This window comes from Sphingobium sp. ZW T5_29 (assembly GCF_044987515.1).
Taxonomy (GTDB): Bacteria; Pseudomonadota; Alphaproteobacteria; order Sphingomonadales; family Sphingomonadaceae; genus Sphingobium.
Genome location: NZ_JBJDRM010000004.1, coordinates 107935 through 219534, shown reverse-complemented (window position 1 = coordinate 219534; position 111600 = coordinate 107935). Strand labels below are relative to the sequence as shown.

Genomic DNA, 111600 nt, shown 5'->3' with positions numbered 1-111600 from the left:
ATGCCGCCTTTCATGAAGATTGCACGGTCGGCATTGGCGAGCGGCTGTTCGACGAAATGCAGCCGATCTGGCTGCGCATCGGAGGATATTGGTATCCGCGCGGCGGCATTCCCATCGATGTATTCTGGCAATCGGGCGAGCCGCCCGCCGGGCTGTGGCTGCCTCCGCAGGATGTGCCGGGCTATCGCGGGCGCGGCTGACGCCTTCCTCCGCACTGTTTGACAAATGAATAATTGCGTTCGACCAATGACATCGCGGGCGAACGGCGGCGCTTGACCAGCGCGGTAAAAGGTTCGATCCCGCAACTATCATGGCGTGGCGCCGTATGGCTGCGCCGTTCCAACGTGTCGGAGTTGCGAACCAGATGTCCTTTGCCAAAATGCTTCCATTGATGCTGGCGGCTGCGCCAGTGGCTTTTGTCCAGCCTGTCCTTGCGCAGGCGCCCGTTGGCCCCGCGGCCAATATCACGACCCAGCTGCCGCGCGGCGCCGCGCCCAGCCATTATGCGATCACCGTCACCCCCGATGCCCCCAACCTGAAGTTCAGCGGCAAGGTGACGATTGACATCGTCCTGTCCCAGCCATTGCCCGCGCTGGTTCTGAATGCGGCAGACCTGACCATCAGCGACGTCCGGCTGACCCCGGCAAAGGGCAAGGCGGTGAAGGGCAGCGCCCGGATCGACGCAGCCGCGCAAACCGCGACCCTGGATTTCGGCAAGCCGCTCCAGCCGGGCAATTACAAGGTCGATATCGTTTATGCGGGCGTGATCAACACGCAGGCGAACGGGCTATTCGCGCTCGATTATACGGACAATGCGGGCAAGGCGAAGCGCGCGCTGTTCACCCAGTTCGAAGCGCCGGACGCTCGCCGTTTCGTCCCCAGCTTTGATGAACCGAGCTACAAGGCGACATTCGACCTGACGGCAATCGTGCCCACCGGGGAACTGGCGGTCAGCAACATGCCGGTCCGGGCGTCGAAGGATATGGGCGGCGGCAAGACGCAGGTGACATTCGGCACCAGCCCAAAAATGTCGTCCTACCTGTTGTTCTTTGGCCTGGGCGAGCTGGAACGCGCGACCAAGATGGCCGGGGCGACCGAAGTCGGCGTGATCACCGGCAAGGGCAATACGGGCAAGGCGCAACTGGCGCTCGACGCGTCGGCGGCGATCCTGCCCTGGTTCAACGACTATTTCGGCGTGCCTTTCCCGCTGCCCAAGCTGGACAATGTCGCAGGGCCGGGACAGAGCCAGTTTTTTTCCGCGATGGAAAATTGGGGCGCGATCTTTACCTTCGAACGGGCCTTGCTGGTGGACCCGCGTTTCACGTCCGAAGAAACGAAGCGGACCATCTATGAAATCGTTGCTCATGAGATGGCCCATCAATGGTTCGGCGATCTGGTCACTATGGCCTGGTGGGACGACCTTTGGCTGAATGAAGGGTTCGCCAGCTGGATGGCGACCAAGGTGACGGACAAGCTGAACCCCGACTGGGAAATGCTGTTGACCAGGGTTGAGGGGCGTGAGCGGGCGATGGGGCTGGATGCCTTGGCGACGACCCACCCCGTCGTGCAGAAAATCAATACGGTCGAAGAAGTGAACCAGGCTTTCGACGCCATCACCTACCAAAAGGGTGAGGCGGTGATCACCATGCTGGAAGGCTATGCGGGCGAAGATGTGTGGCGCAGTGGCATTCGCAGCTACATGAAGGCGCATGCCTATGGGAACACGGTGACCGATGACCTGTGGAAAGCGGTCGAGGGCGCCGGCGCGACCGGTCTGGTTGCCATCGCCCATGACTTTACGTCCAAGCCGGGCATCCCGCTGGTGAAGGTGGACAGCGCCCGGTGCAGCGGTGGCAACATGATGCTGCGGCTGAGCCAGGGCGAATTTAGCCGCGATCGCAAGGACAAGGCCCCGCTCAGCTGGAACGTGCCGGTCAAGGCGCAGGTGCTGGGCGGGCAGGCACAGCGGCTGATCCTGAACGGACAGGGGCAGATGACGCTGCCGGGATGCGGGGCTTATGTGATCAATGCCGGGCAGACGGGCTATTATCGCTCGCTCTACCCGCAGGCGAATGTGAAGGCGCTGGCAAAGGATTTCACGCGGCTTTCCAGCATCGACCAGACCGGGCTGCTTGCCGACAATTTCCAGCTGGGGCTGGGCGGCTATCAGCCCATCGGCCTGGCGCTTGACCTGATCGATGCCGTGCCCGCGGCGGCAAGTCCTGCTGTGCTGGCGGAAGTGCCGGGCTACCTTTCCAGCGCCTACACGATGCTGGAAGGCGACAAGGCGGCGCAGGCAAAGGTCGCGGCCTATGCCTCAAGGAAGCTGACGCCGATGATCGCCAACATCGGCTATGACGCCAAAGCTGGTGAAGGGCCGCAGGTGCCGGTGCTTCGGTCCGCGCTGGTGGCGGCGTTGGGCAGCATGGGTGATAATGCGGTAGTGGGCGAGGCGAACCGGCGCTTTGCCGCATTGGCCAGCGATCCCGCCGCTTTGGACGGGCCGCTGCGCAACAGCTGGCTGCGGATCATCGCGCAAAATGCCGATGCGGCGACATGGGACCGGCTGCGCGCCATGGCGAACGGCGCGAAAACGGATCTGGAGAAGAGCGCGACCTTCGCATTGCTGGGCGCTGCCAAGGACGAAGCGCTGGCGCGCAAGGCGCTCGACCTGGCGCTGACCGATGAACCGGGCAAGACGACCAGTGCGGCGATCATTTCCCAGGTGGGTGGCGAGCATCCGATGCTGGCGGTCGACTATGTGCTGGCGCATCGGCAGCAATATGAAGCGTTGATCGACGTGTCTGCCCGGTCGCAGGCGATTGCGCGGCTGGGTGGCGGATCGGCCGACCCGGCGATGGCGACGAAGCTGGACAGCTATGCCAGCCAGCACCTGACCCCGGAATCGCGCAAGGTGGTGGATCGCTCCATCTCTGCGATCAAGACCCGGATCGAAACGCGCGCGCGGTTGAAGCCTGCGCTGATCAGCTGGTTCGCCCGTAAATGAGCGTTCGCTGTCAGAAGGGCAGCGATGCCTGACGCCGGAGGCGCGTGTAGAGCGCGCCGACGGTGGTGGCAAAGATCAGCAGGGCGAGAGGGACTGCCCAGCGGTGCTCCGCGACCAGCGCCAGCGGCGCGTCGCTGTCGGTCGCGGCGACCATGCCCGCAAAGGCGATCCCGAACAGGCTTTCGCCGACGATGAAGCCGGTTGCCATCAGCACCCCCATCCGTTCGGCAAAGTCGGGGTCGGACTGACGCCGGGCCCATCGATTGTAGAGGTGGCCGATGGCCGCGCCGATCGGGATCAGCAGGGTCAGCGCCATCGGCAGATAGATGCCCATGCCCACGGCGAGCGGTGGAAGGCGCAGCTTGCCCGCGCGGCCCAACAGTTCATCGACTATGACCACGACGACGCCGATCAATGCGCCCGCGCCGATCAGATACCAGTCCAGATCGCCGCCCAGCACGCCCTTGGCCAGCGCGGAGATCAGCGCCGCCTGGGGTGCGGGCAGGGCGGTGGCCTTTGCGCCCGGAGCACCGGCAAAGCCAAAGGCGCTGTTGAGCAGGTCGAGGATAGGCGGGATCACCAGCGCCCCGAATATCACGCCCAGCACCAGCGCCACCTGCTGCTTCCACGGGGTCGCGCCCACCAACTGCCCGGTCTTCAGATCCTGCAGATTGTCGTTGGAAATCGTGGCGATGCCAAAAATGATGGCAGTGACGAACAGCGCATAGGCGATCAGCGCCTGCGTTTCAGCAGGGTCTCCGCCTGACCCGTAAATGGCGGCAAGGATCAGCGACGCGCCCAGCACCGCGAGGATGCCGACACCGGAAATCGGGCTGTTCGACGCCCCGATCAGGCCCGCCATATAGCCGCACACCGCCGCAATGACGATGCCAGCGACCATGATATAGGCGAGCGTCAGGATGATGATCGGCACGGGGTTGAGCGCGATCGGCCCCCCTTGCGCGAAATACCAGAGCAGCACCGCGATCGGTGCGAGCGATGCGATGATCGTGCCGCCGACGATGCCGATCGGCAGGTCCCGCTCCGTCAGGTCGAGCAGGCCGTTGCCGCCAGCCTTGCGCGCCTTTGCGGCGGCCATGGCGGACCGGATGCCGGTGATGATCGGCCCCAGAATCTTGAGCAAGGTCCAGATTGCCGCCACGCCGATCGTCCCCGCGCCGATGAACCGCGCCTTCGTGCGAAAGGTGGTGCCGACCACCTCGGCAAGGTCCACCCCAGCCGGCAGGGGCGCCGTCAACCAGGGCACCAGTCCCAGCCAGCTGATCAACAGGCCCACGAACATCGCAATCCCGACCGACAGGCCGACAAGATGACCGACGCCGATCAAGGCCATGGAAAAACTGGTGGAAACCGATGTCGCTCCGGCGCCCAGCTTGAAAAAGGTGGCGGCTTCCTCCGCGATCAATCGGGTTTTCGCAGCAATCGAAAAGGCCGCAGCAGCGAGCGCGCTCATGACAATGGCGGCAAGGCCGCGCCGGTTTTCCTCCAGCCCCTCACGCGACCCCGCACCGACCTTTAGCACTTCGGCGGCGGCGACGCCTTCGGGATAGGGTAGATCCGACCCGGTGACCAGCGCGCGGCGCAGCGGTACGGAATACATGACGCCCAATATACCGCCCAGCGCGATGGTGAAGGCGGACAGCCAATAGGGGAAGCCCTGCCACCAGCCGATGATGACCAGGCCCGGCAGCACGAAGATGATCGCGGACAATGTGCCTGCGGCCGACGCGATCGTTTGGACGATGTTGTTTTCCAGGATATTGCCGGTCGCGAACAGGCGCAGCACCGCCATGGATATGACGGCGGCCGGGATCGACGTGGCGAAGGTCAGGCCGATCTTGAGGCCGAGATAGACGTTCGCTGCGGTGAAGAGGACAGTGATGACAGCGCCCAGCACGACGCCGCGCAGCGTCAGTTCCGCCATCGGCGTGGTTTTGATCGGATCGGTCGTCACGGCTTTTCCCCTAATCCACGCCTGTTCTGGGGCATGGTAATAATGTTGCTTGGCCGTGGATCAATCGGAGAGTGAAGAAATCCGGTCCACCCGTTCGCGAAGGGGCCGGTTCTGGGCAGGTGGTGGGGACGAAGATGATTGCAGCCAGTCTTGCACCAGCTTGGTCCAGCGTTGATAGCCGCGCGCATTCATGTGCAGCCCGTCGCGCGTGAACAGCGACGCGTCCGGCAGGCCGTCGTTGGCCAGCAGGCTGGCGGCGACATCCAGATAGTCGAAACCGGCGGCCCGGCTGCGCGCGGCGACGGTCATGTTGACCGCGGCCATTTTGGGCCAGAGCGTCCATCTTATGGGGCTGGGTTTGAGCGAGAGAAAGGCGATCCGCGCTGCCGGGTAGCTGGCCCGCAGCCGCCTGATCAGGCTGAGGACGTCGCGTGAGACCGTGTCCGTGTTTGCGCCCCCGGCCAGGTCATTTTCACCGACATAGACCAGCACTGAACTGGGCTTCGCGCGGGGCAGGAGGCGAGGATAATGTCGCAGCACATCGTTAGTCGTGGCCCCGCCAAAGCCGCGATTGATGACGTTCCGGGCTGGAAAGCTGGCGCCCGTGTTCCACAGGCGAATGCTGGAACTGCCAAGGAACAACACGGCGTTGGAAAGAGCCGGTCCCGCCGCGTCGGCTTTGGCGAAAGCGGCGATTTCGTTGGAGAAAGGGAAAGTCGGGTCGGCGTTGACGTGGGCAGGACCGGCCGTGTCAGGCGCCTTGCCCTCCACGCCGACCGGGCAGGCCAGCGCCAGCAGCGCTGCCAGGTCGAATCTCAACTTCGGATGGGCTTTATTGGCGATGCAGTGGTCGCAGTTGATATTTGCCATTCGCGTAGGTGCCGAACATGCCGCCTATCGCCGGGTGATCGACCGGTTCGTCACTGTCATCGACCACCAGATTCTGCTGGCTGACATAGGCGACATAGCTGGCTTCACCATTTTCAGCGAGCAGGTGATAAAATGGCTGATGCTTGTCGGGCCGCGATTCTTCCGGGATCGCCTGATACCATTCCTCGCTGTTGGCGAAGACGGGGTCGATGTCGAATATGACGCCGCGAAAGCCAAAAAGCCGGTGTTTCACGATGTCGCCAATGCTGAAACGCGCATGGACCACGGGCGGCGCGGTAATGTGGGCTCCGATAATGGGGGTCAGGTCGGTCATGCCCTGCAATTTAAGACGCTCCCGCTGCGTTACAAGAAAAATACGGTCCGGGCCGCTTGGCAAGTCGGTATTCATTCGCTAATGGCCGCCGCTCGACCGGGATGGCATTCGCCAGACCTTCTGCGGAGAGGTGGCAGAGTGGTCGAATGCACCGCACTCGAAATGCGGCGTGCCGGCAACGGTACCGAGGGTTCGAATCCCTCCCTCTCCGCCACTTGATCATCCAGCCCGATCCAAGATTATCCAGACAATCCCGGTTTAACGCGGTCTAGATGATCCGCGTTTCCAATCGCATCCAGGGATATGCAGCTCAAGCCCACGGCGCATGCTGGAAAGTATTTTCAGAAGTCCAGCCGTCGGCCCGGGCTCAGACAGATTTCACGGGCGGCACATTTGCTCGGCGGTGAGGTCGCGATCGCGTGGGATGATGCCGAATGTTGAACGACGTGCGTTTCGCATAAGTGAAGCGGCGAATTCGACCGAGAATTTGGGCATGTCGGGTCAGGGAACCGGCAGCGGAAAGTGTCGTTGGCTTCACAAGCTGGAATAGCGCCTCCAACGGTCGCAAAATGCGGTTTTCCCCGCCAAGGGGAATATAACATTATTCCAGACATTTAACACTGATTGGTGCGGTCGAGAAGACTCGAACTTCCACGGCCTTTCGGCCACAACGACCTCAACGTTGCGCGTCTACCAGTTCCGCCACGACCGCACATCTAAAGGGAAACCGGCGAGGCCGGCACCTGGTAGGAGGCGGCCCTTAGCAAAGGCTCTCATGGCATGCAACAACCTATCTTCCTGTGCGTTTTCTTTTCCACATCAGCAATCACCGGGGCGGAGCAGCGATGGAGGATGTCGGCATGTCGGCCCGATTTTGGTTATTCAGCATGGCAAGCGTCGGCGCGGCGCTGGTCGGCGGTTTGAGCCTTGGGCTTTACGCCACGACATCGCCGCGGGCCGTGGTCGCGGAATATGACGCTGGCAGCTTCGTTGTTGAAGAACCGCATGTGGCTATGCCGGACATGATGGTGCTGAATGGGCCGGAGGAAGTCAAATGCACGGGGTGCGGACCGACGTTGGCGGAAAGGCAGTTCCATGCCGCGTCAGCCTCCTGGGACGGCTATGACGATGCGACCGTGCGGGATTATGACGGGCAGGAACCAGGCCAGCCAGAGGACTTGCTGGCCGATTTAGACCGCCCCATGCATTCTTCGGCACATCAACTGCCTGAGGAAATAGAGCGATTTGCAAATGGCGATGGCTTTGCGCCGTACCCTGTGCGGGTCGCCCAAGGCGTTGCCACCGCGCACGGGCAGTTACAGCCGTCGATCGCGGTTCCCTGAGCGAATTCGGCCTTGTCCATGCACCCCGCGAAAGTAAGGGAGCGATCAACAAGGCCGAATGTGACGTCCCTTACTCGGCGGCAACGACCACTGGTGTGTCGCTCAACGGGTGAGTCAGGCGGTTTATCATTTCCTTCGGGCAGACCTGCCAGAAATAACGCCGCCAGCGATCCCAATCATCGAGGATCGTGTTTGACCATTTGCTGTCGGTGGTCACCGCATGTTCGGCGATCAGAGCCTTGAGCTGTGCTTCCCAATGGGCGCTGTCAAGCCGCTGCCAGACAATGCTTTCCGGGTTGGCCCGCGTGCCAAAACTGCCATCCTCGTCCAGGATGAAGGCCATGCCGCCGGTCATGCCTGCGCCGAAGTTCGCGCCAGTGCGCCCCAGGATCACCGCCGTGCCGCCGGTCATATATTCGCAGCCATTGGCGCCGCAGCCTTCGACCACCACCTGCGCGCCCGAATTGCGGACGGCGAAGCGTTCGCCCGCCTGGCCCGCCGCGAACAGCTTGCCCGCTGTCGCACCATATAGGACGGTGTTGCCGATGATGGTGTTGTCCTTGCTGGTCAGCGGCGAGGAAACGGTCGTGCGCACGACAATGGTGCCGCCCGACAGGCCCTTGCCAACATAGTCGTTGGCGTCGCCAAAGACTTCCAGCGTAATGCCCTTGCACAGGAACGCGCCCAGCGACTGACCCGCTGAGCCGCGCAGCCGCACGGTCAGGTGCCCGTCTGCCAGTGTCGACATGCCGAAACGTTCCGTGACGGCGGCGGACAGGCGGGTGCCCACGGCACGATGCGTGTTGCGGACCGTATAGGTCAGCTGCATCTTCTCGCCCCGTTCGAAGACGGCCTTGGCATCGCGCATCATCTGCGCGTCCAGGCTGTCGGGCACTTCGTTGCGCCATTCGGTCAGGCTGAAGCGCCGCTGGTCATCGGGCGCATCCACCTTGGCCAAAATCGGGTTGAGATCGAGGTCGTCCAGATGCTCGGCGCCACGGTTGATCTGCTTGAGCAGTTCGGTGCGACCGATCACCTCGTCGAGGCTGCGATAGCCCAGGCGCGCCAGGATTTCGCGTACTTCCTCGGCGATGAAGGTCATGAGGTTGATGACCTTTTCCGGCGTGCCGGTGAACTTCTCGCGCAGCTTTTCATCCTGCACGCAGACGCCTACGGGGCAGGTGTTGCTGTGGCACTGACGCACCATGATGCAGCCCATTGCTACCAGCGACAGCGTGCCGATGCCGAACTCTTCGGCACCCAGGATCGCGGCGATGACGATGTCGCGCCCGGTCTTGAGACCGCCGTCCGTGCGCAGCTTCACCCGATGGCGCAGACCGTTCAGCGTCAGCACCTGATTGGCTTCCGACAGGCCCATTTCCCATGGTGTGCCCGCATATTTGATCGACGTCTGGGGCGATGCGCCGGTGCCGCCGACATGGCCCGCGATCAGGATGACGTCGGCATGGGCCTTCGCCACGCCCGCCGCGACCGTGCCGATGCCCGCCTGGCTGACCAGCTTCACGCAGACCCGCGCGCGCGGGTTGATCATCTTGCAGTCGTAGATGAGCTGCGCCAGGTCCTCGATCGAATAGATGTCATGATGCGGCGGCGGTGAAATCAGCATTACGCCGGGCGTCGAATGGCGCAGTCGCGCGATGAACTCGGTGACCTTGAAGCCGGGGAGCTGGCCGCCCTCACCGGGCTTCGCGCCCTGTGCGACCTTGATCTCGATTTCCTCGGCGCTGCCCAGATATTCGGCATGAACGCCAAAGCGGCCGGACGCTATCTGCTTGATCACCGAATTGGCGTTATCGCCATTTTCATAGGGCTTGAAGCGGGTCGCGTCCTCGCCGCCTTCGCCTGAAACCGCCTTCGCGCCGATGCGGTTCATTGCGATCGCCAGCGTTTCGTGCGCTTCGGGGCTGAGCGCGCCTAGCGACATGCCCGGCGTGACGAAGCGCTTGCGGATTTCGGTGGTTGCCTCGACCTCGTCGATCGGCACGGCTTCGCGGGCGAAGTTGAACTCCAGTAGATCGCGCAGATAGACCGGCGGCAGGTCGCGCACGCCGCGCGCAAATTGCAGATAGGTCGAATAGCTGTCGGTCCCGACCGCCGTCTGCAACAGGTGCATCAGCTGCGCGGAATAGGCGTGGCTCTCCCCCCCATTGCGTTGACGATAGAAGCCGCCGACCGGCAGGCGCACGACCGCGCTGTCATAGGCCGTCTCGTGCCGCAGCACGGCATTATGATGCAGCGACGCATAGCCTTCGCCCGAAATCTTCGCGGGCATGCCGGGGAACAGGTCGTTGACGAGCGCGCGGGACAGGCCCACCGCCTCGAAATTATAGCCGCCGCGATAGCTGCTGATGACGGCAATGCCCATCTTGGACATGATCTTCAGCAGGCCTTCGTTGATCGCCGTGCGGAACCGTTCGAAGCAGGTTTCCAGCGTCAGATCGCCGAACAGGCCCCGTGCATGGCGATCTGCAATGCTTGCTTCGGCAAGATAGGCGTTCACCGTGGTTGCGCCGACGCCGATCAGCACCGCGAAATAATGCGTGTCCAGCGCTTCGGCGCAACGCACGTTGATTGATGCATAGCTGCGCAAGCCCTTGCGGACGAGATGGGTGTGCACCGCCGCTGCGGCCAGAACGCCTGCGATGGCGACCTTGCCCGAATTGACATGCTCGTCGGTCAGGAAGATTTCGGTCCGCCCTTCGCGCACGGCCTGCTCCGCTTCCTCGCGAATACGGGCGATGGCGGCGCGCAGTTGTTCCTGGCCGCCTTCCGCCGAAAAAGTGCAGTCGATTTCCGCTACAGCCGGGCCGAAATGCGCCTTCAGCCTGGCCCATTCGGACGAGGTCAGGACAGGCGAATCCAACACCAGCACATGGCTGTTCTGCGCTTCCTGTTCCAATATGTTGTGCAGGTTGGAAAAGCGCGTGCGCAGGCTCATCACATGGCGTTCGCGCAGGGAATCGATCGGCGGATTGGTGACCTGGCTGAAATTCTGCCGGAAGAAATGGCTGACGGTGCGCGGCTTGTCGGAAATGACGGCCAGCGGCGTGTCGTCGCCCATGGAGCCGATGGCTTCCTTCGCATCCTCGACCATGGGGGCGAGGATCAACTCCATATCTTCCAGCGTCAGGTTGGCGGCAACCTGGCGGCGCGTCAGTTCCGCCTTGTCCCACTGCGGCAGGCCACCTTGCGCCTGCGGCAGGTGGTCCATGCGCATGAAGTCCTTGATCAGCTCAGCATAAGGGCGTTCGCCTGCGATCTGGTCCTTGATCTCCCGGTCGTCGTAGAGCACGCCCTCGGCGAGATCGACTGCGATCATCTGCCCAGGACCCATGCGTCCCTTGCGGACGATGGTGGCTTCGGGGACGACGACCATGCCGGTTTCGGAACCCACGATCAGCAGATTGTCGCCCGTCAGCGTATAGCGCAGTGGACGCAGCGCGTTGCGATCGACACCCGCCACGACCCATCGGCCATCGGTCATCGCCAACGCGGCGGGGCCGTCCCACGGTTCCATTACCGAGGCGAGATATTCATACATGTCCATGTGCGACTGCGGCGTTTCGTTTGACGCAGCCTGCCATGCTTCGGGCACCAACATCAGCTTGGCCGTGGGCGCGTCGCGGCCGGAACGGCAGATCGCTTCGAACACGGCGTCCAACGCGGCGGTGTCGGATGCGCCAGCCGGGATCACGGGCTTTATGTCTTCGGAATGGTCCCCGAAGGCCAGCGAAGCCATCTTGATCTCGTGGCTCTTCATCCAGTTCTTGTTGCCACGGATCGTGTTGATCTCACCATTATGCGCCAGCGTGCGGAAAGGCTGGGCCAGCCACCATTGCGGGAAGGTGTTGGTCGAATAGCGTTGGTGGAAGATCGCGACCCGGCTTTCGAAGCGATCGTCCTGCAGGTCGGGGTAAAATACCGACAGCGATTCCGCGAGGAACAGCCCCTTGTAGATGATCGACCGGCATGACAGGCTACAGACGTAGAAATCCTGGATTTGCGCGGCGATGACCTTCTTCTCGATCCGGCGACGGATGAGGTAAAGGTCCTTTTCAAACTCCGCCTGATCGCGTTCTTCGGGCATTGGCCCGGCGATCATGATCTGCTCGATTTCCGGTCGCGTGCGCTGCGCCTTCTCGCCGATGACCGAAACATCGACCGGCACCTGGCGCCAGCCATAGATGGTGTAGCCTGCGTCGATGATCTCGCTTTCGACGATGGTGCGGCAGGTTTCCTGCGCGCTCAAATCGGTGCGCGGCAGGAAGATCATGCCGACGGCGAGGCGATTGGGCAGCGGCTTGTGACCCGAATCGGCAATGGCATCGTCAAAGAAGCGTACGGGCAGGTCGACATGGATGCCCGCGCCGTCGCCGGTTTTGCCATCCGCATCGACTGCGCCGCGGTGCCATACGGCCTTCAGCGCGTCGATCGCCGAAGCGACGACGCGGCGGCTCGGACGGCCATCCGTCGCGGCGACAAGGCCGACGCCGCAGGCATCGCCTTCCATCTCAGGATGATACATGCCCTCGGCGGCCAGGCGCGCGCGCTCTTCGGGGCTCGCCATGAAAGGGGTCAGGTCGGTCATCATTCGGTTCCTTCGTCACTTGCGACGGGCGCGTCATGCAGAACGCTCGCCTCGACACCCAACAGCTTTGCCAATTTGCCGCGTTCCTGCCGCGACAGGTCGGCGACCTTGCGGGGCGGCGGCAGGTCTTTCGTCGCTGCCTCGGCCTTCGCAGTCATTTCAGGCATCTTCTTCATCATCTCAGGCATCAAGGCCTGCATTTCGCTCATGATCTCCGGGTCCATGAACATCATCATGGATTCGCGCGCATAGAGGTCGCCAGTGGGCGTGCCGAAAAATGTTGCCAGTTCGCCAAGCTGCTTGCCGTCGAACTTGCGTGCATAGGCGCGTGTCAGTGCGTTGCGGACCTTGGGTTCGAACCCGTCCATCATGTCGACCATCGATCCCATCATCGCATCCATGCCCAGCTTCATGCGCTGGCGGAAATGGGGATCGATGATGGCGCTGATCTGTTCCATCGAGGATTCCTCAAGCGCCGCCAGCTTCTCTTCCGGCACACCGCCAATGTGGGCGAACTGAGCGATCGGCATCTTCATCATGCCGTCCATCATGCTGTCCATCATCTTGGACATGGTGCCATCCATCATCCGGCGATAGGTGCCGACCGGGAAGATTTTGTCCACGACCGGACGCGCAGCCGCCACCCGCGCGGCGTCAGGCGCGCCCTGCGCAAGGGCGGTCGGCGCGGCCAGCAGCGCCAACCCGATCAGAGAAAGGCGGAAAGCCAGCCTCACGCCGCTTGCCTTTCTCCGGCCGCCGCCTTCGCCTTGGCACGCAGATAGCGGTGCATATGCTCGGTCACGTCGCGGCCATCGCGGATCGCCCATACGACCAGCGAAGCGCCACGCACGATGTCGCCAGCGGCGAAAACGCCATCCATGCTGGTCATCATCGTCTTGTGATCGACGCGCAGCGTGCCCCAGCGCGTGACCGACAGGTCTTCCGCGCCGAACATCTTGGGCAGTTCTTCCGGGTCATAACCCAGGGCTTTGATCACAAGGTCGGCGTCCAGCGAATATTCGGTGCCCGGATCGGCCTCAGGCGCACGGCGACCTGATGCGTCGGGCTGGCCCAGACGCATCTTCGTCACTTTGACGCCTGTCACATGTTCCGTGCCTTCAAAGGCGATCGGAGCGGACAGCCAGACAAACTCGACGCCTTCTTCCTCGGCATTCTGCACTTCGCGTTGCGATCCCGGCATATTTTCCCGGTCGCGGCGATAGAGGCACTTCACCGAAGTCGCGCCCTGACGGATGGCGGTGCGGACGCAGTCCATCGCTGTGTCGCCGCCGCCGATGACGACGACCTTCTTGCCATTGGCATGCAGCGTGCCGTCCTCATGTTCGGGCACGAGGTCGCCGAACCCGGCCTTGTTGGAGGCGGTGAGGAAGTCGAGCGCCTTGACGATGCCCGGCGCGCCGACACCCGGCGCCTTTATGTCGCGCGGCTTGTAGACGCCGGTGGCGATCAGGATGGCGTCATGGCGTTCGCGCAATTCTTCCATCGTTGCGTCGCGGCCGACCTCAAACCCTTCATGGAAGATGATGCCGCCGTCCTTCAACCGCTGGACGCGGCGCATGACGACATCCTTTTCCAGCTTGAAGCCGGGAATGCCGTAGGTCAGCAGTCCACCCGCCCGGTCGTGCCGGTCGTAAACATGCACTTCATAGCCCGCGACGCGGAGATATTCGGCGGTCGTCAGGCCCGCTGGCCCAGCGCCGATGACGCCGACCGACTGGCCTAGCGACTTGCCGGGCGCCAGCGGTTCAACCCAGCCTTCTTTCCAGGCTGTGTCGGTGATGAATTTTTCCACGCTGCCGATGGTCACCGCACCGTGGCCCGAAAATTCGATCACGCAATTGCCTTCGCACAGACGATCCTGCGGGCAGATGCGGCCGCAGATTTCCGGCATGGTGCTGGTCAAATTGCTGAGTTCATAAGCCTCTCGCAGCCGTCCTTCCGCCGTCAGGCGCAGCCAGTCGGGAATATGGTTGTGCAGCGGGCAATGGGTCGAACAATAGGGCACGCCGCATTGCGAACAGCGCGCCGCCTGTTCTTCGGCCCTTTCGAGCAGGAAGCTGCGGCTGATTTCGAGAAAATCATCGGCGCGATCATCGGCCGAACGCTTCTCGGGATAGGCTTGGCCCGTTCCCACGAATTTCAGCATCGGAGTGTCAGCCATGATGAGTCCTACGAAAATGAAGTCAGTGGCGCACATAGCAGAAAAACCCGCAGAGTCACGGGGATTCTGCAGATTAGGTCATAATCAGTGACCTAATTTTACCGCTGATCCATGATAGTGGGATAATCCGGGTCGTTATCAAGGTTGGATAAGGTCCGTTTCGGCCCTATCTCCATGTGAGCCACAACAGGGCGCAGACACCGGCAATGATTCGATACCATGCAAACGGGGCGAATCCATGTCGGGAAACCAGGCCCACAAACCAGCGGATTACCAGCAGCGCCACGATGAAGGATACTATGAAGCCCAAGGCGATGCTGCCCCAGCCGACGGTAGCAGATGTGACCTGATCGCCCTTCTTGAGGAGCTCCAGCGTACTCGCTCCCACCATCGTTGGGACCGCGAGGAAGAAGCTGAATTCAGCGGCGGTCCGCCGTTCAACGCCGAGCGCCAATGCGCCCATGATGGTGGCGCCCGACCGGCTGACCCCCGGGATCATCGATATGCACTGGATGAAGCCGATGCCGATGACCTGCACCAACGGAATGTCCGCGATGCCATGAAAGCGCTCCGTCTTGACCATCCGTTCTATCAGCAGGATGGCCACGCCCCCGACGATCAGCGCCCAGGCGACCACCATGGGCGCGCCCAAAAGCATTTCGATATAGTCATGCACTGCCAGTCCGATCACCGCCGACGGGATGAAGGCGATCAGCAGGTTGCGCACGAAGCGCCAGCTGGCTGGTTCCTTGCCCAGCAGTCCCAGTGCTACGGCCCAGAATGTGCGCCAATATAGCACGACCACTGCCAGGATCGCGCCCAACTGGATGATGATGTTGAACATCGCCCAGGTCGATGCGTCATAGCCCAGCAGCTCGCTGGCCAGAATAAGATGGCCGGTCGATGAAACCGGCAGGAATTCCGTCAGCCCTTCGACAATGCCCAGCAGGATTACCGTCAGATAATGCAGGTCCATGGGCGTGTCTGATCCTTGGTGCTGGAAAGGAGGGTTGCCCCGGAGGCGGGGTAGCTCGAATAGCTGCCCTATTGTGCAGAAGCGAAGGCCGGGCGCAATGTGGTTGCGCGCACGGTCGGTCGCGTACGCCTGTCGCCCCGCCGAAGAAAGGCGGGGCCAGGGCGGACGCCATCGCTCAGGCTTTTACGCGCCCGGCAAAACGCCCGTGACGCCGATAGCGTATCAGCCAGTTTTCGGCGACCGCCTCCATGGGCGTGGCCGCAACGCCCAGTTCGGCGAGGCCCGGCGCGCTGGTGGACATAATATTGTCCTTTTGGAGCATCGCATATTGGTCGCGGGTGATGGGCGCGCCGGGCAGAAAGCCCAGCCCGGCAATAAATGAGGCGATCGATGATGGCACCGCGATCAGTGGGCGCTGGCGTCCGATGGTCTTGGCGATCCAGCGGTTCAGTTCCATCATGCTGAGCTGCTCTGGCCCGCCCAGTTCATAGGTCTTGCGGCCATGAAGGGCGGGATTATCAATTGCCTGGATAATCGCCTGCGCGACGTCTCCGACAAAGACCGGTTGGAACTTAGTTTCAGCCCCGATCACCGGCACGACCGGAAAGCTGCTGATCAACTGGGCAAAGCGATTGAGAAACTGATCTTCGGGGCCGAACAGGATGGACGGGCGGATGATCGTCGCCTGCGGGAAAGCAGCCATGACCGCTGCTTCGCCCGCCGCCTTTGACCGGCCATAGGCCGACGGGCTTTGCGGGTCGGCTCCGATTGCGGAGACATGGACCAGCGCCCGGACGTCGGCGTCAGCCGCCGCCTTGGCGACATTGGCCGCGCCGTCATGATGCGATCCTTCGAAATCGCCGTTCAGCACGCCGACCAGGTTGATCACCATATCGCTGCCAGCAATGGCGTGCGCGACGCTCTGCGGCTTGCGGATATCGGCGGCGACGAACTGCTTCTGGCCAAGGCCGCCCAGAGGTTGCACCCGCATTGCCGACGCCAGATCGCGCTGCGCAATGCGCACGCGAGCGCCGCGCTCCATCAATGCCTGAGCGACATGCCGACCCAGGAAGCCGCCGCCGCCAAAGACTGTAACCAGACTGTCCTTCATCGCGTGTTCCATGCCTGTCCTGATTGGGGAGATGACCTTGATTTCCCCTTGCAACAGCCGCCGCCCGCTGACAACCGCTGCGACAGCGGGCGCGTTCCTTTTTTAGCCCATCCAGCCCTGAAGATCTGCGATCATCCATAGGCCCAGCCCAAGGAACAGCAGCGCCGCAGCGACCTGAAGCGCCCGCATCGGCACTTTTTTCGCTAGCGCCTCGCCAAACAGCACCGCGGGGACGTTGGCGATCATCATGCCCAATGTCGTCCCGGCTGTAACCGCGAACAGATTTTCAAACTGCGCGCCCAGCGCCACAGTGGCGATCTGGGTCTTGTCGCCCATTTCGACCAGAAAAAACGCAACCAGCGTGGTGACGAACACACCTGCCCCGCCGGGAGCCTTGAGCGGTTCATCCGCATCGAAGGTATCGGGGATCAAGGTCCAGCCCGCCATCAGGACGAAACTCGCCGCGACTGCATAGCGAAACCACTGCTGGTCCAGCACATCCGCGACGGAGTGGCCGACGAGGGCGGCGAGGAAATGATTGGCAAGCGTCGCCACCAATATGCCCAGGATGATCGGGAGCGGACGACGAAAGCGGGTGGCGAGCAGCATCGCCAGCAACTGCGTCTTGTCGCCCATTTCAGCGAGCGCGACGAGGGCCGTGGAGGTAGTCAGGGCTTCCATGAGCGAATATCCGGGCCGGGCGATCAGTGAATGACGCAATGCCACCGCCTCTTCCCGCCCGGCCGGACAAGGAAAAGTCGATACCATTGGTCTCGCCCGATGCGGACGCCGGACGATTGCCCGGTGTTTTCCACATCCCGCATGCCACGACCTCTCGGCCGAATATGTTGACATACGGCCCGCCCAATCGGACGGCTGGCTACTCCCCAGATGACGGTTGGCGTCCTATAGACGATTTCGTGCGGGCGCAAGTTGGGTCGGCTTCGTCACGCCTCAAGGCTCGCCATTCGACTCCTGCATCCGTCGTTCGGCGAACCATTGCTCCAGCATTTTGGCGGTGCAGCCGGAAAAGCCGTTGCTGCCGATTGCAGAACAGCTGCCCGGCAAAGTCTGCCGCTGGGCCTGCTCCATCGTCGCCACCTGGCTTCCCCAGCCGGGACCGCCGGAAGGTGCAGGCTTTTCTCTCAATTTCTTTGGAATGCGGTAGCGCTCGGACTCCGGCTTGCGGGCGCAGACGATGATCTCGTCCCCTTCGCCCTGAGGGCAGGGGTCGTCGCCATAGACTATGAGGTTGAAAACCTTGTTGGGCGGCTCCGCATGGGTCGGCGCGGCCAGAGGCAGCAGGAGCGCAGTCAACGCGGGGTAAGCGAGGAAACGCATTGGCAAAAATCCTTCAAATCCCCTGTCGCGCCGAAATGCCCCCTGCCGATCCCCGTGCTTGAAGCGACCCGCCCCTCTGGAAGAGGTCAGGGCGCCGTCGTTTGCGGCGTGGGCTGTTGGCTTGCTGCGGATGCCTTCGCCTTTTCCTCGGCGATGGCGCGTGCCTCAATCTCACGGCTGTCAGCGTCGATGGTGGACAGTCGCCGTCCTCGTTCGGCTTCGACCAAATCCTTCCAGCTCGCATTGTCGGCCTGCTGCCGTTCCGCCTTGGCAAGGCGCGCCAACTGCGAAAAACATCCGGTGAAACCGCCTGGTCCGGTTGCCGAACAGCTTTCCGTGCCGGTCCGCCCGACATATTCCATTGACCTGACCCGTTCGCCCCATGCCTGGTTTGCGGGTGCATTGGGGTCACCGCGCAGCGGTTCGGGGATACGATAGCGTTCTTCCTCTCCCTTGCGTGCGCACACGACAATGTCGCTGCCTGCGCTTTGCGGACAGGCGTCATCACCATAGACGATCACCAGATTGACCCGTTCCGATCCAGTGTTCCCAGCGGGGACGGCGCGCGCGGGTTCCTGCGATGGGCCCGCTTGCTGGGCGGATGCGGGGAGGGCGGCTGTCGCCATCAGCATCGCAGCGAAGATCCGTGTCATGTTCATATCTTATGTCTCCTCAGATCCGCTTCGACAGCGCGATGGCGGCGCGGCAACCCAGCCGAATGGCGCCCGACAACAGGGGGTAAGCAATCGCCTGTTCCGCGCCATGGGCGATGGCGATGTCGCGATGCTCAAGCTCCTCGGCCTGAAAATCCGCGATGGTGGCGGTAAGTTCCGGGTCGTCGGCGCCCAAACTCTCCAGCTGTTCGCCATAATGGCGGTCGATTTCCGTCTCGATGGCCGCAGTGCAGGCCATGGCCGCGCGCGGACCGATCGCGGCGGTCACCGCGCCCAGCGCAAAACCGGCGACGTTCCAGATCGGCCGCAACGCCGTCGGTCGCACGCCCCGATCCACGATCATCGCGTCAAAGATGCGGCGGTGACGTTCCTCCTGGGCCTGCATCCCCGCGATCACGCGGGAGTCGGGATGACGGTCGCCCATCACCGCGAGTTGCCCGGCATAGATGCGCGCCGCGCCGAACTCACCCGCCTGATCCACGCGCAGCATGGAACTGCGCTGCTGCGCGGTGGCCTTGCGGCCGGGGCGTGGGAAATCGCGGGGAGCGCTCATGCCTGTTTCCTTCCCTTGATCAGCAGGATCAAGATGGCGAGCGCCGCCGCCCCGGACAAGAGGCCGTTATAGCCCGCCAGCGATATGCCCAGCAGGGTCCACGGCGCGACGTCGCACCGGGTGATCGGTGCCGCCATGATCTGGCTCAATATGTCGGCAGACCCGCCGCTGGCGGGTGTTGTCGAACAGGCGGTGAGTCCTTCCCACCAGCCATATTCGACGCCCGCATGAAACAGGCCTATGCCGCCGCTGACGCCGATGGCCAGTCCCGCAAGCCCTGCGAACAGGGCGCTGAGGCACGGTCGCCGCTTCAATGCATAGGCGATCAGCGCCAGGGGCACTGCGGCCATATGTGGATAGCGCTGCCACCAGCACATTTCGCATGGATGCAGCCCGCCCAGATATTGGGAAGCGTAAGCGCCCCCCAGCAGCAGCAGGGGAACGACCAGGGCAAGGGCGCGGGCGAGGGGCAGCGTCTTCATACCGCTCGCTTAAACGCCCGCGCGCCTTTCGTCATGCTGAACTTGCCGTCATCCAGAACTGCGCTGCGCTGGATCAGGCTGTCCCGTCTCAAGCGTTCAGCGGGCAGGCTTGCGAACAGGCGCCGCCTGCGCCATCGGGGTGGCCGACCTCGCATCAAGGCGGCCAATAGTCTTGAGCGCATAGTCCAGCTGGAAGTCCTCGATCCCCTTCTTCTTCAGCTCCTCCGCCGTGGCGGTGAAGCGTGGATCGGCCTTCACATCCTCCTCCAGCGCGGAATTGTCGCTCTTGATCTCATTGATCAAATGACGACGCAGGTCGCTTTCGCGGAATTTGGGGCGGTTCTTGTAATCAGGGTCGGACAGTTGCGGCACGCGGACGTCGGGCTCGATCCCGCCTTCCTGAACTGACCGGCCTGCAGGCGTATAATAGCGCGCCGTTGTCAGCTTCAGCGCCGTGGTGTTGGTCAGCGGCAGCATGGTCTGCACGCTGCCCTTGCCAAAGCTGCGTTCGCCCATGACCAGCGCGCGGTGCTGGTCCTGAAGCGCGCCTGCCACGATTTCGGAGGCGGATGCCGACCCCGCATCGACCAGAACGATCACGGGCAGGCCCTTGGCGTCGTCACCGGGCTTTGCATAATAGCGCTCAACATCACCCTTGTTGCGTCCGCGTTGCGACACGATTTCGCCGCGCTCCAGGAAGCTGTCGCTGACCGCTACCGCTTCGTCCAGCAAGCCGCCGGGATTGGATCGCAGATCAAGGATGTAGCCCGTCGGCTTGCCGCCCGCCGCCTTGTCGATGCTGCGGATTGCCTGGCGCAGGTCCGCTCCGGTGTTGGCGGAGAAGCTGACGATCGTTATCACGCCGACATTGTTCTTCACTTCCCACTTCACGGGCTTCAGCTCGATGATCTCACGCGTCAGGGTAAGTTCGATAGGCTTGTCGCGGCCCGGTCGCACGATCGTCAGCTTGATCGATGTACCCGGTGCGCCGCGCATCTTGTCGACGGCCTCGTCCAGAGTGCCGCCATAGATAAGCTGCCCGTCCAGATGCGTGATATAATCGCCCGCCTTGATCCCCGCGCGCCAGGCCGGTGTATCCTGCGTCGGTGCGATCACCTTGACCGCGCCATCCTCCTGCGTGACCGACAGGCCCAGGCCACCATAGCTGCCCTCTGTCTGGGTGCGCAGATTCTGGAAATCGCGCGCGTCAAGGAAGCTGGAATGGGGATCCAGACTGGCCAGCATGCCGTCGATGGCGCCCTTTATCAGCTTTTGGTCGTCCACCTTTTCCACATAGTCGCTGCGGACTTTCTGGAACACATCCATGAACTCGTCGAGCGCCTTATAGCTGCTCGCTTCCCCGTCGGCGAGCGCGGCGGTCGTGGCGGGAATGAGCGCGAGCGCGCCGAGGGCGAGCGCGCCCCGGAAGAAATTGGAAGTCATTGCTGTCCTGAGTCCTGGCATCTGGCGGTCAATATAGGCGCGTTTACGAACGGACGCAAAAAGGCATGGTCGCATTTTTTCTCAGACGCCGTTGCAGCGGTCCATTGGCGGTCGACGCCCTGCCACGGGGAGGGAATGAAGCCATTAGATCGCGCTGCGTTTAGTCGGACGCAGGTCGCGCGCTCTAGTTTTTTGTTATCGCATCCTTTTAAGCGCAAAACCGGTTCCCACTTTTGCGCAGGATGCTCTAGCCGCTCACCAGCGGCACGATATCCACGGGACGGCCATTGCGGCGCAATTCCACCGTGATGCTGGGCCGCCCCGGTCCAGCATTGCCGATAGGGTCGCCCTGCCGCAAGGTGTCGCCGACCGTGACGTTCATCCGCAACAGGCCTGTGATCAGGCTTGTCCATCCATTGCCATGGTCAATGATCGCAATCTGCCCATAGCCGCGATAAGGCCCGGCGAAGGCGACCCGCCCGGCTGTCGGCGCAACAGCCAGCGCGCCTGCCTGGGTGACAATGGTGAGGCCGCGAGAACGCACCCCGCTTTCCGACATTTCCCCCATGCCGGTGACCAGCTGCCCCATGACCGGCATGCGATAGGCTGGCGGGCCGCCTGTGATCCTTTCCCGCGACGGAGCGGTGGCGGGAGCCAGATGGGGCTGGGCGGGTCGCAACGTCGGTCCTGGCAGCTGCGCCAGTTCCTCCCGCAAATCTCCCGCCGCCTCGATCCTGTCCATCAGGTCGACAATGTCGCGCGCACGTTCGCCCAGCGCCAGGGCGCGGTCGCTTTCAAGCCCGGCGCTCGATTGATAGTCCTTCTCAGCCAACCGCTTGCGTGTTTCCAGCGCCCGCAGCGCGGTTTGCCGGTCGCGCAGGTCGGCGCGACTTTGCGCCAGCGCTCCTGCTGCCTGCTCCGCCGTATTGCGCAGGGCGCGACTGCGCTCCAGTTCGGCGCGCAAGCCTGCTGTCCGCGTCTGGATCACTGGCAGGACCTGGCTCAGGACCGCGCGCATATGTACCGCGTCGCTGATCGTTCCAGGCTGCACCAGCGCCAGCGCGAGCGGACGGCGTGCGATCATCTGCAGCGCGGCGGTCAGGCGTATGACGGGTTCTTGCTTGGCCGCCAGCCGCTCCGCCTGGGCGCGTTGCAGCCTGGAGATGATGGCGATGCGCGCCTGCGCCGCCTGGATGTCTGCTTCGGCCTGCTGGATGCGGGCAGCCATCGCGGCGGCGCTGCGACGGGCCTGTTCGGCTTCGTCCCTGGCGGCGCGCGCCTGCTGTTCCAGCCGTTCGGACCGGTCGCGCGCCTGTTCGGATTGCAGGCGCGCCGCCCTCAGCGCGCCTTGCTCCTGTTGCAGGCTGGTCCGCCCGGTGCCCTGAAGGATGATCCCCGGCTTCTGTGCCGCGATCAGGCCTGTCGTGCCCGCGATGCCCGCTGTTGCGGTCATTAACGCCGCGATGATCGCCGACCGTCTCAATCTGTCCCCCGGATGCCGCCCCTGTGCGGAGTGGGGAAGATGTCTAGGCGCAAACCCACCCGCATGTCGAGCGGGGGCGGGGCGCTACAACTCCGGCTCGCTTCATCCTTCCCGGTGATAGGGGTGTCCCGCAAGGATCGAGCAGGCACGCCACAGCTGTTCGGCCAGCATCGCTCGCGCCATCATGTGGGGCCATGTCATTGCGCCGAACGCGATCAGCAGGTCGGCGTTAGCACGTTCAACGTCGCCAAAGCCGTCCGCCGCGCCGATCAGAAACCGGCATTCGCGCGTGCCTGCGTCGCGCCATCCTTCGATCCGGCGGGCGAAATCCAAAGAGCCGAGCTGCCGACCCTTTTCATCGAGCATAATGGTGACCGTGCCAGCGGGTGCGGGCGGCAGCTTTCCGCCGCGGTCGGGCAGTTCGGTGATCTTGTGCGGCATGGTCAGTCGCTTCATATAGCGGTCGACCAATTCTGTTTCGGCTGAACGCCCAATCTTTCCGCGCGCGATAATGTGGAGCAGCATGTCCTGCTCCCTAGGTCCTCACGCGGCGATTGTCGAACCTGGGTTCAGGCGGTGCCTGCCACCGGCGCATCGACAAAGCCCCACATCCGTTCCAGATTGTAGAAGCTGCGCACTTCGGGCCTAAACAGGTGCACGATGACGTCTCCGGCGTCGATCAGCACCCAGTCGGCGACCGGCAACCCTTCCACCCGTGCGGAACGGCCCGTGGACTGCTTGATCCGTTCGGCAAGCTTTTGCGCCATGGAGGCGACCTGTCGCGACGAACGACCGCTAGCGATCACCATGTGATCGGCGATGCTGCTTTTGCCTTCCAAGGGGATAGAGATGGTTTCCTGCGCCTGGTCGTCGTCAAGCGACTGAAGGACTAGGGCGTGCAGGGCGGCAACGCTGTCGGCGTCATGCGCCGTGTCGTTGGCGGGCTGGGTTCTGGTCAAAGAGGCTCCATTCTAGACAATCAGCCGACGCGTGAGCGGGTCGCGCACACGTGCATGTTCATACTCGCGATGCCAGAGAGGGTCGGCCTGCCGTAACAGGGTCGCCGATCTTGGATCAGGGCGAAAGCGCAAAAGCACAAGTGCCGGCGGTCTCCACTCCGTCCAGTCTGCACTCTGGCGCGCGGGCCGGACGAAACGCCGCAGCCAGGCCATGGCCACAGAGCCATGGGCTGCACTATCATAGGATGGACGGGCGATCACCGCAATGGGCATTCGTCGCGCGATACCGCGCCAAGCCTTCCACTGGCCGAATTGTGCTAGATTATCCGCCCCCATCAGCCAGATGAATCGATCACGCGGATAGCGGGCGGACAAGCGGCGCAGCGAATCGACAGTATAACGCGTGCCCAGCGTGCGCTCGACTGCCGTCGGTCGGATGGGGGCCCGACGCGCGATTTTCCTGGCGTGCTGCAATCTCGCGGTCAGCGGCGCCATCCCGGTCGAGCGTTTCAGCGGGTTGCCGGGAGAAACGAGCCACCATATTTCATCAAGACTGAGCGCCTGGGCGGCAAACAGCGAAATTGCCCGATGGCCACCATGCGCTGGATTGAAGGAGCCGCCCAATAGGCCAATGCGTGCCATCCCCAGCCCATGCCACCGTGAGGCTTTTCACGCAATCCGAAGCTTCGTTCCGACTTTAATAGCTGGCTAACTATCAATGTGAACCCAGCTGAAATCTCGCGGATCGCCTATTCCGCGATGCTGGGCAGCGCGTCTAACGGTCGCAGGGCTTCAGGAGAGGCGGGTTCACGCACTAGCGCTTCGACCGGCTCCAACTGTTCCAGTTCCTTGCCACCCGTTTCGATGTTGAGGTCGCGCAACTTGCGCCCGGTGACCAGCACTCGACCTTCGAAACTACCGACAAACGCGTTATAATCACCCACGGCCCCCGTCAGCCGGTTGCCCAGTTTCCGAAGCGAAGTCGCCGCGCCCGCCAGCCTTTCATAAAGCTCCTTGCCCAGTGCGCCGATGCGCTTGGCCTCGTCAGCCATTTTTTCCTGCCGCCATACCGCCGCGACTGTCCGGGCGATTGCGATCAGATTAGTCGGGGTCGCGAGCAATACCCGTTTGGCAAAGGCGTGATCCCATAGTCGAGGATCATGTTCCAGCGCGGCGGACAAGAAATGCTCGCCCGGCACGAACATGATCACATAGTCGGGCGCTTCATCAAACTGGTCAGCATAGCTTTTTCGCCCCAGCGTATCGACATGGGCGCGCATTGCGTTGGCATGGGCCGTCAGCAGCCGGTTACGTTCATCCTCACCTTCGGCTCCATAAGCATCCTGATAGGCGTTGAGTGATACCTTGGCGTCAATGACCAGCGATCGCCCTCCCGGCACGCGGAGGATGGCGTCTGGCCGCAGCCGTCCATCCTCGCCCTCAACGCTCACTTCCGTGTGGAAATCGACATGTTCCGATAGGCCGCAGGTTTCCAGCACGTTGCGTAACTGCTGCTCGCCCCAGCGGCCGCGTGCCTTGGGAGCATGCCGCAGCGAATCGACTAGCCGCTGCGCCTCGGCGCGCACCGCTTCCTGACCGGTGCGCATGGATTCGATCTCGCCGCGCAGGATGCCATAGGCTTCGGTCCGCTGCTGTTCGATCTGCGTGATTTTCAGGTCGTAGCGCTGAATTGTCTCATTGACCGGATGGAGCAGTTGCTTGAGTTGCGCTTCGCTTTTCTCATGCGCCTGCGTCATCCGCTGGTCCGCACGCTCCAGAAAATGGGTCTGCGCCTGTTGCAGCAGCTTGCCGCCAATCTCGCTGAACTGCGCGGAAAGCTGTTCCTTGGCATCCTTCAATGCGACAATCTGCGCCTCGAACGCTTCGGCTCGCGCCTGCGTATCGGACCGTAGGGCAGCCAAGTCGCGGCCCGCCGCCTCGCGCGCCGTCCGTTCCTCTTCCAATCGTCCCGCAAGCTCAGCCGCCTGCGCCGCGCGATCCTGCGCTACCACCAGTTCCTGCAAAGCCGCATTGCGCTGTGCCGTGATACTGTCCAGCTTCGCGGTAAGCTCCGTCTTTTCAGCGCTGGCAGTGGCAAGGGCCTTCCCCCGCAGCAGCCACCCGACCCCAATCCCAGCGAGCGAGGCTGCAATAATCAGCAGGGCGATCAGGCTGTCCATAATGTCACCTTCTTAGAACGAAAGGTGAACCTAGCGGTCAGCCTTGGTCGCTGCAAGGCTTCTGCATTAGTCAGCCCAGAAACATAGGGCCGAGACCGCCAGATGAGCGTCACGATGGACGCTGTCGATATGCATCCACGGCAAATCAGCGTGAGATCACTCCCACTCGATCGTGCCGGGTGGTTTGGACGTATAGTCGTAGACCACGCGATTGATGCCCTTGACCTCGTTTATGATGCGGGTCGCAACGCGGCTCAGGAAGGCGGCGTCGAAGGGATAGATGTCCGCGGTCATGCCGTCGGTAGAGGTGACCGCTCGCAGCGCGCAAACGCAGTCATAGGTGCGATGGTCGCCCATCACCCCGACCGTACGCACCGGCAGCAGCACCGCGAATGCTTGCCAGATTGCGTCGTACAGCCCGGCGTTGCGGATTTCCTCCAGATAGACGGCATCGGCCTTGCGCAGAATGTCGCAACGTTCCTTGTTGACCTCGCCAGGGATGCGAATGGCGAGGCCCGGTCCGGGGAAGGGATGGCGGCCGACGAAGACGTCCGGCAGCCCCAATTCCCGGCCCAGTTCGCGCACTTCATCCTTGAACAGCTCGCGCAACGGCTCGACCAGCTTCATGTTCATCCGTTCGGGCAGGCCCCCGACATTGTGATGGCTCTTGATCGTCACTGACGGCCCGCCCGTGAAGCTGACGCTCTCGATGACGTCGGGATAGAGGGTGCCCTGCGCCAGGAAGGCTGCGCCGCCGATCTTCCTGGCCTCATCCTCGAACACGTCGATGAAGGTTTTGCCGATGAACTTGCGCTTGGCTTCGGGGTCGGTGACGCCCTCCAGCCCCTTCATGAACAGCGTTTCCGCGTTCACATGGACCAGCGGGATATTGTAGCTGCCCCGGAACAGCGATACGACCTGTTCGGCCTCTCCGCTGCGCATCAGGCCGTGATCCACGAAGACGCAGGTCAGTTGGTCGCCGATTGCCTCATGGATCAACACGGCGGCAACCGCGCTGTCGACGCCGCCCGACAGGCCGCAGATCACCTTGCCGTCGCCCACCTGCGCGCGAATTTCCGCAATTTTGGTGGCGCGGAACTCGGCCATGGTCCAGTCGCCTTTCAGGCCACAGACATGGCGAGCGAAATTGGCGATCAGTTTTGCGCCGTCGGGCGTGTGCACGACTTCGGGGTGGAACTGCGTTGCGTAAAAGCGCTTTTCCTCGTTCGCGGTCATGGCGAAGGGCGCGCCCTCACTCACCGCCACTGCTTCAAAGCCGGGGGCGAGGTGGGTCACCTTGTCCCCATGGCTCATCCACACCTGATGCCGGTCACCTACGGCCCACAGACCGTCAAACAGGGCGCAACGCTTCTTCACTTCGATGAAGGCGCGGCCGAACTCCCCGCTTTCGCCGCCTTCGACCTGACCGCCCAGCTGCTGCATCATCGTCTGCTGGCCATAGCAGATGCCCAGGATCGGAACGCCTGCGTCGAAGAAATGGTGCGGCGCGCGCGGGCTGTCGTCCCACATCACTGATGAAGGGCCGCCCGACAGGATGATGCCTTTAGGCTTCATGCGGTCAAAGGCTTCGGCGGCGCTGTTGAAAGGGGCAATTTCGGAATAGACGCCTGCTTCACGCACGCGCCGGGCGATCAGCTGCGTCACCTGGCTGCCGAAATCCACGATGAGGATGGAATCCTGAAGGGGCAGCGTCATCGAATCGCCTTTATGAACCGGAGAGAATGGAATGTGGCGCGGTTAGTGCGTGGCGTCGCCCTTGTCCAGCAAAGGCGCATCCCGACGCCGCCCGGTTGCCCACCCCAGCACCGCCCCGGCAGCCAGCACAGCCGCCGCCATCAGGAAGGCGCTGCCGATGAAAGGCAGCGCCGGATCCTCCCCTACCGATGCCGAATAGACCGCGCCGAAAAACAGCGGCGACATGATGCCTGCGACTGATCCGACGCTATTATTCGCACCCTGCAACTGGCCCTGTTCGGATTCCGACACGCGCCTTGTCATCAAGGACTGGATGGTCGGCATGGCAAGACCCCATAGCGCGCTGGGGAACATGGCGACGACGAACAGCCAGCCCGTAGGCGCAAGCCCCATCGCGGCCAGCCCGATGGCGCCAAAGGTCAGGCCGATGACCATGGTCTGACGGTCGCCCAGCCGCTTCACCACCGGACCCACCAGCAGGCCCTGCACGCACATGTCGATCGCGCCGACCAGTGCCAGCACGGCGCCCACCTGCCACGGTCCCCATCCATAGCGTTCCCCGGCATAGAGTACGAACACGGCGGAAAACAGGTGGTGGCCGAAATGCAGCAGGAAGTTGACGCCTGCCAGACCCGACAAATCGGGGTGGGAGCGTAGCAGCCTGAGCGCGCCGAACGGATTGGCCCGCCGCCAGGAAAACGCCATGCGCTTGGCCGGGTCCAGCGATTCCGGCAATACGAATAGGCCGTAGAGAAATGCCATGCCGGACAGTGCCGCCGCGACCCAGAAGGGCGCGCGCAAAGAGATTTCGCCCAGAACGCCGCCTAGCAGCGGTCCAGCGACGAAGCCGCCGCTGAACGCCGCCCCGATCAACCCATAGCCGCGTGCGCGCTTTTCGGGCGGAGTGACGTCGGCCATATAGGCAAAGGTCGATGTGAAGCTGGATGATGTGATCCCGCCCAGTATGCGCCCGATGGCCAGCCACCAGAGACTGGGAGCGAGCGCCATCAGCAGAAAGTCGAGCGCAAGGCCCGCGACTGAAATCAGGATCACCGGTCGTCGCCCGAAACGGTCGGACAGGGATCCGATTACGGGCGAACACAGAAATTGCATTGACGCCCACATCGCTACGAACAGCCCGTTCCACAAACCGATCGCGCTGGTCGATCCGGCCAGTTCTTCAATCAGTTGGGGCAGGACCGGGATGATGATGCCCATCGACATGACGTCGAGCAGGGCGGTCACCAGGATGAAGACCATCGCGGCTGAACGGTGGGGGGATGACGAAGGGGGCATGCAGCGGAAACTCCTGATCGTTTCGCCGCCTAGAACATTTTAACTGTCGGGGGAAACCGTGGATTGAACCGGCGAGGAGGGAGCCAGCCGATTTTCGTGGCGGTTTCGATTTTTTCGGCGGGAACAGGCGGAGCTTGAAGTGTCAGGCAGGCCAGCCGCCAAAAAAGAAGGGCTGCCGTTCCATAGAACCGCAGCCCGTTCCTGTAGTGTTTCGCCCTTGAGAGAGCGGGCTAGCCGATCAAGCGGCTTCCAACTCGTCCGCTTCGGCGTTCTGGATCGGGCCGGAATCCTTGCCCTTGGCTTCCATGTCGCGGTCGACCAGTTCGATGATCGCGATCGGGGCGGCGTCAGATGCGCGGAAGCCTGCCTTGATCACGCGGGTGTAACCGCCGTTGCGGCCAGCATAGCGTTCGGCCAGCACTTCGAACAGCTTCACCAGCTGGGTATCGTCCTGGAGGCGGGCGTGGGCCAGACGGCGGTTCGACAGGCCACCCTTCTTGGCAAGGGTGATCAGCTTTTCGACGTAGGGACGCAGTTCCTTCGCCTTGGGCGTGGTGGTCAGGATCTGCTCATGCTTGATGAGCGAGGCAGCGAGGTTGCGGAGCAGCGAGTTACGATGCCCGGCGCTGCGCTGCAGCTTACGATGACCAACTTTATGACGCATGTCTTGTTCCTTCGTTCGTTAAGGACCCGTGTGAGGTAGCCCAGACCAGGCGGCAATCCGGGGCGCCGCCATTCCCCTGCCTAAAAAACAGGCAAAGTTCACACCGTTCCTGGAGTGAAATTCCAGAGATCCGGCCCCCCTCTCTCCAGCTTGGCCGGGGAGAGGGGGCGGGGATCAGCCCAGCAGCTCCTGTTCGAGCTTCTTGGCCATTTCCTCGATATTTTCCGGCGGCCAGCCGGGGATGTCCATGCCCAGGCGCAGGCCCATGGACGACAGCACTTCCTTGATTTCGTTCAGCGACTTGCGGCCGAAATTGGGGGTGCGCAGCATCTCGGCTTCGGTCTTCTGGACCAGATCGCCGATATAGATGATGTTGTCGTTCTTGAGGCAGTTCGCCGAACGGACAGACAGTTCCAGCTCGTCCACCTTCTTGAGCAGATAGCGGTTGATCTGGTTGGTGTCGCTTTCGCCCTCGGCAGCGGCCGAAGCAGCGGCGCCAGCAGCCGGAGCGGCGACGGGCAGCGCGTCTTCGAAGTGGACGAACAGCTGGAGCTGGTCCTGCAGGATGCGGGCGGCATAAGCGACCGCGTCTTCCGGCGTGACGGTGCCATCGGTTTCGATGGTCAGCGACAGCTTGTCATAGTCCAATTCCTGGCCGACGCGGGTGTTGTCGACCTTGTAGGCAACCTGGCGGACCGGCGAATAGAGCGCGTCGATCGGGATGAGGCCGATTGGCGCGTCAGCCGGACGGTTGGCAACGGCGGGGACATAGCCCTTGCCGATGTCGGCGGTCAGTTCCATGTTCAGGGTCGCGCCCTGATCAAGGTGGCAGATCACCAGGTCCGGGTTCATCACTTCGATGTCGCCCACGGTGGTGATGTCGCCAGCCTTCACTTCGCCGGGACCGGTAGCGCTCAGCTGCAGCCGCTTGGGACCATCGCCTTCCATCTTCAGCGCGACCTGCTTGATGTTGAGGACGATGTCCGTCACATCTTCACGCACGCCGGCGAGGGATGAGAATTCATGCAGTACGTTCTCGATCTTGATCGAGGTGACCGCCGCGCCCTGGAGCGAGGATAGAAGAACACGGCGCAGCGCGTTGCCGAGCGTCAGGCCAAAGCCGCGCTCCAAAGGTTCGGCGATAAAAGTCGCCTTCCGCCTGCCGTCGCCCGAAACCTTGATCTCAAGGCTGTTGGGCTTCTTCAATTCCTGCCAGTTCTTCATGTTGACAGTCATGTATTTCCCCTGGGGATGAGGCCGAAACGTTTAAATCCTGGACCCAGACAGGACGTTCGGCCGATGCAAATGGGTGAACGGGCGGCGCGTCCGCCGCCCGCCAACAAGCCTCGCGTCGAATTAGACGCGGCGGCGCTTTGAAGGACGGACGCCATTGTGTGGAATGGGCGTCACGTCGCGGATCGAGGTGATGTGGAAACCGACAGCCTGCAACGCGCGAAGAGCCGATTCACGGCCCGAACCGGGGCCCTTCACTTCGACTTCCAGGGTGCGCACGCCATGATCGGCGGCTTTGCGGCCCGCGTCTTCGGCGCAGACCTGCGCGGCATACGGGGTCGACTTGCGGCTGCCCTTGAAGCCCATCATGCCGGCCGAGGACCACGAAATCGCGTTGCCCTGGGCGTCGGTGATGGTCACCATGGTGTTGTTGAAGCTGGCATTGACGTGCGCGACGCCGGCCGAGATGTTCTTGCGTTCGCGGCGCTTAATGCGCTGGGGTTCGCGTGCCATTTTTGCTCTATCCTACTGAAATCGTTGAAAGCAGAAGTCGCCGGAGGGTCAGGCCGAAAGGCGCAACCCTCAACGATTACTTCTTCTTGCCGGCGATCGGCTTCGCCTTGCCCTTGCGGGTGCGCGCATTGGTATGCGTGCGCTGACCGCGAACCGGCAGGCCCTTACGATGACGCAGGCCGCGATAGCAGGCCAGGTCCATAAGGCGCTTGATGTTCATCGCGGTTTCGCGGCGCAGATCGCCTTCAACCGTCAGGTCGGCGTCGATGGCTTCGCGAATCTGCAGGACTTCGGCGTCCGACAGGTCCTGAACGCGACGGCTCTGGTCGATGCCCAGCTTGGTGGCGATATCGACGGCGGTCTTGCGGCCGATGCCGTGAATGTAGGTGAGCGCGATGATCACGCGCTTGTTGGTCGGGATGTTAACACCCGCAATACGTGCCATGGTAATCTGTTCTCCTGCTCCACGGGGCGGTTGGCGCCACCCCATCTCAAAGCGTCCGGGCAGAGACCCCTATAGGGACATCGGCCGATTCGATAGACCCCGTGACGCAAAAAAGACGGCCAGTGCCATGCACTGCCGCTCACCAGCGTGTCCGGGATGGTCGAGGCCCTAGCGATTGGACCCGATGCTGTCAACTTTGCGACTGTGGGTTGAGGCCCGGGATCAACCGATACCATGGGCAGATATACGGCATCCGCGCGAGATTCCTGGTCTAAGATATGGTTCGCCCCTTTTCGGGTTGAAGGTCGGGGGCAGGGTCGGGCATGAAAGGGGCATGCGCTCTTATATGACCACCGCCACCCTTGCGTCGCTGACGCTGTTGCTTGCCGCATGTGTGGGGGCGCCCGATCGGCCACCGTCCCCAGCGCAGCCCCAGCGCCCCACGCCCACGCCCGCACCGCCGCCTGCCGCTGCCCCGGTCGAGTGGCAATATCGCGCGACCACGCCCGGCAACTGGACCTATCGTGCCGAAAGCGCCGGATCGACCGCAACATTTGCCGGGCCAGGTGCTGCTGTGCCAAGTGCCGCTGTGTTGGTGACGATGCGCTGCGATATTGCGGCGCGCCAGATCAGTGTTGCCCGCGCCGGGGGCGGTAAGCCGGTCATGACAGTGCGGACCAGCTATGGCGCGACCAACTGGCCAGCTGCCGCCACCGCAACTGCTGTCGTCGCGACCCGAACTGCGACTGACGCGACCTTGGATCAGATCGCCTATAGCCGCGGTCGTTTCGCGATAGAGGTTCAAGGCGGCGACATGCTGATCCTGCCCGCATGGGCGGAAGTTAGCCGTGTGATCGAGGATTGTCGGCGCTAACGGGGATATCAGACCCTGATGTGGCACATCTTGTGCCTGACAAGTGGTCCCTGCACCAAATCGGCTTGTCCAGCGGACGCGCAAGTATGATTCGAAAAAAGAATATTACAAGTCTTGTTTGTGCGCCCCATCTGATTCACAGTCCAGTTCGTGGCCAGGTCCAAGGTCGAGTGAAAGCCGGGTCGCGCGGGCTTTAACAAGCGAAAGGAGGTGATCCGATGTCTCATGGTTCAGCAGTGAGGTCGGTCAAGTCCCTTCGGGAAACGCGCCGCTGAGCGACGCCAACTGCGTCGATTTTCGATAAGCATGATTTGGGTCGCCCCGCGATGTCCATTAGGATGTCGCCCGCTTGTCGGAAATAGCGCGAACACCGTTTCCCTGGGTGGCGCTTCTGGCCGCTGACCATGTCAATGATGGGCCGTCGGGACTATCTGCCCCGACGGCCCCTCTCATGTCAGGGTTGGTTGGTGCCGCGTAGCCCTGCGCATGTCCTTGCGATATCCTACCGCTCGGCTCCCTTCGCCTTTCCCCATGCGCGGGCCGCGGTATAGCCCAGATAGCCTGTGCCGAACAAAGCGTAGAGTGGTTCGGGCAGTGCGTTGAAATAGGCCTGCATCGCTTCGGTGATTGCCTGCGCCACATCGGGACGCGCGCCGCCGATCAGGCCCAGTGGCACCGACCATAATAGCAGCCCGTACATGACGTAAAGGAAAGCGGGGCGGGCGCGTGCGGTCCATCGGTCGGGCTGCGCGATCCGTCGTTTCGGATTGGTCATCAGTGTGAAATTCCTAACCGATACGGTTTGCAAGCCATCCGTAGAGAAAAGCCTCGTTCGCCGGTCGGCTTTCCGCCAGCGCCAGATATCGTTCGCCTTGCAGTGCCTCCAGGGCTTTTAGCAGCACCACTTCGCCCGGCTTCCCACGAAGCGCCAGGAACGACCTTAATGCTGCGAGTGTTTTGGCGCCTACCACCCGGTCGGCTTTCAGATCGGGATAATCCTTCTGGTTCCGGTTAAGGGCGTTCAATGCGCGTTGAAGAAAGCCCGTCGCAGTAGGAGTGCCCATGTTCACGCCGGTGTCGAACATCTCGGCGGCGACGCTGGGAGCGATCTGGGCGATCATGTCATAGCCTGGCGATTCCCAATATAGCTGCCGATAAATTGTCTCCGCGGCGGCCCGGGGCAGGGCCTTCATATGACCGGCATAGCCATTGGCACGCGCCACCGCCTGGGTAATCCCGAAATGCGTAGCTCCGCCGCGATCCGCCGGGTGGTCACTATAACCACCTTCGCGCGCAATCACCTCGTCGATCAATGTCGAAATGTCCATCGGTCCGCCTCCCAGTCACTGAAGGCGAATCAGTTATCCCATTTGGTTCGTTGTAGGACAGCAAAATCTTCGCGCGCCGCAAATGGCCCTGAAAGATATGAGATATTGGGAAGGGCGGAGCTGCGATCGGCTTTCGCTCGCGGCTTCTGTTTTCCTTGGTCGGGACGAGAGGATTCGAACCTCCGACCCCCACACCCCCAGTGTGATGCGCTACCAGGCTGCGCTACGTCCCGACCGGAGGGGCGGCACATAGAAGCATGTCGAACAACATGCAATAGCTTGAACGAAGCCTTTTTGCCTTGTCGTGCAATCCCTAATCATGTTGCCTCCAAAGCCGCATCTGTGTTAGCCGCCCGCCCTTGATCCGTGGACGCTGCATGCGCATTCACGGCTGGACAAGACAATAAGGCGAAAGTCCCACCCATGTTCATATCCCCAGCCTTTGCCCAGACCGCGGGCGAGCCATCGTCCGGCGCTTCCATGCTGGTGCAGGTCGCCCCGCTGGTTCTTATCTTCGTCGTCTTCTATTTCCTGCTGATCCGTCCGCAGCAGAAGCGGATGAAGGATCACAAGACCAAGATCGACGCGGTGAAGAAGGGAGATCAGGTCGTGACCGGCGGCGGTCTCATTGGCAAGGTGGTCCGCGTGGACGACGTTTATTGCGATGTTGAACTCGCGCCCGGCATGAAAGTGAAGGCGGTAAAGTCGACGCTGACCGACGTGGTCAATCCCGCCACTGCCAAACCAGCGAACGACTGAACCCACGATGCTGAATTTCTCGCGCTGGGCCGTCGCCGGGATCCTGTTGCCATTGCTGATCGGCATCCTGTGCGCCGTGCCGAGCTTCCTGCCCGAAAATGTGGTGGAAAAGCTGCCCCGGTCGCTGCAAACGCGCGTCAACCTGGGTCTTGACTTGTCAGGCGGCAGCCACCTGTTGCTCGAAGCATCGACCCAGGATGTCGCCAGGCAGCGGCTCACCAATATGGAGGAGCAGGTCCGCACCGAATTGCGGCGGGGCGGGGAACGTATCGCAATCGGCGATATTTCCAGCCGCGACGGCAAGCTGAGCTTCATGGTCCGCAATCCGGCGCAGGTCGATGCGGCGGTAGAGCGTATCCGGCCGCTGACACAGGGCGCCGGGCTGACCGGGCAGCGGGATTTCAACGTCGAGGTGGTGAACAGTTCGACCGTCGTCATCACGCCGACCGACGCGGGCATCGACAATGCCGTGAAGAGCGCGATGGAAGTCGCGACCGAAGTCATCCGCAAGCGGATCGACGAAATGGGCACGCGCGAACCCACTATCCAGCAGCAGGGCGGCAACCGGATCGTCGTGCAGGTGCCGGGGCTTCAGGACCCCAAGGCGCTGAAGGACCTTTTGGGCCAGACCGCGAAGCTGGAATTCAAGCTGGTCGATACGACCGCCAATCCGTCCGAAGCCGCCCAAGGCCGCGCGCCGGTCGGTAGCGAAGTGCTGCCTTACCCCGACAATCCGTCGGGCGTGCCTATGATCGCCGTCAAGCGGCAGGTCATGGTATCGGGCGAAGAGCTGACGGACGCGACCCAGGGTTTCGACCAGAATAACCAGGCGATCGTCAACATCCGCTTCAACGGATCGGGTGGCCGGAAATTCGGGCAGGTCACGTCCCAGAACGTCAATCGCCCCTTCGCCATCATCCTGGACGGCAAGGTGCTGTCCGCACCGAATATCAATGAACCGATCCTGGGCGGGTCCGCCCAGATCAGCGGCAATTTCACCGTGGAAAGCGCCAATCAGCTGGCTATCGCGCTGCGTTCGGGCAAGCTGCCTGTCGCGCTTGCGGTGGTGGAGGAACGCACGGTCGGACCGCAGCTGGGCGCTGACTCGATCCGGGCGGGCCTTCTCGCTTCGCTTATAGCGGTCGTCGCGGTCGCTGCCTTCATGTTCGTCAGCTATGGCCGTTTCGGTATATATGCGAACCTCGCGGTCGCCATCAACGTGCTGGTCATATTGGGCGTGATGGGGATGCTGGGCGCGACGCTGACCCTGCCGGGCATCGCTGGCTTCGTGCTGACAATCGGCACGGCGGTCGATGCCAACGTGCTCATCTACGAACGTATCCGCGAAGAGCGCCGACGTGGACGAGGTGTCGTGCAGGCGATCGAGTTCGGCTACAAGGAAGCGAGCCGCACGATTTTCGAAGCGAACGTCACCCATGCCATCGCCGGCGGCATCATGCTTGCGCTGGGTTCCGGCCCGGTCAAGGGCTTTGCCATCGTGCTGCTGATCGGCATCGCCACCAGCGTGTTCACCGCTGTCACCTTCACCCGCCTGCTCGCGGCGCGCTGGCTTCGCGCCAAGCGCCCGACCGAGATCCACATTTAAAGGGGCCGGGAGAAAAGACCCATGAAACTTCTGAAGCTCGTCCCCGACAATACCAATATCGGCTTTGTGAAGCTGCGCCACTGGGCCTTTGCCCTGACCGCGCTGCTGACCGTGCTGGCCGTGGGTGCGACCGCCTATCGCGGGCTCAACATGGGCGTCGATTTTGTCGGCGGCCTGATGATCGAGGCAAAATTTGCCGAGCCGCCGCCGCTGGACAAGGTGCGCAGCACGATCGATCAACTGGGCGTGGGTGATGGATCGCTACAGCAATTTGGCGATCCCCGGACGGTACAGATCCGCCTGCCTCTTCCCGAACAGGGGGGCGCGGGTGCGGCCAACGCGGTGGTCGAAAAGGCACGCAATGCGATGACGGCGCAATTCCCCGGCGTCACATTTTCCCGCTATGACACAGTGTCGGGCAAGGTGTCGGGCGAGTTGATCCGCAATGGCATTCTGGCCGTCATGCTTGCCGTGATCGGCATCGCGGTCTTTTCCTGGTTCCGGTACGAATGGCAATTCGGCGTTTCGACCTTTGTCGCCATCATGCATGACGTGCTGATGGCGCTCGGCTTCTTCGCCGTCACCCAGATGGAGTTCGACCTCAACATCGTCGCTGCCGTGCTGACGATCGTGGGCTATTCGATCAACGACAAGATGGTGATCGACGACCGTATCCGCGAAAATATGCGCAAATATCGCAAGATGGACATGAAGTCGCTGATCGACCTGTCCGTCAACGAAACGCTGCCGCGCACGGTCATGACGTCGGTCACGATCATGCTGGCGCTGGGTGCGCTGCTGCTATTTGGCGGCCATGTGCTGCGCGGCTTCACCGCGGCCATGATGCTGGGCATCATCGTGGGCACCTATTCGTCGGTCTATGTGTCGTCTTCGCTGCTGATCACGCTGGGCCTCGCCCCGCAGGTGGGGGAGCGCAAGGGGGGTAAGTCCGGCCTGGCCGCCCAGGCGGAGCGCGTGGGGCCGCGCGATGACGGGGCAAGGCCCTGAACGGCCAAACCTCAGGAACTGGGCGCAGCGGAATTGAACTGCGCCGGGATGAATCGGGGCAGGGTCCGATCATCACCGGCTTTTCAGGGCGCGGGTTTCGCGTCCGGGATGATGTATTTCCAACGGGCCTGCTGCTGAGCCCAACGGCGGCATGGGCGTGGGACGATGCCCCCGTCGTGGAGGCGTTGACGCGGGCGGCGTTGGGCGACCTGCTGGATGTCCAGCCTCGACCGGAATTTCTGCTGCTGGGAACCGGGGCCCGCCTGGCGCAACCGTCCCGCCAGTTCGTCCGCGACCTTGAGGCGATGGACATCGGCGTCGAGGCGATGGACAGCCGGGCGGCGGCCCGAGCGTGGGGCGTGCTGCGCGCGGAAGAGCGATGGATCGTCGCTGCCCTCCTGCCGCTTTGAAGCGGCCTCCCGCTCTGTCGACGCGCGCGGCGAGTGCGACTACGCGATTGCAATTCCGGCCCCGTCTTGCGCTTTGCCGCGCATCCGCATAGTCTTGATACCAAGTTCCGCACCCTTCGGTGTCGGCGAAGAAGAAAAGAGATACGGCCATGGTGCAGCACAGCCGCCCATTGCCGCAGAGTTCCGGTCCCGCCGGAGGTGTTTCGGGCAAGAGCGCCCGTTCCGGCCCGGCTAATGGGAGCAAGGCTGCGGCCATTACTCCCCCGTTGAAACAGCGGGGCACATTGCCTCATCCGCCACGGGGTCGGCGGGCTTATGCGGCGATCGACCTTGGCACCAACAATTGCCGACTGCTGATCGCCAAGCCATCATCGGACGGGTTCATCGTTGTCGACGCCTTTTCCCGGATTGTGCGGTTGGGCGAAGGGCTTGCCGCGACGGGCCGCATCAGTGACGAAGCTATCGAGCGCGCGATATCGGCCCTGGCCATCTGCGGTGACAAGCTGCGCCGCCGCCATGTCACGCTGGCCCGCTCGGTCGCCACAGAAGCCTGTCGCCGCGCCGCCAATGGCGCGGAGTTCATCCAGCGGGTCTACCGCGAAACAGGCATCGCTCTCGATATCATCAGCGCGCAGGAAGAAGCCCGGCTCGCTGTCATGGGATGCCATGTCCTGCTGGAACCGGGGGACGGCCCGGCGTTGATCTTCGACATAGGCGGCGGTTCGACCGAACTGGTGCTGGTGGATGCCAATTGTTCGGGTGTGCCCCATATCGTTGACTGGGTCAGCGCGCCATGGGGCGTGGTATCCCTGACCGAGAGTGAATTGTTCGACCATGCCGACCCGTCCGAACGGATGGCCGCCTATGCCCGGATGCGCGAGCGGGTGGCCGATGCCTTTGCCCCGCTTGCCCGCCGTCTGCCGCGCCAGCCTTCATCGGTCCGGCTGCTCGGCACGTCCGGGACCGTGACGACACTTGCCAGCCTGCACCTCAACCTTCCTCGCTACGACCGGCAGGCGATTGACGGGCTGATCGTGCCTTCGGCGTCGATGCGGGCCATTTCCAGCCGCCTTGCCACCATGCCGCTGGCGGAACGGCAGAAGCTGCCCTGCATCGGGACCGAACGGGCTGATCTGGTTGTCGCTGGGTGCGCGATCCTGGAATCCATCCTCGACATCTGGCCCGCCGAAAGGCTGGGCGTCGCCGACCGGGGAATCCGGGAAGGCATATTGCGCGGCCTTATGGACCGCGATGGAGTAAGAATGTGAGGGGCGCAGGCGTCGGCAAGGTCCGGGTAAAGACGGCGAAGGGGCGCACGGCGCAATCCACGCGCTGGCTGGAACGGCAACTCAACGATCCTTATGTCCGCCGGGCGAAGGCGGAAGGATGGCGCAGCCGTGCTGCCTTCAAACTGATCGAACTGGATGAGAAGTTTCACTTCGTGAAGGGATCGCGGGCGGTTGTCGACCTGGGCGTTGCGCCCGGCGGCTGGGCGCAGGTGGTGAAGAAATTGTCGCCCAAGGCGAAGGTAGTGGGCATTGACCTGTTGCCGACGGATCCGATCCCCGATGTCACCCTGTTCCAGATGGATTTCATGGATGGCAAGGCCCCGGCTTTGCTGGCCGAAACTTTGGGCGAGGCCCCTGACCTGGTCATTTCCGACATGGCGGCGAACACGGTCGGCCATCCGCAGACGGACCATTTGCGCACCATGGCGCTGGTCGAGGCAGCGGCATGGTTCGCGGTTGAAAATCTGCGCAAGGGCGGGACTTTCGTGGCCAAGGTCTTCGCTGGCGGGACCGATGCCGAGCTGCTGGGCGTGCTGAAAAAACATTTCACGACTATCAAACATGCAAAGCCCCCGGCCAGCCGTAAGGGAAGCGTCGAGTGGTTTGTCGTTGCCCAGGGGTTCAAGGGGCGGCAGGACGAACAGGACTGACCCGCTATTTGGGCGCGGCGATTTTACGGACATTGGGGGCAATTTGGTTTCGACGGTATCGACGGTCGCCTATCTGGGGCTGGACGCGCGCAGCGTGGAGGTTCAGTGCCAGCTTGTCCCCGGCCTGCCCAATTTTATCGTCGTGGGATTGCCTGACAAGGCGGTCGCCGAAAGCCGGGAGCGCGTGCGCAATGCAATTGCGGCAATCGGCCTGTCGCTGCCGCCCAAGCGGATTACCGTTAACCTCTCACCCGCTGACCTGCCCAAGGAAGGGTCGCATTTCGACTTGCCGATAGCCCTGGCGCTGCTGGGCGCAATGGGCGTGATCGACGCGGAAACGCTGTCGGGCTATGTGGTGGTGGGCGAACTGGGACTGGATGGCCGCATCGCGTCGACGCCAGGCGTCCTGCTTGCGGCGCTTCATGCGGGCGAGAAGGAACTGGGCCTGGTTTGCCCTGTATCGCAAGGGTCCGAGGCGGCATGGGCCGGGCAGATAGAGGTGATCGCAGCGCCTGATCTGTTAAGCCTGCTCAATCACTTCAAGGGCACGGCGGCACTGTCCCCGCCGCAGGCCGGGGCGGTCGAACCACCGCCGCGCACTTCAGACCTCAAGCAGGTGAAGGGCCAGGAAAGCGCCAAGCGGGCATTGGAGATTGCTGCGGCGGGTGGCCACAACCTGCTGATGGTGGGGCCGCCGGGCGCGGGGAAGTCGCTGATGGCAAGCTGCCTGTCGGGCATATTGCCAGAATTGACCCCGGCGGAAGCGCTCGAAACATCCATGGTGGCAAGCGTTGCGGGCATGTTGGAAGGGGGACGGATCAGCCGTGCGCGACCGTTCCGCAACCCGCACCATAGCGCGTCCATGGCGGCGCTGGTCGGCGGCGGCATTCGTGCCCGGCCCGGCGAAGTCAGCATGGCGCATCTGGGCGTCCTGTTCCTGGACGAACTGCCCGAGTTCCAGCGTAGCGTGCTCGATTCGTTGCGGCAGCCACTGGAAACGGGGGAGGTGACGGTCGCCCGCGCCAACGCGCATGTGACCTTCCCCGCCCGGGTGCAGTTGATCGCCGCAATGAACCCGTGCCGCTGCGGCCATCTGGGCGATCCGGCACTGGCCTGTTCGCGCGCGCCGCGCTGTGCTGCGGATTATCAGGCGAAGGTTTCGGGGCCGCTGCTGGACCGCATCGACCTGCATGTCGAAGTGCAGGCAGTGACCGCCGCCGACCTTGTCCTGCCGCCGCCAGCCGAAGGATCGGCCCAGGTGGCGGAACGTGTTGCGCAGGCGCGAGGCAGGCAGACGCGCCGCTACGAAGGGACGACGGTTCGAACCAACGCGGAAGTCGATGGCGACCGGCTGGAAGAGGTGGCCGGGCCCGATGAGGCGGGGCGAGAGCTGTTGGCGCAGGCTGCGGTCGCGATGAAATTGTCGGCGCGCGGCTATACCCGCGTGCTGCGGGTGGCGCGGACCATCGCGGACCTTGCGGGGGCCGAGGGGGTAGGGCGGGTGCATGTTGCCGAAGCGCTCAGCTACAGGCGGCGGCCCCCGGTGAACTGACCTGTCGTTGGCTCAGCCACGGCCGCCAATGTCGGCCAGGCGCGCGCGGGCCATCTTTTGCACCTGCAATATATCGTCCCGCGCTTCCAGGAAGCGGCGAGGGTTGATCGCCTCCCCCTTCATCCGCACTTCGAAATGAAGGTGATCGCCCGTGGATCGACCGGTCGATCCCATCAGCGCGATCTTTTGCCCTGGCCGCACCTTCTGCCCGACCCGTGCGACAAAGCCGGACAGATGAGCGTAGCGCGTGGTCAGGCCGTTGCCATGCTCAATCTCCACCACATTGCCATAGCCGCTGCGCTGCCCGGCAAAGCTGACCTTGCCTGCTGCGGCGGCAAGAATCGGCTGGCCGCGGCTGCCGGGAAAATCTATGCCCGCATGAAAGGCGGCCTTGCCGTTGAACGGGTCGCGGCGATAGCCATAGGAACTGGACTGCATCGGTGCGGTCGTCGGCCGCCCCGACGGGATGAACATCAGGCTGCTTTCCAGAAATTCCATCCGCGACAATGCGTCCGCCAGCTTTTCAAATTCACCGGGCAGTTCGTCGCCCTGCCCATGCCAGGGCACGAAGGGGCCGCCCTGCGCCCGCTCAGCAGTGCGGGCCAGCGCATTGGGGTTGAGGCCGTAGCTGCGGATGGCGGCGGCGGTTTTTTCCGTCCGCTGCCGGACGGCCTGGGTCAGCCGAACCGCAAAATGCCGCTGGCGCGCGTCGATCTTCGCCAATGTCGCGGCTTCGGGTGACGCGCCTATGCTAAGATCGGAGGATTGGGTCTGTTTCGCGGCGCCCGTGTCACGCTGAACAGCATCTTCGCCGAAATGCGCGCGATACAAATCGTCGATGAAATCCTGCCGCTGCCGAAGGTCGCGCGCAAGGTCATCCATTGACTGGCGATAGCGATCGACCTTACCCGCCGCGCCCGCGACCGCCTGCTGCTTCGCCTCCAGCATCGCCCGTTCGCGCGACAGGTCGGCCCGGCCCGTCATGACCGACAAGGTGACGGCCAACCAGGTGAGCGTCAGTCCCGCCAGCAGGGAGGCGGTGGTCAGCTGCGCGCGGGTAGAAAGGCGGATAGACTTTAGTTGTCCGGCGGAAAGAAGCGCAATCTCACGCTCCGGGCACCGGGCGATAATCCAGGCCCGAAGGGCGGCGGCCCCCCTCTTGAACTGATGCGACAACTTTTGACCCCATATGCTTTCGAAGACCAGGGGCCGCTAACAAAAGACAGGATCGGGAGCGAATCCGGGAGGGGCGAGTCGTGACGAAGCGAAATTCAAGCAGGCTGAAACGTTCCCGGCGTTGTTTCGTTCCAACAAAAATCAGGCAATTTGCCCGGCGCTCGATTCGTTGTCGCTGCAGCCGAGCAGTGCGGGAATCATCGCTGCGGGCATAGCTGCGCCGAAGTGGAAGCCCTGGCCATAATGGCACCCACCGGCCTTCAGATAGTCGAGCTGATGCTCATTCTCGATCCCTTCGGCCACAGTGTGGATGCCAAGACTATAGGCCAGGTTGAGGACGGTTCGCACGATCGCCGCGTCGTCGGGGTCGGTTTCCAGGTCACGGACAAAGCGCTGGTCGATCTTGATCACATCGATCGGGAACTGCTTGAGGTGCGAAAGCGACGCGAAACCGGTGCCGAAATCGTCGAGAGCGATGGAAATCCCCTCCTGGCTCAACCGATGCAGGCTGCGTTCCACCACTTCGGCGTTGCGACCCAGGAAAACCGATTCCGTCACCTCCAGCTCAATCCGTCCGGTCGGTACGCCTGCGGCCCGAATGTGGTCCAACAGGCGGTCGGGGAAGCTGCTGTCATGCAGTTCCACGCCGGGGACGTTGATCGCGATATGGCCAAAATCGATGCCCTGGTCCTGCCATCTGCGGCAGTCGCGAAGGACCTGCGAAACCATGCGTTCGGTGATGATGCGGCCCAGTTCCCAATGTTCGAACGCGGCGGCGATTTCCCCGGGCATAATGACCGATCCATCGGCGCGAACGCACCGAAGCAGCGCTTCGAAACCGATGATGCGCCCGGTCGTCAGGTCGACCTTGGGCTGATACCAGGGCTGGGGCGGGGCGTGGACCATGGCTTCACGCGCGCATTCCAGCATGCGGGCTTCGCGCAGCCATCTTTCCAGCAGGCCGGGTTCGAACAGGCAGGCCCGGCCGCGCCCGGCATTCTTTGCTTCATAAAGCGCGATGTCAGCGTGCTTCATCAGGTCGGTTATGTGTTCGGCATGGTCGGGGAACAGCGCCGCCCCCATGCTGACGCGGCAATCCAGGTCGCGCGCTCCGTGCGTCAATGGTTGATGCAACGACGACGTCATGCGGTCCAATATGCTGTGCAGGTCGGCTGCTGAATTCAGCCGGGTCAGCAGCACGGCAAATTCGTCGCCACCCATCCGGGCGATCAGGTCCCCTGGGCGGACCACCTGTTGCAGCCGTTGAGCCACCGCGCGCAGCACCGCGTCGCCCGCGTCATGCCCGGCGCTGTCATTGATCCGCTTGAATTCATCAAGGTCGATCAGGACCACGGCGGCCTTGCCCGGGCTCCGGCTCTGGTCCATGGACCCTGCGACTTGAGCCAGCTTGGTCATGAAGTGCGACCGGTTGGCCAGGCCGGTCAGCGCATCCGTCATGGCCAGATGGGCCAGATGGCGTTCGGCTTCCTTGCGATGCGTAATGTCGACGATGCTGGAAAGAATGCAGTCTTCGCCGTCTATGACGATTGGTCGCGACGCCAGCAGAACATCGTGCGCGACCGATCCCCTGCTGAAAATGCGGCATTCATGATTGTCCACATCCTCTCCCGCGGCGATGTAATCGCGCAACGTCGTCAACATGGCCGACTTGTCGTGCAGCACATGCACGTCCGAAATATCGCTTCCCGTCCCGAACATGGCGGCGGCCGCGTCGTTGAAACGAATGACAGTGCCTTCCCGCGTGACCAGCAGGGGGATGGGTACGCTTCTGAACATCCGCTCAAGCGTTTCGCCGTTGGTGACGAGAGCTGCCTGCGCCGATCGGGCGACCCGGCTGGCGGTCCATTCCTGTCGCTGGAGCCGATTGGTGCGGGTGATCGCGATCCACATCGCGCAATGAAGTGTCAGGACCCCGATGATCAGGCCCGGCGCGGTCGCCGAAAGCGGGGCGGGGCTGAGGTAACCGATCAGTAGGGCGATGCCGCAACCAATGCCGCCACCGAAATTCCCCCTGAAGCTGGTGGGCACGACCAGATAGAAAACGACGGGCAGCATCGCCAGGACGAACAGGGCAAGGTCGGTGCGGGACGTGACCAGGAATGCGACCCCCACCGCAACCACCGCTTGCCAGAAGAAGCAATAGCGCTCCACAGCTCTGAAGCTCGCCATCTTGCGGACCAGCATCAGGCAGGCGATCGAGCACAGGACAATGACGGTTCGAGCAGGCACCGCCACCCAGAAATGGGGGGTTCCCGCGAAACGCCAGTCGCTCGCCAGAAACAGCGTATTCATTACAGCAGAGAAAAGGAACAGCATCCGCGCATGGCGTCGCGATTCGGGCAGGCGCTCCTCCTGAAAAGCTCCCTCTCGTTCTGCGTTGATGAATTCGCCCGTAAGGCGGGAAATTTGCGTCACGTCTGTTCCCAGCCAGCGACCATTGGTGAACGCCAGGCAAACCAGTTACTTTATGACTTCTTATCAATCCCCTAATTTCGCGTTCGCGCGCCTGCTTCGATGATCCATCTGCTTTCCTTGACCATGTTGAACGGCCCGGCTATAGGCGCGCCTGCCCGGCGGCCTGCGGTTGCAAAGATTCGTCTTTCCCAGTCGACGTCATGCGGGGTGAATACAGAGCTGAACATTGTCGACTGCTCTTGCGGCTCCAGGGGGCTTATGCCCGCCCGGGGCTTTTGCTGTTTGGGTGCTGGCGCGCTCAGGCGGCAGGGAAAGCGGGAATGCTGGCGATAAAGTAACTGAAAAAGGTGAAGGGCTTCATGCCAACGATCAACCAGCTGGTCCGCAAGGGCCGCGAACTGCAGAAGACCAAGTCCAAGGTCCCTGCAATGGAAGCGAACCCGCAAAAGCGCGGCGTTTGCACCCGTGTTTACACGACGACCCCGAAAAAGCCGAACTCGGCTCTCCGCAAGGTCGCGAAGGTGCGTCTGGTCAACCAGCGCGAAGTCATCACCTATATTCCGGGTGAAGGCCACAACCTTCAGGAGCACAGCGTTGTGCTGATCCGTGGCGGCCGCGTACGCGATCTTCCCGGTGTGCGCTACCACGTGCTGCGCGGCGTTCTGGATACCCAGGGCGTCAAGGACCGTAAGCAGAGCCGTTCGAAGTACGGCGCGAAGCGTCCGAAGTAAGGGAGACTAGAATATGTCACGTCGTCGTCGCCCAGAAAAGCGCGTTATCCTGCCCGATCCCAAGTTCGGTGATATCGTGCTGTCCAAATTCATGAACAGCATCATGCAGGACGGCAAGAAAGCCGTCGCCGAGTCCATCGTGTACGGTGCTCTCGACACTGTCGAAGCGAAGTCCAAGAAGGACCCGATCGGCATGTTCCATGACGCGCTGAACAATGTGAAGCCCGGCATCGAAGTCCGCAGCCGTCGTGTCGGCGGTGCGACCTACCAGGTCCCCGTCGAAGTGCGCCCCGAGCGCGCCCAGGCGCTGGCGATCCGTTGGCTGATCACGGCTTCGCGCAACCGCAGCGAAACCACCATGGCCGCCCGTCTGTCGGGTGAACTGCTGGACGCCGCCAACAACCGCGGCAATGCCGTCAAGAAGCGCGAAGACACGCACCGCATGGCGGAAGCGAACCGCGCCTTCTCGCACTACCGCTGGTAAGCATGAAGCGGGCGCTCGCGTGCCCGCTTCATCATTTCTGGTTTTTGAATATCGGTCCGTTCGCCGTGGGGCTACCCATGGCGGACGGATTGGTTTAGGGGCCAGCCGCAAGACTCTTTCACTCACCGCCGGCGCACCGGCAACGGAGAAGCATCATGGCCCGCAGCCATCCGCTCGAACGCTATCGCAATTTCGGTATCATGGCGCATATCGACGCCGGCAAGACCACGACGACCGAGCGTATCCTTTATTACACCGGCAAGTCCTACAAGATCGGCGAAGTCCATGACGGCGCCGCCACCATGGACTGGATGGAGCAGGAGCAGGAGCGTGGCATCACCATCACGTCGGCTGCGACGACCTGCGTGTGGAAGGCGGAAGAGGGCAAGGGCCCCGAGCATCGCCTGAACATCATCGACACCCCCGGTCACGTCGACTTCACCATTGAGGTCGAACGTTCGCTGCGCGTGCTCGACGGCGCGGTTGCTGCGTTCGACGGCGTTGCGGGCGTTGAGCCGCAGTCGGAAACCGTGTGGCGCCAGGCGGACAAGTACAAGGTTCCGCGGATGTGCTTCATCAACAAGCTCGACCGCACCGGCGCCAATTTCTATTATTGCGTGCAGACGATCATCGACCGTCTGGGCGCCACCCCTGCCGTCCTGTATCTGCCCATCGGTGCGGAAGCGGACTTCAAGGGGTTGGTCGATCTGGTCGAGAACCGCGCCATCATCTGGAAGGATGAAAATCTGGGCGCCGAGTTCACCTATGAAGAAATCCCCGCCGACATGGCCGACAAGGCCGCTGAATATCGCGAAAAGCTGATCGAGCTTGCCGTCGAACAGGACGACGAGGCGATGGAAGCCTATCTGGAAGGCAATGTGCCTGACACGGCTACGCTCAAGAAGCTGATCCGCAAAGGTACGCTGGGCCAGGCTTTCGTGCCGGTGCTGTGCGGTTCAGCGTTCAAGAACAAGGGCGTGCAGCCGCTGCTCGACGCGGTTGTCGATTATCTGCCTTCGCCTCTCGACATTGAGGACGTTCAGGGCATCAACCCCGACAATGACCAGCCCGACAGCCGTGCGACGTCGGACGATGCGCCCTTCTCCGGCCTGGCGTTCAAGATCATGAACGACCCGTTTGTCGGCTCGCTGACCTTCCTGCGCGTATATTCGGGCACCCTGACCAAGGGCACCTATCTGAACTCGGTCAAGGACAAGAAGGAAAAGATCGGCCGTATGCTCCTTATGCATGCGAACTCGCGTGAGGATATCGATGCCGCTTATGCAGGCGACATCGTCGCGCTGGCGGGCATGAAGGAAACCACCACTGGCGATACGCTGTGCGCCGAGCGCCAGCCGATCATCCTGGAGCGGATGGAATTCCCTGAGCCGGTCATCGAACTGTCGGTCGAACCCAAGACAAAGGCTGACCAGGAAAAGATGGGCGTCGCGCTCAACCGCCTGGCTGCCGAGGATCCGTCCTTCCGCGTGTCCACCGATCACGAATCGGGCCAGACCATCATCAAGGGCATGGGTGAACTTCACCTCGAAATCCTTGTCGACCGCATGAAGCGCGAGTTCAAGGTCGAGGCGAATGTTGGCGCGCCGCAGGTGGCCTATCGCGAATATCTCGCCAAGCCCGTGGACGTCGATTACACGCACAAGAAGCAGTCGGGCGGCACCGGCCAGTTCGGCCGCATCAAGGTGAAGATCACGCCCGGCGAGCGTGGCTCCGGCTTCGTCTTCAAGGACGAAATCAAGGGCGGCAATATTCCCAAGGAATATATCCCGGCGATCGAAAAGGGCATGCGCGAAACGGCCGCGACCGGTTCGCTCATCGGCTTCCCGATCATCGACTTCGAGATCCTGCTGTATGACGGCGCGTATCACGATGTCGACTCGTCGGCGCTGGCCTTTGAAATCACGGGCCGCGCTGCGATGCGTGAAGCGGCCCAGAAGGCGGGCATCAAGCTGCTTGAGCCGGTCATGAAGGTGGAAGTCGTTACCCCGGAGGAATATCTGGGTGACGTCATCGGCGACATGAACAGCCGCCGCGGCCAGATCCAGGGCACCGATACGCGCGGCAACGCGCAGGTGGTCGAGGCGATGGTCCCGCTGGCCAACATGTTCGGCTATGTCAATTCGCTGCGGTCCTTCACGCAGGGCCGTGCGAACTACTCGATGACCTTCTCGCACTATGACGAAGTGCCGCAGAATGTTGCGGACGAAGTCAAGGCGAAGATGGCCTGATGATTTTCCTGAACCGGGCCGTGCGAGCGGCTCGGTTTGGGCTGGTATTTAGTGAATTTGCTGCTATGGACGCGCCTTCGCGCGGCGCGGCCGAGCGGTCAGACCCAAGCTGATTTTGATTAGAAGGTAGGATAAAATGGCTAAGGCTAAGTTTGAGCGGAACAAGCCGCACTGCAACATTGGCACCATCGGTCACGTCGACCATGGCAAGACCTCGCTGACCGCAGCGATCACCAAGGTGCTGGCCGAAACCGGCGGCGCAACCTTCGTTGACTATGCCAACATCGACAAGGCTCCCGAAGAGCGCGAGCGCGGCATCACCATTTCGACGGCCCACGTCGAATATGAAACCGAAGCCCGCCACTACGCGCACGTCGACTGCCCGGGTCACGCTGACTACGTCAAGAACATGATCACCGGCGCCGCTCAGATGGACGGCGCGATCCTGGTCGTGTCCGCCACCGACGGCCCGATGCCGCAGACCCGCGAGCACATCCTGCTCGCCAAGCAGGTCGGCGTTCCCCAGCTCGTTGTGTTCATGAACAAGGTCGATCTGGTCGACGATCCAGAAATCTTGGAACTGGTCGAACTGGAAATCCGTGAACTGCTGTCGTCCTACGACTTCGACGGCGACAACATCCCCGTCATTCCGGGTTCGGCCGTGAAGGCTCTGGACGGTTCCAACGACGAAATCGGCCGCGAAGCCGTTCTGAAGCTGATGGCGGCTGTCGACAGCTTCATCCCGCAGCCTGAGCGTCCGATCGACAAGCCCTTCCTGATGCCGATCGAAGACGTGTTCTCGATTTCGGGTCGTGGTACGGTTGTGACCGGTCGCGTCGAAACCGGCATCGTCAAGGTTGGCGAAGAAGTCGAAATCGTCGGCATCAAGGACACCCGCAAGACCACCGTCACGGGCGTGGAAATGTTCCGCAAGCTGCTCGACGAAGGTCGTGCAGGCGACAATATCGGCGCGCTGGTTCGTGGCGTTGGTCGTGAAGACGTGGAGCGTGGCCAGGTTCTGGCAAAGCCCGGTTCGGTTACGCCGCACACCGAGTTCGACGCCGAAGTGTACGTGCTGTCGAAGGAAGAAGGCGGCCGCCACACGCCGTTCTTTGCGAACTATCGTCCCCAGTTCTACTTCCGCACGACCGACGTCACTGGCGAAGTTGTTCTGCCTGAAGGCACCGAGATGGTCATGCCCGGCGACAATGTTAAGCTGAACATCAAGCTCATCGCGCCGATCGCGATGGACTCGGGTCTGCGTTTCGCTATCCGCGAAGGTGGCCGGACCGTCGGCGCAGGGGTTGTCGGTACGATCTCGAAGTAATATAGGACCGCAGCGGCGCGAATCGCCTGATTCGCGCCGCTCGGAATTTCTGCCGCCCCGGATCGCCTTTCTCCGGCTCTTGCTGAGCTAGAAGGGTCAGGACGGGGCGGTATATTTTTGAATTGCGGTATTTTCCGACAAGTCAGCTCGAACTGACGGGAAATGCTCTGGTTTTTGGCTCTTTCGCATCGGTACAGGAACAATGGACAGCAACATCCGCATTCGCCTCAAGGCGTTCGATCATCGCGTGCTTGATCAGGCGACCGGCGACATCGCCGACACCGCCCGCCGCACCGGCGCCCTTATCCGCGGTCCGATTCCCCTTCCGACGCGCATCGAAAAGTTCACGGTCAACCGTGGTCCGCACATCGACAAGAAGTCGCGCGAGCAGTTTGAAGTCCGCACATACAAGCGCATGCTTGACATTGTGCAGCCGACGCCGCAGACGGTCGACGCGCTGATGAAGCTGGACCTGGCTGCCGGCGTGAACGTCGAAATCAAGTTGGCGTAAGCTGACAAGTCCCTGCTTTCCGAAAGGATGGCAGGGTATCGGGCTTTCCGGGCAACCGGCCGCTCAAACGACACAAGGGATACCGCACGGCCTCCGGTGAACCGGAAAGGCTCGTGGTCCTGGTCCCCCGTCGCTGTTCCCGAGTAGGGGGTGGCATCCAACCCGGACGGGGTGATCTTTACATTGGGTTGGGCCGCGACGGAGGAATCCTGAGCGGCTTTTTCGTTGGATACGCCCGCTGCTAAGGCGGGCCTCTATGGGAGTAATCAGTGATGCGCACAGGCGTGATCGCTAAGAAAGTCGGGATGACCCGTCTGTTCCAGGAGGACGGACGGCACGTGCCGGTTACGGTTCTTGCCCTTGAGGGCAATCAGGTCGTGGCCCGCAAAGAAGTTGATCGTGACGGCTATGTCGCGGTTCAGCTCGGCGCGGGTGTTGCGAAGGTCAAGAATGTCGCCAAGCCGCAACGCGGTCACTTCGCCAAGGCGGAAGTGGAGCCCAAGGCGCGTCTGGTTGAATTCCGCGTCGCCGAGGATGCGCTCCTCGACGTCGGCGCTGAAATCGCTGCCGATCATTTCGTCGATGGACAGTTGGTCGACGTATCCGGTCACACGCAGGGTAAGGGCTTTGCCGGTGCGATGAAGCGCTGGGGTTTCGGCGGTATGCGCGCCACCCACGGTGTTTCCATCAGCCACCGTGCCCATGGTTCGACGGGTAACCGCCAGGATCCGGGTCGCGTCTTCAAGAACAAGAAGATGGCAGGCCATATGGGTGACCGCGAGCGGACCCAGCAGAACCTGGAAATCGTGCGCACCGACGTTGAGCGCGGCCTGTTGTTCGTCAAGGGCAGCGTTCCGGGTGCGAAGGGCACCTGGCTCACCGTTTGCGACGCCGTCAAGGTGAAGCGCCCGGCTGACGTTCCGTATCCCGCCAGCCTCAAGGCTGCCGCCAACAGCAACCCTGCTCCGGCCGAGACGTCCGCTGAAGAAGCGGCCGCTCCCGAAGCGACCGAAGGCCAGGAGGGCTAATCATGAAGGTCAAGGTACAGACCCTCGACGCGCAGGCTGCTGGTGATGTGGAGCTCAATGATGCCGTTTTCGGTATCGAGCCCCGCACCGACATCCTGCACCGCGTCGTTACCTGGCAGCTCGAAAAGCGTCGTGGCACCGCTCGCGGCACCCGTGAGCGTAGCGAAGTCGCTCGCACGGGCAAGAAGTTCGGCCGCCAGAAGGGTGGCGGCACCGCCCGTCACGGCGATCGCCGCGCTCCCGTATTCATCGGTGGTGGTAAGGCGCACGGCGCCCGCGTTCGCGACTTCAATCCCTCGCTGAACAAGAAGGTTCGCGCGCTGGGCCTGAAGATGGCGCTTTCGTCCAAGGTGAAGGACGGTTCGCTGTTCGTCATCGACAGCCTCGACGTTGCCGATGGAAAGACCAAGGCGCTGGTCGCCAATCTTGCCAAGCTGAACCTGACCAAGGCGCTGTTTATTGACGGCGACGCGGTCAACATCAGCTTTGCCAAGGCATCGGCCAACATCATCGGCGTAGATTTGCTGCCGGCCGTCGGCGCCAATGTCTACGACATCCTGAAAGCCGACTCGCTGGTGCTGACCCGCGCCGCCGTCGAAAAGCTGGAGGCCCGTTTCAATGGCTAAGAAGCAAGCCGCAACGGTCGACAACCGTCACTATGACGTGGTTGTCGCCCCGCACATCACTGAGAAGGCGACTCTTCTCAGCGAATATAATGCTGTGGTCTTCAAGGTAGCGGGCGATGCCTCCAAGCCTGAGATCAAGGCCGCTGTCGAAGCGATCTGGGGTGTCGACGTCAAGAGCGTGAATACGCTCGTGACCAAAGGCAAGACCAAGAAGTGGAAGGGCAAGCCCTACACTCGCTCCGACGTCAAGAAGGCGATCGTGCGCCTGGCTGAAGGCCAGTCGATCGACATCACCGAAGGAGTGCGCTGACAATGGCGCTAAAGAGCTACAACCCGACGAGCCCGGCCCAGCGTGGCCTGATCCTCGTCGACAAGTCGAGCCTGCACAAGGGCAAGCCCGTCAAGGCGCTGACCGAAGGTAAGCGCAAGACCGGCGGTCGCAACAACAAGGGGCATGTGACCTCGCGCGGTATCGGCGGTGGTCACAAGCAGCGTTACCGCATCATCGACTTCAAGCGTCGCCTGTGGGACGTGGAAGGTACGGTCGAGCGTCTGGAATATGACCCCAACCGCACCGCCTTCATCGCGCTGGTCAACTATCCCGATGGCGCCCAGGCCTATATCCTGGCACCGCAGCGTCTGGCGCCCGGTGACAAGGTCATCGCGGGCAAGAAGACCGACGTGAAGCCGGGCAATGCGATGGAACTGGGCCAGATGCCGGTGGGCACGATCATCCACAATATTGAGATGAAGCCCGGCAAGGGCGGTCAGCTCTGCCGTTCGGCGGGCACTTATGCCCAGCTGGTCGGTCGTGATCGTGGCATGGTGATGGTCCGTCTGTCCTCAGGTGAGCAGCGTTACATCCGTTCGGACTGCATGGGGACCATCGGCGCCGTCAGCAACCCGGACAATGGCAACACCAACCTGGCCAAAGCCGGTCGCAACCGTTGGAAGGGCATCCGCCCGCTGACCCGCGGCGTGGCCAAGAACCCGGTCGATCACCCTCATGGTGGTGGTGAAGGCCGGACTTCGGGCGGTCGCCATCCGGTGACCCCATGGGGCAAGCCGACCAAGGGTGCCCGCACCCGCCACAACAAGGCCACGGACAAGATGATTATCCGTAGCCGCCACGCTAAGAAGAAGAGGTAAGCGAGATGGCTCGTTCCGTCTGGAAAGGTCCGTTCGTGGACCTCAGCCTTCTGAAGAAGGCGGAAGTGGCGCAGGACGCCGGTGGCCGTTCGGGGCCGATCAAGACCTGGTCGCGCCGTTCCACCATCCTGCCGCAGTTCGTCGGCCTGACGTTCAGCGTCTATAACGGTCGCAAGCATGTGCCGGTTTCGGTGAACGAGGATATGGTGGGTCACAAGTTGGGCGAATTCGCCCCGACCCGCTACTTCCCCGGCCACGCAGCCGACAAGAAGGGCAAGCGCTAATGAGCAAGCAGAAAGCTCCCCGTCGCGTTGCCGACAATGAAGCGCTGGCCGTTGGCACGCAGATCCGTGGTTCGGCACAGAAGCTGAACCTGGTCGCCACGCTCATCCGCGGCCGCAAGGTCGAGGACGCGCTCAACATCCTCGCTTTCTCCAAGAAGGCGATGGCGGTCGACGTGCGCAAGGTTCTGGCTTCGGCCATTGCCAATGCGGAAAACAATCACAATCTGGACGTCGACGCGCTGGTCGTCGCGGAAGCATCGGTAGGCAAGGCGTTCACGCTCAAGCGCTTCCATGCCCGCGGTCGCGGCAAGTCGACCCGGATCCTCAAGCCCTTCAGCCGCGTGCGCATTGTCGTGCGTGAAGCTGGCGAAGAAGCGGAGGCGTAAGCACATGGGTCACAAGAGCAATCCGATCGGTCTGCGTCTTCAGATCAACCGCACCTGGGACAGCCGCTGGTATGCGGAAGGTGCCGACTATGGTCGCCTGCTGCTGGAGGATCTGAAGATCCGCCAGTATATCATGAAGAACCTGCCGCAGGCCGCGATCTCCAAGGTCGTGATCGAGCGTCCCGCCAAGCTGTGCCGCGTGTCGGTATATGCTGCCCGTCCCGGTGTCATCATCGGTAAGAAGGGTGCGGACATTGAAAAGCTGCGCAAGAAACTGGGCAGCCTGACATCGTCCGACGTCAGCTTGAACATCGTCGAAATCCGCAAGCCGGAAGTCGATTCCAAGCTGGTTGCACAGGGTATCGCCGATCAGCTGGAACGCCGCGTTGCTTTCCGTCGTGCGATGAAGCGCGCGGTGCAATCGGCGCTGCGTCTGGGCGCCGAAGGCATCAAGATCACCTGCGGCGGCCGTCTGGGCGGCGCGGAGATCGCGCGCGTCGAATGGTATCGCGAAGGCCGCGTTCCGCTGCACACGCTGCGCGCGAACGTCGACTATGCCGAAGCCACGGCGCACACCGCCTATGGCGTGTGCGGTATCAAGGTCTGGATCTTCAAGGGTGAGATCCTGGGCCATGATCCGATGGCCACCGACCGGCTGATGCTGGAGGCTCAGACCTCCGGCGTGCGCCCGGCGCGCTGAAGATAAGAAGGTAATAGCGTCATGCTGCAACCGAAGAAAATGAAGTTCCGCAAGACCTTCAAGGGCCGGATCAAGGGCGACGCCAAGGGCGGTTCTGACCTGAACTTTGGCTCCTATGGTCTGAAGGCCATGGAGCCGGAGCGGATAACCGCGCGTCAGATCGAGGCGGCTCGCCGTGCGATCACGCGCCACATCCGCCGTCAGGGCCGTTTGTGGATCCGCGTGTTCCCCGACGTTCCCGTGTCGAAAAAGCCGGCCGAAGTCCGTCAGGGCAAGGGTAAGGGTTCGGTCGAATATTGGGCAGCTCGCGTCAAGCCGGGCCGCATCCTGTTCGAACTGGACGGCGTTCCCGGTCCGCTCGCAGCAGAGGCATTCTCGCGCGCCGCGATGAAGCTGCCCATCAAGACCAAGGTTGTTGCCCGCCTCGGCGACACCTCGCACCTGGAGGGTTAAGCTGTGGCGAACGTTGCCGACCTCAAGACCAAGACGGACGACGAACTGTCGATCGAACTCAACAACCTGAAGCGCGAGCAGTTCAATCTGCGTTTCCAGGCGGCCACCAACCAGCTGGAAAAGCCCAGCCGGGTCAAGGAAGTTCGCCGGTCGATCGCGCAGATCAAGACCCTGCAGACCGCCCGTGCGCATAGCGCACAAGAAGAAGTAGCTGGGCGTAACAGCTCGGCTGCGAAGTAAAGGAAACACACGATGCCCAAGCGCGTGCTGACGGGAACGGTGGTTTCCGACAAGACCGACAAGACGGTGGTGGTTCGGGTGGAGCGCAAGGTTAAGCATGCGCTCTACGGCAAGATCATTCGCCGTTCGAAGAAGTACCACGCCCATGACGAGGGCAATGTCTACAAGGAAGGCGAAACGGTCCGCATCGAAGAGACCGCTCCGATTTCCAAGCTCAAGACCTGGAAGGTCATTGAGCGCGTGGACACCCACAAGTCGCCTGAAACGGCGGCCTGAGTGAGGCTCGCTGAGCCTTTGGTCTGAAATCGTGACGCGGGGCTGGCCTTTTCCTCAAGGAAGAGGTACAGGCCCGCGCTTCGCGTAGAGTCAAAGGCTCTGGCTAGAAATTCGGAACCGCCGGGACAGTCCCGGTAGGCCAAATAAGAAGGAACCGGATCCATGATCCAGATGCAATCCAATCTTGACGTCGCTGACAACAGCGGCGCCAAGCGCGTCCAGTGCATCAAGGTGCTGGGCGGCTCGAAGCGGCGCTTCGCTGGCGTAGGCGACATCATCGTCGTCTCGATCAAGGAAGCAGCGCCTCGCGGCAAGGTGAAGAAGGGTGACGTGCATCGCGCCGTCATCGTGCGGACCGCCAAGGACGTGCGTCGCGCTGATGGCAGCGTGATTCGCTTCGACGGCAACGCCGCTGTGCTCATCAACAAGAACGAGGAGCCGATCGGCACCCGTATCTTTGGCCCCGTCGTTCGCGAACTGCGCGCCAAGAAGCACATGAAGATCATCTCGCTCGCTCCCGAGGTGCTGTAATGAGCGCTGCTAGAATCAAGAAGGGCGACAAGGTCGTCATCCTGGCCGGCAAGGACAAGGGCCGTACCGGCGCCGTCCTTCAGGTGCTGCCGACGAAGGACAAGGTCCTGGTCGAAGGCGTCAACGTGCATGCGCGTCACCGCAAGCCCGACCAGGCGAACCCGCAGGGTGGCATCGAGCGCAAGCCCGCGCCGCTCCACATTTCGAACGTCGCTGTCGCCGACAAGGATGGCAAGCCGACCCGCGTCCGTTTCGAGGATCGCGACGGCAAGAAGGTCCGCGTCGCCGTCAAGTCCGGTGAGGTGCTGTAATGGCTGACAAGTACATTCCGCGCTCCAAGGCGCAGTATGACGCTGAAATCGTCAAGGCGATGACCGAAAAGTTCGGTTACGCCAACGTGATGCAGGTGCCCCGGATCGAAAAGATCACGCTCAACATGGGCGTGGGCGAAGCGACCCAGGACAAGAAGAAGGTCACTTCGGCGGCCGAGGAAATGGAACTGATTGCAGGCCAGAAGCCGGTGATCACCAAGGCTCGCAAGTCAATCGCGCAGTTCAAGCTGCGTGAAGGCATGCCAATCGGGGCCAAGGTCACGATGCGCCGGGAGCGCATGTATGAGTTCCTGGATCGCCTGATCAACGTCGCGCTGCCTCGCGTGCGCGATTTCCGTGGTCTGAACCCGAAGAGCTTCGATGGCCGTGGCAACTATGCCTTCGGTATCAAGGAGCAGATCATCTTCCCCGAGATCAACTATGACCGCATCGACAAGGTGCGCGGCATGGACATCATCGTGACCACCACGGCGAAGACGGACGAGGAAGCGCGCGAACTGCTGCGTCTCTTCGGCTTCCCCTTCCCGCTTGAAGAGCAGAAGCAGGCGGCCTGAAAAAGGTCCCGCTTCTCTCCCAATGCATAGACAAAGGAAGAGAACTTAAGTCATGGCGAAACTGAGTTCGATCAACAAGAACGAGCGCCGCAAGAAGCTGGTAAAGAAATATGCCGGCCGCTATGCAAAGCTCAAGGCGATCGCGAATGATACCGCGGCCGATGACAGCGATCGTCTGATCGCGCGTCTGAAGATGGCGGAGATCCCCCGCAACGGCAATCCGACCCGTGTTCGGAACCGCTGCGAACTGACGGGGCGTCCCCGCGCTTACTACCGCAAATTCCGCCTCTGCCGCGTGCAGCTGCGTGATCTGGCCAACAAGGGCCTGATCCCCGGCGTCACCAAGTCGAGCTGGTAAGGATCATTTGAGATGGCATTGACCGATCCCCTGGGTGATATGCTCACCCGCATCCGCAACGGGCAGCAGGCGAAGAAGGACAGCGTGATGTCCCCAGCTTCCAAGCTGCGTGCCCGCGTGCTCGACGTGCTGCAGCGCGAAGGTTACATCCGTGGCTATTCCGAGGAAGTCCTGGGCAAGCACCCTGGCCTGCGCATCGAGCTGAAATATTTCGAAGGCCAGCCGGCGATCAAACATGTCGCCCGCGTGTCGAAGCCTGGCCGCCGCGTCTATTCGGGTTCCAAGGAACTGCCGGTAGTCCGTAACGGCCTGGGCATCACCATTGTCTCGACGCCTCGCGGCGTTCTGTCCGACGCCGAAGCGCGCGATCAGAATGTCGGCGGCGAAGTGCTCGCGGAGGTGTTCTGATGAGCCGTACTGGTAAAAAGCCGGTTGCCGTTCCTTCGGGCGTCACCGCTGCTATCGAAGGCGGTCTGCTGTCGGTAAAGGGCCCCAAGGGCACCCTGACGCTGCCGCTGGCCGACGAAGTCACCTACAGCATCGAAGACGGTTCGATCGCCGTGAAGCCTGCCAATGACGGAAAGCGCGCTCGCGCTTTCTGGGGCATGCAGCGCACGCTGATCCAGAACCTGATCACCGGCGTGACCGAGGGCTTCTCGAAGAAGCTGCTCATCACCGGTGTTGGTTACCGCGCCAACTCGCAGGGCAAGACCCTGAAGCTGCAGCTCGGTTACAGCCACGACGTCGATTTCGCGATCCCGGAAGGGATTGAGATCAAGACCCCGGATAACACCACGGTCGAGATCAGCGGTATCGACAAGCAGAAGGTGGGTCAGGTTGCGGCCGAGATCCGACGCTGGCGCAAGCCTGAGCCTTATAAGGGCAAGGGCATTAAGTACGCCGGCGAGTTCATCTTCCGCAAGGAAGGGAAGAAGAAGTAAGATGGCAAAGCTTTCCCTCTTCGCGCGGCGCCGTCGCCGCGTCCGCACCGCGCTCAAGGCAGTTTCGGGTCACAAGCCCCGCCTTAGCGTCCACCGTTCGGGCCGTCACATCTACGCCCAGATCATCGACGATGCACAAGGCAAGACCGTTGCCGCCGCGTCGACCCTGGACAAGGATGTAGGGGCCAAGGCGCTGGGCAAGACTGGCGCCAGTTCCGAAGCCGCCGCCGAAGTCGGCAAGCGTGTTGCCGCTGCGGCGACCGCTGCCGGCGTCACCAAGGTCGTGTTCGACCGTGGTGGCTTCCTGTTCCATGGCCGCGTCAAGGCGCTGGCCGATGCCGCCCGTGAAGGCGGGCTGGAGTTCTGATCATGGCTGATGAAAACGAAATTCAGGCCCAGCCGGGCGCACCCGCTGCTGTCGAGGGCGGTGATACGCCTCAGACCGAAGGTCGTGGTCCCGGCCGTGGCCGTGGCCGTGGCGGCGATCGCAACCGTGGTGAACGTGGTGGCCGTGGCCGTCGCGATGACCGCCGTGGCGGTAACCGCGATGAAGATCAGGGCGAAGAACTGATCGAAAAGCTGGTTCACATCAACCGCGTGTCGAAGACCGTCAAGGGCGGCAAGCGCTTCGGTTTCGCGGCGCTGGTCGTGGTTGGCGATGGCAAGGGCCGTGCAGGTTTTGGCCATGGCAAGGCGCGCGAAGTGCCTGAAGCCATCAGCAAGGCGACGGCTTCAGCCAAGAAGGCGATGGTTCGCGTTCCGCTGAAGGAAGGCCGCACCCTGCATCATGATGGCCTGGGCCATTTCGGTGCTGGCAAGGTGACGGTCCGTTCGGCTCCGGCCGGTACGGGCATCATCGCCGGCGGTCCGATGCGCGCTGTGTTCGAAAGCCTCGGCGTCGCTGACGTCGTGACCAAGTCGAACGGTACGTCCAACCCCTATAACATGATCCGTGCGACCTTCGCGGCGCTGGGCGAACAGACCAGCCCGAAGTCGGTGGCGCAGCGCCGTGGCAAGAAGGTCGCTGATCTTCTCCGTCGCGGTGGCGCCTCCGCCGAACTCGCGCAGGCTGATGCCGAAGCGATTGCGGAGTAACTGATATGGCGAAGATCAAGATCAAGCAGATCGGTTCGCCGATCCGCCGCCCCGCCGACCAGAAGAAGATTCTGATCGGCCTGGGCCTTGGCAAGATGCATCGCGTGGTGGAACTTGAAGACACTGCGGAAGTCCGCGGCGCCATCAAGAAGCTGCCCCACATGGTGCAAGTGGTCGATTAAAAGACCGTCATCCCAGCGCAAGCTGGGATCTCAGCCCGCTGGGTGGAACCTCATAGGTTGCGCCCAGCCTCACGAAGCCCCGGCCGCCGCTGGGGCTCCGGCCCGATCCTGAAGGATCGGGCCTTCGCGCGAACATAGCGAAAGCGAGTGCATTATGACGAAGCTCAACGAACTCAAGGACAATGCCGGCGCCCGCAAGGGCCGGATGCGCGTGGGCCGTGGTATCGGCTCTGGCAAGGGCAAGACCGCTGGCCGCGGCCAGAAGGGTGCGAAGGCGCGTTCGGGCGTCAGCATCAACGGCTTTGAAGGCGGCCAGATGCCGCTGCACATGCGCATCCCGAAGCGCGGCTTCAACAACATCTTCGCCAAGGATTACGCGATCGTGAACCTGGGCGCGGTGCAGAAGGCGATTGATGCGGGCAAGCTCGACGCCAACGCGACCATCGATCATGCAGCGCTTAAGGCTGCTGCTCTTGCTCGTGGCGGCAAGGATGGCGTGCGCCTGCTCGGCAAGGGTGAATTGACCGCCAAGGTCAGCCTGCTGGTTGCCGGTGCGTCGCAGGGCGCGGTGGAAGCGGTCGAAAAGGCCGGTGGCAAGGTCGAAGTGATTGCTGTCGTGCCGGCTGCTGAAAAGGCTGCTGCCAAGAAGGGCACCGCCAAGGCCGCCAAGAAGGCCTAAGGCGCTCTACCAAGCTTGCAAGCAAGGCCCCGCTGCCCAATATGGGTGAGCGGGGCCTTGTGTTTCGGCCCGGTAGAACCTTCACCATCGTCTCTGAGCGGCGGCTTCGACAAGCGCGTTGATTGCTCAGAATGAACGGTGTGAATTTCGGAGTTCGACAGCGCGCGATCACGCCGCTAAGGGGTTAGCGATTCAGGCCGGAGCGTGACTCCGCCAAGATGTTTTGAAGGGCAGCCAAGATGGCATCGAGAGCCGACCAGCTCGCATCCAATCTCAGCCTGGCTAAGTTCAGCCAGGCGACCGATCTCAAGAAGCGCCTGTGGTTCACGCTGGGCGCGTTGATCGTGTTCCGCTTCCTCAGCTTCGTGCCGCTGCCGGGCGTCGATCCGACTGCGCTGTCGCAGCTATATCAACAGACGAGCGGCGGCATTCTCGACATCTTCAACACCTTTTCGGGCGGGTCGCTTTCGCGGATGAGCCTGATCGCGCTGGGCGTAATGCCGTACATCACGGCGTCGATCGTGGTGCAGCTGGCCGCCTCCCTCTCGCCGAAACTCGCGGCGATCAAGAAGGAGGGCGAAAGCGGGCGCAAGAAGCTTAACCAATATACCCGCTACGGCACAGTTGGACTGACCGCCGTGCAAGGCTATTTCATTGCGGTTGGCCTTGAAAGTTTCGGTGCTCAGTCGGGCGTGCAGGCGGTTGTCGATCCGGGCTATCTGTTCCGCGTCGCGGCGGTGATCTCGCTGATCGGCGGGACCATGTTCCTGATGTGGCTGGGCGAGCAGATCACTTCGCGTGGTATCGGCAACGGCGTCAGCCTCATCATCATGGCGGGCATCGTGGCGCAGTTGCCTGTTACGCTGAGCAACCTGTTCAAGTCCGGCAGCGAAGGGTCGATCTCTGGCCTGTTGATCATGTTGATCCTCATCATGGCTGCTGGCCTGATTCTGTTGATCTGCTTCATGGAGCGGGCGCAGCGCCGCGTGCTGATCCAGTATCCCAAGCGTCAGACGCGCCAGGGGATCATGCAGGCCGACCGCAGCCATCTACCGCTCAAGGTGAACACCGCGGGCGTCATTCCGCCGATCTTCGCCAGCTCGCTGCTGCTGATGCCGCTCACCATTTCGCAGTTCGCCGGTAATACGGTCGCGGGTGAGAGCCGGATGGGCGATTTCGTCCTGACTCTGAACCAGTATCTGTCGCACGGCAGTCCGGTCTACATGGCGCTCTATGGCCTGGGCATTGTCTTTTTCTGTTTCTTCTACACGGCAGTCGTGTTCAACCCGGAAGAAACGGCGGACAATCTGAAGCGGAACGGTGGCTTCATTCCTGGCATCCGTCCGGGCAAGAATACTGAAAATTATCTGGACTATGTGCTGACCAGGATCACCGTGATCGGGGCCGCCTATCTGGCCCTGATCTGCCTGGTGCCGGAATTTGCCATCGCCCGCGCAGGCATTCCTTTCTACCTGGGCGGCACCAGCTTGTTGATCGTCGTCAACGTCACGGTAGATACGGTTACGCAAATCCAGAGCCATCTGCTGGCCCATCAATATGGCGACCTGATAAAGAAGGCCAAATTGAAAGGCCGCCTGCGCTAAATTGCGCGGGACAGCGAAGCGCACACATGGGGAGAATGCGCGCATGAATATCATCCTGCTCGGCCCTCCGGGCGCTGGCAAGGGGACCCAGGCCAGCCGCCTGGTCGATAGCCGCGGCATGGTGCAGCTATCGACGGGCGATATGCTGCGCGCTGCGGTAAAGGCGCAAACGCCAATTGGCCTGAAGGCCAAGGCAGTGATGGAGGCCGGTGAATTGGTCTCCGACGAAATCGTGTCGGGCATCATTGGTGAGGCGCTGGATGGTCTGTCGGCTGAGACCGGGGTCATCTTCGATGGTTATCCCCGCACGCAGGCGCAGGCCCATTCGCTTGACGCTATCCTCGCAGATCGCGGTCGCACGCTGGACCATGTGATCGAGCTTGAAGTGGACGAAGACGCGCTGGTCGAGCGCATCACCGGTCGCTTCACCTGCGCCAGCTGCGGCGAGGGCTATCACGACATGTTCAAGACCACCAAGGTTGCGGATATTTGCGACAGATGTGGCGGTCATGAATTCAAGCGGCGACCCGACGATAATGAGGAAACGGTGCGCACCCGGATGGCGGAATATCGCGCCAAGACCGCGCCGATCCTGCCCATCTATGAGGCGCGCAACATTGTCTCACGCGTCGATGGCATGGCCGATATCGACGAAGTGACCGGCGCAGTCTTCGCCATTCTGGACGGCGCTGACGCCTGAGCGAGAGCGAGTTCAAGTCAGATGGCATCATCTGACGACATAAAAAATGCGCGGAACATAAGACAATCAGAGCATGGTCCTGTTCAACCGGAACGGGGGCATTCTCTGATTGCCTCTATGTCTTCAGGGGACGGGTAAAATAGCTCCAAGGATCGCTTGGAGCGATATCGACGGACAAGCCAGGCTGCAAATGAAGGTTAAGGCGGGGCCTTAACCACGATCTTAACAGAAGCGTTGCTATTTCATTGCTACAACGCAACCGTGAGTGAACCAACGCCATCGCGATCCCGCCTGACGGAGCTTGATGCCTTAAGAGGCTTGGGCGCGCTGTGCGTGTTGACGTTCCATTATTCGACACGCTTCCACGAACTCTTCCCGCAAGCCTCGCACGTGCCGTTCAGCTTTCCCGGTGGGAATTACCGCGTGTTGCTGTTCTTCACCATTTCGGGTTTCGCGATTTTCTTCACGCTGGATCGCATTTCAGACGTGCGGGGCTTTGTGATCAACCGCTTCGCCCGGCTTTACCCGGCTTATCTCGCGGCCATGCTGCTGACTTTGTCGATCGAATATCTGGCAAGCGCGACGCAGCTGCTGATTGGGCCGGGAGCGATCCTCGCCAATTTCACCATGTTGCAGGGCTTTGCGTTTATCCCGGAGGTCGATGGGGCCTATTGGACGCTTACCGTCGAAATTGCCTTTTACGCCTGTATGATCGCCCTGTGGGGGTGGGCCGGGCTGCAACGTCTGGAGCCTGTCCTTGCGCTATGGCTGGTCGTCCGCTGGATATTCGCCCTGTGGCCGGACATGCCCGAACGTATCGTGATGCTGCTGGTGTTGCGTTACATACCCTTCTTCATCATCGGCATGCTGTCCTACCGGGTCTGGTCGGGTCAGCGTAGCTGGCGGCAACAGGCCCCCTATGCTGGGTTGGCGCTGTTGTCGGTGGTGACGATGGAAAGTTGGGACGTCGCCCTGATGGCGTGCGTGCTGCTGGCTGCCTTTGCCGCGCTGATCGCCGGGCGGCTCCGCTTCATAGCGATCCGCCCGCTGCTGTGGCTGGGCGGGATCAGCTATTCATTCTACCTGATCCATCAACATGTCGGTTTTGTGGTGATGCTGAAGATGGCCGATGCGGGATGGAGTCCCTGGATCGGCTTTTTCGCCGCGTTCATGGTGGCGTTGACGCTAGGGACGGCCATCAATCGCCTGGTCGAACGCCCAGCGGGGGAAGCGATCCTAGCCTGGTGGAAGAAGCGGCGGGTGGCCCATGCTGCGCGAGTGGAGGCGACCCCCGCAAGTCAGGCATGAAAAGGGGCGCTGCCGCATAAGACGGCAACGCCCCCTTTCATGAAAGCCAGTCGCGTTACTGCGCGCGGGGTGCCGCTGACGCCGCGTTGGCGGGTAGTCCGCCCAACTGCGTCACCAGCTTTGTATAGGCGTCCAGATAGGCGAGGACGATGACCTGGCCGATTTCGGTATTCTGGTAGCCGCCGCCACCGGCCGCGGCAACGCCGCCCCACCAGCCAGCACCGCCACCGCCGCCAAAGCTGAGGTCCGACTTGCGAGAATAACCCTCGGTCAGCGCTTCTTCTTCGGTGGTCCGCGCATTGACGATCGACAGCGTGACGTTCGCCTCGCTTTTCTTGATCGAGATGCCGCCAGCCAGCGCGCCCAGCGTCCGACCGCCCAGCAGGCCGCCGATCATGCCGCCAAATGCATTGCCGCCGCTATTCTTGTTCGACGACACGATGTCGGGCTGCAGGAAATAGTCTGCCGCCTTCACCTGGCCACGGCCAAGGTTCGATCCGGCCTGAAGCTCGCCCGAATCCGCCATTGCGCGTTCCATGTTGCGGTTGGCCATCGCGCGACCGCGATTGACCAGGCCGAAACAGCCCGACTGCTGAATGAAGACCTTCAGGATCGCTTCGGGGCTGCCCAGGTTCAGTTCACGCCACCACTGATTGTCGGGTTCGACGATGGCAACCGTGCCAAGCCGCTTCGTACAGCGCGGAATTTCGGCGGTTTTCTTGGCTTGCTGCTGACGCGCGGAAGAACCCTTTTCGGCAGCGAGCGCCGGAGACGCCGTAGCGGCCAAAGCGGCTGCGGCAGCGATGAACGACGTGAACATGCGCATGGATATGCACCCCCTGGAAAAAATGTTTGAAACAGTTCTGCTTCTTGGCCACCCTATTATCGAGCCAAGCTCTAGCACAACAGCGTTCCGGTTCAAGCGAGCCTTGAAGGGACGTGCGCCGCTATATGCGCGAGTCTGCTGACAGGCCTGCAAATGGCTGCTATCGGCGCGGTCCATGACCGACCTTTCCCATATCCGCAACTTTTCGATCATCGCCCATATCGACCATGGCAAGTCGACATTGGCCGATCGCCTGATCCAGCGCACCGGGGGGCTGACCGATCGGGAAATGTCGGCCCAGGTGCTCGACAATATGGATATCGAAAAGGAGCGGGGGATAACCATCAAGGCGCAGACCGTGCGCCTCGACTATGTCGCGAAAAATGGTGAGACGTACGAGCTCAACCTGATGGACACGCCGGGCCATGTCGACTTCGCCTATGAGGTGAGCCGGAGCCTTGCCGCGTGCGAGGGCGCGCTGTTGGTGGTGGACGCGGCGCAGGGCGTCGAAGCGCAGACGCTGGCCAACGTCTATCAGTCGATCGAGCATGACCATGAAATCGTGCCGGTGCTCAACAAGATCGACTTGCCCGCCGCCGAACCGGAAAAGGTGCGCGCGGAAATCGAGGAAGTGATTGGCCTCGACGCGTCGGAAGCGGTGCTGGCCAGCGCCAAGTCGGGCATCGGCATCGACGATATTCTCGAAGCCATCGTCAAGAAGATCCCGCCGCCCAAGGGGGATCGCGACGCCCCGCTGGAGGCGATGCTGGTCGACAGCTGGTACGACCCCTATCTGGGCGTCGTCATTCTGGTGCGCGTGATGAACGGCGTCATCAAGAAGGGTCAGAACATCAAGTTCATGATCGGCGGCACCGAGCATCTGATCGACCGCGTAGGCTGCATGCGGCCCAAGATCGAGCAGTTGCCTGAACTGGGGCCGGGCGAAATCGGCTTCATCACCGCGCAGATCAAGGACATCAGCCAGACGCGCGTGGGCGACACCATCACCACGGTCAAGAACCCGGCTGCCAAGGCGCTGCCCGGCTTCAAGGAAGTGCAGCCGGTGGTGTTCTGCGGCCTGTTCCCGGTCGACGCTAATGACTTCGACAAGCTGCGCGATTCGATTTCGAAGCTGCGGCTGAACGACGCTTCTTTCAGCTTCGAGATGGAGAGCAGTGCGGCGCTGGGTTTTGGCTTCCGTTGCGGCTTCCTGGGGCTGCTGCATCTGGAGATCATCCAGGAGCGGCTGACCCGCGAATATGATCTGGACCTTATCACAACCGCGCCTTCGGTGGTGTACAAGATCCAGCTGACCTATGGCGCGGGCGAGATCGAACTGCACAATCCGGCGGACATGCCGGATCCGACCAAGATCGACGAGATTGAGGAGCCGTGGATCGAGGCGATCATCTATTGCCCCGACGAATATCTCGGCTCGATCCTGAAACTGTGTCAGGATCGGCGCGGTATCCAGAAGAACCTGACCTATGTCGGTGGGCGCGCGCAGGTGACGTACGAACTGCCGCTCAACGAAGTCGTGTTCGACTTTTACGATCGGTTGAAGAGCATCAGCCGCGGCTATGCCAGCTTCGACTATCACCAGATCGGCTATCGTGAGGGCGACCTCGTCAAGATGAGCATCATGGTGAACAGCGAGCCGGTCGATGCGCTGTCGATGATCGTGCATCGCGGCACCGCCGAATCGCGCGGTCGCGGCATGTGCGAGCGGTTGAAGGATCTGATCCCCCGCCATCTGTTCAAGATTCCGATTCAGGCGGCGATCGGCGGCAAGGTGATCGCGCGTGAAACGATCGCGGCGATGCGCAAGGACGTGACCGCCAAATGCTATGGCGGCGATATCAGCCGCAAGAAGAAGCTGCTCGACAAGCAGAAGGAAGGCAAGAAGCGGATGCGCGAATATGGCAGCGTCCAGATTCCGCAGGAAGCCTTTATCGCCGCGCTGCGGATGGGCGACGAAAGCTAACGCAACATCTTTCCGCCTGCCGGGTTCTTGGACCGTCAGGAGGATTCGGAAATGAAGCAGGAACCCAAGGTCGGCGACCATGTCAGCTGGAAAAGCCATGGTGGGCAAGCCCATGGCAAGGTGGTCACAAAACAGTCCAGCCCCACCCAGATCAAGGGGCACAAGGTCGCCGCTTCAAAGGACGACCCGCAGTTCATCGTCGAAACGGCGGAAGGAAAGCGCGCCGCGCACAAGAAGGAAGCGTTGCGCAAGGATTGACGCAGGCTGGCCTTCCATGATGATGTTCGGCGGCCTCTTTTGACGGGAAGAATGATGAGCGATGCCTGGCTGTATGACGAACATCCCGCAATGTTCCGGGCGCATCCGTTCCTGTTCATCCTGCTGCTGATATCCGTCGTCGGCCTGCTGGCGATCGGCGTCTGGTGGCTGCGGACAAAGGGGGAGCGGTTGGCGCTGTCGGATCGCGAAGTCCTGATGGAGCGGGGCCTGTTGTCGAAGCAGCGGACGGAAATCGCGCTGTCCAGTATTCGCAGCGTGCGCATCACCCAGACTTTTGGTCAGCGTATCTTCGACGTCGGCAATGTGGAGCTGTTCAGCGCGGGTGACGTGGCTGAAATTGCGATCAAATCCATGCCGCGACCCGGCCGCATCCGTAACATCGCGGCGTCGCGCAACCTGGACCTGCTGCCGCAACGCTGACTTTTACCTGCCTCCCCCTTGACCTCGCGCCAATTTATTTGAACGATAGGAAGTGACGGGCCCTTCAGTGAGGCCCAGCTTCCGGGAAAGGACGCCACGGGTCAACGCCGCTTCGCAATGGCGCGAAGGACGGCGCAACGGGGTTGTCTTTCCATGGCGCTGCCAGTGATGCTTTCGCTACCCGACCTGAACGCGCAGGAGCGGGATGAGGTTCGGCAGTCATGCGGCTTTGCCTGCGTCCGGTGCGGCGTAACTATCTACCGCTATCTCCTCCTGCCCGATGCCGCCGATGCGACATTGCTTTGTCCGACCTGCCATGGACTGGTGGAAGACGGTCGACTGACGGCCTCTCAAGTGTACGGGTTTCACACCAACCCGGTCGTCCGTCAGCGCCATTTCGCGCGTGACCGCCTGCCTTTTTCTCCAGGACTGCCGACGTTGATCATCGGCGGCACGCGATTGCTGCGCGACACACCCATTCCGCTGGTGCTGGATGGAGAGCCAATCATGATGTTCGCACCGCCCTGTCGTAGCCAGGGGGCGACGCGCATCAGCCTGCGCATGGGCGACCCCGATGGCAGGCCAGTGCAGGTGATCGACGGCAATGAGTGGTTGGCCCCCAATGGCAGCTGGCATTTCATGCTCCGCGGCGACCGATACAGCATCGCGGCGGCGCGGGGCGATGGGCTGGCGGTGCTGCGCATCGTGGCGCGCGACCGGATCGCGGTCGAACATCTGCGCACGACCATTCGCGGACGTCGGCTGGAGGTCACGCCGGACTGGCTGGAAATCGACGGAAAGCGCCATGTAAACCGGATTGGCGGCGGCGCGCTGGTTGGACTGGAGTGCTGACACCCCGGTTAATGGGATGGGGGAGAGGTTGGCTTGGCACCATGTGCTCCTGCGCAGGCAGGAGCCTAGTTCATACGGCGGGACTGGGCTCCTGCCTGCGCAGGAGCACGTAAATCCTCAATCCAGAGTAGCTTCGAGACGCTGGACGCGCGCGACCAGTTTTAAGCCGTTTAGAACAGATTCGCGCGCTTATGCATGACTCTTGCGCACCAATGCCTGCGATGCCAGCCTTCGCTGGCATGACGTGAGGCGTTGCCATCCTGCCTATCTGTGCCCGCCACGACAGCAGCTGTTAACTACCGATGCCCCGGTCGCAGTCAGCCTATCCGCACCGCGCCGAAATAATCACCATCTTCTCGTCATAGCTGACGGTCAGTCGGTCAGGGCGGTAGTCCATGGTCATCGCCATGCCCGGCGCACCCCAGCGCAAGGTGCGCGCCTTTGATGCCTGCAATAGCTGAGCGCCGGTCGCCTCATTCGCGATCTGGCCGATGAAGCGGTCAAGGCCCTCGTTGCGGCAAGGGCCCTCGGTCGTGGCGGGTATCGTCGCGGGGCCTTCGCCGCCAGCACTGGCGCAGGCGGCCAGCAGGGGGAGGGGGATGAACGCCGCTATCCGCATGATGTCTACTACTCCCGTTCGGTGCGCGTCATCTTCAGTCGACCGCCCGTCACCGCAAAGGCCAGGCGGCCTTCCACCAGGTCAACGGCGTCACGGCCAAATTGTTCATAGCGCCAGCCCTCCAGGATCGACAGGCCTTCGCGCACGCCTGCCGCCAGCGCGTCGATATCGTCCGACCGCGCCAACAGGCGGGCGGCAACGTTGATGTCGCGCGACCGGATCTTGAGCAGCAGCTTGAGCAGATCGGCGACCAGTGCGCCATCCTTGCCCAGGCCCGGTCGCTTTGGATCGCGTTCGGGCAGCTCTTCCTTGTCCAGCGGCTTGTGGCTGCCGAGTGCCGCCATCAGGCGCGCGCCGATGTCATTGGTTTTCCATGTGGCGGACAGGCCGCGCACCTTGCCCAGGTCTTCCTGTGCGCGGGGCGGGTGGCTGGCGATGTCGGCCAGGGTTTCATCCTTGACGATGCGACCGCGCGGCAGGTTCTTGTCCTGCGCCTCAATCTCGCGCCAGGCGGCGAGCGCCTTCAGGCGACCGAGCACATCGGCCTTGCGGCTGGCAATGCGGACGCGTTGCCAGGCTTGCTCAGGTTCGTTCACATAGTTGGACGGGTCGCAAACCCGCTCCATTTCCTGATCCAGCCAGTCGCCCCGTCCCGTCTTGCGCAATTCTTCCAGCATCATCGGGAAAATCTGGATGAGGTAGGTGACGTCGCCGATCGCATAGTCGATCTGCCGCTTGTCCAGCGGGCGGCGGGCCCAATCGGTGAAGCGCGCGCCCTTGTCGAGCTGAACGCCGAGCCATGCATCGACCAGGTTGCCGTAACCGATCTGTTCGCCCAGCCCCAATGCCATGGCGGCGATCTGCGTGTCGAACATCGGATGCGGGGTCCGGCCGGTCAGGTTGTAGATGATCTCAAGATCCTGCCCGCCTGCATGAAATACCTTCAGCACATCCTCATTATCGACCATCAGGTCGAGCAGGGGGCTAAGGTCGAGGCCCGGCGCCTTGGGGTCGATAGCTGCGGCTTCGTTGCTGTCAGCTACCTGGACCAAGCAGAGGTCCGGCCAATAGCTGTTTTCGCGCATGAACTCGGTATCGACCGCTATGTAAGGCGACTTTGCGATACGGGCGCAGAATTGGGCAAGTGTCTTGCTGTCGGTGATCAGCGGATGGATTTGCATATGGTCTTCGATCTTATTATGGGCTGGCCCGTCGCTCACGGGCTCGTCAATGCTTGACAAGACCGCCCATAGCGGGGCCGCGGCACTTTGTCATTTCCGTAAAACGAAGCTGAAAGATACAAACGCCATGCACGTCTATCGCACTCATACTTGCGGCGCCCTGACCTCGACCGAAGTCGGCAATGAGGTGCGCGTGTCGGGCTGGGTGCATCGCAAGCGCGATCATGGCGGCGTATTGTTCGTGGACCTTCGCGATCATTATGGCATCACGCAGATCGTGGCGAAGGCCGATAGTGGCCCGCTCAAGATATTGGAGACGCTTCGCCTCGAATCCGTTGTGACGGTTGAGGGCAAGGTGGTCGCCCGCGCAGCTGAAGCGATCAATCCCAGGATGGCTACTGGCGAAATCGAGATCGTGGCGGATAGCGTCACTGTCTTGTCTGCTGCGGCCGAACTGCCGCTGCCGGTAGCGGGTGAACAGGAATATCCTGAGGACATCCGCCTGCGCTACCGCTTCCTGGACCTGCGGCGCGAGACGCTGCACGCGAATATCGTCAAGCGCACGAAGATCATTTCCGACATGCGTCGGCGCATGGAGGGGATCGGCTTCACAGAATATTCGACGCCTATTCTAACGGCGAGCAGCCCCGAAGGCGCGCGCGACTTTCTGGTGCCCAGCCGTATTCATCCGGGCAAGTTCTACGCCCTGCCGCAGGCGCCGCAGCAATATAAGCAGCTGCTGATGGTCGCGGGCTTCGACCGCTATTTCCAGATTGCCCCCTGCTTCCGCGACGAAGACCCGCGCGCCGACCGCCTGCCGGGCGAGTTCTACCAGCTGGACCTCGAAATGAGCTTCGTCACGCAGGAAGATGTGTGGAACACGATGGAGCCGGTGATCGCCCAGGTGTTCGAACAGTTTGCCGACGGCAAGCCGGTGACGCCGTCGGGCAGCTTCCCGCGCATTCCCCATGCAGAGGCGATGCTGAAATATGGGTCGGACAAGCCGGACCTGCGCAATCCCATCCTGATTCAGGATGTGACCGAGCATTTCGTGGAGTCAGGTTTCGGCATTTTCGCTTCGCTGGTGGACAGCGGCAGCGTCATCCGCGCGATCCCCGCGCCGGGAGCCGGTGCTGGCAGCCGCAAATTCTTTGACGAGATGAACAATTGGGCGCGGGGCGAAGGCTATTCGGGTCTTGGCTATATCAACATCAAGGACGGCGTGCCCGGCGGCCCCATCGCCAAGAATCATGGCGAAGAACGCACGGCCCAGCTGATCGAGGCGCTGGGCCTTGGCCCCAATGACGGCGTTTTCTTCGCGGCGGGCAAGGAAAGCCAGGCGGCGAAGCTGGCGGGCCTGGCGCGCATTCGCGTGGGCGAGCAACTCGACCTGATCGACAAGGACCGGTTCGAACTGTGCTGGATCATCGATTTCCCCTTCTATGAATATGACGAGGAAACAAAGTCGGTCGACTTCGCGCACAATCCCTTCTCCATGCCGCAAGGCGGGATGGACGCGCTGGAGAATCAGGATCCGCTGACGATCAAGGCCTATCAATATGACATGGTCTGCAACGGCTATGAAATCGCGTCCGGTTCCATTCGTAACCAGTCGCCGGAACTGATGGTCAAGGCGTTCGAAAAGGTGGGCCTCAGCCAGCAGGATGTGGAGGATCGTTTCGGCGGCCTCTATCGCGCATTCCAATATGGCGCGCCGCCGCATGGTGGCATGGCCGCTGGCGTGGACCGCGTCGTAATGCTGTTGTGCGGTGCGCAGAACCTGCGCGAAATCACGCTGTTCCCGATGAACCAGCGCGCCGAAGACCTGCTGATGGGCGCGCCAAGCGCGGCCGACTTCAAGCAACTGCGTGAACTGCATGTCCGGGTGATGGAGCCGCAAGCCAAGAGCTGATTGTGATTCGTCATCCCAGCGTTCGCTGGGATGACGATCGTCGTGAGCCGGATTTGACTTTTCGCCGCATGGGGCGTTGCTTTCCTTATCTAGGTAGGAAGGATGACGCGCATGGCGATTGACCTTGCCGATTATGAGAAGGGCAAGCCTCTCAAAGGCGACTATGAAGCTGAACTCGACAAGCTGCAGGAGCGGCTGGCGAAGATTCAGGTTGCGCATGTCATCCATAACCGGCGGTCGGTCATCCTGTTTGAAGGCTGGGACGCGGCGGGCAAGGGCGGCATCATCAAGCGCATGACGGCGCAATGGGACCCGCGCTATTATCGGGTCTGGCCGATCGCTGCTCCCTCTGCGGAAGAATGCGACCATCATTTCCTCTGGCGCTTCTGGACGCGCCTGCCCGCTGGCCGCAACATCGCGGTGTTTGACCGCAGCTGGTATGGCCGGGTGCTGGTGGAGCGGGTGGAAGGCTTTTGCTCCAAGGCGGAATGGAAGCGCGCCTATGATGAAATCAACGCCTTTGAACAGCAGCAGGTCGACGCGGGCACGAACATCGTAAAGCTGTTCGTCCACATCACCCAGGAAACGCAGGATGAGCAACTGGCGCAGCGGCTCGACACGCCCTGGAAACGGTGGAAGACGGGCGTGGATGATTACCGTAACCGCGCGCGACGGGCGGACTATCTCGACGCGTTGGGTGACATGTTTGCCAAAACCGACAGCAAATATGCGCCCTGGCAGATTATCGATAATAATCACCGCAAGGCGGGACGCATCGCAGCGATGAAGCATGTGGCCCAGACTTTGGAAAAGCTGGTGCCGATGGACTTCCCCGATCCCGACCCGGAAGTTGTCAAGCTGGCGCAACAGGCCTTTGGCTATAAATCATCATAAAAGTTATTAAAAACAACGCATTGTCACAGAAGTGTCATAGAAACCTAACCTGGCGTTTACCAGTTTCACGCTAACCGGCGTTCATGCACAAGACTACGGCGCCTGACCACCTGAATGACAATCCGTCCTGTGATGGGGTGACAAGCGGACTGCACCTGATCGCGTCCGCCCCGACCATCCGGCTGGGCCAGCCACTCAGTGAGGCGGTAGACCATTTCCAGCATGACCCGCATCTGCGACTGCTGCCGGTGCTGGACGCGCAGGACCGGCCGGCGGGCGCCATTTACGAATGGGACATGCGGCGCATATTGTTCAATCCCTTTGGCCATGCGTTGCTGCGCAATCCCAGTTTTGGGGGACGACTGGACGATCATGTCCGGCGCTGCCCCGTGGTGGCACGCGACGCCAGCGTCGAGGCACTGATCGATGTCTATGCGGCGCAGGGCGCATCCTGCGAAGGGTTGATCATTGTAGAACGCGGGCGCTACGCCGGGGTCGTGGGTGGACCGCTTTTGCTGGGGCTGACGGCTGAGCGCGACGCCCGGCTGGCGGTTGCACGAGCGTCGCGACTGGAACGGATCACCGGCGAAAGCGCCACCTTCCGCAGCGACATAGAGGCGTTGGCCGCCGAACTGGTGCGGGTGGCGGACATGCTGTCGGGCTTTTCGGTCGAAGCGGCCGAACAGGCCGTGGCCAACAGTCAGGCGGCAGGCGAAATGGCGATCGCGGCTGCCCAGACCGCAGATTCATTGTCTGGAATTGCTGCTTCGGGCAGGGATCTGGGGCCGTTGTTCCTATCGATAGAAGAAGAAGTGCGTGAGGCGGGCAAGGCTCTGCACGCAGCCGTGCAACAGGCGCGGCTGGGGTCGGCGGATAGCCAGGCGTTGATCGTCGAAGCCGACGGTATCGGTGAAATCACGGCAGTGATTGACGGCATCGCCAGGGCGACGACGACATTGGCGCTGAACGCCGGGATCGAGGCGGCGCGCGCGGGCGAGGCTGGCCAGGGCTTTGCAGTCGTCGCGCGCGAGGTAAAGGCGCTGGCCGCGCAAACGCGTGAAGCGGCGGCGCAGATTGCGGGGCGCATTGGCCATATTCGCGAAAGCGTCGGCAATGTTGCGGCGGGGCACGCCCATATGGATGCCGCAATCGCGACGGCGGATCGGCTGGCCGCATCGGTTTTCGATGCTGTGGCGCGGCAGGGTGCCTTTAGCCGGACCATAGCCGCTAGGGTGGCCGAAGCAGGCGCGTCGAGCGACCATATCCGTTCGCGGGCGAGCGAGATCAGCGCCAGCGCAACCGCTGCGGCGGATGGCGCGCGGGCGATGGGCAGCACCGCTTGCCGTCTGGCGGACGAAACGCGTCGACTGGATGCGCGGGCCAGCAGCTTCATTCGCGCGATCAAGGCCGCCTGACGCGCAAATCATGCTGGCGCGCGCCGCAAATGCAGCTAGTCTGGCTTTCCATATATAAGGGAGAGGACCGCATGCTCGTCATGTTCGTAGGCGCCGATCGTACCGAAACCGCTATCAACGCTGCGCAGGTGACTTTCGTATCGTCCGTCAATGAAGGCACGCGCATCCGCTTTGGCGAAGGGCGCAGCGTCACCGTGACAGAGCCGATCGGCGAAGTGTTGAACAGCCTCAACCAGGCGCTACGGCCACATGACTAGGCCGCGGCCTTAAGTCCATACTGCCTCATATTGCGGTTCGCCCTCGGCCCGGACGCGAAGCGGGAACTGATCAGTCCGGGTAGCGGATCGCAATCACTTCATATTCCTTTTCGCCCGCTGGCAGGATGACCCGGCGCAAGTCACCGATTGCCGCCCCGCGCAGTGCGCGGGCGATGGGTGATCCCCACCCGATTCGCCCGGCGCTGGCGTCGGTTTCGTCATTGCCCAGGATCGTGACGGTGCGATGCTGGTCGTCATCGTCCGCGATAGTGACGGTGGCGCCGAAATAGACCTTGTCCTTGTCCGGCTGCTGGCGGGGATCGACGACCTTGGCATCCTTCATTTTCCTGGAAAGGCGACGCAACTGGCCATCGATTTCGCGCATCCTCTTGCGTCCGTAGAGATAGTCGCCATTCTCGCTACGGTCGCCATTGCCCGCCGCCCAGCTGACGATCTCGACCACGCGCGGGCGTTCGACGCCCAACAGCTGGTCATATTCCGCCCGCAGCTTCGCAAAGCCTTCGGGCGTGATGTAGTTGGGATGGGCGGGGTTCATTGCTTCTCTTTACCCGCCAGGACGCGCCGCACGCAATTTGGTTCGTATGGTGGACGCAGAGCGGTGATCCCTGCGTCCGCTGTTCCGGCGTCCGGCGAACCGGTTCAGCCCGGCGTCTGCTTGCCCAGATATTTGGACAGCGGCGTGTTCGATCCCCGGAAACGGGCGCGTTCAGGGTTCATCGCTTCATAGACAACCGCATTTTCCAGCACGCGCTGCACATAGTTGCGCGTTTCGAAAATGGGGATCTGTTCGATCCAGCGCAGCATGTCCGCGCCGGGCAGGCGGGGGTCGCCATTGGCCCGAAGCCACCGGTTCACATTGCCCGGCCCGGCATTATAGGCCGCGACGGCCAGGGGATAGCTGCCACCATAATAGTCCAGCATCCGCTGGAAATAGGATGATCCCAACATGATGTTGTAGCTGGTGTCGGTGGTCAGCGACCCTGCACTATAACCCAGGCCCAATTTGCCCGCCTGTTCACGCGCCGTGCCCGGCATCAACTGCATCAGGCCGCGCGCGCCCGCATGGCTAACGGCGGCGCGGTCGAACTGGCTTTCCTGCCGGGCGATGGCGTGAACCATGGTCCAGTTATATTGCGCCGAAGGAGGGACGGGGACGCGCGGGAAGGCGCTTTCGCCATAGCCGGTAAGGCCGCTCGACACGGCGCGACGTCCGACCATCACGCCCATGTCGGGACGACCGATGCTCTTGGCGAGTTCAGCGGCCAGATAGTGATCGCTGTCGCTGTCGGCGTTGTTCGCGATGGCGCGGGCGAATTTGCTCTGGTCCTCCCAATAGCCCATCTGTCCCAGCGCCTTGACGGCGCGCACCACCGACCGGTTGTTGAACGCCGCGCGGTCCGCCGCGGAAAGCTCTACGCCACGCTCTACCAGCGCGGGCGCGGGCACCGGGCGGCCTAGCCGTTCAAGTGCGAGCTGGCCGTAAAACTGATCGGGAAAGACGGACGCCTGCCCAAAATAGCTGTTGGCGCTGGCCTTGTCGCCCGCCGCCAATGCAGCGCGCCCAGCCCAATAATAGCCCTTTGACTGGGTCTGTGGCGACCGCGCCGCCGTGGCGTAGCGGCGGAACATCGCTGCGGCATCGGCTGGGCGATTGAGATTATAGAAGGCGGTCGAACCCGCCAGCCAGGCGAGGCTGGTATAATCGTCGCGTTCACCGATCGGGCGACCGCTGACATCGGTGCCGGGCGCATAGGCGTCGTCCACCTTGCTCGCGATGCCGTAAGCGAAGCTCCACTGACTGTCATTGGCTGCAGCCCGCGCGTGGGTCAGCAGGACTTCATACCATTTTTCCGCGTTGCCCGGCCGGAAGCTGAGTGCAGGCCGATTGGCGAGATATTGCCGCCCGGCGATCCAATTGCCGGTGTTGAGCAGCCATGTTGCCTTGTCCGCCACGAACCCCGCGTCGGTCGCGCCGATGGCTTCGGCAACCTGCATCCGCGTGGCCGCATCGGGCGCTTTCTGGCGAAAGGCGATGCGCGCTTCATAGACCGGGCGGCGGGCTGGCGAGACATAGGCGAGCATGCGCTGAGCGCCCGCCATGTCGTTGGCCCACAGCAATATGTCGGCGCGCTGATCATGTTCGGCGCTGGTCCAGCCGGAACCGAACAGCGAGAGCAGCCGCATCTCGTCATCCGGGGCCAGCGATCCGCCGACCCAGGCGTTGCGAGCGGCGACCCGCGCCTCGTTCATCCGACCGGTCTGCATCAACGCCATCGCGTTGCGGGCATGGCCGACGGCGGTGCGCGCCGGAAAACGGGCAAAGAAGGCCGCGACCTGCCGGGCGTCGTAGCTGTTGGGGTTGATCCCGGTTTCCGCCAGCCTGCGCATCCGGTCCTCACCGGGCCAACCCGGATTGGCCATGATGAAGTTGGCATAGGTGGAAAAGCCCAGCCCATCGCTCTGCTGCAGCGTGCGCCACTGGCTGATGGTTGCCGCGACGGAGGAATCGGTCGCGACGCCGACTCGCCCGCTGACTTCATTCCATGAAGCTGGTCCGGTCGCGGGGGGAAGCGGCTGGACAACCGCGCCGCGGGGATAGGCCGGTTGACCGGTGGAAGCGGTCATGTCGGTCTGCGCGCTGGCGCCGACGGCAAAAAGAAGAAAAGCAATCAAGGGGATACGTACCAATGCAGTTTCAGGAAGGCGAGTCGACAGCATAGTGGACATGATCGCAATTCCAACCTTATCAGGCTCTGAATGACGCGCTATAGCGCGGCGTCGCCCTCATCTCGACATAGTGCCCCGGAATCCCGGCGAATTGAAGGAGTTTATGCATGTTTTCCGGGTCGATTCCGGCGCTGGTCACGCCATTTCGCGACGGAACGGTGGACGAAGCAGCCTTTCGCGCGCTCGTCGACTGGCAGATCGACGAAGGTAGCAGCGCGCTGGTCCCATGCGGCACCACCGGCGAAAGCGCGACCATGACGGTGGATGAGCATAATCGCGTCATCGCCATCTGCGTCGACCAGGCCGCGGGGCGCGTGCCGGTCATTGCCGGATGCGGGTCCAACGACACCAGGATCGCGCTAGAACATATGTATGCGGCGCAGGCGGCGGGGGCGGATGCGGCGCTGGTGGTCGCGCCTTATTATAACAAGCCCAATCAGGAAGGCGTCTATCAGCATTTCGCCTATCTCGCCCAGCGGTGCGAACTGCCGATCCTGCTCTATAATGTGCCGACGCGCACTATTACCGACATCTCCGTGCCGGTCATCCACAGGCTGGCCGAGGAATATCAGACCATCGTCGGGATCAAGGACGCCACCGGAAATCTGGGGCGGGTCACCGCGCAGCGCCTCGCTTGCGGGCCGGACTTCTGCCAGTTGTCCGGGAATGACGAAACCGCGCTTGGATTCAACGCCATGGGGGGTACAGGCTGCATCTCCGTCACGGCGAATGTCGCCCCGCGCCTGTGCGCCCAGTTTCAGGCGGCCTGCGCGGCGGGCGACTGGAATGGTGCATTGGCGCTGCAGGATCGTCTTTATCCGCTGCATGACGCGTTGTTCAGCGATTCTTCACCCGGGCCGGTCAAATATGCGCTCACCCGGGTGCGGTCCGACATGTCAGGCGATGTCCGCCTGCCGATTACCTGGCCGTCGGAAGCAAGCCGCGCCGCGGTCGATCGCGCCCTGGAAATCGCGGGTCTGGTCTGACCGCGCGGCGGCACTATATGGTGAAGTGAGTTAGTTAATCCGATATGGCCCGCCCCCGTCCTGAAACCTTCGACAAGAAGAAGATCGTCGCCGAAAACCGGCGCGCGCGTTTCGAATATTTCCTTGAGGATGTGTTCGAGGCAGGCATCGCGCTGCAAGGGACGGAAGTGAAGTCGCTCCGTTTCGGCGAAGGGAATATCGCGGAAAGCTATGCCGAGGTGAAGGGCGAGCAGGTGTGGCTGGTCAACAGCAACATCCCCGAATTCAGCCACGGCAACCGCTATAATCATGAGCCCAAGCGGCCCCGCAAGCTGCTGCTGCATGAGCGGGAGATCGCGCGCATGCACGGCGCTGTAGAGCGCAAGGGCATGACCCTTGTCCCCTTGAGCATCTATTTCAACAGCCGGGGCAGGGCGAAGGTCGAACTGGCCCTGGCCAAAGGCAAGAAGACCCATGACAAGCGCGAAACCATAAAAGAACGCGACTGGAAGCGCGATCAGCAGCGTATTTTGAAAGAGCATCGCTGATGAGCAATCGCTTCACCCGCTGGTGGCATGCCAATGCACCGACGCGCGAATCGCTGGAAGATAATCGTTTCATCGCCCCCGTGGCGCATCGGGTGCTTGAGCCGTCCCTGTGGCGCTTTACGCGCCGGTCGGTCCCACGCGGCGTGGCGCTGGGCCTGCTGGTCGGTATCTTTCTGCTAATTCCCGGCATCCAGATTGCGGGGGCGGCCCTGTTGGCGCTCCCTTTTCGCGCCAATATTCCCGTTGCCGCCGCCATGACGTTCCTGTCCAATCCGGCAACCACGCCGCTGTTCCTGATGGCGTCGGTCTATATCGGGAACTGGATGCTGGGGCGGACGGCGGACGCGTCGGGTTTTATGGCGCTGGTCAATGACCATGCCACGATCCGCCAGTGGGTGGCCTGGCTGTTTTCGGAAGCCGCGCCCGCCATGCTGTTTGGCCTCGCCCTTATCTCCATCGCCTTTGCCGTCGTCGGCTATTTCCTGGCGGACTGGATCTGGCGGCATCGCATGGGCCGTAAATGGCATGCGCGTAAATTGAGGATTGGCAAGTCACCCGAAAGCAGCGCATTGGAAGAAATCGCTCGCGTCTGACGGCGGGCGATGCAGTCCAGTGTCGTTTAAGGGGGGACGCCGGTCATGGCCGCGCGGGTGAAGAGGGATGAGGAAGCGTGGGCCGGTGAACAACCGTCCCGTTTCGCCCTGCCGCTCCTGGTCCTGGCAGCGTTGGTTTCTGCCGCTATTGTCATCTACGCGGCGGGCGACGCTGTACTGGCAGCGGGGTTCGCTGCTACTGTCCTGGCCCTTGCTGCATTGCTCAGCTGGTATCATCGCCTCGCTTTTTCTGAAACCACCGAAGGCGAAGTTGCGCCGGACTGGACCGTTGCGCGCGCGGCGGCGGATGCTTCGGGCATGGCGATTGCGGTCACGGACCGATCGGGACGGCTGGTGTGTGCCAGCGACAGGTTCGGTGAGTGGTTTCCCGGCTTTCCCGCACCGCCCAATATCACCACCGACCCGACCCTGCTCGACAGCCTGAGCGCGGCTGCGCGTCTTGCCTGGCGCGACGGCGATGGAAGGGTGGAAGGGTTGACCCAGGGCGCCTTGCGGCTGGACGTCGATGTGTGCCGCACCGGGCGGGCGGAGGATTATCTGCTGTGGCGCTTTTCGCCGGTGCGGCAGCCGAGCGCGCTGGATGATGTCCATCGCCTGCTGACCGGGGAAGCGGGCCGCCAGATGGGCGAAGCGGGCGTCATGGCGGTGATGATCGGCGGCGAAGGACGCATCCGGGCAGCGAACGGCGCATTCCTGCTGCGCGCGGCCGGGCGGATCGACGCCAATATCACGGGCCGCGATTTCGCAACCCATATGCGGGTCGATGACAAGGGGCAGCTGTTCCTGGCGCGGGAGGAGTCCGGGGGGCTGCCGCTGCGGCTGCTGCAGGTGCCGCTGCGCCGCGCGGTCCAGCCGGGCGCGACCCAGGGTGGCGGGCAGGATGGTCCCATGCTTTTGCTGCTGATCGATGAACCGGCCGGTAGCGCGGGTGGTACGACCTCGCTTTCCTACATCGAAACGCTTCTTTCGCTGCTGCCCTTCGGCCTGGCCATGGCCGACCGCGATGGGCGGATATTGTTCCTGAACGGCGCTTTTTCGCGTGCCGCCGGGCTGAAGCGCGGCGACAAGCCGGTTTATCCCGGCGATCTGGTCGCGCGTGAGGATCAGGCGGCGGTGGCCGACGCGGTGCGCCGCTTTGCCGTCGGGCCGCAAATGTCGGGCGACATCGCCGTTCGGATGCGGGATCAGCCGGACGAGCCGACCGCGCTCAGCCTCGCCGGGGTGCGCGGCCTGGGCGAAGCGGCGGTGTTGCTCAGCCTCAAGGACAATAGTGAGGAAAGCAAGCTCAAGCGGCAGGTCGCGCAAGCGACGAAGATGCAGGCGATCGGCCAGCTGGCGGGCGGCGTCGCCCATGACTTTAACAATATCCTGACCGCTATCATCGGTCATTGCGACCTGATGCTGATGCGCCACACGCCGGGCGACAGCGACTATGACGACCTTCAGCAGATCAAATCGAACAGCAATCGGGCGGCGGGGCTGACCCGGCAATTGCTCGCCTTTTCCCGCCAGCAGACATTGCGTCCGCAGGTATTGCAGTTGCCCGACATCGTCGCGGACGTATCCAACCTGTTAAAGCGTCTGCTGGGCGAAGCTGTGAAACTGGAAGTCAGCCATGGCCGCAACCTGGGCGCGGTGCGGGCCGATCCGGGACAGCTGGAACAGGTGATTGTCAACCTGGCCGTCAACGCTCGTGACGCCATGGTCGATGGCGGCACCCTCAACATCCAGACCTATGCCGTGCCCGCCGCCAAGGTGCGGGACCTGCGGCAGGAAATCCTGCCCGCCGCCGACTATACGGCGCTGCGCGTGTCCGACACCGGGCTGGGCATTCCGCCCGACATATTGTCGAAAATCTTCGAACCCTTTTTCACGACCAAGGAACTGGGCAAGGGGACCGGCCTGGGCCTGTCCACCGTCTACGGCATCGTCAAACAATCGGGCGGATACATCTTTGCCGAATCGGAATTGGGGCGGGGGGCGAGCTTCGTCATTTACCTGCCCGTCTATCAGGGCGCCGATGTTGAACAGACGGCCCAGCCCAAAACCCCGATCCGCCGCAGCGAAACCTGGGGCAGCGGGACCGTGCTGCTCGTCGAGGATGAGGATATGGTTCGCGCCGTCGCCGAGCGGGCATTGTCGCGCCAGGGATATAAGGTGCTGACCGCCAACGACGGCGAACAGGGTCTGGAAGTGCTGGCCGGCGGCGAAAAGATCGACCTGCTGATTTCGGATGTCGTCATGCCCAATATGGATGGCCCATCCATGGTGGCCCGTGCGCGTCATAGCCATCCCGACCTACCGGTGCTGTTCATGTCGGGCTATGCTGAGGAACAGCTGCGCAAATCGATCGACATCGCCAATGTCGCTTTCCTGCCTAAACCCTTTTCCGTCAGCCAGTTGGCCGAAGCCGCGCGCGACGCACTGGCGATGAACCCCGCTGCGGAATGAACTTCTCGTTCGATCAAGCGATTATACTGTGCACCGGTCCGTCGATCGGATAGCGACGCATAACGACATAAGGGGACCGCGTGCATGGCTGAAGGCAAGACCATCCTGATCGTTGAAGATGAAGTGATGATCGGCATGATGCTTGAAGATTATCTCGAAACGCTGGGCTACGGCTTGCATGCAATCGCCGTGTCGGTCGAAGAAGCATGCGACCATGCGCGCAAGGGTGGGTTCGATGCGGCGCTGGTCGATTGCAACCTGCAGGGTGAAAAAAGCTGGCCTGTCGCCGACATATTGGCGGAAAACGGCATACCCTTCATCTTCGCCACCGGCGGTATCACCGACGACGTGCCGCAAGGACATGCAGACCGTCCGACGCTGGCCAAACCCTATACGATCGGGGCTGTGGACAGGGCGTTGGGGAAGGTGCTTTCAGCCGAATAGGAAATTTCTGTTCCTATCTTGTTCTACGCGAACAAACAGGATACATCGTGCTGGCGCCGACCAATTGGCGCGATCCGCTTGACAGGGGATAGGCCGATGACCGCAATGCTCTCACTTATCGATTCCAAGAAGACAGGTACAATGGACAGACAGAAAGCATTGGAAGCGGCCCTTTCCCAGATCGACCGCGCCTTCGGCAAAGGCTCGGCGATGAAGCTGGGCAGCCGCGAGAAGATTGAGATCGAATCGATTTCGACCGGGTCGCTGGGACTGGATATCGCGCTTGGTATTGGCGGCCTGCCGCGCGGGCGGATCGTTGAAATTTACGGGCCGGAAAGCTCGGGCAAGACGACGCTCGCCCTGCACGCCATTGCAGAGGCGCAGAAGACGGGCGGCGTAGCGGCCTTTGTCGACGCCGAACATGCGCTCGACCCCGCTTATGCCAAGAAACTGGGCGTCGATATCGACGAATTGATCGTGTCGCAGCCTGATACGGGCGAACAGGCGCTGGAAATCGTCGATACGCTGGTGCGGTCGAATGCCATCGACGTGCTCGTGATCGACTCGGTCGCGGCACTGGTGCCCCGCGCGGAAATCGAAGGTGAAATGGGCGACAGCCATGTCGGCCTGCAGGCGCGCCTGATGAGCCAAGCGCTGCGCAAGCTGACCGGCTCGATCTCGCGCTCGAAATGTCTGGTGATCTTCATCAACCAGGTGCGCATGAAGATCGGCGTCATGTACGGTAACCCCGAAACGACGACCGGCGGCAACGCGCTCAAATTCTATGCGTCGGTCCGGCTCGACATCCGCCGCACCGGCCAGATCAAGGATCGCGACGACATCGTCGGCAACGCGACCCGTGTGAAGGTGGTGAAGAACAAGGTCGCACCGCCTTTCAAGCAGGTGGAATTCGACATCATGTATGGCGAAGGCATTTCCAAGATCGGCGAAATCCTGGACCTTGGCGTCAAGGCCGGCGTGGTCGAAAAATCGGGTGCCTGGTTCTCCTACGATTCCGTCCGCATCGGCCAGGGCCGGGAAAACGCCAAGACCTTCCTCAAAGGGAATCCCGAAATGGCCGACCGCCTGGAAAAGGTGATCCGCGGCAAGACCGAGGAAGTCGCCGAAGCGATGATGACCGGACCCGAACCGGAGGATGACGGCGAATAAGCGCCGGGCGCGGCCTGACAGCCGCTTCCTCACTCCTCTGAAAAGGCCCGCCCGCGCATTTACGCAGGGCGGGCCTTTTTACGTGGCCTTTCATCTCACCCCTTTTGCGGCTCCTTTTGCGCTGGATAAATCTGGCTTTTGTCCGCTTCCTTCGCGGCGTAGAGGGCTTCGTCTGCTGCTTTCATGGACGTAGCGGTACGCCAATATACGGACGCTCAAACTTCCGTTTCCCGAACGGCTCCTTCCCTGCGGCACTTCCATTGACAGGCTTTCCTATAAATCCGAAAAGAACATATAGAGAACATTCATATGGTCGAGTCGGTGAAGACGCTTGCAGCCCTCAGGCGGCAGATCGCATCGCTGGAAGGAATTCCGGTCGCGAAAGCCGGTGCACCCGTTGTCACGGGGCATGAGCCCTTTGACCGGGCCATGCAAGGCGGCCTGGCGCGCGGCCGCGTGCATGAGCTGTTCGGTAGTGACGAAGATGAAGGAGCGGTTGCCGGTTTTTCGCTGATCCTTGCTCATCTGGCGGCGGGGGATGCGCCCTTATTTTGGCTGCGTGCCGCCAAGGGAGGGGTGGCGCAGCCCTATGGCCCGGGGCTGGCGGCGTTGGGGATTGATCCATCCCGGCTGCTGATCGGGGTGATGAAGGATGAGGCGTTGCTGTTGCGGGCGGCAGTTGATGCGCTGCGTTGCCCGGCGCTGGGAGCGCTCGTCATCGAACTGCGTGGGCGCGCGCCCCTGCTGGACCTGACCGCCAGCCGCCGTCTGGCGCTGGCGGCGGAGACGTCGGGGGTGACCGCCTTCGTGCTGCGGATTGGCGGCGATCCGGTGCCGAGCGCGGCGGAGACACGGTGGCGGGTGGAGGCTGCGCCATCCGTGCCGTTGCCGGGCAATGCGCCGGGCATGAGCGCCTTTTCGCTTAGCCTGCTGCGCCGCCGTTCCGGCCCGGATGGCATTACGTGGCGGATGGTGTGGAATGCCGAGCGGGGAGATTTTGGAGAAGAGTGCGATGAACGCCATGAGCATGGATGGGCCAGCGGAGGACGCGCTGACGAGGCGGCGCTACCTAGCGCTGTGGTTCCCCTTCCTGCCGGTCGACCGGCTGCGCATCGCGCGGCCTGATCTGTGGCAAGCGCAGGCCGGCGCCGGGCCGGTTGTCATCATGGAGGCCGTGCGCGGGGCCATGCGCCTTGTGACGCCGGATGCCGATGCGCTGGCGTTGGGCCTGAGCGCGGGCATGACTCTGGCCGATGCGCGGGCGCAGGAGCCGGATCTGGTCAGCTTCGAAGCAGATCCTCATGCCGATCAGGATTGGCTGGAGCGGCTGTGCGACGGATGCGCGCGCTATACGCCTATGGCTGCGATCGATCCGCCGCATGGGCTGATGCTGGACATCACCGGCTGCGCGCATCTGTGGGGCGGGGAGGAAGCGTTGGCGCTTGAGGCAGCGGACCGTTTCGAACGGCATGGCATGGAAGTGCGCTACGCCATTGCGGGAACGCCGGAAGGAGCACATGCGCTGTGCCGTTTTTCCGCAGGCCCTGCGCCGGACGAAGAGGCCGCCCTGCGCCGCCTGCCGATCGAGGCGCTGGGGCTGGAGCAGGACAGCGGCGTTGCGCTGCGCCGTGCGGGCCTGCGCACCATCGGCGATCTGGCGGCGCGCCCCGCCGCGACACTCGCCGCGCGTTTTGGTGAGGAAGCGGTGGACGCGCTGCACCGCTTGCTGGGGCTGGACCAGCGCCCGCTCGCGCCGCGCCGCCCCCGCACAGCGGTTCGTATCGAGCGCCGTTTCGCCGAACCGATGGGCAGCACCGCCTACGCGCTCAAGGTGCTGGAAGACATGGCCGCCGAAGCAGGCGAGCGGCTGGGCGAGCGCGGGCAGGGAGGACGCCGGTTCGAAGCGATGTTCTTTCGCAGTGACGGTCTTGCCTTCCCATTGCGCATGGAAACCAGCCTGCCGGTGCGTGATGCGCCCGCGATCATGCGGCTGGTACAGGAGCGGATCGACAGCCTGGCCGATCCGCTTGATCCCGGCTTCGGCTTCGACATGCTGCGCCTTAGCGTGCCGCAGACCGAGCCGATGGCCGCGACCCAACTGGCGTTGGAAGGAGGAGAGGCCAAGCGCGAGGAAGCGGTGGCTGCGCTGGTCGATCGGCTGTCCGTCCGGGCTGGCCGCAACCGCATCCAGCGGTTGGAACCGCGCGACAGCCATATTCCCGAACAGGCGCAGCTTGCACTGCCTGCGATCGAAAGCCGCACGCCGTCCAGCTGGCCACGTCAGGGAGAACCGGGCGACCCGCCGATGCGCCCCATTCACCTGTTCGACCCGCCCCAGCCGATCGAGGTGGTGGCGCAGGTGCCCGACGGCCCTCCGCATCATTTCCGCTGGCGGCGGACAGCCCATGAAGTGACCCGCTATGAAGGGCCGGAACGGATCGCGCCCGAATGGTGGAAGGCGAAGGACGGCGCACTGGTGGGCGAAGGTGCGGGCATGACGCGCGACTATTACCGGATCGAGGATGCGCGCGGTCGCCGCTACTGGATCTTCCGCCATGGCCTTTATGGCACGGAGGCGCGGCACCCCGGCTGGTACATCCACGGCCTGTTCGCATGAAACGCGGCAAGGGGCCTGATCCGTCCAAGCCCAAATCCCCCGACCGGCGGGAGTTGGATATGATTGAGGAAAGGGAGAGGAAGCGGCAAGAGCAGCCTGTAAAGCCGCCAGCGTCAAGAGAAGGCCCAGCCTTCGCCGAATTGGGCGTCATGTCCAATTACAGCTTTCTGCACGGCGCCTCACACCCCTCAGATATTGTCGCACAAGCCAATCATCTGGGGTTTCGCGCCATTGGTATTGCCGACAGGAACAGCGTGGCTGGCGTGGTGCGCGCCTATGTCGCGTTGCGTGACGCGCCGGAAAAGGCGCGCGCCGCCATGATCAAAGAGAAGGAAGAGAGAGGTGAAGCGGCCGAGCTGACTGCCGAGGAAGAGGCGGCCTGTCACACCGATCTGCGTCTGGTGGTGGGCGCTCGTCTGGTCTTTGTCGATGGCACGCCTGACATTCTGGCCTATCCCAAAAGCCGCCTTGGCTGGGGACAGCTCACCCGTCTGTTGACCAAAGGCAATATGGAGGCGGTGAAGGGAGATTGTATTCTTACCTTCAGTGATTTGCTTAGCCATCTTGAGGACCTTCTGTTGATTGTCCTGCCGCTTTCCACGGCCCGGCCACAAGAGGCGCACAAGGCTCCCCCTGATTATCCTTCCGGTGATGAGGCGTTGCCCATTTCCCACCTGAAACTGGTGCCGCCCGCCTCTCCGCCCACATGGCAGGATGCATTGCACCGGTTGCAGGACAAAGCGCCGGGACGCGTATGGCTTGGCCTCACCATGCGCTATCAGGGGCGCGACCGCCGCCATGCTGCCGCTGTTCAGGAGACTGCTCGTGAGGTGGGCGTGCCAGTCATCGCGACCAATGATGTGCTGTATGCCGAAGCGGCATCGCGGCCATTGCAGGACGTGCTCAGCTGCATTCGCGATGGCGTGACACTCAAGCAAGCGGGGCGGCGATTGGAAGCGCATGCCGAACGCCATCTCAAGTCCCCCATCGAAATGGCCCGGCTCTATGCCGCCTGTCCGCAAGCGCTGGCTGAAACGATCCGGTTTGTCGACCAGATCGACTTCGTCCTTACCGATCTCAAATATGAATATCCTCATGAGCCAGTTCCGCCAGGCTGGTCACCCGATGATTGGCTTGAGGATATGGTCCGCAAAGCGGCGGTGAAACGTTATGGTCCCTCGTTGCCTTCAAAAGTGGAGAAGTTGATCGAAGAGGAACTCCACCTCATCCGCAGACAAAATTATGCCTATTACTTCCTGACCGTTCACGATCTGGTCCGTTTCGCCCGCGCACAAAAGCCGCCTATCCTCTGCCAAGGGCGGGGGTCCGCCGCCAATTCCATCGTCTGCTTCCTGCTGGGCGTTACTTCCGTCGATCCTGTGAAGCACGACCTGCTCTTTTCCCGTTTCGTGTCGGAAGAGCGCAACGAACCGCCCGACATCGACGTCGATTTCGAACATGAGCGACGTGAGGAGGTGATGCAATATATCTACCGCCGCTACGGGCGCGAGCGGGCGGGGATCGCCGCGACCGTCATCCATTATCGCTCCCGCAGCGCTCTGAGAGAAGTGGCGAAGGTGCTGGGCCTTAGCGAAGATATCGCGGTGCGCCTGTCGAGTACCGTCTGGGGCAGTTATTCAAGCGATCTGGGGGATGGGCGTTTCATCGATGCGGGCTTTTCCCTCGACAATGCGGAGATCGTGCGGTTGCGATCGCTGGTTCAGCAGCTGATACGCGCGCCTTTCGCCCGGCATCTGTCCCAGCATGTCGGCGGCTTTGTGCTGACCCAGAACCGGCTGGATGAAACGGTGCCCATTCATAATGCCGCGATGCCCGATCGTAGCTTCATTGAATGGGACAAGGACGATATCGATGCACTGGGCCTGATGAAGGTCGATGTGCTCGCGCTCGGCATGTTGAGCTGCATTCGCAGGGCTTATGAATTGATGCGGCGTCATGATCTGGGGGATCATGACCTGACCGTCGATCTCGATTCCGAAGACCCTGCTGTTTACGCCATGCTGCAGAAGGGGGACAGCATCGGCGTGTTCCAGGTGGAAAGCCGTGCGCAGATCAACATGCTGCCGCGCTTGAAGCCGGAAAATCTTTACGACCTGACGGTGCAGGTTGCGATCGTAAGGCCCGGACCGATCGAGGGCGATATGGTGCATCCCTATCTGCGGCGACGGGCGGGTATTGAGAAGCCGGAATTTCCTTCGCCTAGCCCACCGCATAATCCCAACGAATTGCGAGAGTTGTTGAAGTACACCTACGGCGTCCCCCTGTTCCAGGAACAGGCGATGAAGCTCGCCATTGTCGCTGCCGAATTCACACCGTCGGAAGCCAATCAGCTGCGTCGGTCGATGGCGACGTTTCGCCAGGTCGGGGGCATGGACAAGTTCAAGGAAAAGATGGTCGGCGGCATGGTGCGGCGCGGTTATGCACGCGATTTCGCTGAGCGTTGCTATAGCCAGATCGAGGGGTTCGGCAGTTACGGTTTTCCCGAAAGCCACGCCTTGTCCTTTGCCCGGCTGGTCTATGTGTCGGCCTGGATCAAATGCCATCAGCCCGCCGTGTTCGCCTGCGCGCTACTCAATTCCCAGCCGATGGGCTTTTATGCCCCCGCGCAGCTCGTCCGGGACGCGCGGGAACATGGCGTTGCCGTGCATGATGTGGACGTGAATATGAGCGGGTGGGACAATGCGCTGGAGCCGTTGCTGCGTTCGCGGAACGCGCGGCGGGGTGAGGGGGAAGGGCGGGCGCTGGCTTTGCGGCTGGGGTTCCGCCAGATCGATGGCTTTCGGGAGAGTTGGGCGGAGCAGCTGGCCGAGGCGCGGGAGGGGGGCCTGTTCACCAGCCTGGAGGATTTGGCGCGGCGGGCTGGGTTGCCTGCGCGGGCGTTGCGGCTATTGGCGGATGCGGACGCCTGCCGGTCGCTGGGACAGGACAGGCGAGCGGCGCTTTGGGAAGCGCGGCGGACACCATCGAATGAGCTGCCATTGTTCGCCGCTGCCCGCAAACGGGACCAGAAGGCGGCGGGAGAATTGGGGCAGGAGCCGGACGCGATGCTGCCCGCCATGCCGCTCGCCGAACAGGTCGCGGCCGATTACCAGATGACGCGGCTGTCGCTCAAAGGGCATCCGATGCAGTTCCTGCGTCCGGTCTTCGCAGCCGAGGGGGTGCTCAGCTGCGCGGAAACATCGGCCGCGAAAAACGGGACGAAGGTGCGGACGGCGGGCGTGGTGCTGGTGCGCCAGCGACCGGGCAAGGGCAATGCGGTCTTCATCACGATAGAAGATGAGACGGGCGTCACCAACATCCTGCTCTGGGCGCGCCTGTTCGAAATGCAACGGCGGCCGGTGATGGCGTCGCGGCTGATGCTGGTTGAGGGCGAGGTGCAACGGAGCAAGGAAGGCGTCGTCCACCTGATGGCGACCCGCGTGCATGATCGCACTGCCGAACTGTCGCGCCTGTCGGACACGCATCGACCGCAAATCGCCCTTTCCAGGGCTGACGAGTTCGTTCACCCCCAACATCCACGCACGTCCAGTCACCCCCGCAACGTGCGGATACTACCCAAGTCGCGGGACTTTCATTGAGCTTTGGAATAATCCCGGCCTCAATAATCCTTGGAATAGCGCAGGTTGGCCGACGATCCGGCATTGGTGCCGGTTTTCGACAGCAGGCTCAGCGTCTTTGACAGCGAGATTTCCAGCTGTGTCGCGGTGAAGCCCTTGGGGTCGGTGATAATCTCCACATAGATATTGTTGGAAATGCGTTGCCCCACGGCGAGCGATGTGCCGCGCCCCGTCGCATCGTCACCGCCGACGATGCCGATCCGGTCGATGCCCGACGCATTCTGCAACTTGCCCATCGGGTTAAGCCCGCCGCCTCCCCCGCGCAGGCCGTTCAGCGCCGCCGCCAGCTGCACCGCCTGTGTCGCTGACAGGTTCGCGACATTGTCGCCGAACAGGATGCGCGACAGGATTTCATCCTGCGGCAGTGTTGGCGTCGATACGAAGCTTATGTCGGGCCGCTGCGCGGTTCCGCTAACAGCGATCCCTGCCGTGACCGTGTCGATCCGGGTTTCGGCGCGGATCGCCAGCGTCGGGTTCATCATCGGCCCGTTGAAGTTGATGATCCCCTGTTCCAGTTCGAACTGGTGGCCAGAAAAGCTGTAGCGGCCCCGGATCACTTCGATCCGTCCGACGACGCGCGGGTCTGCCGTGGTGCCGGTGACGCGCATGCTGGTCTTCCATTCGGAATCCAGCCCCATGCCGGTCACGTAGATTTCATTGTCGGCGCGCACGCGAATGTCGAGCTTCCAGTTGGCGGGCCGTGCTGCCGTCTGCCGTCCGGCCAGTCGCTGATCCAGCAGATCGCTGCCTTCGCCCTTGCGCCGCACGCCGGTCAGCTGGCGGATTTCCGCCCCGCCTTGCCATGCGACGCGATAGCGGGTTTCGGGCAGCCACAGGTCGCCCTTTATCAATCCGCCATTGGCCGCACTGTTGGTGATGTTCAACGTGCCGGTCGCAACACTGGTGATCGCTTCGCTGCGAGCGAGCCGGGCGCGGTCCAGCTTTACCGCAATGTCCATCGGGTAACCGCTGTCCGCCGCCAGCCCCACCGTGCCACGCGCCTGCACCGTGCCGTCGCCCGCGCGGCCGGAAAAGTCGCGTATGTCGAGCCGGTCGTTGGTGAAGCGCCCGTCCAGCCGCATCTGGGTGACGCGGGTGCCGAACGTCTCATTCTCATAAGTAAGCGCGTTGGCGCGCACCAGGCCATTGAGGCGCGGGGCGCCCAGCCGCCCGCCGAAATCGGCCGCCACGGCAATCGGTCCGGTCAACTGCTGGTCGGCCAACCCGGCGAAGGAAAATAGCACATCGGCTGGTCCCGCATAACGGATGCCACCATCCAAAGGCGCCGACTGGAGTTGCTGCACCCATCCCGCGCCCGGTCCCGGCGGCGCCAGCGTCGCTACGAAGCGGCCCAATGTCGCATTGCCGCGCCGTATCAGGCCGCGCAGGTCGCCGCCCGCGCCCGACAGCTTACCCTCCATCGCCATGGATACGGGGTCGGATACGGCGGTCAGGCTGGAACGGCGGAAATCGCTGATCGCCAGCCGCGTGGTCGCAGTGGGGAAGGCGTTGCCGCTCTGCGCGAAGTCCAGCGATCCGGTCGCCTTGCCGCTGATGCCCAAACCCGGTGACGCCATGTTCAGGATCGCAAGGTCGAAATCCTTGAACCGGGCCTGCAAAGCCGTCTGCCCGCCGAAACGCCCGGCCAGGTCGACCCGCCCCTGCGGCAGCACCAGCGTGGCAGGTTCCAGCCGATATCCATCGCCCTCGATGCGGATGATCGCCGGGCGGGCAAAGCGGAACGGGATGTTGCTTGCCTTGCCTTCCAGCGCGACGGCATAGAGGCTGGGGCGCAGGGCGGCGTTGACGGCGATGGAGAAAGGCACCCCGGTCGAACCGTCGGCGACCAGCTGCGCCCGGCCACGCCCGCCTTGATAATCGATCCGCCCGCGCGCCTTGCGCACGACATATTCACCATAGGCGGCGTTGGCCATTTGGACGTCGGCCAGGATGCGGGGCTGGTCGGTCAGCACCATCGATGCGGTGACGATGGCGCGCCCTATCACGACCTGCGCTTCGCCCGGCAGCCGCGCATTGCTGGCGGTGGCGTCGACATTGATGCCCTGCGCTTTGCCAACGGCGGAAAGGCGCACAGTGCCATTGATGCCCGACCCGTTCATCGCCAGCTGCCCGGAAAAAGGCCCGGCTGCGCTCTGCTGCAAGCGCCCGTTCATATCGACCCCGGCAAAGCGCGCTCGGCTAACGTCGATGGTCAGCGGCCCCCTGGCCGTGCGGATCAACACATTGGCGAAAAAGGGTCCATAGGGCGATCCGCCCGTCGCTTCCAGTCGATATCCCGCCGCTTCGCCGTTCAGTTTGGCGACGACATCGGTCAATTGCACGCCGACATTCGGGCGGTCGGCGCGCAATATGGCGCGGGGCCGTTCCATCGTCCCCCGCACGGTCAGCGCCAACGGTCCATATTGGTTGGACGTCGCGCGCGCATCGAATGCAATCGCGCCGTCGGTATCATAGCTGCCCGACCCTGAAAGGATGCGGAAATTGGGGGCCGCACCCTTCAGCCCGGCCAGCGTGAACTTACCCTCAGGCGTCATGCCCACGCGCCCGGACATCACCGCGTTGCCGCCCAGGAAGTCGCGCACCGACGCATTTTCCCAGCGCGCCGTCCGCACCCCGAACTTGCCCGACAGGCCGAAACCGCCCTTGGGGCCGGGGACCAGTTCCATGTCGGTCGTCAGGTTGACGATGCCCACGCCGTCGATGCGATAATCATTGACCCGGCCCTTCAGCGCCCCACGATAAATGGCGTTGTCGAGGTCGGCGAGCACGATAGCCGTCGCATCCACGCGGTCGCTATTGATCTTCAGATTGTCGCTGATCAGCTTTCCGGCGGCATAGGCAAAATCGCCCTTCACCCGCAGATTGTGCAACAGCCCGCCTGCCGCGGCATTCAGGCCAGTCACGCGCCTGGCGGTTGCATTCACCGGAATACGGATGCGGTCGGCGTCGATCACCGCCCGCCCGCTCGCCTTCAGCCCTTCGATGCCGGTCTGGTCGAACGCCAGCATCGCGGCGGTGATGTCATAATCGATGAAGGGCGTGGCCATCGGCCCGTCCAGAATGACCGACGCGCGCACATCCCGTCCGCGCACCTTTTCCATGATCGCGCCGGGCGTCAGCAGCGCGGCGTCGATCTTCAGACCGCTGAACCTGCTCGTGCCCAGGTCAATCAGTCCCTGCGCGCTCGCCGCAAGCGCTGGCGATCGCAGCGATCCTTTCAGATTTACGCGCCGTTCGTTCAGCCCGGCGAACAGATCGACAATCAGCGCGGGCGCGGTCAGCCGGTCCACCGTCCCGGCAAAGACCAGCCCCGGTCGCACGGGGCCCTTCGCCGTGAAATTGCCGTCCCGTGCGGCCAGCGCAATGTTCGCCAGTTCGCCCTTGGGGGTATTGGCTATGATCCGTCCGTCCCACGCCTGCCAGCTGCCCTTACCGTCCAGCGTTGCCGTCATGCCGTCGGTCAGGCCGCTCATCTTGGCGATCACACCGCCCTTGGGCGCCGTCAGCATCCCCTTCATCGCCAGCCGGTTCTGATCGGGCACGGCGTCCAGCCATGCCTGCAGCCGGTCGCCGCTATCGACCACCGCGTTGGCCGACAGCTGAGCGCGCCCGTCGGCAATATGGGTGACGCCATCAATGGCGATTTCGCGCTTCTCACCAATGACCGGCTTGGCCAGGACGAAACGGGCGATCTTCAACCGGTCGACGTCGATGTCGAGGTCGGGCAGGATCGGCGCATTAGGGTCGCTCTGCGTGACGTTGAATTGCGGACTTCGGGCCAGCACCACCAGCGGGCTTTCCAGCAGCCGGACGGAAATATGGTTGTTCAGGTAACGGAACGGACTCCATACGACATGGACGCGCGGGGACACTGCAAACGGCCCCTTGGGATCGCGCAGCACCAGGTCATGGATCACCATGTCGCTGTAGATCGACCCTTCGATGCGACCGACTTCGATCGCCATGCCCGATTCCAGTTTCAGCGCGGCGATCTGGCGGATCAGGAATTTCTTGCCCGGTTGGGTATTCAGGGCCAGCAGCAACCCAGCGACCAGCACGGCCAGCGCAGCGACCAGCCCGGCGGCTCCGATGACAATCTTTTGCCACAAGGGGCGGCCCTCACGAACCGCAGCCGTTTCCGTCTCGACAGCGGGCGGGGGTGTTTCTTCCACCATCAAAATGCCTGCCCGATACCGATATAGAGGGTGAATTTGGATTCGCCCGGCTGCCGGTTGATCGGCATGGCGATGTCGGCGCGAAACGGGCCGAAATTGGTGTAGAAACGGCCACCAAGCCCGACGCCATAGCGAATGTCGGAAAAGCCCGGCATAGAGCTTTCATAGACCTGCCCCGCATCGACGAAGGCGACGACGCCATAATCGCCAAAGCGGTAGCGACCCTCCACCGCGAATTCGTTGACTGACCGGCCACCGACCGGATCGTCATTGGCGTCTTTCGGCCCCAGTTCCTGATAGCCAAAGCCGCGCACCGATCCGCCACCACCCGCATAGACCCGGCGTGACGGTGCGATCTGGTCGCGCGCCGCGCCGCTGATGGTCCCGATCCTTGTGCGCGCGGCGATAACCAGCGCGTCCGACACCGGATAATAGCCCGTCAGGTCGAAGGTCGCGCGGACATAAGGCGACACATTTCCCTGCAACGACGCTTCGGGCGAAACACGCAGATTGGCGCGAAATCCCTTGGTGGGGTTCAGCAGGTCGTTGGAACGATCATAGCCGATCTGCGTCGGCAGCGATCCGATGAAATAGGTCAGCCGCCGTTTTTCCGCCGTCGCCGGGTCCACCGTCGTTTGCTCGTTCGACAGCAGGATTTCCGCACCATAGCTATAGGTCCAGCGTTTCTGGAAGATCGGCGTCGACTGGCGGGCCCAACTGATGTTGAGGCCAGCTGTATAGGCTTCGAACGCATCGTAATTCTGATGGTTCAGCAGCGCGCCCGCCTGGAATGTGCGATCACGCTTGCCCGCGTTGGACCGGCGGAACATGCCTGAAATACCCTGTTCCTGCGTCCCCGCCACGATGCTGCCGATCAGCGCGCCTTCGGGTGGGAACAGATTGCGGTGGGTCCATGTCGCTTCGGCGCGGAATCCCTGGCCGGTGCCATAGCCGACCTCGCCCGCCAGGGTGCGCGGCGGTCCGGCCTCCTGATCGACATGCAGGTCGACATATTCCGTGCCGTCGGGTCCCGGCTCATTGGTGCGAACCGGATCGACCGCGATGCTGGAAAACAGGCCGGTCGCCACCAACGCGCGACGCAGGTCGTCGACCTTGCGGCTGTCATAGAGTTCGCCCGGCTTGAAGCGGCTGATGACCTTCATATGATCCGCGCCGAACGCCTGCTTGCGCCCGCTGGTCGTGATCCCACGGAAGGACCCGCGCGGCCCCACATCGACCGGCAGCGTATAGTCGCCGGTGACGGTTGCAGGGTCCAGCAATATGTCGCGTTCCCCCACCTTGGCGAAGGGATAGCCATTTTCGGGCAGCTTCACACCGACATTCGCTTCGGCGCTTTCGACCGTGGCGGCGACGATATAATCGCCGGTCTGAAGCGGCAGGCTGTCACGAACAAGGCCGGGCGGCACGGTCGCCGCCGCGTTGATGACGATTTCGCCAATCTTGTAGCGCTTGCCCGGTGTGACCGACACCACCGCCTTCAACCCGCCTTCGCCCGTCTGGTCGAGCGACGCGAGCGCAGTCGCATCATAATAGCCTTCCGAATACAGCAACCGGACCGCCAGCGCTTCATCCTCATGCGCCCGTGCCTGCACCATGGCGGCGGTTTCGGCCTTGCCATCGCCATCGACCAGCGCCGACGCATCGCGGAACTGATCCTCAAGCCCGGTCTTGCCGAACCCTTCTATGTCGACGGCATAGCGCACTTCAGGCGTCTTTTCGTCCGGGCTGTCCGTCGCCACCTGAACCGGCACCGTCACGCTGTTCAGCGGGGGCAGCGGCTGTGCCAGCTCACGCTCTTCCTCAGGCTCGATGGCGGGGGGCAGGTCCTGCGGCACGCTCGCCTGCGGCATCTGCTGGTCGATCCAGCTGTCGATAGATGGCAACGGCGTGCCGGGTTCGCCAGCCGCATCGATATCTCCCGCCTTGGGTAATCGGGTCTCGAACTCGCTGTCGGGCAGGATCGGCTCCTCCCCCTCAGACGCAGGAGCAGGGGGCGGGAGGGTCTGAGCCATCAAGGGGAGGGGAGAGGCCGCAATCATGAAAAAGCCCAAGGCACGCCGGATATATTTCGCCCGCCTAGACACCATGAACTTCGCGCCGCCCCTTTAGCATCCCAACGCGTGCGCGCGGGACGGGGAATACGCTTGGCCACGGGCATTGGTTCCCCCTGTTTTCGCGTTGCGCCGTGCTTCCCATAGCGACCGGGGCGGTCTAGGGACTGGACATGACCGTCGCGCTCAATGTTTCCCGATCCATCCTTGGCCAACCCTGGCGCTGGCGCGGGCAGGGCGCGGATGCGCGCGCGCCTGGCTATCTGGCTGATGATCTGGTGACGCAGCTGCTGATCGCACGCGGCTGCCCGCGCGAAGCGGTGGAGGCGCATCGCAATCCAACCATCCGGCACTTCATGCCTGACCCCAGCCTGTTTCAGGACATGGATGCCGCCGCGCAACGGCTGGCCGACGCAGTGCAGCGCGGCGAACATGTGTGCATCTTTGGCGATTATGACGTCGATGGCGCGACCAGCGCCGCCTTGCTCATCCGCCTGTTGCGCGACCTTGGCCTCCCGGCGCGCGCTTACATCCCCGACCGGCTGATGGAGGGATATGGCCCGTCCGGCGAAGCACTGGTGCGGCTGGCGGGGGAGGGGGCCACGCTGATCGTCACCGTCGATTGCGGCGCGCAGGCGTTCGAGGCGCTGGCGATGGCGAAGCAGACCGGCGTCGATGTAGTCGTCGTCGACCATCATAAATGCGCCGCCGCGCTTCCCGAAGCCTTTGCCCTCGTCAATCCCAACCGGCTGGATGAATGTGAGGAAGCCGCCGCCCATGGCCATCTGGCGGCGGTAGGCGTCGCCTTTCTGTTGGGCGCGGCGCTGATCCGGGTGCTGCGCTCCCGCGGTTGGTTCGCCAGCCGGGCCGAACCTGCACTGATGGAACTGTTGGACATAGTCGCGCTGGGCACCGTTGCCGACGTTGCCCAGCTTCGCGGGCTGAACCGCGCCTTCGTCGCTCAGGGACTCAAGGTGATGGCAAAGCGGCGCAATGTCGGCCTGTCCGCCCTTATCGACGCCAGTCGCCTGACTCGCGCGCCGCTGTGCCATGATCTTGGTTTCGCGCTGGGGCCGCGCATCAATGCCGGCGGGCGGGTCGGCAAGGCGGATCTGGGCGTGCGCCTGCTGACGACGCAGGACCCGCTGGAAGCGGCGCAGATCGCAGCCGAACTTGAACAGTTCAACGAAGAACGACGCGCCATCGAAGCGCTGGTGCAGGAACAGGCGGAAGCATTGCTCGCCGCGCAGGACAATCGGGCAGTTGCGGTGATCGCCGGTCCCGGCTGGCACCCCGGCGTCATCGGCATTGTCGCTGGCCGGATCAAGGAGAAGGCACGCCGTCCCGCCATCGTGATCGCTGTGGACGAAGCCGGGATCGGCAAGGGTTCCGGCCGCTCCATTTCCGGCGTCGATCTGGGCGCGGCGGTGCTGGCGGCGAAGGACAGCGGCCTGTTGGTCGCGGGCGGAGGCCACGCGATGGCGGCGGGCCTGACGGTGGCGGCGGACCGGATCGATGCGCTGGCCGACTTTCTCGACGAACGCCTGTCGGCTGCGGTGGCGCGGGCGCGGGACGACCGGGCGCTGCTGATCGACGCAGTGCTTGCGCCTGCGGGGGTCAACCCCGATTTCGTCGCGGCAATCGAAGCGGGCGGCCCCTATGGCGCTGGATGGCCCGCGCCGTTGGTCGCGGCGGGCCCCATGCGCGTGATCAAGGCCGATGTGGTTGGCAATGGCCATCTGCGTGCGGTGATGGCCGGTGAAGATGGCCGTTCCATCAAGACCATCGCCTTCCGCCAGGCTGAAACCGATCTTGGCCAGGCGATATTGGGCGCACCCCGCGACCGGCGACTGTGGGTCGCTGGCCGGGCAAAGATCGATGATTGGGGTTCGCGTCCCGCCGCCGAGCTGCATCTGGAGGATGCGGCCTGGGCGGATTGAAGGGCGATATCATTTTCCTGATGCAAGGGGGGTTGACCGTTTCCAACTCCCCCCCTAAAGCCGCCCTCGCTTCGCAACGCCGCCTCGCGGCTTTGCCTGCGGCCCCTTCGTCTAGCGGTTAGGACGCGGCCCTTTCACGGCTGAAACACGGGTTCGATTCCCGTAGGGGTCACCACTTTGATTTTAGACGGCTTTTTTGCAATCGGTGGCGATTGTCCCCTCCGTTACTGGGGGAACAGACCCGCAGGAAATGCCCCGTGGACCATCGCTCACTTCGCAGAGCTGCGGTTCAATTGTCCGCTTTCCACTCCCAGATCGCCATTCGTTGGGCCGATCGGAGGAAGGTCTTCTGATTAGCCGCCGGTCTGTTTCTAAGCGACAAAGCTGCCCGAGCAGGAACGACCAATTGTCGTCATCGGTATTGCCATGATCGCTGCAAAGGAGACATTGTTGAGAAAATTTCTGTTCGTGAGCGTGCAGGCCGTCTACTTGCTCACATCGCCTAATCTATCTTGCCCTGTATAGAGAGGATAGGTTCGGATGGCATGGGCGACTTTTGCGGACGACCCTTTAAGAGGAAATAGGTTGATCCCCAATTGCTCGCCGAACCACCGGTTCTCAAATCGGAGATACCGTTCGCGCTCGGTTACGCCTAGCAGGAGGTAGTTCGCTTTCCCAACACGCTGAACTTTCGCAGATGTGACAGCAGCCCAAGGTAATATGCTCTCATCGGGTTCCCAAAGATGCACACCTCGTTCGTCCAGCAGGACCAGTGGCTGCTTTCGGCTCTTTAACCTCCGATACAGGTCCGTGATTCCTTTTCCGGATACAACCGCTCCTAATATCGGGAGTGCCGCAAAAGCCGATTGCCATCCGCCTTCAAGTAGAACCGGTAAAAAAGCAGAAAACAGGAAAATGGAGCATAACAGCGCTAAGGGGAAAAGAACTATTAACAGTGAAAGCATCTGAAGGAACATCGCGCGGCTCCTGCCGAAAGCGATAGTAGGCGCAGCCATTTCGTGTTCTATCGACGTATCTGACATATGCTGTGTTCTCAATCCATGTCGCCGCAACCTGCGGGGCGCACCAAAGACAGAAATTAATAGCCTCTCTACCGGTACGGTGACAACATGACTGAATGGTAGAAATCGGCCTATAATCTCTGCAAGCCGCCGTTCCGAAATCCACCCCTGACGGTCGCTCCTAGACTCCGCTCATCCACGCGCCGCTGATAACCCGCTGGTCCGGTTGCAGGCAGGGAGCTGCCCAGTGGCAAGCCGCCAGTAAGTGACAGTCAGCAAGGGTCAGCCCCAAAGACCTATTTTCATCGAATCCACTATCTGGCCTCAATAGATTGTGTAAGTCGTTGTCTTCACCACGCCGAACGGCTGCGTGGGGATAGTTCTGCTCACTCTGACCTGAATACCGTCCGGAGTTTGCGAAAGCAGATCGAACTGCGCGCCAAAAGCTGTGCGAGTGGCGGGGAAGGTCGCTTTTCCCACCACAAAACGACTAGTCAGCGATCCTATGGATGCATCACTACCGTAGTTGATCTGAAACACATGATTGCCTGCCGCATTGGCATTGCCGCGATATTGCACACCTACGAACAGCTGAAGCTCAAATGCGACCACCTCCAGTCGACGGTAAGCGATTGGCCCAATCGCGCGAGGTGCCTTCGGCCGACTACCGGCGACAGTCAAAATGCCCTTTGTCACGCTTGAGGTGAGAAACAGTCCTTCGAACCTGCCGTCGCTATCTGCGTCGACTAGGCAAGGTTGAGAATGCCCGACCAGCTTCTGGGCCCGTGGCACGGGATCGCAGAACACCAATGCACCTGGCGAACGCACCTCGACCAATTGGCTACCTGCAGTTAGTCCGAACTCTTGGAGGTCGCTTGATAGTGCCGCCAGGCCCGTGGGGAGCAGGCGCTGCTTCAATACATAGTCCTCTCGCGCCAGCGTGCGCTCACCCCGAAGCGTCGGGTCTTCTTGAATGGTCCATACGTGGTGCAGGGCGCGATCCCCAGCCCAAGCCGGAACAGAGACAGCGGCGGCGGCAGCAGCCAGCGAACAGATCGATTTTGTAACTATCTTCAACAAACGTCTCCCGACATTTCCCAGATTGCCGACGGTAGCGGGTGCATGCGCCGCAGCCCAGCCTTCTCTCCTTCCGATCTAATTGAGTCGATGTCGGGAGACATCACATCTCTTCCCGAACCCGCCATTCCGCTTTCCACCCTTTTTGGCCTCACGGATGCGCGTCGTAGGGCTGCGATAATAGGATGTTGGACGGCAGATCGGAGTTCCCCCATCCCCCGCAAACCCACGAAAACCTGTGACATGTTACGGGGGCAGTTTGGGGGAAGGAGCATTGATTTTAAACAGGAAAATTCTTCCACGGCTGAAACACGGGTTCGATTCCCGTAGGGGTCACCATATCTGCCAGTATATGGCATGAGTGACTTTCCCCATTTCTGTCGCCCCCGACACTGAATCTCCAGCCGTTGCCGCGCCTGTTGGCCGCTGCCCCAAAGCCTTGACCCAAAGCGCAATTGCGACGGATCAAAGCTGCGACCTGGCCGTTTTCCTGCCTTGATCACTCGGCATAAAGGCATTTCGCGACGTGCAATCCCTCCACTGGCCCAGCCGGCTTATCATCGTTCGTCATGGCCAAAGTGCTGGCAATGTTGCGCGTGACGCAGCGATGGAGGCGCAGGCTGACCGGATCGCGCTGTCAGTACGGGACGCCGATGTTCCCCTGAGCGACCTTGGCCGTGATCAGGCGCGCGCGCTGGGTCATTGGTTTGCCAGCGGGGCAGAGGATGAGCGCCCGGACATATTGCTGTCGTCCCCCTATCTTCGCGCGTTCCAGACCGCGCAGCTGTTTCGCGACGCCGGGGGCGCTCGCTCTGGTGAAAAAATCTGCTTCGATGAACGGCTCCGTGAAAAGGAATTCGGCATCTTGGACGGGCTGACGACCAGGGGTATTCACAGCCTGGAACCCGCCCAGGCCGAATTCCGCCGGATGCTGGGCAAATTCTATCATCGTTCGCCTGGGGGAGAGAGCTGGTGCGATGTCATTCTGCGCCTACGATCGGTCATGGACACGATTTCGCTGCATTATGCCGGGCGGCGCGTGATGATCTTCACGCATCAGGTTGTCGTCCTGTGCATGCGCTACATCATAGAAGGGTTGGACGAAGCGGGGATATTGGAGATTGACCGGGCAGGCGACGTCGCCAACTGCGCTATCACGGACTATCGTTATGATCCCTCGCACGGCGACAGCGGCGGGCTGGTGCTCCACCGGTATAATGTCACCGCGCCGCTGGAGGAAGAGGCCACCCCCGTCACCCGCGAACCCGACGCCATTGCCGGAGCACGGGGATGACGCCCCGACCACTCGATGCGCAATGGCTGCGCGCGCATCCTTTGCCGGAACCGGACGTCTCGTTCGACAAGAATGGGCGTGGGCGCGTCCTCGTCGCGGGTGGTGCGGAATTCGTGCCGGGCGCCCTGCGTCTGACCGGAGAGGCGGCGCTGCGCGCGGGGGCGGGCAAGCTGAAGCTGGCGACCGTCAGGTCCGCCGCCATGTCGCTGGGCGTGCTGATCCCCGAAGCGGCGATGATCGCCCTCCCCGCGCAGGAGGATGGAGAGCTTGCGGCGGGAGCAGCCGATATTCTCGCGGACCATCTGGCGCGCTGCGACACGCTGATCCTGGGGCCGGGGATGAGCATCAGCACCCAGACCGACGATCTTGTCGAACGCATATTGTCGGCCATGCAACCGCCGCTCACGCTGGTCCTTGATGCCGCCGCCCTGACGTCCGCCCGTCACCTTCAGGACCTGATCGCCCGGCAGAAAGGGCGCGTGATCCTGACGCCCCATCATCGCGAAATGGCGCTGCTTACCGGGCAGGATGAATCGGCGATTGCGACCGATCCGCAGTCGATCGCCCGTCAGGTCGCCAGCCAGTTCAGCGCCATCGTCCTGTTGAAAGCAAACCAGAGCATCGTCGCCAGCCCTGATGGCGACTGCCTGGTGCATGACGGGGGCTGTGTGGGGCTGGCGACGGGTGGATCGGGCGATGTGCTGGCAGGTATAGTCGGCGGGCTTGTGGCGCGCGGTGCCTCACCGCTAGTCGCGGCTGCCTGGGGCTGTTGGGTTCATGGCCATGCCGGGCGGCAACTGGCTTCGCGCGTAGGCCCCATCGGCTTTCTGGCCAGGGAGATACTGCCTCTGGTCCCCCGCGCATTGGAGGAAGCGACGCGAGACTAAAGAGCGCTGGCCAGCGCCAGGACAACGCCACCCCCGACCAGCATCAGCCCGATTATTTCAGTACGCGCCATCCGCTCGCCCAGATAAAAATGGCCGAAAGCGAGGGTGAAGCCGATCTCCACCTGCCCGACCACCCGGACCAGTGCGACCGGCGCTGTCGCGAAACCGGTAAACCAGCAGGCGGACCCCAGTGCGGACAATAGCCCCACCTGGCCCGATATGCGCCAGCTGCTGAACAGTTTGCCCAGCTGATCGGCTTCGCGCAGAAACAGATAGCCGCCCTGCATGATGGTCTGCAAAGTGATCGTGACCACCAGCACCACCAGCGCAGCCAGGATGGCGTCGTCGCCCCCGACCTCCTGCGTGGCGCGGCGAATGCCTACCGCCGTCAGGGCAAAGAAAAAGCCGGATGCGATTCCGGTCAGCGCTGCAGGCTGTCCCAGCGCCCTGACGAAATCGCCTACCCCCATGCGCTTGCCGCCCGTCGATAACAGCATCACGCCCGCCACGCCGCAGCCAATGCCGATCCACGCGATGGGGCTCAGCCGCTCACCCATCAACAGGAAGGATAAAATGGCGCCCTGCACCGCCTCTGTCTTGGAATAGGCGGTACCGACCACGAAGTTGCGGTGGGCAAAAGCCATGATCAGCAAATTGGTCGCGATGATCTGCGCCAACCCGCCGCCCAGGCAGAAGAGCAGGAAGGATAGGTGCGGGTGGGGCAGGGGCGCTCGGGTCAGCAGCACATAGCCTCCCAGCAGCAACAGCGCGAAGGGCAAACCATATAGGTAGCGCACCAATCCCGCCGCGTTGATCGACAGGCTATGGCTGACCCGCCGCTGCACCGCTGTGCGCCACGCCTGAAGCGCGCCTGCGACCAGTGTGGCTGGAAGCCAGATCGGCGAGGTGATCATTTAATCCTCCCCATCGGAAGATGGGTAGGGGAACCATCCGCAGGATGGTGGAGGGGAAAGGCGCGGCAGTTGTTCAGGATATGCGACGTCACATTTTCGAGGTTGCGCAAAACATCGGTGGCTTTGATCCTCAAAACCTTGATCCCCTGTGCTCGCAACCGCTCATCTCGTCGCCGATCATGCGCGATCTGTTCGATGTGATCGTGCCCGCTGCGATCCACCTCAACCGCCAGCGCCACCGAAGCGCAGTAAAAATCCAACACATAAGGCCCAACCGGATGCTGGCGGTGGAATTTCAGCCCCTCTGGTCGCTGCCTGAGCCATTGCCACAGAGCGACTTCTGGTGGCGACATAATCCGCCGCAAGTCGCGCGCATTATCGACTGTCTTTCTTCTCGGCGGCATCGTGCTATTCCCCTCCACCACTCGCTATGCGAGCGGTCCCCCTCCCCATCTCTCGATGGGGAGGATTTGGAGCCGCCATATCTTCACGCGCCTTCGAGAAGGCCTTCCTTCTTGATCTTTTCCTGCCACACTAGCGGGGCGAGGCGGTGGACGTTTTGGCCTTCGCTGTCCACGGCGACGGTCACAGGCATGTCCTGCACGTCGAACTCATAGATGGCTTCCATGCCCAGGTCTTCAAAGCCAACTACCTTCGCGCCCTTGATCGCGCGGGCGACAAGGTAAGCCGCGCCGCCGACCGCCATCAGATAGGCGCTCTTATGCTTGGCGATGCTGTCTGTCGCCGCCGGGCCGCGCTCCGCCTTGCCGACGCAAGCGGCCAGCCCCTGCTCCAGCATCATGTCCATGAATTTGTCCATGCGGGTCGCGGTCGTCGGGCCGGCCGGGCCGACCACCTCGTCGCGCACCGGATCGACCGGGCCCACATAGTAGATCACGCGGCCCTTGAAATCGACCGGTAGCTGCTCGCCCGCCGCGAGCATGTCGGCGATCCGCTTGTGCGCGGCATCGCGGCCGGTCAGCATCTTGCCGTTCAGCAGCAGGCGGTCGCCATGCTTCCAGCTCTGCACGATTTCGGGCGTCAGATTGTCGAGATCGACGCGGATCGCTTCCTTGCTCGGCTTCCAGTCGACCTGCGGCCATTCGGACAGCTTGGGCGCTTCCAGATAGGCAGGACCCGAGCCGTCCAGCGTGAAATGCGCGTGGCGGGTCGCGGCGCAGTTGGGGATCATCGCGACCGGCTTGCCCGCCGCGTGGCAGGGGTAGTCGTAGATCTTGACGTCGAGGATGGTCGAAAGCCCGCCAAGCCCCTGCGCGCCGATGCCGAGCGCATTCACCTTGTCGAAAATCTCGATCCGCAGCTTTTCGATGTCATTCTGCGGCCCACGGGCTTTCAGTTCGCCCATGTCGATGGGCTCCATCAGCGATTCCTTAGCGAGCGCCACGGCCTTTTCCGCCGTGCCGCCGATGCCGATGCCCAGCATGCCGGGCGGGCACCAGCCAGCGCCCATTTGCGGGATCATCTCCAGCACCCAGTCGACGATCGAATCGCTGGGGTTCATCATCTTGAACTTGGTCTTGTTCTCCGAGCCGCCACCCTTGGCCGCGACGTCCACGGTCACCTTGTTGCCCGGCACCATTTCGACATTCAGCACGCAGGGCGTGTTGTCCTTGGTATTGACGCGCGAGAAGGCCGGATCGCGCAGGATCGAAGCGCGCAGGCGGTTTTCCGGGTTCAGATAAGCCTTGCGCACGCCCTCATCGACGACATCCTGCATCGAACGGCTATTGTCGTCGAACCGGCAATCCATGCCCCATTTAATGAAGACGTTGACGATGCCGGTATCCTGGCAAATCGGGCGGTGCCCTTCGGCGCACATGCGGCTGTTGGTCAGGATTTGGGCGATGGCGTCCTTGGCCGCCGGATTGGCTTCGGCGTCATAGGCTTTACCCAGCGCGCGAATATAATCCATCGGGTGATAATAGCTGATGAACTGGAGCGCGTCGGCGACGCTCTCGATCAGATCGGCGGTCTTGATGACGGTCATCTTGCCTGCATGTCCCTAATTAGCGCCCGGCCCTGCACGGCGGGTCTTCGCAGGCGCGGCTAATAGGGATTGGGTCGAGAGTCCAGATATGCCGAGCTATCCGTTGGCATAGGGGAACATGTGCCACCAAGGCTGCTTCTCCTCCAGCACCCGTGCAAAGCTCGCCCGCGCCTCCAGCCGGTCGAGATAGGCGGCCAGCGCAGGAAAGCCGCCGCGCATCGGCTCCACCTTGTCCGCATAGAAGAGTGCGGGGGCAGCCGCGCAGTCCGCCAGCGTGAAGTCGTCCCCCGCCGCCCATTGCCGCGCCCCGATCCGCTCCTCCAGCATCGCATAGGCCTTGCCCAGCAGGATGCGCGCTTCGCCCATGCCATGAGCATCACGCGCATCTTCGGGCCGCAGCCGGTCGGCAACGATCTTCTGCATCGGCGTCATCACATAATTGTCGAACAGCCGGTCCATCAACCGCACTTCCAACGCGTCGCCGGGATCAGCAGGGATCGGGCGGAAGCGGCCAGCGCGCTGCTGCCCCAGATATTCGATGATGATGCTCGCCTCGGCGACCGTCCGGTCCCGCGCCTCGTCGCGCAGCACCGGAAACTTGCCCAGCGGCCACAGGGTGAGCCACGCTTCCGTCACGCCGGGCTCCTCCATCATCGCCCGTTCGAACGGCGTGTCATTCTCATAAAGGGCGATCAGCACCTTCCAGCAATAGGAGGAAAGGGGGTGATAATAGAGAATCATGGCTGCCTCTCATTCATGGGCCTTATGTCAGGCGCACCGGGGCTTTTAGCACGCTGGTGGGGCTTTTTCTCATCCACAGTTAATCCACATCAGCTTGTGGATAAGTCTTTGATGAACCACCATCCTTAGTAAAAAGGACAAGCCCCCTGACCCGTTCCGGGCAATTTCAGAGGCAAGCCAAATTTATTTTCGTTCGCACATTGTCCCTCTTGTCTTTTGCAAGAGTGAGGGAAGTCCGCGCGTCGCTGCGATGCGGCGTGACGGATTGTTGCCGGGTGAACAGCTTGGGAACCGTAACGAGTCCTCGAACTGTCATTTACCCTCTTGCAACCATTCAAGGCTGTGGCACTATCCCTTGTATCGGGTTAACGGGGGTTACCCAACAGATTGTGATTGTAACGGTCGGACCATTTTCCGGGCGAGGGGCGTTTTGTCCATGACGATCCACTGAAGGTGCCCCGCTCGGCTCGGTTGCAGGCCATCTGGTCGGAACTGACCGGAAAAGCTTGACCGAATCGAACGAAACATGAACATTCGGGGGCTCGCATGGATTTTCGAGACAGCGAACAGACAGGTGCAGGCGACGTGGCGACGGTTATTGACGATGTGGTGGAAACCGTGACGGAAAAGAAGGCTGCGCCCGCCAAGGCGGTGCGGTCCTCCTCTTCGATCCAGGAACGGCGCTTCGATGTCGTGACGGATGAGAGCCGCGATGCGCTGCTGACCGAATTCGGCAAGGATACGCTGAAGGACCGCTATCTGCTGCCCGGCGAAAATTACCAGGACCTGTTCGCCCGCGTCGCCGCCGCCTATGCCGATGATCAGGGCCATGCCCAGCGCGTCTACGACTATATCTCGCGCCTGTGGTTCATGCCCGCGACGCCTGTCCTGTCGAACGGCGGCACCGGGCGCGGCCTGCCGATCAGCTGCTATCTGAACAGCGTCGATGACAGCCTGGAAGGCATCGTCAACACCTGGAACGAAAATGTGTGGCTCGCCTCGCGCGGTGGCGGCATCGGCACCTATTGGGGCAGCGTGCGCGGCATTGGTGAGCCGGTCGGCCTTAATGGCAAGACGAGCGGCATCATCCCCTTCGTCCGTGTCATGGACAGCCTCACGCTGGCCATCAGCCAGGGCAGCCTGCGCCGGGGCTCGGCCGCCTGCTATCTCGACGTTTCCCACCCGGAGATCGAGGAGTTCCTTGAAATCCGCAAGCCCAGCGGCGACTTCAATCGCAAGGCGCTGAACCTGCACCACGGCGTCCTCTTGACCGACGAGTTCATGGAAGCGGTCCGCACCGGCGCTGAGTTCTCGCTCAAATCGCCCAAGGACGGCTCCGTCCGGGGCACGGTCGATGCGCGCAGCCTGTTCCAGAAGCTGGTGGAAACCCGCCTTGCCACCGGCGAACCCTATATCGTCTTCTCCGACACCGTGAACAGCATGATGCCCAAGCATCATCGCGATCTCGGCCTTAAAGTTTCGACTTCCAATCTTTGTTCAGAAATCACTTTGCCGACGGGTCGCGACCATCTCGGCAATGACCGGACGGCGGTCTGCTGCCTTTCGTCCCTGAATCTGGAAACCTGGGACGAATGGAACAAGGACCCCGTCTTTGTTGAGGATGTCATGCGCTTCCTCGACAATGTGCTGCAGGACTATATCGACCGAGCGCCGGACGAAATGGCGCGGGCCAAATATAGTGCGGAGCGCGAACGGTCAGTGGGCCTGGGGGTGATGGGGTTCCACTCCTTCCTCCAGGCCCGTGGCCTTCCGTTCGAAGGCGCGATGGCCAAGAGCTGGAACCTGCGCATCTTCAAACATATCAATGTGAAGGTGAACGAAGCCTCGATGCAGCTCGCGGTGGAACGTGGCCCGTGCCCCGACGCCGCCGACATGGGCGTGATGGAACGGTTCAGCTGCAAGATGGCGATCGCGCCCACCGCGTCGATCAGCATCATCTGCGGCGGCACTAGCGCCTGTATCGAACCGATCCCGGCGAACATCTACACGCACAAGACGCTGTCGGGCAGCTTCGTGGTGAAGAATCCCTATCTGGAAAAGATCCTGCGCGACAAGTCGAAGGACAGCACCAATGTCTGGAACACGATCCTCGAACGCGGCGGTTCGGTCCAGCATCTCGATTTCCTGAGCCAGGAAGAAAAGGACACGTTCAAGACCAGCTTCGAAATCGACCAGCGCTGGCTGCTCGAACTCGCCGCCGACCGCACGCCCTTCATCGATCAGGCGCAATCGCTCAACCTGTTCATCCCGGCGGACGTGGAAAAGTGGGACCTGATGATGCTCCACTTCCGCGCATGGGAACTGGGCATCAAGTCGCTTTACTATCTGCGCTCAAAATCGGTGCAGCGCGCTGGTTTCGCGGGCGGGGTGGAAGCGGACAACACCATCGACGCACCGAAGTTCGAATTGGGCGGGGAAAGCACAGACTATGACGAATGTCTTGCCTGCCAATGAGCTAATGGGGGGGATGGGCGCGGCGGTGGCGACACTAACCGCGCCCACACAATCACCCCCGGAGGCATCACCCCTCGTCTTGTTCCTCTTCAAAGAGGACGGCGTTGGCTCCGGTCGCAGACAACCGCACAGTGCCGTCCTCATCAATCCCGGCCACCAACCCCTGGCCGATATAATGATGATGCCCGGAGTGACTTCCTTCGCCACTGTCCGCCTTGATCAGCTTGATACGCTGATGTCCTTCGGCACCCTCGACATGATCGACAGTGCCCACATGGACGCCATCAGCGCCGATAACCTCAGCATGTTCCTTGATGCTGGCAAGATCAACCATCATATATCTCCTGTGCCGGGAATGACGGGACCTCAACGTCTCGCCCCCGCGCAGGTTGCGCTTTTCCATTAATTCGCGGAGCCGACCCAATGCCCCTTCTTCAAGCCAGCAAGGTCTACAAGCCTTTCGAATATCCCTGGGCCTATGAGTTCTGGAAACGTCAGCAGCAGCTCCACTGGCTGCCTGAAGAAGTGCCGCTGGGCGAAGATTGTCGTGATTGGGCGCAGAAGCTGTCCGACCATGAACGCAACCTGCTGACTCAGATTTTCCGCTTCTTCACCCAGGCGGACGTGGAAGTGCAGGACTGCTACCACGAAAAATATGGCCGCGTGTTCAAGCCGACCGAACTGAAGATGATGCTGACTGCGTTCAGCAACATGGAAACGGTCCACATCGCTGCCTACAGCCACCTGCTCGACACGATCGGCATGCCCGAAAGTGAATATAGCGCCTTCATGCAATATAAGGAGATGAAGGACAAACACGACTATCTGCAGCAGTTCGGCGTCGATACGGACGAAGATATCGCCCGCACGCTCGCCATGTTCGGCGGCTTTACCGAAGGTTTGCAGCTCTTCGCCTCCTTCGCCATGCTGATGAACTTCCCGCGCTTCAACAAGATGAAGGGCATGGGCCAGATCGTCACCTGGTCGGTGCGCGACGAAACGCTGCACTGCGAAGGCATCATCAAGCTGTTCCACGCCTTCTGCGCCGAACGCGGTTGCCTGACCCCGGCGGTCAAGGACGACATCATGGACATGTGCCAGAAGACGGTGCGCATCGAGGATGCCTTCGTCGACCTCGTCTTCGAAATGGGTCCGGTCCCCGGCATGACGCCCAAGGACATCAAGAAATATGTCCGCTACATCGCCGACTGGCGCCTGGGCCAGCTGGGCCTCAAGCCCATCTACATGATCGACGAACATCCGCTGCCCTGGCTGACTCCGCTGCTGAACGGTGTGGAGCACGCCAACTTCTTCGAAACCCGCGCGACCGAATATTCAAAGGGTGCCACCCGCGGCCAATGGAACGAAGTCTGGGATGCGTTCGACCGCAGAAAGACGCTCAAGACCGGCGACGCCGCCAATGTGGATGAACCGAGCGATCCCGACATGTTCAAGGCTGCGGGCATCGCGGCGGAGTAATATAGTGCGCTTTGTTTACTTTGATGAATGCAAGTATCAAGATCCTCAACAGCCATTTTATTGGTTAGGCGCTCTTTCCATCGCCGCAGAGAATATCTCGGAGGTTGAGGAAAAGGCTAATGGTATCGCTAAGGATTTTTTTGGAACTCAGCGTTTAGCCCGAGATACTGAATTTCATGCGAAAGATATATTTCATCGCAAAAGGCATTTTTCTGATTGGGATATAGAAAAGCGTCTAGCCTGCCTCCAGAGACTTGCGGATTTAGCTGGCGATAATGAGTTGGTCCGCAGGCTCTACGTGCGTATAGATCCCAAGAAAATGGTTCGATCGCATGGGTGGGCGGACGACGCTTTCATGTTTCTTGTCGAAAAGGTTCAGCAAGATGCGATGAGCCAGTCGGCTCATTGTATTTTGATCGGCGACTTAGATGGGAATTTTTCAGAGGGTTCAGTAGCCAATCTTTCTCGGTTTCGTGATGAAGGAACAGATTTTGTGTTTGGCCATAAAATCGACCGACTCATCGACTCCGTTTATTTCATCCCCTCACATCACAGCCGCCTGCTCCAGTTGGCAGATGCATACACATATTGCCTTCAACTTTGTGAAAGTCCTGACGACGGGAAATACCCTCGAAAGAAGATGAAGGATTATATTATAAACCAGACCAGCGTTCTCCAGCCTCATAGATACAAGGAATGGCCTACAGATCAAAGTTGGTACCGCGCGGCATAAGAGCGTGACTCAAGTGGTTCAGAGACTGCTCCCCTTTCCGCCCACTGAACATTAAGTTTTGTTGCGTTCATGCAACGTCCATCCCCAATCATGTGTTAACCTTTCAGCCTGAAAATTTTGGCAAGGAGCAGACCCATGAAGATCAGTTTGAAAAGCGCGCTGTCCGCGCTTTCGCTGGGTGTGATGACGCTGACCAGCGCGCCTGCGCTCGCCCAGCCGCGGGAACATCGCGAAAATGCGCGCGAATATCGCAAGGATATGCGGGAAGCGCGCCGGGATTATCGCAAGGACAATCGCGAAGCCCGTCGCGACTATCGCAAGGATGTAAGGGAGGCCCGCCGCGACTGGCGCGATGATCGCCGCGACAATGGCCGCCACCGCGGTCATTGGAAACGCCCCGGCAAGGTCGTCTATGGCTATGACTGGAACCGCCCGGATCGCCGTTATGGTAGCCGCTATCGTCCCGACCGCTATTATCGCAGCGGTTATGAACCGATCCGCGTGACGCGTGGGACCCGCATCTATCGTGGTTATGACGACCGTTATTATTGCCGCCGGTCGGATGGCACGACCGGCCTGATCGTTGGCGCGGCGCTGGGTGCGCTGCTCGGCGGACAGCTTGATCGCGGCTATTCCAACACGGCTGGCATCCTGATCGGTGGCGGCGCGGGCGCTCTGCTCGGTCGTGAGATCGACCGTGGCAGTCTGAACTGCCGTTAACTACGGCACCAGGGCTGGCGCGACCCCGTCCAGGGGCGCGCCAGCCCTTCTGCGACCAGCATCGACCCGATCGAACGGCCGTCGCGCGTCACGATCCGCAACAGCCGACCATAACGATCCCGCTCCCGATCGATCCGTCTTGTGGAAAAGGCTCCCGCATTCAGCAACGCCTGCAACCGCCGCGTCGCCCGATCGCCCAGCTTCCGTTCTGCCTCGCACCGTGGACTGTGCGTTTCGGGCGTATCGATATCCGCGATCCGCACTTTCTCGCCGCTCATCCAGAAAGTATCGCCGTCCACCACGCAATTCACCCCGCCGCCGCTATGGCAAAAGGTGAAGCGAGAAGAGGCTGTTTCTAAAGCGAACGCCGGAACGCGCTGCCCGATCATGCTCAACACAATAACGACGACGGCGGGGATCGGAAGGCGGCGGCGGGACAACATCCGCCCAGCATAGGAATCAGGCGCAGGTCCGCGCGCCCAACCTCATCCGATCAAGCTCCGTTATGGCGGCGACCCAAGGAATATGGTCAGCGCTCGCCCTCTGTCGGACCCAGCGAATCCTCCTCATCATCCATCTGCGGCTCACCGGCATAGGCGTCCATGTCGATTCGACCGGATCGGTTCATTTCCTCCATCCGCTCGACCAGATCGGGGGTGTCGTCGGGGATGATCTGGGCGGGATTGGGCTTGCCGCCCCGCTCGCTGTCCTCGGACAGGTCAGTGCTGCGGACCCGCGCGTCGTCGGCTACGTCCTGCGCCTGCGATCCGCTGTCCCTCTGTTCGTCATTTTCCTCGATAGGGTCGGGGATATGGCTCTTGTCGTCCTGGTCCATGGCATGTCTCCTTGGACCATCAACGGATCAGCCGCGCCGCTGTTCCTGGCCCGGCGAAAGCCTCTGGACAGCAGCGACGGCACGGGGCAAGAGCCGCCCAATCCTTTCCCCGTTTCCGCTCGAAGGAACCTTCCCATGTCCCGCAAACTCATTTCCTCGGGCTCGCCG

108 protein-coding genes, 4 tRNA genes and 1 riboswitch (2 of these 113 cut by a window edge) are annotated in these 111600 nt (G+C 62.2%); of the genes, 66 read left to right on the top strand and 46 right to left on the bottom strand.

The features are described from left to right. Together queF and ACI3KQ_RS04975 are read left to right on the top strand one after the other, a co-directional pair. Positions 1-200: the final stretch of a preQ(1) synthase gene (queF, locus tag ACI3KQ_RS04980; RefSeq protein WP_404955356.1), read on the top strand. 268 nt of this gene lie to the left of the window's left edge; 200 of the gene's 468 nt are visible here — the last part of the coding sequence; its start codon lies off the left edge, out of view; the stop codon is at positions 198-200. A 164-nt stretch (positions 201-364) separates the two neighbouring features. Beyond that, positions 365-3007: a M1 family metallopeptidase gene (locus ACI3KQ_RS04975; RefSeq protein WP_404955354.1), complete on the top strand. Its 2643-nt coding sequence runs from the start codon at positions 365-367 to the stop codon at positions 3005-3007. A gap of 10 nt (positions 3008-3017) precedes the next feature. Here ACI3KQ_RS04975 and ACI3KQ_RS04970 read toward each other — a convergent pair whose 3' ends face one another. From ACI3KQ_RS04970 to hspQ, 3 genes are all read right to left on the bottom strand, one after another. Then, complete coding sequence (locus ACI3KQ_RS04970) at positions 3018-4952, bottom strand: OPT family oligopeptide transporter (RefSeq protein WP_404955479.1); 1935 nt, start codon at positions 4950-4952, stop codon at positions 3018-3020. Between the two features lie 90 nt (positions 4953-5042). Next, positions 5043-5852, bottom strand: a complete 810-nt coding sequence (locus ACI3KQ_RS04965; RefSeq protein ID WP_404955352.1) for a GDSL-type esterase/lipase family protein — start codon at positions 5850-5852, stop codon at positions 5043-5045. Next, on the bottom strand, positions 5815-6186 hold the full coding sequence (hspQ, locus tag ACI3KQ_RS04960) for a heat shock protein HspQ (RefSeq protein ID WP_404955350.1): 372 nt from the start codon (positions 6184-6186) through the stop codon (positions 5815-5817). Before hspQ ends, ACI3KQ_RS04965 begins: the two co-directional genes overlap by 38 nt. Before the next feature lie 124 nt (positions 6187-6310). Between hspQ and ACI3KQ_RS04955 the strand changes: the two genes are divergently transcribed. Continuing rightward, positions 6311-6400: transfer RNA gene (locus ACI3KQ_RS04955), tRNA-Ser, on the top strand. A gap of 411 nt (positions 6401-6811) precedes the next feature. On the opposite strand, the gene ACI3KQ_RS04950 is transcribed toward ACI3KQ_RS04955, so the two are convergent. Continuing rightward, positions 6812-6898: transfer RNA gene (locus ACI3KQ_RS04950), tRNA-Leu, on the bottom strand. A gap of 148 nt (positions 6899-7046) precedes the next feature. On the opposite strand from ACI3KQ_RS04950, the gene ACI3KQ_RS04945 reads away from it, so the two are divergent. After that, positions 7047-7529: a hypothetical protein gene (locus ACI3KQ_RS04945; RefSeq protein WP_404955347.1), complete on the top strand. Its 483-nt coding sequence runs from the start codon at positions 7047-7049 to the stop codon at positions 7527-7529. 70 nt (positions 7530-7599) lie between these two features. Here the strand turns inward: ACI3KQ_RS04945 and gltB are convergent, their stop codons facing one another. The 22 genes from gltB to rpsM form a co-directional block, all read right to left on the bottom strand. After that, positions 7600-12138 carry a glutamate synthase large subunit gene (gltB, locus tag ACI3KQ_RS04940; RefSeq protein WP_404955345.1) on the bottom strand — a complete coding sequence of 1513 codons (4539 nt, stop codon included), beginning with the start codon at positions 12136-12138 and terminating at the stop codon, positions 7600-7602. Further along, the gene (locus ACI3KQ_RS04935; RefSeq protein ID WP_404955343.1) at positions 12138-12872 is read right to left on the bottom strand and encodes a DUF2059 domain-containing protein; all 735 of its coding nucleotides are present in this window, start codon (positions 12870-12872) and stop codon (positions 12138-12140) included. The genes gltB and ACI3KQ_RS04935 overlap by 1 nt, the downstream gene beginning before the upstream one ends. Next, a complete protein-coding gene (locus ACI3KQ_RS04930) occupies positions 12869-14320 on the bottom strand; it encodes an NAD(P)-dependent oxidoreductase (RefSeq protein ID WP_404955342.1) in 1452 nt (483 codons plus the stop codon). Before ACI3KQ_RS04930 ends, ACI3KQ_RS04935 begins: the two co-directional genes overlap by 4 nt. 166 nt (positions 14321-14486) lie before the next feature. Next, on the bottom strand, positions 14487-15296 hold the full coding sequence (locus ACI3KQ_RS04925) for an undecaprenyl-diphosphate phosphatase (RefSeq protein WP_404955339.1): 810 nt from the start codon (positions 15294-15296) through the stop codon (positions 14487-14489). A 175-nt stretch (positions 15297-15471) separates the two neighbouring features. Then, the gene (locus ACI3KQ_RS04920) at positions 15472-16407 is read right to left on the bottom strand and encodes a complex I NDUFA9 subunit family protein (RefSeq protein ID WP_404955337.1); all 936 of its coding nucleotides are present in this window, start codon (positions 16405-16407) and stop codon (positions 15472-15474) included. A 102-nt stretch (positions 16408-16509) separates the two neighbouring features. Beyond that, positions 16510-17088, bottom strand: coding sequence for a TMEM165/GDT1 family protein (locus ACI3KQ_RS04915; RefSeq protein WP_404955334.1), 579 nt, complete (start codon positions 17086-17088; stop codon positions 16510-16512). A 98-nt stretch (positions 17089-17186) separates the two neighbouring features. After that, positions 17187-17309, bottom strand: a riboswitch (yybP-ykoY riboswitch). 52 nt (positions 17310-17361) lie between these two features. Next, positions 17362-17748, bottom strand: coding sequence for a hypothetical protein (locus ACI3KQ_RS04910; RefSeq protein WP_404955332.1), 387 nt, complete (start codon positions 17746-17748; stop codon positions 17362-17364). 86 nt (positions 17749-17834) lie between these two features. Beyond that, positions 17835-18401, bottom strand: coding sequence for a hypothetical protein (locus ACI3KQ_RS04905; RefSeq protein WP_404955477.1), 567 nt, complete (start codon positions 18399-18401; stop codon positions 17835-17837). Positions 18402-18420: 19 nt separating this feature from the next. Next, positions 18421-18975, bottom strand: coding sequence for a demethoxyubiquinone hydroxylase family protein (locus tag ACI3KQ_RS04900; protein WP_404955330.1), 555 nt, complete (start codon positions 18973-18975; stop codon positions 18421-18423). Continuing rightward, positions 18972-19457, bottom strand: coding sequence for a disulfide bond formation protein B (locus ACI3KQ_RS04895; RefSeq protein WP_404955328.1), 486 nt, complete (start codon positions 19455-19457; stop codon positions 18972-18974). The genes ACI3KQ_RS04900 and ACI3KQ_RS04895 overlap by 4 nt, the downstream gene beginning before the upstream one ends. A gap of 96 nt (positions 19458-19553) precedes the next feature. After that, positions 19554-20900 (bottom strand): S41 family peptidase, encoded by a 1347-nt coding sequence (locus tag ACI3KQ_RS04890; protein WP_404955326.1) that lies wholly within the window; start codon positions 20898-20900, stop codon positions 19554-19556. 247 nt (positions 20901-21147) lie between these two features. Next, complete coding sequence (locus tag ACI3KQ_RS04885) at positions 21148-22353, bottom strand: murein hydrolase activator EnvC family protein (protein WP_404955324.1); 1206 nt, start codon at positions 22351-22353, stop codon at positions 21148-21150. Positions 22354-22485: 132 nt separating this feature from the next. Then, complete coding sequence (locus ACI3KQ_RS04880; protein WP_404955322.1) at positions 22486-22908, bottom strand: 23S rRNA (pseudouridine(1915)-N(3))-methyltransferase RlmH; 423 nt, start codon at positions 22906-22908, stop codon at positions 22486-22488. 44 nt (positions 22909-22952) lie between these two features. Next, the gene (gene rsfS / locus ACI3KQ_RS04875) at positions 22953-23342 is read right to left on the bottom strand and encodes a ribosome silencing factor (protein ID WP_404955319.1); all 390 of its coding nucleotides are present in this window, start codon (positions 23340-23342) and stop codon (positions 22953-22955) included. A 12-nt stretch (positions 23343-23354) separates the two neighbouring features. Then, a complete protein-coding gene (locus tag ACI3KQ_RS04870) occupies positions 23355-23984 on the bottom strand; it encodes a nicotinate-nucleotide adenylyltransferase (RefSeq protein ID WP_404955317.1) in 630 nt (209 codons plus the stop codon). Positions 23985-24091: 107 nt separating this feature from the next. Continuing rightward, complete coding sequence (rmuC, locus tag ACI3KQ_RS04865; protein WP_404955315.1) at positions 24092-25522, bottom strand: DNA recombination protein RmuC; 1431 nt, start codon at positions 25520-25522, stop codon at positions 24092-24094. A 156-nt stretch (positions 25523-25678) separates the two neighbouring features. Further along, a complete protein-coding gene (gene guaA / locus ACI3KQ_RS04860; protein ID WP_404955313.1) occupies positions 25679-27238 on the bottom strand; it encodes a glutamine-hydrolyzing GMP synthase in 1560 nt (519 codons plus the stop codon). Positions 27239-27280: 42 nt separating this feature from the next. Next, complete coding sequence (locus ACI3KQ_RS04855) at positions 27281-28534, bottom strand: TCR/Tet family MFS transporter (protein WP_404955311.1); 1254 nt, start codon at positions 28532-28534, stop codon at positions 27281-27283. A 238-nt stretch (positions 28535-28772) separates the two neighbouring features. After that, positions 28773-29198, bottom strand: a complete 426-nt coding sequence (gene rplQ, locus ACI3KQ_RS04850; RefSeq protein ID WP_404955310.1) for a 50S ribosomal protein L17 — start codon at positions 29196-29198, stop codon at positions 28773-28775. A 174-nt stretch (positions 29199-29372) separates the two neighbouring features. Next, positions 29373-30434 (bottom strand): DNA-directed RNA polymerase subunit alpha, encoded by a 1062-nt coding sequence (locus ACI3KQ_RS04845; RefSeq protein WP_404955308.1) that lies wholly within the window; start codon positions 30432-30434, stop codon positions 29373-29375. Between the two features lie 120 nt (positions 30435-30554). Next, positions 30555-30944 (bottom strand): 30S ribosomal protein S11, encoded by a 390-nt coding sequence (gene rpsK / locus ACI3KQ_RS04840; protein WP_167304149.1) that lies wholly within the window; start codon positions 30942-30944, stop codon positions 30555-30557. 76 nt (positions 30945-31020) lie between these two features. Next, on the bottom strand, positions 31021-31389 hold the full coding sequence (gene rpsM / locus ACI3KQ_RS04835) for a 30S ribosomal protein S13 (protein ID WP_037467883.1): 369 nt from the start codon (positions 31387-31389) through the stop codon (positions 31021-31023). A gap of 346 nt (positions 31390-31735) precedes the next feature. On the opposite strand from rpsM, the gene ACI3KQ_RS04830 reads away from it, so the two are divergent. Next, positions 31736-32263, top strand: a complete 528-nt coding sequence (locus ACI3KQ_RS04830; RefSeq protein WP_404955305.1) for a hypothetical protein — start codon at positions 31736-31738, stop codon at positions 32261-32263. 502 nt (positions 32264-32765) lie between these two features. On the opposite strand, the gene ACI3KQ_RS04825 is transcribed toward ACI3KQ_RS04830, so the two are convergent. The 3 genes from ACI3KQ_RS04825 to ACI3KQ_RS04815 all read right to left on the bottom strand — a co-directional run bounded on the left by ACI3KQ_RS04825 (position 32766) and on the right by ACI3KQ_RS04815 (position 33824). After that, positions 32766-33038, bottom strand: coding sequence for a 3TM-type holin (locus ACI3KQ_RS04825; protein ID WP_404955303.1), 273 nt, complete (start codon positions 33036-33038; stop codon positions 32766-32768). A 13-nt stretch (positions 33039-33051) separates the two neighbouring features. After that, positions 33052-33591 (bottom strand): glycoside hydrolase family 108 protein, encoded by a 540-nt coding sequence (locus tag ACI3KQ_RS04820; protein ID WP_404955301.1) that lies wholly within the window; start codon positions 33589-33591, stop codon positions 33052-33054. A 156-nt stretch (positions 33592-33747) separates the two neighbouring features. Beyond that, a tRNA-Pro gene (locus ACI3KQ_RS04815) sits at positions 33748-33824 on the bottom strand. 190 nt (positions 33825-34014) lie between these two features. Between ACI3KQ_RS04815 and yajC the strand changes: the two genes are divergently transcribed. The 7 genes from yajC (at position 34015) to ACI3KQ_RS04780 (ending at position 40865) form a co-directional block, all read left to right on the top strand. Next, positions 34015-34350: a preprotein translocase subunit YajC gene (yajC, locus tag ACI3KQ_RS04810; protein ID WP_404955299.1), complete on the top strand. Its 336-nt coding sequence runs from the start codon at positions 34015-34017 to the stop codon at positions 34348-34350. Between the two features lie 7 nt (positions 34351-34357). After that, positions 34358-35956, top strand: coding sequence for a protein translocase subunit SecD (gene secD / locus ACI3KQ_RS04805; RefSeq protein WP_404955297.1), 1599 nt, complete (start codon positions 34358-34360; stop codon positions 35954-35956). Positions 35957-35977: 21 nt separating this feature from the next. Continuing rightward, positions 35978-36964, top strand: a complete 987-nt coding sequence (secF, locus tag ACI3KQ_RS04800) for a protein translocase subunit SecF (protein ID WP_404955295.1) — start codon at positions 35978-35980, stop codon at positions 36962-36964. Positions 36965-37035: 71 nt separating this feature from the next. Beyond that, on the top strand, positions 37036-37374 hold the full coding sequence (locus ACI3KQ_RS04795; protein ID WP_404955475.1) for an Mth938-like domain-containing protein: 339 nt from the start codon (positions 37036-37038) through the stop codon (positions 37372-37374). A 149-nt stretch (positions 37375-37523) separates the two neighbouring features. Continuing rightward, the gene (locus ACI3KQ_RS04790) at positions 37524-38642 is read left to right on the top strand and encodes a Ppx/GppA phosphatase family protein (protein WP_404955293.1); all 1119 of its coding nucleotides are present in this window, start codon (positions 37524-37526) and stop codon (positions 38640-38642) included. After that, on the top strand, positions 38639-39313 hold the full coding sequence (locus ACI3KQ_RS04785; protein ID WP_404955291.1) for an RlmE family RNA methyltransferase: 675 nt from the start codon (positions 38639-38641) through the stop codon (positions 39311-39313). The genes ACI3KQ_RS04790 and ACI3KQ_RS04785 overlap by 4 nt, the downstream gene beginning before the upstream one ends. Positions 39314-39356: 43 nt before the next feature. Then, positions 39357-40865 (top strand): YifB family Mg chelatase-like AAA ATPase, encoded by a 1509-nt coding sequence (locus tag ACI3KQ_RS04780; RefSeq protein ID WP_404955289.1) that lies wholly within the window; start codon positions 39357-39359, stop codon positions 40863-40865. Positions 40866-40877: 12 nt separating this feature from the next. Here the strand turns inward: ACI3KQ_RS04780 and ACI3KQ_RS04775 are convergent, their stop codons facing one another. Both ACI3KQ_RS04775 and ACI3KQ_RS04770 read right to left on the bottom strand, forming a co-directional pair. Further along, positions 40878-42041, bottom strand: a complete 1164-nt coding sequence (locus tag ACI3KQ_RS04775; RefSeq protein ID WP_404955287.1) for a M23 family metallopeptidase — start codon at positions 42039-42041, stop codon at positions 40878-40880. Positions 42042-42182: 141 nt separating this feature from the next. Continuing rightward, positions 42183-44477 (bottom strand): putative bifunctional diguanylate cyclase/phosphodiesterase, encoded by a 2295-nt coding sequence (locus tag ACI3KQ_RS04770; protein ID WP_404955285.1) that lies wholly within the window; start codon positions 44475-44477, stop codon positions 42183-42185. Between the two features lie 359 nt (positions 44478-44836). Between ACI3KQ_RS04770 and rpsL the strand changes: the two genes are divergently transcribed. The 28 genes from rpsL to ACI3KQ_RS04630 all read left to right on the top strand — a co-directional run bounded on the left by rpsL (position 44837) and on the right by ACI3KQ_RS04630 (position 63205). Next, the gene (gene rpsL, locus ACI3KQ_RS04765) at positions 44837-45208 is read left to right on the top strand and encodes a 30S ribosomal protein S12 (protein WP_007686591.1); all 372 of its coding nucleotides are present in this window, start codon (positions 44837-44839) and stop codon (positions 45206-45208) included. A 13-nt stretch (positions 45209-45221) separates the two neighbouring features. Next, entirely contained in the window at positions 45222-45692 is a 471-nt protein-coding gene (gene rpsG / locus ACI3KQ_RS04760) for a 30S ribosomal protein S7 (RefSeq protein WP_004208727.1), read from the top strand. Positions 45693-45847: 155 nt separating this feature from the next. Next, on the top strand, positions 45848-47941 hold the full coding sequence (fusA, locus tag ACI3KQ_RS04755; protein ID WP_404955282.1) for an elongation factor G: 2094 nt from the start codon (positions 45848-45850) through the stop codon (positions 47939-47941). Between the two features lie 136 nt (positions 47942-48077). Beyond that, positions 48078-49268 carry an elongation factor Tu gene (gene tuf / locus ACI3KQ_RS04750; protein WP_167304134.1) on the top strand — a complete coding sequence of 397 codons (1191 nt, stop codon included), beginning with the start codon at positions 48078-48080 and terminating at the stop codon, positions 49266-49268. 202 nt (positions 49269-49470) lie between these two features. Beyond that, entirely contained in the window at positions 49471-49779 is a 309-nt protein-coding gene (gene rpsJ, locus ACI3KQ_RS04745) for a 30S ribosomal protein S10 (RefSeq protein WP_007686587.1), read from the top strand. A gap of 272 nt (positions 49780-50051) precedes the next feature. Continuing rightward, the gene (rplC, locus tag ACI3KQ_RS04740; RefSeq protein WP_404955473.1) at positions 50052-50807 is read left to right on the top strand and encodes a 50S ribosomal protein L3; all 756 of its coding nucleotides are present in this window, start codon (positions 50052-50054) and stop codon (positions 50805-50807) included. A gap of 2 nt (positions 50808-50809) precedes the next feature. Then, positions 50810-51433 (top strand): 50S ribosomal protein L4, encoded by a 624-nt coding sequence (gene rplD, locus ACI3KQ_RS04735; protein ID WP_404955278.1) that lies wholly within the window; start codon positions 50810-50812, stop codon positions 51431-51433. After that, positions 51426-51743: a 50S ribosomal protein L23 gene (locus ACI3KQ_RS04730; RefSeq protein ID WP_167304132.1), complete on the top strand. Its 318-nt coding sequence runs from the start codon at positions 51426-51428 to the stop codon at positions 51741-51743. The genes rplD and ACI3KQ_RS04730 overlap by 8 nt, the downstream gene beginning before the upstream one ends. Before the next feature lie 2 nt (positions 51744-51745). Continuing rightward, positions 51746-52582 (top strand): 50S ribosomal protein L2, encoded by an 837-nt coding sequence (gene rplB / locus ACI3KQ_RS04725; RefSeq protein ID WP_404955276.1) that lies wholly within the window; start codon positions 51746-51748, stop codon positions 52580-52582. A gap of 5 nt (positions 52583-52587) precedes the next feature. Continuing rightward, positions 52588-52866, top strand: a complete 279-nt coding sequence (rpsS, locus tag ACI3KQ_RS04720) for a 30S ribosomal protein S19 (RefSeq protein ID WP_167304130.1) — start codon at positions 52588-52590, stop codon at positions 52864-52866. After that, positions 52866-53252, top strand: coding sequence for a 50S ribosomal protein L22 (rplV, locus tag ACI3KQ_RS04715; protein WP_404955274.1), 387 nt, complete (start codon positions 52866-52868; stop codon positions 53250-53252). The genes rpsS and rplV overlap by 1 nt, the downstream gene beginning before the upstream one ends. A gap of 4 nt (positions 53253-53256) precedes the next feature. After that, positions 53257-53952, top strand: a complete 696-nt coding sequence (gene rpsC, locus ACI3KQ_RS04710; protein WP_196225090.1) for a 30S ribosomal protein S3 — start codon at positions 53257-53259, stop codon at positions 53950-53952. 21 nt (positions 53953-53973) lie between these two features. Further along, complete coding sequence (gene rplP, locus ACI3KQ_RS04705) at positions 53974-54405, top strand: 50S ribosomal protein L16 (RefSeq protein WP_167304128.1); 432 nt, start codon at positions 53974-53976, stop codon at positions 54403-54405. A 3-nt stretch (positions 54406-54408) separates the two neighbouring features. Continuing rightward, the gene (rpmC, locus tag ACI3KQ_RS04700; RefSeq protein ID WP_404955271.1) at positions 54409-54645 is read left to right on the top strand and encodes a 50S ribosomal protein L29; all 237 of its coding nucleotides are present in this window, start codon (positions 54409-54411) and stop codon (positions 54643-54645) included. A 12-nt stretch (positions 54646-54657) separates the two neighbouring features. After that, on the top strand, positions 54658-54921 hold the full coding sequence (gene rpsQ / locus ACI3KQ_RS04695) for a 30S ribosomal protein S17 (protein WP_006960320.1): 264 nt from the start codon (positions 54658-54660) through the stop codon (positions 54919-54921). A gap of 162 nt (positions 54922-55083) precedes the next feature. Next, entirely contained in the window at positions 55084-55452 is a 369-nt protein-coding gene (gene rplN, locus ACI3KQ_RS04690; protein WP_093020417.1) for a 50S ribosomal protein L14, read from the top strand. Continuing rightward, entirely contained in the window at positions 55452-55763 is a 312-nt protein-coding gene (gene rplX / locus ACI3KQ_RS04685; protein WP_404955267.1) for a 50S ribosomal protein L24, read from the top strand. Before rplN ends, rplX begins: the two co-directional genes overlap by 1 nt. Continuing rightward, positions 55763-56338, top strand: coding sequence for a 50S ribosomal protein L5 (rplE, locus tag ACI3KQ_RS04680; protein WP_167304125.1), 576 nt, complete (start codon positions 55763-55765; stop codon positions 56336-56338). The genes rplX and rplE overlap by 1 nt, the downstream gene beginning before the upstream one ends. A gap of 52 nt (positions 56339-56390) precedes the next feature. Next, complete coding sequence (gene rpsN / locus ACI3KQ_RS04675; RefSeq protein WP_007707881.1) at positions 56391-56696, top strand: 30S ribosomal protein S14; 306 nt, start codon at positions 56391-56393, stop codon at positions 56694-56696. Positions 56697-56708: 12 nt separating this feature from the next. Further along, positions 56709-57104 carry a 30S ribosomal protein S8 gene (gene rpsH, locus ACI3KQ_RS04670; RefSeq protein ID WP_167304124.1) on the top strand — a complete coding sequence of 132 codons (396 nt, stop codon included), beginning with the start codon at positions 56709-56711 and terminating at the stop codon, positions 57102-57104. Then, a complete protein-coding gene (rplF, locus tag ACI3KQ_RS04665) occupies positions 57104-57637 on the top strand; it encodes a 50S ribosomal protein L6 (RefSeq protein WP_167304123.1) in 534 nt (177 codons plus the stop codon). The genes rpsH and rplF overlap by 1 nt, the downstream gene beginning before the upstream one ends. Position 57638: 1 nt before the next feature. Then, positions 57639-58004 (top strand): 50S ribosomal protein L18, encoded by a 366-nt coding sequence (rplR, locus tag ACI3KQ_RS04660; protein ID WP_167304122.1) that lies wholly within the window; start codon positions 57639-57641, stop codon positions 58002-58004. A gap of 2 nt (positions 58005-58006) precedes the next feature. Further along, positions 58007-58732: a 30S ribosomal protein S5 gene (gene rpsE, locus ACI3KQ_RS04655; RefSeq protein WP_404955263.1), complete on the top strand. Its 726-nt coding sequence runs from the start codon at positions 58007-58009 to the stop codon at positions 58730-58732. Between the two features lie 5 nt (positions 58733-58737). Then, positions 58738-58914: a 50S ribosomal protein L30 gene (gene rpmD / locus ACI3KQ_RS04650; RefSeq protein ID WP_066525397.1), complete on the top strand. Its 177-nt coding sequence runs from the start codon at positions 58738-58740 to the stop codon at positions 58912-58914. A 154-nt stretch (positions 58915-59068) separates the two neighbouring features. After that, complete coding sequence (gene rplO, locus ACI3KQ_RS04645) at positions 59069-59593, top strand: 50S ribosomal protein L15 (protein ID WP_404955260.1); 525 nt, start codon at positions 59069-59071, stop codon at positions 59591-59593. A gap of 239 nt (positions 59594-59832) precedes the next feature. Further along, a complete protein-coding gene (gene secY / locus ACI3KQ_RS04640) occupies positions 59833-61197 on the top strand; it encodes a preprotein translocase subunit SecY (protein WP_404955258.1) in 1365 nt (454 codons plus the stop codon). 43 nt (positions 61198-61240) lie between these two features. Continuing rightward, entirely contained in the window at positions 61241-61897 is a 657-nt protein-coding gene (locus tag ACI3KQ_RS04635; RefSeq protein ID WP_404955256.1) for an adenylate kinase, read from the top strand. A gap of 261 nt (positions 61898-62158) precedes the next feature. Further along, positions 62159-63205 (top strand): acyltransferase family protein, encoded by a 1047-nt coding sequence (locus ACI3KQ_RS04630; protein ID WP_404955254.1) that lies wholly within the window; start codon positions 62159-62161, stop codon positions 63203-63205. A 55-nt stretch (positions 63206-63260) separates the two neighbouring features. Here ACI3KQ_RS04630 and ACI3KQ_RS04625 read toward each other — a convergent pair whose 3' ends face one another. After that, positions 63261-64031, bottom strand: coding sequence for a CsgG/HfaB family protein (locus ACI3KQ_RS04625; protein ID WP_404955252.1), 771 nt, complete (start codon positions 64029-64031; stop codon positions 63261-63263). A gap of 175 nt (positions 64032-64206) precedes the next feature. On the opposite strand from ACI3KQ_RS04625, the gene lepA reads away from it, so the two are divergent. The 4 genes from lepA (at position 64207) to ACI3KQ_RS04605 (ending at position 67566) form a co-directional block, all read left to right on the top strand. Then, a complete protein-coding gene (gene lepA / locus ACI3KQ_RS04620) occupies positions 64207-66015 on the top strand; it encodes a translation elongation factor 4 (protein WP_404955250.1) in 1809 nt (602 codons plus the stop codon). Positions 66016-66066: 51 nt separating this feature from the next. Continuing rightward, entirely contained in the window at positions 66067-66273 is a 207-nt protein-coding gene (locus tag ACI3KQ_RS04615; protein ID WP_404955248.1) for a DUF2945 domain-containing protein, read from the top strand. Positions 66274-66327: 54 nt separating this feature from the next. After that, positions 66328-66714: a PH domain-containing protein gene (locus ACI3KQ_RS04610; protein ID WP_404955246.1), complete on the top strand. Its 387-nt coding sequence runs from the start codon at positions 66328-66330 to the stop codon at positions 66712-66714. Between the two features lie 153 nt (positions 66715-66867). After that, positions 66868-67566, top strand: coding sequence for a hypothetical protein (locus tag ACI3KQ_RS04605; RefSeq protein ID WP_404955244.1), 699 nt, complete (start codon positions 66868-66870; stop codon positions 67564-67566). Between the two features lie 322 nt (positions 67567-67888). On the opposite strand, the gene ACI3KQ_RS04600 is transcribed toward ACI3KQ_RS04605, so the two are convergent. After that, positions 67889-68185, bottom strand: a complete 297-nt coding sequence (locus ACI3KQ_RS04600) for an I78 family peptidase inhibitor (RefSeq protein ID WP_404955242.1) — start codon at positions 68183-68185, stop codon at positions 67889-67891. A gap of 8 nt (positions 68186-68193) precedes the next feature. Continuing rightward, a complete protein-coding gene (gene rnd, locus ACI3KQ_RS04595) occupies positions 68194-69366 on the bottom strand; it encodes a ribonuclease D (RefSeq protein WP_404955239.1) in 1173 nt (390 codons plus the stop codon). Positions 69367-69493: 127 nt separating this feature from the next. On the opposite strand from rnd, the gene aspS reads away from it, so the two are divergent. The 4 genes from aspS to ACI3KQ_RS04575 all read left to right on the top strand — a co-directional run bounded on the left by aspS (position 69494) and on the right by ACI3KQ_RS04575 (position 73844). Continuing rightward, positions 69494-71278 (top strand): aspartate--tRNA ligase, encoded by a 1785-nt coding sequence (aspS, locus tag ACI3KQ_RS04590; RefSeq protein WP_404955237.1) that lies wholly within the window; start codon positions 69494-69496, stop codon positions 71276-71278. Positions 71279-71389: 111 nt separating this feature from the next. After that, positions 71390-72172, top strand: a complete 783-nt coding sequence (locus ACI3KQ_RS04585; RefSeq protein WP_404955235.1) for a polyphosphate kinase 2 family protein — start codon at positions 71390-71392, stop codon at positions 72170-72172. A gap of 83 nt (positions 72173-72255) precedes the next feature. After that, positions 72256-73587, top strand: coding sequence for a methyl-accepting chemotaxis protein (locus tag ACI3KQ_RS04580; protein ID WP_404955233.1), 1332 nt, complete (start codon positions 72256-72258; stop codon positions 73585-73587). A 71-nt stretch (positions 73588-73658) separates the two neighbouring features. Beyond that, positions 73659-73844, top strand: coding sequence for a hypothetical protein (locus tag ACI3KQ_RS04575; protein ID WP_167304108.1), 186 nt, complete (start codon positions 73659-73661; stop codon positions 73842-73844). Between the two features lie 70 nt (positions 73845-73914). On the opposite strand, the gene greB is transcribed toward ACI3KQ_RS04575, so the two are convergent. Further along, complete coding sequence (gene greB / locus ACI3KQ_RS04570; protein ID WP_404955230.1) at positions 73915-74400, bottom strand: transcription elongation factor GreB; 486 nt, start codon at positions 74398-74400, stop codon at positions 73915-73917. A 104-nt stretch (positions 74401-74504) separates the two neighbouring features. Continuing rightward, positions 74505-76583 carry a transglycosylase SLT domain-containing protein gene (locus ACI3KQ_RS04565; RefSeq protein WP_404955471.1) on the bottom strand — a complete coding sequence of 693 codons (2079 nt, stop codon included), beginning with the start codon at positions 76581-76583 and terminating at the stop codon, positions 74505-74507. 116 nt (positions 76584-76699) lie between these two features. On the opposite strand from ACI3KQ_RS04565, the gene dapA reads away from it, so the two are divergent. From dapA to ACI3KQ_RS04520, 9 genes are all read left to right on the top strand, one after another. Next, on the top strand, positions 76700-77578 hold the full coding sequence (dapA, locus tag ACI3KQ_RS04560) for a 4-hydroxy-tetrahydrodipicolinate synthase (protein WP_404955228.1): 879 nt from the start codon (positions 76700-76702) through the stop codon (positions 77576-77578). A gap of 44 nt (positions 77579-77622) precedes the next feature. Next, entirely contained in the window at positions 77623-78105 is a 483-nt protein-coding gene (smpB, locus tag ACI3KQ_RS04555) for an SsrA-binding protein SmpB (protein ID WP_404955226.1), read from the top strand. After that, a complete protein-coding gene (locus tag ACI3KQ_RS04550; protein WP_404955224.1) occupies positions 78105-78698 on the top strand; it encodes a DUF2062 domain-containing protein in 594 nt (197 codons plus the stop codon). The genes smpB and ACI3KQ_RS04550 overlap by 1 nt, the downstream gene beginning before the upstream one ends. Positions 78699-78743: 45 nt before the next feature. Beyond that, positions 78744-81170, top strand: a complete 2427-nt coding sequence (locus ACI3KQ_RS04545) for a response regulator (RefSeq protein WP_404955222.1) — start codon at positions 78744-78746, stop codon at positions 81168-81170. Between the two features lie 84 nt (positions 81171-81254). After that, positions 81255-81614 (top strand): response regulator, encoded by a 360-nt coding sequence (locus ACI3KQ_RS04540; RefSeq protein ID WP_404955220.1) that lies wholly within the window; start codon positions 81255-81257, stop codon positions 81612-81614. A 96-nt stretch (positions 81615-81710) separates the two neighbouring features. Further along, complete coding sequence (recA, locus tag ACI3KQ_RS04535) at positions 81711-82784, top strand: recombinase RecA (RefSeq protein WP_167304101.1); 1074 nt, start codon at positions 81711-81713, stop codon at positions 82782-82784. Positions 82785-83093: 309 nt separating this feature from the next. Continuing rightward, entirely contained in the window at positions 83094-83909 is an 816-nt protein-coding gene (locus ACI3KQ_RS04530; protein WP_404955217.1) for an ImuA family protein, read from the top strand. Further along, positions 83806-85401, top strand: a complete 1596-nt coding sequence (locus tag ACI3KQ_RS04525) for a Y-family DNA polymerase (RefSeq protein WP_404955469.1) — start codon at positions 83806-83808, stop codon at positions 85399-85401. The genes ACI3KQ_RS04530 and ACI3KQ_RS04525 overlap by 104 nt, the downstream gene beginning before the upstream one ends. Next, complete coding sequence (locus tag ACI3KQ_RS04520; RefSeq protein ID WP_404955215.1) at positions 85398-89000, top strand: error-prone DNA polymerase; 3603 nt, start codon at positions 85398-85400, stop codon at positions 88998-89000. Before ACI3KQ_RS04525 ends, ACI3KQ_RS04520 begins: the two co-directional genes overlap by 4 nt. A 20-nt stretch (positions 89001-89020) precedes the next feature. On the opposite strand, the gene ACI3KQ_RS04515 is transcribed toward ACI3KQ_RS04520, so the two are convergent. Together ACI3KQ_RS04515 and ACI3KQ_RS04510 are read right to left on the bottom strand one after the other, a co-directional pair. Beyond that, a complete protein-coding gene (locus ACI3KQ_RS04515; protein ID WP_404955213.1) occupies positions 89021-93235 on the bottom strand; it encodes a translocation/assembly module TamB domain-containing protein in 4215 nt (1404 codons plus the stop codon). Continuing rightward, positions 93235-95343: a BamA/TamA family outer membrane protein gene (locus ACI3KQ_RS04510; protein ID WP_404955211.1), complete on the bottom strand. Its 2109-nt coding sequence runs from the start codon at positions 95341-95343 to the stop codon at positions 93235-93237. The genes ACI3KQ_RS04515 and ACI3KQ_RS04510 overlap by 1 nt, the downstream gene beginning before the upstream one ends. 137 nt (positions 95344-95480) lie before the next feature. Here ACI3KQ_RS04510 and recJ point away from each other — a divergent pair, with 137 nt between their 5' ends. Continuing rightward, complete coding sequence (recJ, locus tag ACI3KQ_RS04505; protein WP_404955209.1) at positions 95481-97247, top strand: single-stranded-DNA-specific exonuclease RecJ; 1767 nt, start codon at positions 95481-95483, stop codon at positions 97245-97247. Positions 97248-97347: 100 nt separating this feature from the next. Then, a tRNA-Glu gene (locus tag ACI3KQ_RS04500) sits at positions 97348-97422 on the top strand. Between the two features lie 1171 nt (positions 97423-98593). Here the strand turns inward: ACI3KQ_RS04500 and ACI3KQ_RS04495 are convergent. Beyond that, entirely contained in the window at positions 98594-99346 is a 753-nt protein-coding gene (locus ACI3KQ_RS04495) for a hypothetical protein (RefSeq protein WP_404955207.1), read from the bottom strand. 526 nt (positions 99347-99872) lie between these two features. Between ACI3KQ_RS04495 and ACI3KQ_RS04490 the strand changes: the two genes are divergently transcribed. Further along, complete coding sequence (locus tag ACI3KQ_RS04490; RefSeq protein WP_404955205.1) at positions 99873-100640, top strand: histidine phosphatase family protein; 768 nt, start codon at positions 99873-99875, stop codon at positions 100638-100640. Continuing rightward, positions 100637-101527 carry an NAD(P)H-hydrate dehydratase gene (locus tag ACI3KQ_RS04485; RefSeq protein ID WP_404955203.1) on the top strand — a complete coding sequence of 297 codons (891 nt, stop codon included), beginning with the start codon at positions 100637-100639 and terminating at the stop codon, positions 101525-101527. The genes ACI3KQ_RS04490 and ACI3KQ_RS04485 overlap by 4 nt, the downstream gene beginning before the upstream one ends. Here ACI3KQ_RS04485 and ACI3KQ_RS04480 read toward each other — a convergent pair. From ACI3KQ_RS04480 to ACI3KQ_RS04465, 4 genes are all read right to left on the bottom strand, one after another. Further along, positions 101524-102441 (bottom strand): DMT family transporter, encoded by a 918-nt coding sequence (locus tag ACI3KQ_RS04480; RefSeq protein ID WP_404955201.1) that lies wholly within the window; start codon positions 102439-102441, stop codon positions 101524-101526. The genes ACI3KQ_RS04485 and ACI3KQ_RS04480 overlap by 4 nt on opposite strands. Beyond that, positions 102438-102794 (bottom strand): endonuclease domain-containing protein, encoded by a 357-nt coding sequence (locus tag ACI3KQ_RS04475; protein WP_404955199.1) that lies wholly within the window; start codon positions 102792-102794, stop codon positions 102438-102440. The genes ACI3KQ_RS04480 and ACI3KQ_RS04475 overlap by 4 nt, the downstream gene beginning before the upstream one ends. Positions 102795-102928: 134 nt before the next feature. After that, the gene (locus tag ACI3KQ_RS04470; protein WP_404955197.1) at positions 102929-104449 is read right to left on the bottom strand and encodes a fumarate hydratase; all 1521 of its coding nucleotides are present in this window, start codon (positions 104447-104449) and stop codon (positions 102929-102931) included. Between the two features lie 96 nt (positions 104450-104545). Beyond that, entirely contained in the window at positions 104546-105190 is a 645-nt protein-coding gene (locus ACI3KQ_RS04465) for a glutathione S-transferase family protein (protein ID WP_404955195.1), read from the bottom strand. A gap of 546 nt (positions 105191-105736) precedes the next feature. Here ACI3KQ_RS04465 and ACI3KQ_RS04460 point away from each other — a divergent pair. Then, positions 105737-107665 (top strand): ribonucleoside-diphosphate reductase subunit alpha, encoded by a 1929-nt coding sequence (locus ACI3KQ_RS04460; RefSeq protein WP_404955193.1) that lies wholly within the window; start codon positions 105737-105739, stop codon positions 107663-107665. Positions 107666-107732: 67 nt separating this feature from the next. Here the strand turns inward: ACI3KQ_RS04460 and ACI3KQ_RS04455 are convergent, their stop codons facing one another. Continuing rightward, entirely contained in the window at positions 107733-107999 is a 267-nt protein-coding gene (locus ACI3KQ_RS04455; RefSeq protein WP_404955467.1) for a DUF2171 domain-containing protein, read from the bottom strand. 89 nt (positions 108000-108088) lie between these two features. Between ACI3KQ_RS04455 and ACI3KQ_RS04450 the strand changes: the two genes are divergently transcribed. The 3 genes from ACI3KQ_RS04450 (at position 108089) to ACI3KQ_RS04440 (ending at position 110597) form a co-directional block, all read left to right on the top strand. After that, positions 108089-109144, top strand: a complete 1056-nt coding sequence (locus ACI3KQ_RS04450) for a ribonucleotide-diphosphate reductase subunit beta (RefSeq protein WP_404955190.1) — start codon at positions 108089-108091, stop codon at positions 109142-109144. A gap of 4 nt (positions 109145-109148) precedes the next feature. Next, positions 109149-109877, top strand: coding sequence for a DUF3800 domain-containing protein (locus ACI3KQ_RS04445; RefSeq protein ID WP_404955188.1), 729 nt, complete (start codon positions 109149-109151; stop codon positions 109875-109877). A 135-nt stretch (positions 109878-110012) separates the two neighbouring features. Next, complete coding sequence (locus tag ACI3KQ_RS04440) at positions 110013-110597, top strand: glycine zipper 2TM domain-containing protein (protein WP_404955186.1); 585 nt, start codon at positions 110013-110015, stop codon at positions 110595-110597. Here the strand turns inward: ACI3KQ_RS04440 and ACI3KQ_RS04435 are convergent. Together ACI3KQ_RS04435 and ACI3KQ_RS04430 are read right to left on the bottom strand one after the other, a co-directional pair. Beyond that, positions 110594-111040 (bottom strand): thermonuclease family protein, encoded by a 447-nt coding sequence (locus tag ACI3KQ_RS04435; RefSeq protein ID WP_404955184.1) that lies wholly within the window; start codon positions 111038-111040, stop codon positions 110594-110596. The genes ACI3KQ_RS04440 and ACI3KQ_RS04435 overlap by 4 nt on opposite strands. 86 nt (positions 111041-111126) lie before the next feature. Then, positions 111127-111432 carry a hypothetical protein gene (locus ACI3KQ_RS04430; RefSeq protein WP_404955183.1) on the bottom strand — a complete coding sequence of 102 codons (306 nt, stop codon included), beginning with the start codon at positions 111430-111432 and terminating at the stop codon, positions 111127-111129. Between the two features lie 135 nt (positions 111433-111567). On the opposite strand from ACI3KQ_RS04430, the gene ACI3KQ_RS04425 reads away from it, so the two are divergent. Beyond that, positions 111568-111600, top strand: the beginning of a protein-coding gene (locus ACI3KQ_RS04425; RefSeq protein ID WP_404955464.1) for a RidA family protein. It continues 348 nt past the right edge of the window; the window shows 33 of its 381 coding nt (coding positions 1-33); the start codon lies at positions 111568-111570; its stop codon lies off the right edge, out of view.

What these genes read in the sequence shown, in the direction of transcription:
- rplC (WP_404955473.1), top strand. Translation starts at nt 50,052, where the DNA reads ATGCGCACAGGCGTGATCGCTAAGAAAGTCGGGATGACCCGTCTGTTC.
- secF (WP_404955295.1), top strand. Translation starts at nt 35,978, where the DNA reads ATGAAACTTCTGAAGCTCGTCCCCGACAATACCAATATCGGCTTTGTG.
- rpsQ (WP_006960320.1), top strand. Translation starts at nt 54,658, where the DNA reads ATGCCCAAGCGCGTGCTGACGGGAACGGTGGTTTCCGACAAGACCGAC.
- rmuC (WP_404955315.1), bottom strand. Translation starts at nt 25,522, where the DNA reads ATGGACAGCCTGATCGCCCTGCTGATTATTGCAGCCTCGCTCGCTGGG.
- ACI3KQ_RS04925 (WP_404955339.1), bottom strand. Translation starts at nt 15,296, where the DNA reads ATGGACCTGCATTATCTGACGGTAATCCTGCTGGGCATTGTCGAAGGG.
- ACI3KQ_RS04540 (WP_404955220.1), top strand. Translation starts at nt 81,255, where the DNA reads ATGGCTGAAGGCAAGACCATCCTGATCGTTGAAGATGAAGTGATGATC.
- ACI3KQ_RS04880 (WP_404955322.1), bottom strand. Translation starts at nt 22,908, where the DNA reads ATGCTGCTCCACATTATCGCGCGCGGAAAGATTGGGCGTTCAGCCGAA.
- rplN (WP_093020417.1), top strand. Translation starts at nt 55,084, where the DNA reads ATGATCCAGATGCAATCCAATCTTGACGTCGCTGACAACAGCGGCGCC.
- ACI3KQ_RS04890 (WP_404955326.1), bottom strand. Translation starts at nt 20,900, where the DNA reads ATGACTTCCAATTTCTTCCGGGGCGCGCTCGCCCTCGGCGCGCTCGCG.
- rplF (WP_167304123.1), top strand. Translation starts at nt 57,104, where the DNA reads ATGAGCCGTACTGGTAAAAAGCCGGTTGCCGTTCCTTCGGGCGTCACC.
- ACI3KQ_RS04855 (WP_404955311.1), bottom strand. Translation starts at nt 28,534, where the DNA reads ATGCCCCCTTCGTCATCCCCCCACCGTTCAGCCGCGATGGTCTTCATC.
- ACI3KQ_RS04845 (WP_404955308.1), bottom strand. Translation starts at nt 30,434, where the DNA reads ATGACTGTCAACATGAAGAACTGGCAGGAATTGAAGAAGCCCAACAGC.
- hspQ (WP_404955350.1), bottom strand. Translation starts at nt 6,186, where the DNA reads ATGACCGACCTGACCCCCATTATCGGAGCCCACATTACCGCGCCGCCC.
- ACI3KQ_RS04885 (WP_404955324.1), bottom strand. Translation starts at nt 22,353, where the DNA reads ATGACCGCAACAGCGGGCATCGCGGGCACGACAGGCCTGATCGCGGCA.
- ACI3KQ_RS04430 (WP_404955183.1), bottom strand. Translation starts at nt 111,432, where the DNA reads ATGGACCAGGACGACAAGAGCCATATCCCCGACCCTATCGAGGAAAAT.
- ACI3KQ_RS04485 (WP_404955203.1), top strand. Translation starts at nt 100,637, where the DNA reads ATGACGCCCCGACCACTCGATGCGCAATGGCTGCGCGCGCATCCTTTG.
- guaA (WP_404955313.1), bottom strand. Translation starts at nt 27,238, where the DNA reads ATGACGCTGCCCCTTCAGGATTCCATCCTCATCGTGGATTTCGGCAGC.
- rpsG (WP_004208727.1), top strand. Translation starts at nt 45,222, where the DNA reads ATGTCACGTCGTCGTCGCCCAGAAAAGCGCGTTATCCTGCCCGATCCC.
- ACI3KQ_RS04915 (WP_404955334.1), bottom strand. Translation starts at nt 17,088, where the DNA reads ATGGAAGCCCTGACTACCTCCACGGCCCTCGTCGCGCTCGCTGAAATG.
- ACI3KQ_RS04480 (WP_404955201.1), bottom strand. Translation starts at nt 102,441, where the DNA reads ATGATCACCTCGCCGATCTGGCTTCCAGCCACACTGGTCGCAGGCGCG.
- rpsM (WP_037467883.1), bottom strand. Translation starts at nt 31,389, where the DNA reads ATGGCACGTATTGCGGGTGTTAACATCCCGACCAACAAGCGCGTGATC.
- yajC (WP_404955299.1), top strand. Translation starts at nt 34,015, where the DNA reads ATGTTCATATCCCCAGCCTTTGCCCAGACCGCGGGCGAGCCATCGTCC.
- rpsE (WP_404955263.1), top strand. Translation starts at nt 58,007, where the DNA reads ATGGCTGATGAAAACGAAATTCAGGCCCAGCCGGGCGCACCCGCTGCT.
- ACI3KQ_RS04900 (WP_404955330.1), bottom strand. Translation starts at nt 18,975, where the DNA reads ATGAGCGCTCCCCGCGATTTCCCACGCCCCGGCCGCAAGGCCACCGCG.
- ACI3KQ_RS04975 (WP_404955354.1), top strand. Translation starts at nt 365, where the DNA reads ATGTCCTTTGCCAAAATGCTTCCATTGATGCTGGCGGCTGCGCCAGTG.
- ACI3KQ_RS04450 (WP_404955190.1), top strand. Translation starts at nt 108,089, where the DNA reads ATGCCCCTTCTTCAAGCCAGCAAGGTCTACAAGCCTTTCGAATATCCC.
- rpsJ (WP_007686587.1), top strand. Translation starts at nt 49,471, where the DNA reads ATGGACAGCAACATCCGCATTCGCCTCAAGGCGTTCGATCATCGCGTG.
- rpmD (WP_066525397.1), top strand. Translation starts at nt 58,738, where the DNA reads ATGGCGAAGATCAAGATCAAGCAGATCGGTTCGCCGATCCGCCGCCCC.
- rplD (WP_404955278.1), top strand. Translation starts at nt 50,810, where the DNA reads ATGAAGGTCAAGGTACAGACCCTCGACGCGCAGGCTGCTGGTGATGTG.
- gltB (WP_404955345.1), bottom strand. Translation starts at nt 12,138, where the DNA reads ATGACCGACCTGACCCCTTTCATGGCGAGCCCCGAAGAGCGCGCGCGC.
- ACI3KQ_RS04895 (WP_404955328.1), bottom strand. Translation starts at nt 19,457, where the DNA reads ATGAAGACGCTGCCCCTCGCCCGCGCCCTTGCCCTGGTCGTTCCCCTG.
- ACI3KQ_RS04905 (WP_404955477.1), bottom strand. Translation starts at nt 18,401, where the DNA reads ATGACACGGATCTTCGCTGCGATGCTGATGGCGACAGCCGCCCTCCCC.
- rplO (WP_404955260.1), top strand. Translation starts at nt 59,069, where the DNA reads ATGACGAAGCTCAACGAACTCAAGGACAATGCCGGCGCCCGCAAGGGC.
- rpsH (WP_167304124.1), top strand. Translation starts at nt 56,709, where the DNA reads ATGGCATTGACCGATCCCCTGGGTGATATGCTCACCCGCATCCGCAAC.
- ACI3KQ_RS04515 (WP_404955213.1), bottom strand. Translation starts at nt 93,235, where the DNA reads ATGGTGGAAGAAACACCCCCGCCCGCTGTCGAGACGGAAACGGCTGCG.
- recA (WP_167304101.1), top strand. Translation starts at nt 81,711, where the DNA reads ATGACCGCAATGCTCTCACTTATCGATTCCAAGAAGACAGGTACAATG.
- rplE (WP_167304125.1), top strand. Translation starts at nt 55,763, where the DNA reads ATGGCTGACAAGTACATTCCGCGCTCCAAGGCGCAGTATGACGCTGAA.
- ACI3KQ_RS04635 (WP_404955256.1), top strand. Translation starts at nt 61,241, where the DNA reads ATGAATATCATCCTGCTCGGCCCTCCGGGCGCTGGCAAGGGGACCCAG.
- rnd (WP_404955239.1), bottom strand. Translation starts at nt 69,366, where the DNA reads ATGCAAATCCATCCGCTGATCACCGACAGCAAGACACTTGCCCAATTC.
- ACI3KQ_RS04580 (WP_404955233.1), top strand. Translation starts at nt 72,256, where the DNA reads ATGCACAAGACTACGGCGCCTGACCACCTGAATGACAATCCGTCCTGT.
- ACI3KQ_RS04930 (WP_404955342.1), bottom strand. Translation starts at nt 14,320, where the DNA reads ATGGCTGACACTCCGATGCTGAAATTCGTGGGAACGGGCCAAGCCTAT.
- smpB (WP_404955226.1), top strand. Translation starts at nt 77,623, where the DNA reads ATGGCCCGCCCCCGTCCTGAAACCTTCGACAAGAAGAAGATCGTCGCC.
- ACI3KQ_RS04545 (WP_404955222.1), top strand. Translation starts at nt 78,744, where the DNA reads ATGGCCGCGCGGGTGAAGAGGGATGAGGAAGCGTGGGCCGGTGAACAA.
- ACI3KQ_RS04565 (WP_404955471.1), bottom strand. Translation starts at nt 76,583, where the DNA reads ATGCTGTCGACTCGCCTTCCTGAAACTGCATTGGTACGTATCCCCTTG.
- ACI3KQ_RS04470 (WP_404955197.1), bottom strand. Translation starts at nt 104,449, where the DNA reads ATGACCGTCATCAAGACCGCCGATCTGATCGAGAGCGTCGCCGACGCG.
- ACI3KQ_RS04600 (WP_404955242.1), bottom strand. Translation starts at nt 68,185, where the DNA reads ATGCGGATAGCGGCGTTCATCCCCCTCCCCCTGCTGGCCGCCTGCGCC.
- ACI3KQ_RS04870 (WP_404955317.1), bottom strand. Translation starts at nt 23,984, where the DNA reads ATGGCACGCATTGGCCTATTGGGCGGCTCCTTCAATCCAGCGCATGGT.
- dapA (WP_404955228.1), top strand. Translation starts at nt 76,700, where the DNA reads ATGTTTTCCGGGTCGATTCCGGCGCTGGTCACGCCATTTCGCGACGGA.
- ACI3KQ_RS04510 (WP_404955211.1), bottom strand. Translation starts at nt 95,343, where the DNA reads ATGGTGTCTAGGCGGGCGAAATATATCCGGCGTGCCTTGGGCTTTTTC.
- rplP (WP_167304128.1), top strand. Translation starts at nt 53,974, where the DNA reads ATGCTGCAACCGAAGAAAATGAAGTTCCGCAAGACCTTCAAGGGCCGG.
- ACI3KQ_RS04530 (WP_404955217.1), top strand. Translation starts at nt 83,094, where the DNA reads ATGGTCGAGTCGGTGAAGACGCTTGCAGCCCTCAGGCGGCAGATCGCA.
- ACI3KQ_RS04625 (WP_404955252.1), bottom strand. Translation starts at nt 64,031, where the DNA reads ATGCGCATGTTCACGTCGTTCATCGCTGCCGCAGCCGCTTTGGCCGCT.
- ACI3KQ_RS04945 (WP_404955347.1), top strand. Translation starts at nt 7,047, where the DNA reads ATGTCGGCCCGATTTTGGTTATTCAGCATGGCAAGCGTCGGCGCGGCG.
- rplB (WP_404955276.1), top strand. Translation starts at nt 51,746, where the DNA reads ATGGCGCTAAAGAGCTACAACCCGACGAGCCCGGCCCAGCGTGGCCTG.
- rplX (WP_404955267.1), top strand. Translation starts at nt 55,452, where the DNA reads ATGAGCGCTGCTAGAATCAAGAAGGGCGACAAGGTCGTCATCCTGGCC.
- ACI3KQ_RS04520 (WP_404955215.1), top strand. Translation starts at nt 85,398, where the DNA reads ATGAAACGCGGCAAGGGGCCTGATCCGTCCAAGCCCAAATCCCCCGAC.
- ACI3KQ_RS04615 (WP_404955248.1), top strand. Translation starts at nt 66,067, where the DNA reads ATGAAGCAGGAACCCAAGGTCGGCGACCATGTCAGCTGGAAAAGCCAT.
- ACI3KQ_RS04475 (WP_404955199.1), bottom strand. Translation starts at nt 102,794, where the DNA reads ATGTCGCCACCAGAAGTCGCTCTGTGGCAATGGCTCAGGCAGCGACCA.
- recJ (WP_404955209.1), top strand. Translation starts at nt 95,481, where the DNA reads ATGACCGTCGCGCTCAATGTTTCCCGATCCATCCTTGGCCAACCCTGG.
- ACI3KQ_RS04525 (WP_404955469.1), top strand. Translation starts at nt 83,806, where the DNA reads ATGAGCATGGATGGGCCAGCGGAGGACGCGCTGACGAGGCGGCGCTAC.
- greB (WP_404955230.1), bottom strand. Translation starts at nt 74,400, where the DNA reads ATGAACCCCGCCCATCCCAACTACATCACGCCCGAAGGCTTTGCGAAG.
- ACI3KQ_RS04435 (WP_404955184.1), bottom strand. Translation starts at nt 111,040, where the DNA reads ATGTTGTCCCGCCGCCGCCTTCCGATCCCCGCCGTCGTCGTTATTGTG.
- rplV (WP_404955274.1), top strand. Translation starts at nt 52,866, where the DNA reads ATGAGCAAGCAGAAAGCTCCCCGTCGCGTTGCCGACAATGAAGCGCTG.
- ACI3KQ_RS04965 (WP_404955352.1), bottom strand. Translation starts at nt 5,852, where the DNA reads ATGGCAAATATCAACTGCGACCACTGCATCGCCAATAAAGCCCATCCG.
- ACI3KQ_RS04585 (WP_404955235.1), top strand. Translation starts at nt 71,390, where the DNA reads ATGGCGATTGACCTTGCCGATTATGAGAAGGGCAAGCCTCTCAAAGGC.
- ACI3KQ_RS04455 (WP_404955467.1), bottom strand. Translation starts at nt 107,999, where the DNA reads ATGGTTGATCTTGCCAGCATCAAGGAACATGCTGAGGTTATCGGCGCT.
- ACI3KQ_RS04465 (WP_404955195.1), bottom strand. Translation starts at nt 105,190, where the DNA reads ATGATTCTCTATTATCACCCCCTTTCCTCCTATTGCTGGAAGGTGCTG.
- rplQ (WP_404955310.1), bottom strand. Translation starts at nt 29,198, where the DNA reads ATGCGTCATAAAGTTGGTCATCGTAAGCTGCAGCGCAGCGCCGGGCAT.
- lepA (WP_404955250.1), top strand. Translation starts at nt 64,207, where the DNA reads ATGACCGACCTTTCCCATATCCGCAACTTTTCGATCATCGCCCATATC.
- tuf (WP_167304134.1), top strand. Translation starts at nt 48,078, where the DNA reads ATGGCTAAGGCTAAGTTTGAGCGGAACAAGCCGCACTGCAACATTGGC.
- ACI3KQ_RS04730 (WP_167304132.1), top strand. Translation starts at nt 51,426, where the DNA reads ATGGCTAAGAAGCAAGCCGCAACGGTCGACAACCGTCACTATGACGTG.
- ACI3KQ_RS04830 (WP_404955305.1), top strand. Translation starts at nt 31,736, where the DNA reads ATGACCACCGCCACCCTTGCGTCGCTGACGCTGTTGCTTGCCGCATGT.
- aspS (WP_404955237.1), top strand. Translation starts at nt 69,494, where the DNA reads ATGCACGTCTATCGCACTCATACTTGCGGCGCCCTGACCTCGACCGAA.
- rplR (WP_167304122.1), top strand. Translation starts at nt 57,639, where the DNA reads ATGGCAAAGCTTTCCCTCTTCGCGCGGCGCCGTCGCCGCGTCCGCACC.
- ACI3KQ_RS04790 (WP_404955293.1), top strand. Translation starts at nt 37,524, where the DNA reads ATGGTGCAGCACAGCCGCCCATTGCCGCAGAGTTCCGGTCCCGCCGGA.
- ACI3KQ_RS04820 (WP_404955301.1), bottom strand. Translation starts at nt 33,591, where the DNA reads ATGGACATTTCGACATTGATCGACGAGGTGATTGCGCGCGAAGGTGGT.
- secY (WP_404955258.1), top strand. Translation starts at nt 59,833, where the DNA reads ATGGCATCGAGAGCCGACCAGCTCGCATCCAATCTCAGCCTGGCTAAG.
- ACI3KQ_RS04550 (WP_404955224.1), top strand. Translation starts at nt 78,105, where the DNA reads ATGAGCAATCGCTTCACCCGCTGGTGGCATGCCAATGCACCGACGCGC.
- rpsS (WP_167304130.1), top strand. Translation starts at nt 52,588, where the DNA reads ATGGCTCGTTCCGTCTGGAAAGGTCCGTTCGTGGACCTCAGCCTTCTG.
- ACI3KQ_RS04440 (WP_404955186.1), top strand. Translation starts at nt 110,013, where the DNA reads ATGAAGATCAGTTTGAAAAGCGCGCTGTCCGCGCTTTCGCTGGGTGTG.
- rpsN (WP_007707881.1), top strand. Translation starts at nt 56,391, where the DNA reads ATGGCGAAACTGAGTTCGATCAACAAGAACGAGCGCCGCAAGAAGCTG.
- fusA (WP_404955282.1), top strand. Translation starts at nt 45,848, where the DNA reads ATGGCCCGCAGCCATCCGCTCGAACGCTATCGCAATTTCGGTATCATG.
- ACI3KQ_RS04920 (WP_404955337.1), bottom strand. Translation starts at nt 16,407, where the DNA reads ATGAAGGACAGTCTGGTTACAGTCTTTGGCGGCGGCGGCTTCCTGGGT.
- ACI3KQ_RS04910 (WP_404955332.1), bottom strand. Translation starts at nt 17,748, where the DNA reads ATGCGTTTCCTCGCTTACCCCGCGTTGACTGCGCTCCTGCTGCCTCTG.
- ACI3KQ_RS04610 (WP_404955246.1), top strand. Translation starts at nt 66,328, where the DNA reads ATGAGCGATGCCTGGCTGTATGACGAACATCCCGCAATGTTCCGGGCG.
- ACI3KQ_RS04460 (WP_404955193.1), top strand. Translation starts at nt 105,737, where the DNA reads ATGGATTTTCGAGACAGCGAACAGACAGGTGCAGGCGACGTGGCGACG.
- rpsK (WP_167304149.1), bottom strand. Translation starts at nt 30,944, where the DNA reads ATGGCACGCGAACCCCAGCGCATTAAGCGCCGCGAACGCAAGAACATC.
- secD (WP_404955297.1), top strand. Translation starts at nt 34,358, where the DNA reads ATGCTGAATTTCTCGCGCTGGGCCGTCGCCGGGATCCTGTTGCCATTG.
- ACI3KQ_RS04970 (WP_404955479.1), bottom strand. Translation starts at nt 4,952, where the DNA reads ATGGCGGAACTGACGCTGCGCGGCGTCGTGCTGGGCGCTGTCATCACT.
- ACI3KQ_RS04825 (WP_404955303.1), bottom strand. Translation starts at nt 33,038, where the DNA reads ATGACCAATCCGAAACGACGGATCGCGCAGCCCGACCGATGGACCGCA.
- ACI3KQ_RS04575 (WP_167304108.1), top strand. Translation starts at nt 73,659, where the DNA reads ATGCTCGTCATGTTCGTAGGCGCCGATCGTACCGAAACCGCTATCAAC.
- rpsC (WP_196225090.1), top strand. Translation starts at nt 53,257, where the DNA reads ATGGGTCACAAGAGCAATCCGATCGGTCTGCGTCTTCAGATCAACCGC.
- rpsL (WP_007686591.1), top strand. Translation starts at nt 44,837, where the DNA reads ATGCCAACGATCAACCAGCTGGTCCGCAAGGGCCGCGAACTGCAGAAG.
- ACI3KQ_RS04605 (WP_404955244.1), top strand. Translation starts at nt 66,868, where the DNA reads ATGGCGCTGCCAGTGATGCTTTCGCTACCCGACCTGAACGCGCAGGAG.